Raw genomic sequence first — 115,343 nt, 5'->3', positions numbered from 1 at the left:
CTTGCGCTCCGCCGTCGGAGACGACGGCGCTCCCAAGCTGGTGTTGATGGCATGGAACGACGAGGGTGCTTCGGGCTTCCGCTCCGGCAGCATCGACCCGACCCCCTATGACAACGGCTACATGTGCCCTCCGACTTGCCCCGCGCTTTGATCTGACCTTCGCCGCCTCACGACTCCGTGTCGGGCTCCGGGTGTGCTAGACTGCCGGGCGTATGCTGACAAGGCGTCGCTCCGTCGTGCTCTCTGTCGTGTTGTTGCTCGGTTGTGTTGCCGAGGAGGAAGAACTCGCCACCGCTCGGCGTGACTACGAGAACGTCGGCGCTCGGATTCCTCATGATGTCGCGAATCGTTGGCTTGCTCGGCACGATCAGAGCAACACCCAGTCCCACGACGAACCCGTCCCCTATGCCACCGCCGCGGAGCTGACCGAGGTGCTCACTGCCGTGCCTGAACGCTTCGGTGTTGTCTTCCATCATGCGCTCGACGACGCAGGGGCCCACCATCTTCTGGTCACGGCCGTCGACGATGACATTGGCCTCTGGGAGTCGCCCATCCTCGACGCGACCGGGCATAGAATCCTCGAGGATACCGAGGCTCGAATGTGGGCCGAACGTTACGTCGCGGCCCACTCCGGCGAGGTCGGCTACTTCTTCTTCGGCCGCAGCGTGATCGACGAGATCGTAGGCACCCCCGGCTTCGAGCGCCTGGACCTGCGCTCCGCCGTCGGGGACGACGGTGCTCCCAAGCTGGTATTGATGGCATGGAACGACGAGGGTGATCCGGGCTTCCGCTCCGGCAGTATCGACTCGACCCCCTACGACTCAGGTATGCCGTGTCCCCCGGATTGCCCCGCGCTCTGACTTCGCCGGAACGCGACGTCGGCGTGCAACGATAACTCGATGCCCTTTATGCTGCCAGCGGGACCGCAGGGACGCCCGGTCCGCCCTTTCTCGAGCAGAAGCACGCGACGACGGAGGGGAGCTTCGTGGCTCTGCGAGCGCATCGACCTCGGTTTCCTGGTCTAGTCGTGGACGGTCAGGCATCGTCGGCGTTGGCTCGTTTCGCCGCAACCTCGGCGGTGCTGCTCACCACGCGGTCGGCCATCCACTTCTCGAGGTCGACCACGCGGTAGCGCACCGACTTGTTGATCTTCGCGAACGGCGGCCCGCCTCCCTTGGTGCGCCAGCCGTTGAGCGTCGCCACGGGGAAGCCCGTGATGGTGCTGGCGCCGCGGACGTCGACGGCGATCGGAACCGCGACGCTCGTGCTCGTGTGGTCGTCGCCTTGGCTGGCCGTGGTGCTCTCCCGGCCGCGGTTGGTGCGAGTGCGATTCGTGCTCTTGGAAATCCTGGGCATGACGGTGCTCGTGAGGTTGGGGTTGGTGCGGCGGTCGGTGGTGCTCGTCTTCGCGGAAGTCGGCCGGCCTTCGTTGGCGTTCCTGGTCATGGGTGGTGCCTCCGGGCTCGAGGTGATCGGTGATCGGAACTCAACCATCGCCGCCTCGCCTGACCCGCCGGTGGCACGCGTCCGAGCACACGACGGTGCTTCGCGTGGCCCATGGTCCTTGCGTCCACAAGAGGACTCGCCACGGCGGTCGCAGTCGCCCCACAGCGTTGCACGCGAGGCATCGCCACCGCGCCACCCCATGCGGATCGGGTCGCGCCCGCTGCTGCGCTGCCGTCGTTGGCGAGCACTCCGTAGGCTTGGAGCGCTGCGCCGGCGTGGCGTCGGCGATCAGGACGTAGCCCCGGCTTCCGCTGGCATCCAGGTGTCGCCGTCGCACCGTCGTCGTGTGCCCGGTGCTCCACGCCAGCGTGATGCGATGCGTATGCAAGCGCACGACGGTGCCCACGCGCTCGCCTCGTCGCGGGTCGAGGTCCTGATACTGCTGCCCCAGCTTCACCGGCACGTGCTTCACGGCGCCCCCTTCGGCTGCCAGATGAATGCGTCGGCGGGTCGAAGGAGACGCTCATGGCCTCCTCCGACGGCGACGCCTGGTCCCACGCGCGGCCCACAAAAGGCCCAGCACGCCGAGCCCCAAGGCCAAGCCCTCGCCGCCGCCTCCGCGGGGACCGGGCGTTATTTCGGCGACTACGTGAAAGGGGGCGCCGCCCTGGGGCGGCGTGGGGGGCTCGGGCGCGGCGTCGGTTCCCCCGAGCGAGGTAGGGTCGGCCGGTGTGCTGGGGCCCGTGGGCGCCTTGAGCTGGTCGGCGATCGTCGCGTCGAACAGCGCGGTGCGGTACTCGGAGTCGATCACGTCCCGCTGATCGACCTGATGCCGCGCTGGGTGCTCGAGCAGCAGCGCCCGCATCTGGTGCAGCTTGTCCCGGAGCTTGGCGCTGCGTGCGAACGCGGCGCTCTTGGGATCGGCGTAGGCCACCGCGATCGTCTCGAGGTACCGGTCCTGCCGCTTCTCGAGGCGGTCGCACCACGGGTCGACGAACGCCTCCACGATGTCGTCTGGCGGGTTCTTGGGTGTCCAGGAGTTGGCGGCCAGGATCCCGCGGTAGAGCTTGCCGTCGAGCGTCGCCACGTGGAGGGGAGCGACGAGCTGCTGCACGATGATTCGGCGGTGCTCCTCGTTGAGCTCATCGATGCCGGTGCCCTTGATGCCGCGGCCGAAGTACGCCTCGTAGGCGAAGCTCTTGAGAGCATCGACGTGATCTCGCCACGCGCTGCGGACCTCGGACGGCACCACCGCCCACATCGCGGCCCCGGGCCGCTGCACGTGCTGGTCGATCGCCGTCATGAGCTGGGCCGGGCCCGGATAGAAGTCCCCGACGTCCTGGTGGGACGCCAGCGATCCTCCCGGGCGGCTCGACTTCTTGTGCCAGAAGGCTTGCGTGGCGCCGCTCACCTGCTGCGTACCGGGGATGAAGCCAAACCCCAGGCCACCCTCGAGCGAGTCCAGTAGCCAGCCGTTTTCGATCTCGATGATCCGGGGAGCGTTGCCCGTCCTGGGCAGGAAGAGGCGGGTCCAGTCGTTGGTCGACAGCGCGGGCAGGAGTTGCGTGTTCATCACGTACTCCTCTTCATCTCGCTCGTAGACCTGCGGTGGAGGTAGGTACTCCCGCGCCTGCTCCTGTGGTCGATTGGACAGGTCCCACAGCATCAAGCCCATCTGGCCGATCGCGCGAGCGATGGCCCCCACCACGGGGATCGCAGCGAGCGCGTCGACCACGATGCCCACCGCCGTCCGGGTGAGGCGGTCGAACAGCTCTTCGAGGTCGTCGGGCGGCTGCAATATCAGCGGGCCGAGGGCGTCGACCACGGAGGTGAGGCTGTCGGCGGGGAGGCCGAGCTCGCCCGTGCCCTGGTGGAACATCGCGGTGCGCTCAGCCGCGGCCCAGGCCCGGGCGCCGACGAGGGCATTGCTGTCGAAGCCAGAGATCCGCGGGCCCATGTCCGCCCACAGCGATCGGTCACCCCGAGCGGCGTCGAGCAGGGCAGGGGAGATCACCCGCGATGTCCAGGAGTCGTCGACGGTGAGCCACATGTCGTCGTCTTGGAGCAGCACTGGATCACCGACTCTTGGCAAGGGTGGCGGCCTCGGCCTCGGCTTTCTTGGTCTCCTCGAGCCGCTTGGCGGCCACGGCCTCGCGTCGTCTCACGCGGCCGCGCGCCCGCTCGAGCTCGGTCTGGGCACGTTGGTGGTCGCGCTTGCGCTGGCGCAGGGTGCCCTGGGCCACGCTGAGCTGGCAGCGAGCCTCGCGGACCTTGCGGCGCGCAACCTCGCGATCCATGGGGATGGCCTTGCGGTTGCGCATGACCGCGTCTGCCTCGCGTATGGCGGCCTTGAGGTCGCGCTCGTGGTGCTTGACGTGCTCCTCGGCCTTCTTGATCGCGGCGGCGGCGTCCTCGACCCGGCGGCGGTAGGAGGTGGTGTCGATCGCCTCGGCTTGCTTGACGGCGACTGCGGCCGAGCACTGGAAGCGCTGGGCTCGACGCTCGGCGGCGGTTTGCTTGCGGCGCTGCTCGGCCGCCTTCTTGCGCTCGGCGAGGGCCTTGCGGCGCTCGGCGGCGGTGAGCTTGCGCTTGGGCGTGGGCTTGGTGGCGGTGGCCTTGGGTGCGGCCTTGTGTGTGGCCGAGCGCGATGCCTTCTTGGCCGTCGAAGTCTTCGTGGGTGGCTTGCTGGTCTCGCTGGAGGGCTTGCCTGCCTTGCCCGAGTGCTTTGCGGGTTCGGGCGCCGCCTTGGTCGTGGGCTCCTTGGCGGTCTGAGCGTCCGTGGCCGTGTCTGCCTTCGGTTCTTCCTTCAGCCCCGCCGCGATCTGGCACACGGGTGCGCTGCAGACCTCCTCCTTGGGTGTCTCTCGCGAGCAGCACGCCTTGGCCGACGCCGTCCGCGGGGGTAGCTCCTCGTCCTCGCCGTGGCTGGTGTCCGGGAAGCCGGGCGCGCCTTCCTTGCTGTCTTTCGCCGCCCAATTGGGGTCGTAGGCGTCCTCGCAGGACTTGCGGAGCTGGCGGAGCTCGCCGGCCACGGCGGGGTAGTTGCACAGGTAACCCGCGGTCTCGGGATCGGGCTCGCAGGCGTAGTCGGGGATCTTCGAGGGGTTGTCGACCCACCGCGACCACTCGGCGACCCGTCGCTCGATCACCCGCCGGAGGTCATCCGGCAGGCAGTCCTTGGCGCGCTCGTAGGCTTCCTTCAGCTCGTCGAGCTGCTCGCCGATCTCCTTGACGCTCTCCTGCTCGCGGATCGACGCTCGCTGGTCCGGCGTCATCACGTCGAGATCCTCCGCGCGCACCTTGCCCGCGAACGGGCGCCAGTAGAGTCCCGACATCGACGGCTCCGAGGCGCTCGGTTCCTCGAAGTACCGCTGGAGCGCCTCGCCCAGGCGCTCGATCTGGTCCCACGGCACAGCCTCCCAGCGCCGCCCCTTGGCCTGGCCCATGAGGTAGGCCAGCGCGCCGCGGATCGCCCGAGAGGCGTGCTTCTCCTCGAGGATCCGCTGGCCTGCGGGTGTCTTGGAGAGCTTGCGGTGCCCTCGGCCCACGCGAACCTCGATCCCATCCATCCAGTCGCGCAGGCCATCCCACGGGTCGACCACGTTCTCGAGGAAGTCGATGTTCTGGTCGTAGAAGATCTTGGCTGCCTTGGCGGGCGAGTCGAACGTGGCCCGAAGCCCGGCCACGGCAGCCTTGCCCTTCTTGCCCTTGCCGTTCTTGGTGCCCGCGGTCTGCTCGGCCTCGCGCGCGGTCCTCTTGGCCTTGGCTTGCCCGGGGTAGTCGGCGGGGCTGTCGACGTCGAACCGATACCGTCGCTTGCGTGGATCGGGATCGGTGCCGCGGCCGATGAGATCCTCCTCGTCGACCTCGACCGTCTCCCCGTCGATGTCCGCGACGATCCGTCCGGTCGACAGCGTGCCCGGCTCGCCGGGGTCGGTCGGGACCCCGGTCGCCACGTCGACGTACTCGAGCCGTGCCAGCGGAGTCGCGCGGTAGCGGTCCTCCTCCGTCTTCTCCACCAGCCCGCGACCCTCCATGCCCTCCAACGCGCGGGCTTCGTCGGCGTTGTCGGGCTCGATCCCGTCGTCCCCCTGGTCGAGCAGCGACCGCATGAGGTCCTCCTCGAACGAGTCGAGCGGCGGAGGGCTCGACTCGCTCGTGCTGCCGTGGCTCGACGGACTGGGCGGGTCGTCGCTCGGTTCCCTCCTCCCGCCACCATGGGGTGGACCCGAATGGGGTCCGAGCTCGGCCACGATCTGCGCGCGGTCGTAGTGGCCGTCGATGGTGACGAGGGCCCCGAGCGGCTCGGTGTGATAGCGCGAGAACACGTCCGGTCGCCGACGCCCCTCCCACGCGACGACCACGACCGGTCGGAAGCTCGGGTCCCCGTGCTTCGGCAACGTGTGGAGCTTGGCCTGCTCGGCCCTCACGCGGCGGGCCAGGGCGGGCGACAGATCGATCGGCGCGATGGTTACCGGCGGCTCCGGTGGCGGCGGTCGGTTGTTGGCTGCGGGGGCATTGTTGGTCAACCCTGCCGCCTCGGTGGCGACCAAGTCCTTGGTCGTCGCGGTCCTCTGCCGCTCGGTCGCCGTGTTCGACAGGTCGGGGCTGCCCTTCCGGTCGAGCAGGGTCTCGTCTGCGTCCTCATGCCCCAGGGGCGGAAATCCCCAGGTCGGCCCCTCTGGCCCCCAAATACGCTCTTCCTCAGCGACGCGCCTCTCTCGGTCGAGGCGTTGCACGTGCTCGCGACGCTGTTCCTTCAACCCCCTTCGTGCGGCCCATTCGTCGGGGTAGGCGTGCTCGTCGTCCCACTCGGGATCGTCGTTCAGCGGGCCCATGCTGAAGCCGTCGAGCACACGCCAGCTTCCGAAGTCGTCATGGACCACGACCATGCCCACGGGATAGCCGCGGCTCTCGTCGGTGGGCTCGAAGGTCTCCTCGAGCACGTAGAACCAGACGTTCTCGTCGGGCCCGCCCAGATCCTCGCCGATGGGAAACACCGGCCCCATGTTTCGGTGGCGCGGGGTCACGTAGACACGCGTCGCGAGGTTGACCGCCGCGGGATCGAGGCTCGCGAGCACCTTCTGGCCGAGGTCGGTGGGCTCCACCACGAAGGGCGGGCCCGGCCAGTCGCCGTCCTGGCCGCCGAGGTCGACGTCCTTGTTGCGGTGCATGAGCCCGAGGTTGCGCAGGGCAACGAACGCATCCCACGAGGGGCCACCGCCCACGGGGCGGAGATCGACCCAGTTCTTGGTCGCGCGCTTCATCAGGCGCAGGCCATCGGGTCCGATGTCGCTGGGAACCGGTGGCCGGACGTTGGTGAGCTCGTCGAGGTAGTACCGCTTGAGGCTCGGGTTGAACTCCGGATCACCGCCAGACTGGACCGCCCGGATTCCAGTGAGCGGGAACCACTGGGGTGCGTGGATCTCCGCAGCACGATTGCCGGGGAGCACGCGAACGACGAGGCCGAACCGCGTCGTCGAGCCTGACTCTTCGTGCTGGAAGGCGACGATGCCTCCCTCCCGGATCGTGGTGTTGATGGCATCATGCGGCGAAGTGGCCTTCGGAGATCGGGCGGCCTTCTGCTTCGATCTCGACCCGCCGGCCTTCTTGGCCGTGGGCTTCGGTTTGGCTGGTGGCTTCGGCTTCGGCTCCTCCGTCGCTCCCCACTTCGGACCGGCCATGATCCGCACGTACCCGCGCGGTGCCTTCACGAGCTTGACCACGCCGCGCTTGGCCATCGCCTTGATGACGCGAACGTGGCGGGGCTCGTGCTTGGTGGAGAACTCGGACACCCCGTTGGGGCCGTCGTCGGCGATCCGGTTGGTCAGGATGGCGCGAACCTGACGCTCGATGACGCCTGGGGCGAGCCGCTGGGTGGAAGGCAATGGCTCGAAGGGGTGTCGGCGACCGGCGGGGGCGGGCTGCCGTAGGGGCGGCGTCGCCTCGATCACGTGCAAGGTGGCGTTGCCGTCGCGGATCTCCGACTCGCGCGCGAGCTCGGGATCCATCGGCCGGTTGGGATCGGCCGCATGCAGGCGCAGCAGCCCATCGCGGTTGGCTCGCACCAGTCGTGCCTTGAAGGCATCGAGGGATGGGCCCGCCAGCAAGGGCTGGTCTTGCACGGCCTTCCACACCGCGGAGATGAGCACGAAGTCATCACCGTGCCGCCCCTCGTCGCCCATGCGGTTGGCGACGGTTTGGATCTCGCCGACCCAAGGACCCATGCGCATCATCGGCGCGGCCGGTGTCTGGTTCTCGTCGGCGGTCGATGGAGTCGGGCCTGCGCCAGCGGCGGACGGTCGTTCCGGTGGTGCTGCCCGATCCTCGTCGGCGGCCGAGGGCTCGCTCGTGGCCTGGGCGAGCAGCGGATCCGACGTGTCCGGGGGTGGGCGCTTGGCCCTCCGCTCGGCCAGCTCGTCGGCGCGCATCCGCTCGAGCACCGCGGGATCGGGCTTGCCCACGTCGAACAATGCCGGCTGATGCCCCGTGGGCACCTGCACCCGCTTGCCTTCGCCGGGGGGCGCCGTCAGGGCGAAGCCCTCCTCCTCGACCGACCACAAGCTGCCCGGGGCTGCCTCGCCCCGTGGCGCGTCGTTCTCATCCGCCGTGGGTTCCTCCTCGATCGCGTCGGCGACCGTCGTGTCGTCGGGTTGGTCGGGAGCGGGTTTGGGTTCGGGTGCCGGTTCTGCGTTGGCTGCTCGGGCGGGCGCAGCTCCCTGGTTGGCCACCTTCTCGATCTCCCGCATCGCGGCAGCGATCGCCTCGGGCTCCGCGGCATCCGGCTGCACGGGAATGTGGAACCCCTGCTCCCTGGGGCCACGCACGATGAGCTCGGCCTCGCCGCGCCGCGTCCTGATGCGCAGGGCTCGGCTCTCGCGCTGCGATGGGCCCAGGTCCGGGTGCTGCCGCCAATAGGCCAGGTTGAAGCGCTTGCGGCTGACCTCGCCGAGCTTCTGCGCCGTGCGGTAGACGGCCAGCAGGTCGCGAGCATCGGCCTCGCGCTCGGCCTGCCGCGCCGCTTCCCGTCGCTCGATCTCCTCGTTCCTCGCCTTGGCCTTGCGGCTCACCTCATCGATCGACGTGTCGCCACGACACAGCTCGAGGGCTTCGTGCCGGTCCTCGAACCTGAGCCCGAAGACGTCCATCATCACCCACCGTGCCGATTCGAAGTCGATCTTGCAGAGCCTGGGGTAGACGGCTTCGGGATCGGACTTCGGGTCGTAGAGCGAGGGATCGAGCGCGTCGCGGAGATTTCCGAGCAGCTTCTCGGCGTCGCGCAGGGTCGCATCGCGGATCTCGAGGACGAGATCGGGCGTGGGTGTGGTGTTGCCGTTGCGGATCTGGTGGAGGGGGACGTCGAGGTGATCGTGGACGACCAGCCGCGCTTGCTCGACGAGCTTCGGGAACCAGTGGCGGGCGCGATCGTCCGTGATCGGCGCCATGCGCTCGGCCCACGTGCTGGCCTCGCGGTGGAGCTCGACGACCAGCGGGTGGTCACCGAGGCTGAGGATGAGTCCCTCGAAGTCGTGTTTGCCGTACACCGCTCCGCGCAGCGGCGGCGGTGGCCATGCGTCGTTCTCCTGGGCCACCGCACCGCGGGCGCGGCCGAGGTCGATCTTGACCTGATCGGGATACCGCAGCTCTCGCTTCGCGATGAGCTGGGCCATCTGTTGTCCCACGCCCTGGCGCTCGGCCTCGACCAGGATCGGGTGGATCTCGTGGCCGTTGAGCTTGGAGTCTCCGAGCCCGAGCTTCTTGGCGAGCGCCTCCACGTCGACCTTGGTGGTGCGCTCGGCCTTCGCAGAGGACTTGGCCTTGGTGGAGGGCTTGCCCTTCTTGGTGGTCTTGCCGGGCGTTGCGACCTCGCCCGCCACGGCCTCGCCCGCCACGGCCTCGCCCGCCTCCTGCGCGACCTGGCGCATGAGTGCCGCGATGGCGGCCTGCTCGTCGGTCCCGCCCGGCAGCCTCACGCCAAACGCCATGTCGATCGGACCGCGGACGACCGCCACGACCTTCCCGTCGCGCTCGGTCATCATCAGCGCTCGGCGGCTGCGTGCGGGTTTCTCGAACCCGGGATGCAGTCGCCAATAGGCCGCGTTGAACCGTCCTTTGGTGACCTCGCCGCGCGAGGCCGCCTCGCGGTGCACCTTCAGCAGCTCGCGGGCGTCGGCCTGCCGCTGGGCTCGCTCCTGCTCCTTGCGCGCCCGCTCCTCCTCCGCCCGCTGCGCAGCCCCCTCGGCCAGGGTCTCGAGCGTGATCTCGCCCTTGCAGAGCTCCGCCGCTTCGTCCTCCTCGTCCTCCGGGTGGAAGTCGATCTTGAAGACGTCCACCAGGATCTTCCGCGCGGTCTCGGAGTCGATCTCGCAAAGCCGCGGGTAGACGTCCTTGGGGTCGGACTTCGGATCGTAGAGCGAGGGGTCCTGCACCAGCCGCAGCTCGTGGAGCTTGTGCGCAGCCTTCGCCACGAGAGCCTCCATCGCCATACGAGCAAAGTCGGGCGTGGCGGCCTGCCCCTGTGCGACCTTTCGCTCGTACTCGTTGTGGTGGTTGCCGAGCAGGTTGGCCGTCTCGCGAATGAGCGTCCGAAACCAGTTGGAGTGGCGAGCTCCCGTGATCGGCTGCATGCGCTCGGGGAAGGCCTGCAGCTCGGCGAGCAACTGCGCGACCGTCGGCTCGTGGTCCAAGCTCTCCAGGAGCCCGCCGAAGTCCTGCGCACCGTAGGTCTGACCACGCAGCGGTGACGGAGGCCAACCGTCGCGCTCGAACGCCACGATCCCCCGCGCCCGGCCGTAGGCTCGCTGCACGTCCTGGTCCTTGAGTGTCGCGCGGAAGTACCGAGCGAGCTTCTCGCCCACGCCGAGCCGCTCGGCCTCCACCAGCGCGTCGATGATCTGCTGGACGGTGTACCGCTTGGCGGCGTCGCGGTGCTTGGTCACGAGCATGGTCAGGGGCCCAGGTGAGCCCGCAGCAGCGCCCGAGCTCGCCTTGGGCGCCTCGGTCGACGAAGAGGACCCCTGTGCCTGGTTCCGCTCGACGGTCGCCTTGGGCACCCACACGCGGGAGTAGACGGCCCGCTTGACGTATTGCGGACCGCTCGTCCACCGCACGGCATGGTCGAACCGCAGCTCCACGTGCTGCGACAGCGGCTTCTGCACGACGGCGCCGCCCTTGTCGGTGAGCACCCGGTCGCCCTTGCGCAGCACGGCCTGACTGCTGGGCATGTACCCGGCCTCGTCGAGCACGCGGCGGTAGTGCGCCATCTTCTGACGGTTTTCCTCGGCGAACGTCTGCAACTGCGCGAGCCACTCGCCAGTGGCCGGGCCGCCGGGGTCGTGACCACGCCAGCCCGTCGGCACCTCGCCGGTGATCTTCACCTGGAGCTCGCGCGCCTCCTTGCCCAGCTCGACCACGCGCCGCAGGGCGAACCCCGGCTTCTCGTGTTGGGCGGCCCCATGCTCGGCGGCCTTGGCCTGGCGCCGGGCATCCTTCGCGCCCTTGCTGGCTTCGACCGAGCGACGCATCGACGCATCGGCTCGCTCGAGATCCCTGCGGTGCCGTCCCTCGCTGTGGTGCCCGACGAGGATCGGCTGCCCAAAGGGGATCCGGTCGAGCACGGCGCGGTGCTTGCCGTACTCCGCCGCGGCCTCGCCTTCGAGCCGGTCCGCTCGCTCCTCCAGTCGCTCCGCGCGATCGAGGGCTCGCTCCTTGCGTTCCTCGACGACCTCGCCGAAGTCCCGCACGTGCTCGGGCATGGGCTCTTGGTAGTCGACCCGCACGTTGGGCACCCCGGCCGCGCGCAGACCCCGGGCGTACTCCTCCACCTGGTATCTCGACAGAGCCCGGTCCCGAGTCCGCGGCGCGCCCCACTTGCGCAGCGACCGAAACCACCGCCACCGAGGGTGAGACTTCTTGACGGCCTCCTTGTGCGGGTAGCTGTCGCCTTCGAGCAGGATCCCGTCGGCGTAGCGATAGCGCACCACCACCTCGGAAGGCTTGGTCGCGGGCTTTGGCGTGGTCATCGGCTCGCTGCTTGATTGGCTGGTCTCGTTCATCGCTCACCTCTGGCAGGTCCACGCCACGGCCGAGCACGGCCCGGCCGTGGCGTGGGGCGTTAGGTCTGTTCGTCGTCACCTCCGCGCCGCAGCAGCTTGGCCAGGCGCCGGTTGGCTCGTGTGCGTATGCGAAGGAGCAGGTCCAGCGGCCCGCGCCGCGTCAGCTCCTCGCCGATCGCTTCGAGCTGCTCGATCTGCTCGGCGATCGCCGGATCGACCAGGTCGGACGGCCCCCATCCCCGCCGTTTGCATATTCGAGGGTTCGGGGAAGGCGGAACGAAGGCCGCCCGCCTGGTCAGGAAGAAACCGAGGAGATCGAGACCCGGCCGCGCCTGCTTGGCACGTGACCGGCCTCGAAACCCCCGGGCATCACGCTTGGCCATGGTGCCGCTCCTTGCCGCTCAGTGCCTCGGGGACGTCGATGAGGTGCAGGTGCAACGCGAGCGCGAAGGCACCGAACGGGCAATGCCTTCGGTCCTTGGCATCACGCCCACGCGCCAGCCGGGTCTCGGCGGTCATGGCTCAGCTCATGCCCGTGGGATTGGGGTCGTCGTGTGCGAGCTCTTCCTCGACGAGGACCGTGGCCTTCCGTACCTGGACGGCGAGCCAGTGCGCGAAGCCGGCCTCTTCCAGCGACTCGAGCAGCTGGTTCCCGTCGATCTCGACCGTGCGATGGTGGCCCTCCTCTTGCCGAGGGGACGGAGTCGGGCGCGGCGGCTTGGGGATGCAGCCCATGCAGGACGCCAGGGGATCGGGGCCCTGGCGGCCGAGCCAGTGCCCCACGAGCGCCGCGCCGGCGGGGAGCAGCGCCAGCAGCAGGTCGTCGCGCTCCTTGTGCCGCGCCGCGTGCTCTCGGACCCGTTCGGCGGCCCGCGCCCGCGATTCGACCTCGAGCTGCAGCTCCTGCTGCTGCGCCTTGGAATCGGTGACCGACCGGTACAGCGTGGCCACCCCGTACAGCACCGCCGCGACACCCAAGAGCACCAGCGCGGTCGCGAGTCCTTGGTCGAGGGTCTCCATCACACACCCCCTTCCGTGGTGACGATGGGCAGCGGCTCGAGCAGCTCCATCACCAGGTGCACGCGCTTGCTGGCGCCACCGCTCTCGAACACCTGGCGGTCGATCAGGCGATAGCCATGCGCGGCCTGGGTTTGCAGCCAGGCCGCCTGGGCGGCCTCGTGCTCGGGACCGCCCACGGCGAAGCCCTGGCAGACGTAGATGGGTTTGGTTGGCTTGGTTTCTTCGGACATCGGTTCGTTCTCTTCGTGTGCAAAGGGTTTGGCGGCCCGCCACCGGGTCGCATTGGTGGAAGAAGAGCTGTCGGGTGAGCCCGGACGATCAGCGCCTACGCACTTCCTCGATGAGCTGTCCGAGCACGATCGCCTGCATGCCGATCGCCCCGACGAGCCCCGACATCAGGGCCTGCGACGCGGTCTGGTCCTTGGCCTGCCACGACTCGTCGAGCTTGGTGAAGATCGCCACGAACTCGTCGTCGGTCGTCGCCTTGCGGGCCGCCTCGATGAGCGACCACTCGTCCTCGGACAGCAGCTTGCGCGCCTTCGCGATGCCCTCCGCGGGCACGCTGGCCAGCGTCTGCTCGAGCCGCTGGGCGTAGCGAGACGAGCGCTCGGTGGCCGTGGTGTCCACTGGCGTGCCCTTGGTCCGGCCCCGGCCCAACGGAGGCTCGGTTCCCGGTCCCCCGGTCTGCTGCGTCGTGACCATCTCGATGAGCTTGCGGACCAGCGCCATCATGTCGGGGCCGGCGATCTCGAGCGACTTGCCGAACATCTCGGCGCGCTGACTCGACCGCTGCTTGATGAGGTCGTGCTCGAGCAGCCGCTGCTCCCGGGTCGACTCGTGCTCGAGGATCGACAGCACCTGCTGGAGGTCGTGCTGCCGCCCCCCGCCGAGCTGGTCGCCGAGCCGCTCGAGCAGCTCCGTCGACTTGCCCAGGATCGTCGGGTACTGCCGCACCACGTCCATCAGCACGCGAAACAGCGCGTCGTTCTGGCGCTGGAGCTGGTTGTTGGCGGCCATCAGCGCGTCGTAGTGCTCGCGGTTCTCCGACCCCGTGCCGGGCTCGTCCACCTCGGGACCGAGCAGCGACGCAGGCAGGAGGAATTGGAAGCACACCTGCTCCCCCGTCTCCTCGCCGTCCTCGTCCATGACGCGATGCAGGCCCACGACGCGGTAGTTCTTGCGCTCGCCCGTCTCCTCGACGTGCCGACGCGCCATCTGGACGATCTCGCCGGCCAGATCGCCCGGTGGAGTCCCGCAGATCAGGAGGACGGAGCCGTCGTCATCCGTGAGGTCTTCCTCGTCGTCATTGAGCTCCCAGCGGTGCGGCGTGGGGACATAGCCGCTCTTTCCCATGTGTCGACGTAGCTCGATGGCATCCAGATCCTCCGCAGCATGGTGCGAGAGAACCTTCTCGAGCAGGCGGGTGCGTGTGTTGCCGTGTGTAGAGTTGGGGTCGTCGGTTCTTACATACTTGACTGCCATGAGGCGCTCCTCTCGGAGGCCCCTCGAACATGCGTTGTCAGTGAACACCAAAAAGTGCTCCGACGCAAACGGCTTTGTTCTGGAGAATTCGAGGAGATACGGGCAACGTGTACGAAGGCGCCCCGAAATGACCCTTCACCGAGAACCGGTGTAGGGGTGACCGCTGTCTTTATCGGGAGACTTGGACCCACCACTTTTCGCGCACGGTCGATGTGGGTTCATCGTCGATGGGCCGACGACGCGTGGATTCGGGGAGCTACGGGGATGTGTTCGCGGTCGCCCCGAAGCGATGCTCGCTCCTGAGTGGGTTCGCGACGCCCAGTCCTCGTAGTCGACGATGATCGATCACACGAAGGAATGCCCGATCCCGAAATGTGTGTCGCTGTCAGAATCGCGCATCGTCGACTGTCGAGGTGACGCCACGCTCGTGTGCGTTCCATGGTGGGTCCCGAACTCCCACGTCCCGCGCCCGTCGCTCTCGCTCGACCTGCGTTCGAGGCGAACTGGGCCCAAACGTGTGAATTCGTGGAGATAGGGCCCCTTGCTCGGAGCAGCCCCGAAACGGTGCTCGGAAGTAAGTGGTCCCATGAGGCTCCTGAGTCGCCTTGGAAATTCTCGCGTGATCATGCGTGAAGGAACGCCGATCTCGAGACACTTGGCGGTATCGAAATCGCGCGTCGTCGCCACATCGATCCCCGCTCGATCGAGCCGCGGAATCAATAACCGCCGCGGTTCCGAATAGTCTGGGGAACCATCTGTAATCGATTCCAAATAGATTCTGCTGTCGAAATTCGCAGTATTAGCGCGTTGCTCGCGGTCTCGTTGCCCCTGCTGCGATTCGACGATTGGACATCTGCGTGGCTCACTGCCTGGGAACCCGCGGTTGCATTCGTGACCGCACATCCGAGAGGAGACGAAGCCATGAAGTTGGCGGTGATCAACCCACACAAGTACGACGACAAGACGCGGCCGGAGCTCAAGCAGCAGCTCCAGAAGCGCGATGCACAGGAGCTGCAGAAGGTCCAGGAGGCCAAGGCGGTCGAGAATCGAGCCCTCCGGATGGGCACGACCGCCGCGGTCGCGCTGCTGACGGGCCTCATCTACCAGAAGAAGCCGGCATTCGAGTCCCTGTTGGGGACGCCCGCGAGCCTCGACCACATCCTGGCGCTCGGCGGCTCGGCGGTGGCGTTCCTGGCCGAGGACGAGACGCTCGTGCAGGCGGCCGAGGGAGTGGCGAACGCGAGCGTGGTGCCGCTGCTGCGCGCGGCGGGGCGCAAGCTCGGAGGGATCTCGTTCGCCTGATGCCCTGACCGGCGGGCTCGAGCCGGGGACGAGGCGTCCCGAACCCGAGCACGCGGTGGCGCTCAGGCCGTGGGGGAAATCCTGCCTCCGAACGTGGGCACCTTGCTCGACCAACCCCGACAAGTCCCGGTGGCGCTCAGGCCGTGGGGGAAATCCTGCCCCCAAACGTGGGCATCGACTCGAAAGGACGACAAGACATGCAACGACACAAGATCCGAACGAAGAGACAACTCGATGCCCAACACGCAGCCGACCGGGCGGTGCTCGCCTCTCGGGCCCAGCGGGCCGAACGGGCCAAGGCGGCGGCGAGCGATTCCCCGACCGTCCGTCCGCCTTCGCCCGAGGAGATCGAGCGGTTCGCGGTGGGTGGGTGCGGCACGGGCTGCCAGCCGACCGCGAGCTCGCCCAACGCGTGCCAGCCCGTGGCCACCTGCGCGCCGCAGGTGCCGATCTGCCGGCCCACGTCGATCAACGACTGCTACCACGAGGTCGCCAGCAAGCACGGCTGCCCCCTCAAGGTGACGTCGGGCGGCGTGCTGCGGGTGGACGGGCAGAGCCGCATCGAGTTCCGGGTGGAGCCCACCCAGAGCAACTACTTCTTGCCGATCGCGGTGCGGCTCTCGGGGCGGGGGAGCACCGACCCGGATCAGATCCGCGTGTGGCTCTTGACCGCGGTGATGGTCAAGAACCATCCGCAGGAGAACTACCACCAGCCCAACCCCGACGCGTCGACGGTGGTGGGCGTGGAGTCGGTGGCGTACGACGGCAAGACGGCCGGTGACGTGCCGGCCTTCGAAGTGGCGTGGGGTCCGTTCTCGCGGGCGGCCCAGGCCGACAACCTCGTGCTGGTCGGGTGGAACCCGTACGCGGCCGGCATGTTCCTCAACGCTCGCGCGGAGCTTTGGGGATACGAGATCGAGGCGCTGCCGCAGGGATGGAAGTGCGGGCACCACCCCGGACGCCTGCCGCAGCCGAGCTCCGATCCGTCGTCGGTGCCCGTGCCCTGACGCGGGGACGACCGAGCGAACAACGACGGCCGCGCGCGCTGGTGCGCGCGGCCGGGCCAAGAGCCGAGCCGAGCCGAGCACCAACCGCTGCCGATTGCCGATCCGAGGACCCAAGCCATGAGCCAGATCCACCACGAGCATCGAGACCCACGACTGGGCACCGCCTATGTCTCGCGCCGCACCGCGCCTGGTGCCGAGGTGTTCGGGGTGGTGTCGGACGACGGAACCGCGGCGGGCCTGCGCCCCATCACCACGCGCGTGGGCTCGTGGTCCAGCGAGTGCCCGACGGGCGAGCACCTTTGGATGGTGGGTAGCACGGTGCAGGAAGCCCTGCGTTGGTCGCCTGCGCCTGCGGGGCCCGCTGGTGTGTCGGGGCTGGATCCTTCGCGGCGATCGGTGATGCGGCTGCGGATCACCACGACCGACTCGGCCCGCGGCACCACGTACGAGATCGATCTGGGGCAGTCGCTCGAGCTCTACGCCGAGGCGTTGCAGGTCGAGCTGTGGGCGCCGCAGGGTGCGGTACTGTTGGGCACGCAGCAGCCCGTGGCCCCGCAGCAGGGCCTGCTGTTCGAGAGCCAGGCGCTCGTGCGGATGATGCGGCTCGAGGTCTCGCGCGGGGCCTGCTGCGCGCTGCTGACCGATTCCTTCTACATCCCCGCCGGTCAACCGCACGTGCAGCGCGTGCCCGCGGGGGCGCGGCGGCTGACGGCCTATCCGTCCGCGCTTGGCCTCGGATCCATGTGGTGGTGGCTCCGAGGCGACCCGGCCACGGTGGCGGTGCCGCTGGGCCTCGTGGCGTGGTCGAGCGACCGGCCGCGCATGGAGATCGACGTGCCCTCGGCCGCCCACCTGCGCATCGACCCGGCCGCGGTGGCGCGGCTGTTCACCATCGTTTGGACCATCACCCCGTGAAGGAGCGGACGTGTACCAAGTATCACTACGGCTGGCCGAGCTCCCGAGCCAGAGCGTGCTCGAGGGGTTGCTCGACGTGCTCGCCGAGCACAACTGCCGCTGGTACCTGCGTCAGTGGGCGGCGTACCGCGATCCTCCTCCGAGCGCTGCGGCGGCTGGAGTGCGATGGCATCCCGACGCGCCCGCGATCGAGGCTGTGTTCCAGGACGCGCCGCTGGTCTTTGCCCGCAAGTGGGCATCGTGCGGGCCGATCGCCGCGGTGTCGGTGGGGCATGCCCGCGCGCTCGATCAGATCCGCGGAGTCGCGGCCATGCGTGCCCGCGACGAGCACCGCGTGGTGCTGCTGGCCCAGAACCCGCTCGGTCGCGGGCGTCAGTGGCACGCGTATCACCTGGCCGGTCATCGGCTGATCGACCCAACCGAACGAATGAGGCGGATATGAGTAGGCGAACGAAGCGATGGGGGTTGCTCGGCCTGATGGGCTTGGGCGGCGGGTTGTTGGCCGTTGGGGCGCTGGCCTCGGGCAGCAGTTCGGGGGGCAACGGCTCGAGCGGTGGCGGCTCGGGCGATGGGCCTGGCAAGGGTGGCTCGGAGCCGGACGACGGCGGCGGGTCGAGCACGGGTGGTGACGATCTTCCTCCGCCGCCCGAGCCCGACAACCCCTTCGGGGACCTCCCTCCACCACCCCCGCCGATCGAGGACGAGCCCGATCCGGAGCCGGAGCCATGGCAACCGGGCAAGCACATCGGCGGCGCCAAGGGGGGCGGAGGGACGACGCCCACGCCCAAGCCCACCCAGCCCGGTACCACCGACGGCCCCAAGCCGCCGATCGACACGCCCGAGGACGACCCGGTGATACCGGAGCCGGAGGAAGAGCTCGACCCGCCGTGGTCCGAGCTGCTCGACCCGGATCCCCGCGGCGGGTCCTTCTATCCGGTCGTCGAGAACGACCGCTTCGGGGGTACCAACGCCACCTACTCGATCGCCTACCGGTATCTGCTCTCCGAGGCGTTCCTCGCCGCGAGCGAGGTGGGCGGCCTCGATGATGAGGACGCGAGCGTGTGGGCGCTGGCGATCGCCAAGCAGGACAAGCTCCGGCTGCGGGTCATCGACCTCATCCAGTGCAGCGGGTGGAACGATGCGATGTACGGGGCGTACCCCGTCACCGTCTCGCACGCGAGCAAGCATGGGCGCTCGATCTTGTTGCGGCCCGTGCACGGTCCCAACGCCGAGCGGATCGAGAACCGTTGGGCTCCCTTCCGCAACATCACCATGGCGGGCAACCCCGCCGATCCGAGCTATCGGGACTACGAGCTTCTCTGGCTACCGCCGGTCGACCGCGAGGTGCTGTGGGAGTCGGCCGGGCAGGTGCTCACGACCACGGGGATGGAGTGGGACGACGGGTCGTCGATGGAGAACCCACCGCCTTGGGTGATGTGGCAGGGCATCGACGATCTGAGCGGCGCGCTCACGGGTGACTTTGGCTGTCCAGGCTCGGACGGCGAGCTGGAGGTGGAGTGATGGCCTGTGGAAGCACATACGCGCATCTGTTGGCGACCGAGGACGGCAAGACCCCCGACGACCCCTGGGACTGGCGCGCCGGGCCTGGCGACTACGACGAGTGGTACGACGTCGCGCATGTCGTCGGCCGGGAGGTGTTCCGGCGCTGGAATTGGCTGCTGTCCATCGAGGACAAGCTCGCCAAGCTCGACGAGCCACCGGTCGATGGCCCGTACCCCGAGCGCGACGCGCTGCTGGCCTCGCTCCAGGCATTCGCGACCAAGCTCGAGGGGCTGCCGCACGTGCTGCTCGACCCGAGCGCCGTGTTCGAGCTGAGCTGGGAGCCCGGGATCAAGAATGCGATCGCGGTGGCGCGCGAGGGCACGTGCGTGCTCGAGCAGCTCGACGCCGCCGCGGCCTACTACAAGCGCCCGCCGCTTCCCGAGAGCCGACCCAAGCGTAGGCCCGCAGCCGCCGGGCGAGGTTGGGGAGCGGTGGTGATGACCGGTGCGCTGGCGATCGGCGGGGCCCTGTGGTGGCGACGCCACGCCCGGAGGAGGGAAGTGCGATGACCTGCGGAAGCTCGTATGCACACTTGCTGGTCACCGAGGACGGCAAGACGCCTGCCGATCCGTGGTCGTGGCCGCCCACGATCTTCGACTACGACGAGTGGTACGACGTGGCGCAGGCGGTCGGGCGCGAGGTGTTCCTGCGCTGGGATTGGCTGCTGGCGATCGAGAACAACCTCGCCAAGATGGACGAGCCGCCCGTTGACGGGCCGTACCCCGAGCGGGATCAGCTCCTGTTCCTGTTGCAGGACTTCGCCGCCAAGCTCGATGAGGTCAAGCACCCGCTCAATCCGTTCGATGTCGACGGGTTGTCCTGGGAGCCGTCGATCCGCGAGGCAATCTCTGCGGCCGAGGACGGCACGTGCGTGCTCGAGCATCTCGACGCGGCTGCGGCCTACTACCAGCGCCCGCCGCTTCCCGAACGCCACCCCGAGCGCGAGCCCGATACGGGCGACGACGGCTCGGGCGACGACGACCAGGCCGGCGGCGACCTGGGCGGGGTGCTGATGACCGGAGCGATGGCCGTGGGCGCCGTGCTCCTGTGGAGACGACACAACCAACGAAAGGGACGAAAGGCACGACGATGAAGAAGCGCAAAGGCAACAAGGGACTGGCCATCGCGGCCGGAGTGGGGGCGCTGTTGGCCCTCGGAGGGCTGGCCTCGGCGGCCGAAGCCGGCGGCGGGCTGGTGCCCGGTGGCGGCGGGCCGGGTGGCGGTGGATCGGGCGGCAGCGGTGGCTCGGGTGGCGGTTCGGGCGGTGGCTCCGATCCGTGGACGCCCGGGCCCGGCGGCAAGGGCAAGGTGTTCAGCGGTGGCTCGGGTTCGGAGTCGTGGACCGACTTCGACTTCAGTGGCAACGGCCTGTGGATTGCCCCCGAGTGCGACGGCGTGGTCGAGGGCGCCCTGTTCCGGCCGCGTGACGACGCCTTCGACGTCTACGCGATCGAGCCCAGCGAATACGAGAGCTACGAGGTGGGCAAGGAGCTCGAGGCGGTCTTGAAGGTCCACTACGAGAACACCGTGGCGGGCTTCATCGACTGGTACATGAATGGTCGCGAGCTGCCGTCGGTGCCGATCTTCGATGCGTGGGTGGAGTCGTACTGGGCCGAGCGAGGGTGGCCCAAGCCGCTGCCGGCCGCCCGGCGGATCACCGCCGAGCTGCTGCGCCAGGCATCGACGATGTCGCTCCCGGATGCGCCCACCTGCATGGACGTCAACCCCGTGGACTGGGGCGACGGGCTCGTGGACTGGGTCGCCGACTTCATGCTCTGGCTCGACCTCTACCTCCACGAGTGGTGGTCGGACGAGATTGCCTTCGAGCCGGGAGTGTGAGCGCCATGGTTCCGATCTGGATCTCGGTAGTCGGGCTCGGGGCGCTATGGCTTGCGCTGTCGAAGCGGCCGGGCTCGAACCTGCCCAACGGCGGCAGGATCGTCGATCGTCGCAAGTACGCGCGGCTGACCGACGAGGCGGCGTCGCACACGACCACGCGCAAGGCATCGGACGTGCGCGCGCTGGTGCTGCATCAGATGGGGTTTTCCCGTGGGAACGACCCCAAGCGCTACGACGGCGTGACCGCGCACTACGTGGTGCTGCCCGACGGGGGCATCTACTGGTTGCACGACCACACCACCCGGCTGCCGGCGTCGGGTGGGCTCAACTCGCAGAGCGTGGCGGTGGAGTTTGCCGGCAATCTTCCGAGCCGCGCCGGGAGCACGAATCCCGATGCGTTCTGGGGCGGGGAGAAGTTCGGGATGGACCAGCTCGAGCCGGCGCAGATCGAGGCCGGGCGGGTGCTGGTGGATGCGCTGAGGCGGCAAGGGTGGCTCACGCACATCTATGCGCATCGGCAAGGCGGGCCCAACCGCGAGAACGACCCGGGGCCGGACGTATGGCGGGAGGTCGCCGTGTGGGGGATCCGCAAGTATGGGCTCGAGTGGGGCGGCGAGAGCTTCGCCGTCAACAAGGGCAAGCCGATCCCGGCGCATTGGTGGGGGGCGGTCGCATGACCCGGCGCAGCGGTAGCCCCGTCATTTGGGGCACGGCGATCGTGGCGGGCCTGGTCGCGGTCGTGTCGATGTCGGGCACGGCGAGCGCGAGCCAGGGCGTGGCGCCTGGCGAGGGCGCGTATCGGGTCGCGGCCGTCCGTGGGCTGGCGGCCGAGGCCGGGCTGCCCCCCGCGTGGGGGGACTTCTTCGCGCTGGTGGCCTGGCGCGAGAGCAAGGGCAACCCGCAGGCCGTCAACGACTCGACGAGCGAGGCCGCGGCGGCGGCCAAGGCGTTCGACCGGAACCGCGAGCGCTATGAAGGATGCGGCCACCCGGAGGGCGCCTACACCTTCGGGTCGGGCGGATGGTTCGGGATGCTCCCCGCGAACGGCCTCGCTCAGCTCGGCGAGGCGCTGTACTGCCTGCCGCCGTCGTCGGTGCTTGAGCCGAGGGTGGCCCTGGCCATGGCGGTGGGCTTCGCCCGCGGGCTGATGCGGTGGGACGGTTTTGGAAAGGTGCCCACGTGGCTCAACCTGCGCGCCATGTGGGGCTGGCCGGCTAAGGGTGGCGATCTGGCCTTCCTGGCCAAGGCACGGGTGGAATTCGCCGGAGACGCGGCCGAGGTGGGCCTCCCCGCGTCGTGGCTCGATGGACGGCCGCCGCCGCTTTCGGTGACGGGGGCCGAGGTGTTGCAACGACTGCAAACGGTGTGAACGAACGGAGGACGACATGAAGACGAGCGTGAAGTGGGGAATCGCTGCGGCGGCGCTGCTGGGCGTGGGTGTGCTCGCGATGGGCACGGCCAGCGCGGCGACTGAGGAGGAAGAGGACCCCAACGCAGGCAAGGGCTTGAAGGACAGCGGCGTGCGGCACGGGATCCGCTACGAGGGCTGCGATCACTTCGATGTGGTCGACCCTGACGCGATCGAGGCGTGGGGGATCGAGAACAAGTGGAAGTTTGCCAAGTGGGCGCTCAAGCTCGACGAGCTGCGGGCCAACCCCGAGCCGGCGATCGTCGAGGCGCTGACGATGCTGTTCCCGGAGTGCACCTGGCCCGCGCCGAGCACCACGACCTTCGGGCCGGAGAAGATGGGGTGGACCGAGGCGATGGCCATGGCCAAGGAGGCGGTCGCCAACCTCGACCTGGCCGTGAGTGGTGGGGCCGACGGGGCGACGGCGGCCGCGGGCTGGCTGCTGCGCCTGGGGCTACAGCGAGCGCTGGGGTTCGGGCAGGGGGTCCGCTCGCGACGGGGAGCCAGAAGGGGGCGGCGATGAGCACCCAAGACGACGGCGAGGGTCTCGCCGAAGTGTTCGTGAAGGGTGTCGTGTTCACCTTCGGTGCAGCGCTGGCCGGGCTCCTCCTGCGCAAGGTGTTTCACCAAAAGCCCGAGGTAGTCGTGGTCGCCGTGTCGGCCGACGAGCTCGAGCGTGCGGCCGAGGACGGTGCCGAGGTGGGCGAGCTCGATGGGGTCGACGTGGCCGAGCTCGACGACCTGGGCGAGGAGGGAGACCGGTGACCCTACTGACCGGCACCGTCGTCGGCGTGGGGCTCACCCTGGCCGTGCTCACGCTGGCGCGTGGGTCGGGACAGGGAGCCGCGGTCGGGGCGATACGTCCCGCGTGCGGCGTGTCGATCGTGCTGTTCCAGCCCGATGGGGTGGAGTCGACGCTGCTCGACAAGGCGACGGGCGGGCACGGGTTCTCGCACGTGGCGCTCGACGGGTGCGAGGCCGACGACCAGGGGCGAGCGCTGCTGATCGACTGCCGGCCCGGGCTGGGGGTGGCGCGGGTCCTCGAGACCGAGTACGGCGAGCGTGGGCGGGTGCGGGTGTGGCTGCCGCTGTGCGAAGGGCGGGAGCTCTATGGGTGCGTTCGCGGGCGCGTCGGGCAGCCCTACGATGCGCTCGGGTTGATCGTCCCCAAGGAGGGGCCGGTGGGCGGGCTGGTGTGCTCGCAGTTGGTCTACGAGTGCCTACCCCAGACGCTGCGCGGGCGAGTGCCCGCGTGGCCGAAGGGGCGGCCGGTGGCGCCGAACGACCTCGCACGAGGGTTCGGAGCGGTGCCGGGTGGAAGTGACGTGGTGCTTTGAAAAAGGACGAGGTACGTGATGAGCAAGTGGTTGTGGTTGATGGGGGTTGCGGGAATCGGCACGGTCGCGCTCGCGGCCGGGAGCTCGGCGAGTGCAGCCGGCGATGGTGGCTCGAGCAGCGGCGGCGGGAGCGGTGATGCACCTGCGCCTGGCAGTGGTGGAGGGACGCCCACCCCCGAGGGCGGAGACACGCCCGAGCCCGGCTCGACGCCGGAGCCCACCGAGCCGAAGCCCACCGGGCCCAAGCCCACCGAGCCGTGGCTCCCCAAGCCCTACGACGAGTACACGCGAGGGCCGTACACCATCGACCTGACCGGGCTCTCGACCGGGATCCGGTGGCGAGTCTATGCGACCGCCGCGAACCCAGCCACCGAGGCGGCGAAGGACACGGTCAAGCTGGGGGCCGGGATCGAGCAGAGCGACGAGGATGCCCGTGTAGCTGCCAACGCCTACGTGGACGAGCTCGGCCTGCTGCCCGTCGAGCCCTTCCCCCTGCCTCCCAAGCCGCAGCCCGACCCGCCCGGGGCTGAGGCCGGGCTCGAAGGAATGGCGCCCGAGGCCGGGCCCGCCCCCGGGCCGCTGTTCGTCAAGGGCAACGGCGACGTGGGCTTCGAAGTGGGCTCGTCGGCGATGGTCCAGCGCCACGGGCTCAACGTGTGGGACGACTGCACGCGGATCACCGTCGACAGCATCGTCTCGTGGATCGCGTGGGCGGAGTCGTGGATCCGCAACCGAGTGAGGACCACACCCCGCGTCAAGCTGGTTCAGGGCCTACTCGAAGCGAGCTTCCCGGGGTGCTCGTGGGACCTGGCCCGGGTTCGTGTGGCCAATGGGCGGAGCCTTCTGCAGCAGCTCGCGGTAGTGGACGCCAAGTACTTCGCGCCCGTCCGGGCCGGCAAGCCTTGGCCGCCGCTATCACCGTGGGAGCCGCTGCTGCTCGAGCGAGCGGTGGCCGAGCTCGTGGGGGAGAAGGCGCCCCCCGTCGTACCGCCGGAGTTCCCATACCTCGGATACCATGTCGAGGTCGAGGAGACCCCGGTGGGGTGGGTGTGGAGGGCGTGGGGGCGAGGCAAGCACGAAGGCGCGGCGGAGCTTCAGGGGGGACCGGAGATGGCATGGCAAGCGGCGGTCATGGCCGCCAGGGCGAGTCTGGCAGCACGATTGGGGTAGGTCGGCTGCCTGAGCGCGAGGATCAAGTTGTGGTGGTGGAAAAGCACACCTCAAGCACCACGAGGATCACGACCATCCGCGCATTGACGGATTCTGCTGCGCCGGACGCGCGCCTCGCCGAGCCCAGGGCCAGCCGTTCTCACGCCGTTTGGCGTACTCCATTCATTGGTTCTAAGCTCGCCCCCGATGTTCATCCGAACACCGCAACAATTCGAGGCACTCGTGTTGCCCGGCCCCAATGGTCAAGGTGGGGAAGAGGGGACGCATCTCGATTTCAAGAGGGAGCACCACCACGGTCCGAGAGGCCACCGCGACACGGCGCTTGATCTCGCGGCGTTCGCCAATGCATTGGGTGGCGTCCTGGTCTTCGGAGTTGCCGAAGACGGACAGCGTCCGAAGTTTGCCGGCAGCCTTCACCCGATCGACGTAGAAGCCACCGTGAGGCATGTTGAAGACGCAATCACGACGTGGACCTACGGTTTCGAAGAACGCCCTCGGCCGGAGCCGATGGACGTCGCTGGCCACCGTGTGGTGATCGTCAACGTGCCGCCGTCTGCTCGTTTGGTGAGCGTGCGGGGTCACAATGACCCCTCGATCGCTTATCCGTTCCGCCACGAGCACGGGAACCACTACTTGAAGGCCGAAGAGGTCGCGCATCGCCTCGACACGAGGCGAGGTTTCGCGGCGAGAAACAAGCTCGCAACCTGGTTGCGGAGCTCAAATGAGAACGGATGTCTAATCTATCTATTCTATCTCCAGCCTTCGACCGGCGAGCTGCCGATTGTCGCACAGTGGAAGGAAGACACTGCCGGCGGCGTCCAACTCATGGACGTGACACCTCACGGTGCCAGGCTGAGTTTTTGGTCTGCGAGTCTCGGGGTAAAAATCGCGTTTGAAATTCCGTACGAGTGGATCATCTCGGTGTGGTGGAACGGAGATCGGGTGGCAGTCCACGTGGCGGCGAATATTTTCCTGCACGGGATGTTCATCAGAGCAGTTCCGATGCGATGGTAGTTCGTGTCCAACCACCGAAAGATGTCCCAGAGTGGATGCCGCGAGTCGGTCGCGGGCACCACGTGGGTGTGTTCGAGCCCACCATGAGGACAACCGCGAACACTGACACGCGATTACAACTGCCGGCCCGAGGACTGCGAGCCGAGGCGCACGACCACCCGCACCGCGCCAAGTTTCACGGCGAGACCGGTGTCAAGGACCGCGGGCAGCGATCAACCCCAGCTAGTGTAGTGAGTCGAGCTGATCACGGGCGCCCGCGGCCGTTCGTCCCACGTCCCACGCTGACGTAGTGATCCCGGACCAAGCCTCATCTCCGGGACAAGTCGAGATCGATCAGCGGGGCGGCCGCCGCAAGCAACGGCAGCCAGCTCGCAGTAACCGCGGTTGAGCACGGGAATCCTCGGTGCCCCCGCGAGGCGGGACTCCCCGGCGAGGTGGAGACAACGATTCGCGCGTTCGATGATGTCCAGCCCTTGGAGTTCGGTGTTCGGGCTTGCCCGCGGCCACATAAGCGACCGCCGTCGTTCCTCTGTGATCCCACCGCGGCACTTTTTGGGCGGCCTAGACGGCGTAGACCAACACTGGACACGGATGTCCCTATCGTGCAACCTTCGCACCAAGGACGACCTGTGCCCGCGAGGTTCTGATGATCAGCATCACTCACCGAGACGAGGTCCTGCGCCGGTCCCGCGACGCGACCATGAGTGGGGGGGAGATGAACGTCTCCGGGCTATGCGGACGCCTCCTGGGCGCTCACGGAAAATACTCGACTGCCTGACCATCCAAAGGCCACGCCATTCGGGTCCCCATGGGGAGCCGAGCTCGTAGCGATGCACTGCGGCACTACCAGACGAGCGCGAACAAGTGTCGCCGGTGGTACCACCACCCGAACTACCCACCAGAGTAGAACAAACTCGACCATGGACTGGCATCTCCCATAAAGCGTAGGCTGACATACGCACGACTAGACGTTTTGAGGGCGAAGTGACGTTTCCACCCATTCTCCACATCTCGGACCTCCATTTCCGGGCAGACGACCCAAAAGCGGATCAGCGTCACATCGTGTTGCGTGGCGCACTCGATATCATTCGCACCCTCGCCGATGCCGAGAGCCTCCGACCCGGGATCGTTTGTGTGACCGGGGACGTCGCTTGGGGAGGAAGGCAGCAGGACTACGACTTGGCAGCTCAGTGGTTCGAGGACGTTCGCTCGGCGTTAGATTTGTCCTTTGAGGACTTCGTGGTGTGCCCGGGCAATCATGATGCCGAGCGACGTTTTGCGGTGGAGCTTGAACGGCCAGAGGAAGTCTCCTCAGTAGACAGTGCATTTGAACGCTTTCTTGCGAATAGCAACGAGCTGTCCTGCCTGAGTGATGCGGGGGGCTCGGTGCATTTGCGCATACGCCCATTTTGCGATTTCATCCGATTCTGCCATCGCTTAGGACTCTCTCTTCTTGATCAAGGGAAGTCACAGCAAGGCTATCTCTGGGGTGTTCGTGTTCACAAGGGAGCGAGATTCGTTGTCCTGAATTCGGCATGGTTATCCAAAGATCGCTATGATGAGAGAAAGTTGCACATAGGATCGTCGTTGCTGGAACGGATGATTAGCCAATGCGGACTTGCCCCTCTGGAGCCAGGCGGTACTACTCCGCTCACTCTGGCCATGGTTCACCATCCCCGCGACTGGCTGGCTGAGGCATGTAGGTGCACATTCCCACCGCGGGTCGCAGAATGGGCGGTGCTCTCTCGGTCGGTGCATGCGATTTTGCACGGCCACACTCACGAGCCGCGCGGTCCGATGACACGTGTCCTGAATGAGGCAGTTGTGATTCCTGCAGGATCTGCAGAGGCAGGGATACGATTCCCAAACTGCTTCCATTTGCTTAAAGTTGATTCTTGTGGCCAGTTGAAACGTACGTCATGGACCCTAGATAATACTGATCCGGCCTACGCATGGCACCAGGATCCTGATGAAATTCCAGCGTCGTTGCCCGGATTATGGCGACGTGCGTTAGAATCCCCTGCCTTCGATACGGTGGAGGCTCTGACTGAGATTCGAAAAGAAGTGCTCACGTTCGTCCGCAGGAAGCAGGATGCGCTCCCACATCGTCGGGAACTTCCGCTACCGAAATCGCGCCTCGTCACCGACATCCCCGCGGATCACCTTGCGAACGTACGACGTAGCCCGACTTGCGAGCGTCCTTTTCCGCTCGCCGCAGCGGTCGATGCGTCACGCCTGGTGTTGGTCTTGGGGGAAATCGGCGCTGGGAAGAGCACCCTATGCGGCCAGTTGGCTCTCACAGTGATCGACGAAGGTCGCCCGGCCTTGGTGTTGCCGCTACGGGGGCTCGCTTTCCCACGCGGAATTGCACCCGGAGAAGTGTGGGAGCGCCTGGTGGCGGCCGTTATCGAACGATCGCTTGCCTTCGCCGCGATACCGAGACCGATTGCGGACGAGTTCATCGCCACGTCTACACTCATCCTAGACGGATTGGACGAACTCGCAGCGGACGAGGTGGATGGACTTCTTGGAGGCTGTGAGGCTGCGGTAAGGGCGAAGCCTTCAGTCCATATCGTGGCGAGTGGTCGGCCCGACCGAGTGGATCCGTTTCGCTACCGCCGGTGGCGCACTGTTTCGACGCGAATGCTCGACCCGAGCGAAGTGGATGCGATGGTCGAAGAGGAACTCGGGAGTGGTAAGGAAGCGGACGCTCGCGCAATCATCAAGAGGATTAGCGAAAGTCCCGTACTTGCTGCCTTGGTTACCACACCGCTCCTGGTTCGCCTTCTCACGCGGAGCATGATGCAATGTGGCGATTCGGAACTACGAACGTCCGGAGATCTGCTCCGCCAAATATGCTTAGAGCGATTGGGGGAGTGGGACCGTCGCGAGACTCGTCTGGTTGGCAGCGACCTGGCCGGTAGTTGGCCCGACGCAACTGCGCGCATGCGCTCGTTGGCTCGCGTAATCGTCCTGGCTCGTGGGTCGAATGCTGACCGTGTGGTGTTCATTGACCGACTCGCCGGCGACGCGAGTGCAGCCCCATCGCCCCGGGCGGCGGCGGCGGCCCTTTTGGAGTTTTCAGTAGGGGTCAGCCTGCTGACATGTGAACCTTCTGTACAGGTCGAATCGCATCGTCTCTCGGAGTTCCTATGCGGCGAAGGGATTGCTGAACTGCTCGTCCGTGGAGAGACAGTTTCAGTCACGCCGGATGCCTGGCGAGAGTGGTCGTATGCGAGCGCGAGCCTTCGGCACCGGGGGGTGCTGCCCGATCATCGCGACGTCCTCACTGCTGTCATTCAAGCACTCGTCAAAGCGGGGAATCCCGCCGGAGCTGCGTATGTAGTTTGGGAGAGCCAGGATCCGCAGATTGCCGAGTCCTTGCTGGGCCTCTTGCGCGAGCTTGGCCCGCGCCCCATGACATTGTGGATGGAAGAACGGGCAGATTCAGCGCGGGCGGCGGCTGGAGCAGTGCTTCTTGCCGGGGAGATCGGGTTCGAATGGTTCGTAGACACGTACCTCAACCCCTTCCTTCCGGATCCGTGGGCTGGAGGCGCCCATGACTCTGCCATCATCGCATGGTGGTGCCAGCTCAATGACTCCCGGACGCTTGGTCCGGAACAGATCCAACGTTTGTGGCAATGGGCGTCTCCCCGCCTGGCTTTCTGCCGTCCATACCACGACATGAACCTGGCCGCTGTCTGCTCGTTGATCCCTGCGGAATTCCCTGTCCCAGCACGAATCAACTTGCTTCGCGACTTGCTTGACTCTGGTACGCTGGGTGCACGCGCCGAGAAACTTCTTCGATATGAGTTCGATGGCGTGCATGACGGCATTGTGCGAAATGCGCTTGCGGCACGGGCTGGTTCCCGCGATGCGCCTTCATTCGCAAGCGCTCGCCTCTGGCTCGCACTCGTACCAGAGGAACTCGAGCCCTCAGTGGTCGACGGAGTCCTCGGTGCCGGCGAGCGCGGTGACCAAAGCTCGCGTTGGCTGGCTGCCATTCAAGAGTGCCGACGTCGAATGGGAGAGGCTACCTGGGGGCGCTATCTACGTTGGTCGCTCTACGGTTGGAGTGACTGTTCTCGCGGTGCTGCGGTGGCCCTTTTCTGGGAGGGTGAACGATCGATGGCGGTCCTGGGGTGGCCCTTGTTGAATGCCATGCACGATGGTGCTCGAACGTCGGGTGCCGAAGCCGCATTTGCGACGGTGCTTGAGGAGTCAGGGGCTTCGGGTTGGGCTTGGTTCCAAACGCGAATGGTCGAAGCGGCAGAGGGCGGGCGTTTCGAAGGACCACATGCCGGGTGGTGGAGAATCTTTCTTCATCGTCTCAGCGGAATGGGCTCGGACGGGGTGCAGCTATTCATTTCTGCCTTGCGAGGGCTCTCCGAGTTCGTGCTTCCACGGAATGCGGACCTGCGCGACACTATTGCGGCGTTGTTGAACGGGCCTGATGGCACCGAGTATCGGGAGCAGGTGACAGCCTGTTTGAAGGCGTTCGACCCCTCCATCAGGGTTGCAGCGGCGGCCACCCTGGCCATCTCCGGGCGTGAACCTGACCTGGAGGTGCTCATCCCGCTACTGCTCGCGGTTGGTGGAGGAGTCGATAGTCCTTTGCAGAATCACTGGGAGTGGGTCGATATGCTCGGCGGGCTCCACTGGTCCACCGGTGCGGTGTCCAGGCTCCGGCCGGCGCGCCATAACCTTCCCAAAGGGCCCAGAGTACTCGCGCTGTTCATAATGGACCTCCATGGCGTCGCACTTTCCGCGTCTGAGAATCAGGAGTTGGCACTCGCGCTCCTGACTGGGGAGGTTCGCGGCGAGCGGATTGGCAGGGGGCACCCCTGGTTCGCTGGCGAAGCAGGTCGCACTCGTCTGCTCGATTTGGCAAATGGTGAAGGCGAAGGCCAGCGGGAGGCGGCCAGTGTACTTATACGACTTCATGCCGACTCTCTTACTACAGACCACCGAGCTCGAGCGGCTGTTACGGGATTAAGTTGGAGTACCTGGTCGGCGAGACTGCTGCGGAGGGAACTTCGCGTAGCGCAGATCGATGACACCTATGCAAAGGCGATTGTCGAGCAAGACAGTCAACAAGTGGCCGTAGCCGGCGCTCCCTCACCACTGGCCAGACTGCTCAGTGCCGTTCGTACAGGTGAAGGATGGCGTGAGATCATCTCCCGAATGTACGGCCTCACGGACGATCGGTCGAACTCCGGCGAGGTAGGAGCCGCAACGTTTTGGCTCCTCGATCTCGCCCGAGATGGGGGGACCGCGGCGCGGATCGGCGAAGCCGCACTTGCCGTGATCGCTATGCCGGCGCCTTCGAGCCTCTGGGATCGCAGCGCTCGGCCTTGGCTCGCGATCTTGGCCGATGAACTTGCCCCTACCGGCGATCTGAGTTTCCTGGAAGACGAGCTTCGACACTCAGGTGAGCGTGGGCTGGATGACCCTCGACCTGCTCTGTTGGCTCGGATTCGTCGTCACGGTCGGTTGCTTCATACCTCACACAGTCTTCCCCCCGTTCCGACCCCCGCTGCACCTAGATCGTTCGGTGGAGGTTTGGATCCAGCGGTGTCGACCCTACGATCGCTGGCAAATGATGCTTCATCGAAGTGCATCGGTGCCCGAGAACTCCTTCGGCTTGCGGCCATCACATTCAAGGATGGTGACGAAGATCCGGTGCCGTCCATCGGCGACGGAAGGAACCATGCTCTACTGCGAGGAGCCACGCAGTTTATCCTGTTCGGCCGAGTGGCGCCCGAGGTTGTCGCGCAGGCTTTCCCAATCCATCTGTACAACATCGAACAGGACCATGACCTGAAGTACCTGGCTGAGGTTTGGAGGCATGTTCTTCGTCGCGGGTTGACCGTGACGCCCGGAGCCCGCGACCAAATAGAAAACGTCCTTCGCGGTCGACTTCGTAGCGACCATCTCTACTCGCCAGAGATCGGATATCTCCTTTTGGACCTAGGCGTACCCCTCAGTGAGGATGACCTAGAGATCGTCCTCACTGGTGTGGCGTCGTGGTCCTTTCGCGATGATTACGGTCTCTTGCCTCGCCTCGCAGATTCACTCACGCGAGACCCAAGGCCGGATGTCACGATCGGGATCCTCGCACGTGCCCTGGCCTTGGCGGACGGGGCGAAGGAATCCCACAATAACTCCTCTGACATTGCTACAGGGCCGCTATTTCTCGCTGCGCTGTATTGGGTGCTCGGAGGCAGTGAACGGGAAACTACCGCACGAGTAGTTATCCGATCTCTGGGGGTGCTGTGGAGGCCGCAACGAGCCTGGGGAGACCAGGCGGAGAGTCCAGACCCGGCGCTCCACTTGTTGCGTAGAGTGTCACCGGAACTGCTTCGAGATGTGCTACGTCGCGGTGTGAAAGAAGGAACTCCAGCGACTGAGGCTATGTGTAGCTTCATTCTTGCAGCGTTCGCCGCTCCCGCAGTCCGCAACGGGTAACCTCTCTTGACGTCAGGCCGCTGCAATCACTTCTCACTTCCGCTCCCCGCAACCACGTGGCCTCAATCCGTCCCCTACCAGAATCGGTGTCGTTGGTTCGCTTCTCCGGCCAACCGAATTGTGCGCCCTGCTCCTCATCCTCCAGCTCGAACAGCTTGAGCTTCTTCATCCGGTTCCGCAGCCCGTTGGGACTCATGCCCAGCACCTTCGCCGCGTGGACGATGATCCCCTTGCACTTGCGGAGGTCGCGGTGCGTCGAGGCGATGACTCGTGCATCGGCGGTGCGCGTGCGGTTGTCGCCCACGCGCTTGTACTCGCGGCGGTCGAGCACCCGCAGCAGCTTGACCTGCTGCTCCATCGGAAGCTCGCCGACCTCGCCGATGAAGATCGTGCCCCCGTTGGCCTGCTCGAACGCGCCGGCCTGATCGACGACCGCGCCCGTGACCGCCCCGCGCACGTGCCCAAGGAGCGCCGACTCGACCAGCGTGGGCGGGAGGCACCCGCAGTCGAGCACGACGAACGGGCCGTCGCTGCGGGTCGAGGCCGCGTGCATCGAGCGGGCGATCTCCTCTTTGCCCCTGCCCGTTTCGCCCGTGACGAGGACGGTCAGCGGGGTCGGGGCGAGCTCGTCCAGGCGCCCGAACAGCTCCCGCATGATACGGCTGTGGCCGGGCACGTCGCCGAAGTGGTCCTTCGGGTAGAGCGCGACGTCGGGCTCCTCTATGCCCACCAGCTCGAGGACGCAGCTCCCCAGGCGGATCTCGTTGACGGGTCTGCCGACTGTGGAGTGGACCCCCTGTCAAGCGATTGGTCTTTGGGATCGTCGGCTCACTCGCGCCCGCACGTCGGGCACGGCCCGCCGCCCTCAGCCTGTTGACGCTCGTACTCGTTGCGGCCCGCGACGCTGAGGCGCAGCGAGTTCGGTGGGTTGTCGAGCCAGCCGCGATCGATGAGCCACCGGATCTCCCGCTCGTCCTCGTCGTCGAAAGTGTCTAATCCGAAGCTTATGCAGGACTTCGGGCTGTCCATGTAGATCTCGTAGAACTTCTTGAGCCACTTGTTGCGAATGTCGGCGGGGGTTTCCATACGGCAGAGTCTATCAGACTCGGGTTTCGCCGTCATGAGACCCGAGAAAGTCGCGTAGCAGGGGCCCTGGGCCGGATGCACGGTGGTGGCTGCAAGTACGCGTAACCATGGAGCAGATCAGAAACGTCGAGTGTGCGGAGGGCGAGTTGGGCGGCGCGGAGGATGTCCTCGAAGGAGTAGCCCTGCTTGGTGCGGTACCAAGGTCGGTGAACGACGGCGGCTCGACGGTCGCGCTTGGACAACGAGGTGAACCAGAGCACGAGCAAGGTGTAGAGGTAGCCGGCGAACGGAGTGATCCGCTCGACCGCGGCACGCTTGCGGGCCGAGGAGTCGCCGAAGCCGAGGTGCTGTTTGATCTCACGGAAGCAGACCTCGATCCCCCACCGCGACGCGTAGGTCTTGATGATGGTCTCGACGTCGAGACTCGGGTCGGTGGAGAAGAAGACACGCACGGGGAGGTCTCCTCGCAGGACGCGGACGAGGATCATACGAAGGTGGCGATCACCCGCGACTCGATACCACTGCACGTCGTAGACCTTGATCTCGAGCGTGGTGTCCTGGCCATAGATGTGGACGTCGACGGATCGCCAGCGTTGGCTGGGAGCCTTGGCGAGATCGGAGGGAATCGGAAGGCGCTCGCCTCGCTTGCGACGCCGCCCCGTGGGCGACCGATCTTCGGGCAGCGGCAGCGCAGTGATCGCCGCATCAGGACGCATCGCGCCGATGAACACGACGTTGGATGGGAGCTCGGCGAGCACCGTCGAGTTCGCGTAGGCCGCATCCGCGGTGACGCGCAGATGCCTTCCAGATGCCCACTGCGACACGATGGCGAGCATTTCGTGGGCGAGCTGGGTCTTGGTCTTGAAGGGTGGCTGGCCGCGCTTGCAGGTGGACTCGGTTCGATACAAGCGGAAGAGGACCGGCAGCGCCCACGTGCGCTGAGAGAAGGGCACGCGCACGCAGACGGCGAGGACCACCCAGACGTGGCCGAAGCTGAAGACGCGGAACAAACGGCTGGAGCGCACCGCGTCGACGTGGCTGCCGAGCCCGAAGATCTTGGGCCCCTTGTGAGAGACGAGGGTGTCGTCGATCACGAGGGTGAGGACGTCGTCGCCGAAGTGCTCGGCGATCTTGGCGAAGAACAAGCGGCCGATGTCGTCGGTCGACCAGGCGCCGCGAGAGAAGAAGCGATGCAGCCGCTCGTGGTGGACCCGCCCCTGGATGCCGAGCTCGACGAGCGCCTGCGTGACGGCGTGCGTGCCGCGGGTGAGGACCCAGCCGCAAAACACCAGCAGAGCGTTGATGCTGCCAGGTTTGGTGAAGGCAGGCGCGAGGACTTTCGTCCAGGCGACGAGCGTGTCAGAACTTCGGTGGCCATCGGATTGAAGGCCCGTCGGGACGACTGCCTGCAAGCTGTGCCGTCCCGCGCGGGTCGGCCCACCTACTCGGTCGGCAGTCGAGAAATTCCGTCGAAAATGGTCAGCCCGTCAGCCGAGATTCAGGCTGCGAAAAGGGCGAAACCCGAGTCAGAGGTGCGGCGACTGTGCATGCGTCGGGCGATCGTGAACGCTGAAGTCGTTGCCAGGTGAACGCTGAAGTCGTTGCCAGGTGAACGCCGAAATCGGTGCCAGTGGTACGCGCCGCCGTGCGGCCGGAGGCGGCGGCGACGACGAGGGGCAGTGGCTCGACCGCCTCCGCGCGGGGGCGAGATGGCGAAGCGACTGATGATGATGAAGAAGATGGATGCGTCTGCCCGACAGGGAGAGTGCTGCGCGCCTCGGGCAGGGTCGGTGGTCAGCAGGAGGGATGGCACTTGGAGTGCCCCCTCAGCACTACCCGGGCACCCAACTCCCCTACTCCTCCTCATCCTCCAACTCGAACAGCTTGAGCTTCTTCATCCGGTTCCGCAGCCCGTTGGGACTCATGCCCAGCACCTTCGCCGCGTGGACGATGATCCCCTTGCACTCCTCGATCACCATCGGCAGCAGCCACTGGTCGACCGCACGGTGCACGTCCGCGTACTCCCTCTTCAACCGCAGCGCTTCCTCCAGCTTCGTCGCCCGATCGCGTCTCTCCTGGAGCAGCAGCTGCGCCCGTGAGATCGTGCTCCCCTTGACCGTGAACGCCGCCTGCTCGATCACCGATTGCAGCTCCCGCACGTTCCCCGGCCAGTCGTGCTCGCGCAGCGCCGCCCGAGCCGAGTCCTCCAGCGTGAGCCGCTTGTCGTGCCGGTCGAGGAACGCCCGCGCGAGCACCTCGATGTCCTCGTCTCGGCTGCGCAGCGGCGGAACCACCACCGTCGCCCGCGCAAGCCGATAATACAGATCCTCGCGGAACGTCCCCGCTTCGACGCGCTTGCGTAGATCCCGGTGCGTCGCGGCGATCACCCGCGCGTCCGCGGTCCGCGTGCGGTTGTCCCCCACGCGCTTGTACTCCCGCCGATCGAGCACCCGCAGCAGCTTGACCTGCTGCTCCATCGGGAGCTCGCCGACCTCGTCGATGAAGATCGTCCCCCCGTTGGCCTGCTCGAACGCGCCGGCCTGGTCGACGACCGCGCCCGTGAACGCCCCGCGCACGTGCCCAAAGAGGGCAGACTCGACCAGCGTGGGCGGCAGGCACCCGCAGTCGAGCACGACGAATGGGCCGTCGCTGCGGGGCGAGGCCGCGTGCATCGAGCGGGCGATCTCCTCCTTGCCCGTGCCCGTCTCGCCGTTGATGAGGACGGTGAGCGGGGTAGGGGCGAGCTCGGCCAGGCGCCCGAACAGCTCCCGCATGACGCGGCTGTGGCCGAGCACGTCGCCGAAGTGGTCCTTCGGGTAGAGCGCGTCGTCGGACTCCTCGATGCCCACCAGCTCGAGCACGCAGCTCCCCAGGCGGATCTCGTCGCCGGGCTGCAGCGCCACGCGCCAGACGGCGCGACCGTTGAGGTACGTGCCGTTGTGGCTGCCGAGGTCGACCAGCTCGATGAAGCGCGAGCCCACGCGGATCTCGGCGTGCAGCGCCGAGATCGACGCGTCGTCGATCGAGAGGTCGGCCGTTCGGCTGCGGCCAATGGTGATCACTGGCCCCTTGACCGACTTCACGGGTGCCGACCCGGTCTCCTTCCGAATGCGGAGCAGGAACCGACCGGGACGCCGTGGCGGTCCTTGCCCGGCCGTCTTCGTGTCCTTCGTCGAACCTCTACCGCCATCGTCCGCCATGCGACCGTGCTACCGCGTGGACGTCGGGACGGGCAAGCACCACGCCGAAGGGATCGGCTCGCCTTCGTTGGCTCGCCGCTCGAGCCATGGGCACGGCGTGCCTACCTCCTCGGGCCCGGATGGACGGCGATCCGCCCGCCATCGAGAGGAAGATCTCGATTTTCGGCGGGATCCACCGTTCGGAGCCTGTTACGAGCGTAAGCACCAACGGCGCCCACCCCCCGCGTGGGCACGCCGTGCCCACTCGAGCCTCGAAGTGGGCACGCTGTGGCTACTTCCCCGTGGCCCGAAAGGTCCTCGCGCCGAGACCCGCGAGACCCGGTGCCGCTGTCTCGCACGCCAAGCTGCGGTAAATACGAGCGTCATCCAACCTGGAGGCTCCGTTGGCACTGCCCTTGCTCAATGGTGACGCGACGACGTCCGACATGGGAGAGTCCTTCAAGAAGCTCGGCAGGTTCGACCTGGTCGAGCTCATCGGCCGAGGTGGCATGGGCGAAGTGTGGCTCGGGATCGATCCCGTGACCATGGAACGCCGGGCGCTCAAGGCCATCCAGAAGGACGTCGCCGACAACCCGAGCATCATCGCGGGCTTTCGGCGCGAGGCAGAGGTCGGCAAGCAGCTCTCGCTGCACGCGTCCATCGTGAGCGTCCACGGGCTCCACGAGGAGCTCGTCGGCGATCCGGCGTGCCCCGAGCGCTTGCTGTACCTCGAGCTCGACTTCGTCGATGGGGTCAACCTCCGCCAGCTCGCGGAACGCTACTACCGGACGCACCGCAGGCGCCTGCCGATCCCGGTCGTCGTGCACATCGTGCGCGCGATGCTGCGAGCCCTCGAAGCCGCCCACAACCACTCGATCGGGACCAATCCGCTGCCGGTCGTGCACGGGGACGTCAACCCCGGCAACGTACTCGTTTCGTCTCGCGGTGAGCTGAGGATGACGGACTTCGGGATCTCTCGGTTCGTGCTCGAGCCCCTCTTCATCTCGCGGCCGGTCGGCACGCTCCCGTACATGGCTCCCGAGCAGTACCTCGGCCGCATCTGCCCGCAGAACGATCTGTACGCGGTGGGGGCGGTGCTGCACGAGCTGCTGACGGGATCCCCACCGACTCCCATCGCCGGCACGCCCATGACGATCGAGCGCCGGTTGCTCCAAGACCCCGTCCCGCCCCTGGGCCGCAGCGACGTGCCGGAGCTGCTCGACCGGCTGCGCAAGGCATTGCTCGAGAAGGACGTGAGCCTGCGGATCCAAACGACCACCCAGGCGCTCAAGATCCTCTGGGACGTCGACAAGACCGATCGGCAGGACGAGATCAAGCTGATCTATCGGCGCCTGTTCGGACCGTCGCGGTCACGGATGACCCGCTACCTCGAGGCGCGCGGCGAGAGTTCCGACTCCTTCGTGATGCAGCTGCTCTCGCGCCACGAGCGACCGGTCACGACGGACGTTCCCGCGCACGCTCCCAGCGAGACCGAGGCTCCACCGCGCCCCGAGCCCGCGGCCACGGACGACGACGACGACGACGACGGTGGCATGCCTTGGCTCGCCGAAGACGACGAGGATGCCGAGGACGCGATCAAGACCCAGATCCACCATCGGTCGGGGCCGAAGATCAGCCCGACGGTTCGCCTCGACTTCCCGGTCGGGGATCTTCGGCGGCTCTTCGTGGCCTCCACGTCGACGGTGCCCGAGCCATCCTTCGCGGGCTCGGATGGCAAGCCGGCGGAAGGGCTCTCGCCGAGCCCGACGGAGGACAGCGACGCGCACGCAGTGACCACGACGCCCTACAAGGCGCAGGGCCCGGCCAAGAAGGAGCCCACGCCGGACCCGCAATACCCGCCTCGGCCGGCCCACTTGGCGGACGGCGTGCCCTTCCAATTCCGTCGGCCGAAGCGTGGAGCCAGCCCGGTGGAGCCTCACCTCGACGGCGAGCCCCTGGCCAGCCCGTTGCGCCCTTCCGCCGACGTCGACCCCCCGGTCCAAGGGGTAGACCTGGCGCAGGATGCGTTGGAGCCCGAGCCGATGGAGGGAGGGGACCCCGTCGGAGCGAACCCCGCAACCGGTCCACAGTCGACGTCGCAACGCTACCCAGACACGCAGCCGGACCCCCTCCCGCGTGTTCGTGTGCCCCAGCCCCGACGCCCGCCGAAAGGGTCCTCCGACCAGCGGTTGCGCTCGGTGTTCGCCGCGGTGGCCGCCCTGCTGCTGGTCGCGTGTGGGGTCGGCGTGGTAGCGCTGGCGTTCCGCGAGCCCGATTCCGCGATCGCGTCCCCCCCTGACCCCAAGCCGGCCGCCATGGCCACCCCGGATGCCACGACGGACGGTTGACCCATGGTGTGGAGCGGACCCATGAGGATGATCGAAGAGGAGGAGCAGGCCGAGCTCGAAGCGGGCACCGAGCTCGACAGGCGCTTCCGCATCCGCTCGCTGCTCGGCGTCGGCGGCATGGGGCACGTGTACCTGGCCGCGGATCTCCAGCACGGTCGCGACGTGGCGCTCAAGATCCTGATCCCCAGGTATCGCGGCCGCCCGGAGCGAGAGCAGCGCTTGCTCAACGAGGCGGAGCTCGCTCGCCTCGTGGGGGCGCATCCCGGCATGCCGCGGCTCTACGGCGCGGGGCGTCTGCGTGACCTCGGAGGCTGCCCGTTCGTGGCGTGGGAGGTCGTGCACGGGCGCGATCTGAATGCCGTGCTCACGCTGCGCTACGTGATCGCGCCGCGCGTTGCGGCGGAGTGGGCCCGGCAGCTCGCCGATGCCCTGTGTGCGTTGCACCGGGCGGGGGTCGTGCATCGCGACGTCACGGTCACCAACGTCTTCATCGAGGATCCCGATGGTGATGCTCGGGTCAAGCTCATCGACCTGAGCCATGCGGCGGTGATCCCCCAGCCGGGCACGCCGATCCGTCGGCTCACGCGCGAGATCGAGATCCCGGGGGCCGCCGGCTTCATGGCGCCCGAGCAGACCTTGTCGCGCCCACCCCACCCGAAGATGGACGTGTTCTCGTTCGGGGTCGTGCTCTTCGAGATGCTCACGGGAAACAACCCCTTCGAGCACGTCCGAGATCGCGACGCGTACATCGAGATGCAGCGCGCGGGCAAGCTCCACGTGCCTCGCATCGACCGCCGCGCGTACCCCAACGTGTCCGAGTCGCTGGTCGAGCTGGTGGAAGGCTGCACCCGCAACGACGTCGAGCAGCGGCTCGACATGGAGGAGGTGCGGCGCCGGCTCGACGACGTGCTCCGGCGGATGAGCGCTCCCATACGGCTGGTGACCGACGAGCCGGCTGCGGTCCCCGTCGAGCCGGCTGCGATCCCCATCGAGGCCCCTTCGGCGGAGGTCGTCGGCGCGTCACCAGTGGAGCCGATCGAGGCGTTGCAGGAGCAGCCAATCTCGCGGCGCATCGTGGTGGTGGTCGCCCTGGCGTTCGTGCTGGTGACGGCGGCCGTGCTGGCGATCATCTGGCCGCCCGAGCGACCCGTGGACGTGCCCGTGTCTACGATGCCAGCGCCCGCGGTCCAGCCTGGGCCCGAGGCGGTCGAGTCGACGGCGAACCGGTCCCGAGTCGAGCCCGGCCCGGAGACACCAACCGCGCCCGTGCCTGCCCCGGCGGCGCCCACCGGTCCCGCGCCCGTGAAGCAGGCGGAGCCAGAGGTGACCTCGCCGGACCCCGTGCAGCCCACGGAGCCCGAGGAACCCGAGACCAAGCCGCCCAGTGACGACGGCAAGAGCAAGCCGGCCGCGGCCAAGGTCCCAGCGCACGAGACCGACCCGTGCCGCCGGACGGTGGCCGAGGCCCTGGCCGCCCACAAGGCCCAGGCATGGAGCCGCTTGGAGTCGTTGACGCGCAAGAAGAAGTGCTTTGGGGACCGCACCCAGTGGGCGCGGCTGCGAGTGCACGCGCTCTCGGAAACCGGGCGGTTCGCAGAGTGCGCCGCGCTCGGCGCCAAGCTCGAGGATCCCGTCGTGAAGCAGTATGCGAGAACCTGCAAGGCGCAGGAGGCCAATCACCAATGAACCGAACGACAATCATCGCGGGGATGCTCGCGGGCGTGCTGGCGACGCCGACCGGTGCCCTCGCCGAGCCGGTCGAGGAGACGCCGGTACGCATCGAGGTGGACGTGTCGGCACTGCCGAAGGCCGACTTCCCGGAGAACACCCGGCAGTGGATCGTCGACAACCAGACGGCCGTCCTCGGGCGCGAGGGGTTCGTCGTGACGAACGATGCCATCCATGCGATGCGGATCGAGGTGAGTCGCTACGGCGAGGACGGCATTCACCTCAAGGCGCGGATGCTGCTCGTGGGGGACCCGGGCTCGGTGCGCGAGATCACCTGCGAGGCGTGCTTGAACTCGCAGTTCCTCAAGAAGGTCGACGAGGAGACGGCGGTGCTCGCGGGCGAGCTACGGCAGAAACTCGCGACGGCGGAGCCCGAGCCGGTGGAGAGCGAGCCCGAGCCGGAGGCCGAGCCCGAGGCTGATGACGAGGGCGAGACGGGCGCGGAGGGCGAGGACGGGGCCGCGAGCGACGAGCCGACCGACCGCGACCCGAAGGCCATCGGGCCTGCTGGCTTCGCCGGGATCGGAACGCTGGCCGTCGGGCTCGGCGTGACCCTCGGCGGGATCATCGTGCTGGCGCAGGGCCCCGAGGAACGGCTGCAAGCCTCCAGCGCGAGGTTCATCGAGACCGTCGACCGCCGCCCCCTCGGCCGTTCACTCACGGGCATCGGAGCGGGAATGCTCGCGACGGGCGTGGTGCTGGTCGTGGTGGATCAGACCGTGCTGCGCAAGCGAAGGGCCCGGCGAAGCGGTGCCACATCGCTCGCTCCCGCATTGCTCCCCAACGGCGCCGGTTTGTCCTGGGCCGGCCGCTTCTAGAGGCATGAATCATGGCACTTCGTACGACGCTCATCACCATGATCCTCCCGCTGCTCGGGAGCGCATGCCAAGTGATCTCGGTCAGGGAGAACCTCGACCACTGCACCTACAACGAGGGCGATCGCTACTGCGCAGAGATCGACCCGGACCGACCCTACTGCACGCAAGGGGACGACGAATGCCGACTCGGTGGCTACACGGGATGCGTGGCGGAGGTGGCGCCCGAGTGCCATGCACCGTGCGGCACGCTCTCGGACGCCGAGTGCATGGGTGGCAGCAGCTCGGGGACGGATACGGGCCCGGCAAGTGAGAGTGGCAGCGAGAGCGGGAGCAGCAGCGGTAGCGAGAGCAGCACGACGGGGCCGATGCCGTGCGTGGGGAACGAAGACTGCCCGGATGCGGCGGCGCCGTTCTGCGAGCCGGTGAGCGGGGAGTGCGTGGCGTGCGATGCGATCGGGGCCGAGGGGGATGCGGCATGCGCCGGGCTCGACCCCATGGCGCCGCTGTGTGTGAACGGGGAGTGCGTGGCGTGTACGCCCGAGAACCCCGCCGTCTGCGACGAGCAGCTCCTGCTGTGCGACGAGGATTCCAACACCTGCATCCAGTGCACCGAGCACGCACAGTGCGGCAGCGGGGCATGCGAGCTCGCGATGGGGCGGTGCTTCCCCGAGGACTTCGTCGTGCACGTGGACGGCGACGGGGGGCAGGACTACATGACGATCGCCGCGGCCGTGAACGCGGTGGACGATGGGACGCACGGGGTGATCGTCGTGCACGAGATCGACGGTAGTGGCTCCTACCAAACGGCCGGAGGTCTTCTCATCGACGGAGGCAAGACCATCGCGTTGTTGGCTGCGCCTAGTGAAGAGCCCGCCATCCAGGGTACCGGAGGCAATCCCGGCTTGCAGGTGACGGGAGCGGGGACGAGCGTCTACATCGATGGGCTGAGCGTCGCCGGTAACACGATGGGGCTAGGCCTGCGGGTCGACGGTGCCTTCGCGTGGGTGGATCGCAGCCGGCTCGTGCAGAACACGGGCGGAGGCGTCGTGGCGCAGAACTCTGCGGAGCTGACGCTGCGCAACTGCTTCGTCGGCGGGAGCTTCGACGACGCCCGCGCACTGGAAGTGAATGGTGCTACGGCCAACGTCCTCTACTCCACGCTGGGCGGCGGTACCTTCAACGCGAGCGCGCTGACCTGCACCGCTCCGGTCGCCGTCGACGTTCGAAACTCCATCCTCGTGACCCGCGGCGGCTCGCCTCCGGACGAGGTCGCCTGCCCCGCAGCCAACGTCACCTACAGCGCCGCCGAAGGCGCCATCGGTGGTGCAGGCAACGTCGCGGTGGGCATGTTCCCCGGCGGCAGCCCAGGAGATTGGTTCGCGGGCTACACGACGGGCGACCTCCACCTGCAGAACAGCGGACTCACGCTCTTCGCGGACATCGCCCAATGGCAATCCGGCGATCCGATCACCGACATCGATGGGAACCTACGTCCCAGCGTCGACGGCACGGCCGACCATGCCGGCGCCGACGTGCCGTGACCTCGACCGATTGATTTCGAATTCCGCGAGCCTTGCCGGTTCTCGCCGGCCGACCATGGCCCTCGGGCGATGGCTCGGCCATCTACGCCCTCGAGCACCACGAGGACGGCGGAATGTGTCCTCTGTACGACCATCCAACGACGAGTAGACCGCAATGACCTCCAATGCTGCCAACCCGGCCCTCGGGACGCTCCAGAAGCCGCTCGTCGTCGCGGGGATCGACATGACCGCCGCCGTCTGCGACTGCGCCGCGAGCGTGACCTACAGGGGGGTCGAGAGGATCCCCGTCCCCGACTGGGTGAAGTGCTGCATCCTCGGTCGCAAGCGGCAGAAGTGCGTGGAGGAGAAGATCGCGCAGGCGCAGAAGGATAGGGGGCCGTACGAGGAGAGGATCCACGCGCCGGCCGGGGCTCGGTACCAGTCGACCAAGCTCCCGCCTGGGCAGAAGTTCTGCCTGCCCGACTTCGTGGTGGGCACCGGGGACAAGCCGCTGTCCGCATCGCAGATCAAGGCGATCTACGAGCTCAAGACTCCCTGCAACAAGGAAGGCGATCCGCTGCCCTCCATCCAGGACTGGGATCCCTACACGCTGCTGGGGCGGACCATGAAGAAGTGCTACCAGAAGGCGCATCTCGAGGGCGAGAAGCCAAGACCAGAGGGCATCCCGGTCAAAGCCATCGGACCCACCGCGGAGAGCTGCACATGACCACCACCTACGATGGCGTCGACGTCGACCGCTTCGCCCACGACTCCTTTGGCAAACCTGCCATCCGCTTGGAGATCGGCATGGAGCTGTTCTTCGGGCGTCCGATGGCTGCATACCGCGAGCAGGTGCTCGAGATCTGGAATCGCTTCCTCGCGTGGCGCGGGACCGAGGTGATGTCCTGGGCGCGGCTCGGGGGCGGCAACAAGAGTCGCAAGATGAACACGGCCGCCTATCGAACCATCGAGTCGTGGCTCGGGGGCAAACGGCCTTACGGGCCGATCTGCTTCATCACGGTGGAGAGCGGCGAGTGGGAGCAGCTCGGCGAGGAGTCGTTCCGGGTCGAAGGCGACGACGAGGAGCTGAGCGAGGAGGAAGGAGAGACCACGCTCAACTTCGTCCAGGTGTTCGTGCCGCTCTCCACCGCCGATGATCCCGACGCGCTCGCTGCCAAGCTCATCGAGCTCGCCGCGCCGCTCGAATTCGTGTGCGGCAGCGCGGGCCTCATGCTCCACATGACCCCTTTCCACAATGAGCAGTGGTGGAAAGCTGTGCGGGGGCTGGTCACGCGCTTCGAGGGCGTCGAGCCCGATGGAGCGGAGCGGAGCCAGTGGCGGGCTCACTTCGGCCTGACCGGGATCAACTGGCTCACCTTTGTGGGTCCTCATCATCTCGGCAAACTCGGGGGCATCGAGGCCGTCGAGGCCAAGGCCACGGTCGCCCCCGGTGTCACGGCCCAGCGTGTCGGTCAGGGCATCGTGCTCCGGGCAGGTCCGCGACCACGATTGTGCGACCGAAACAAGCCCTCGCCTGCCGTCGAGCCCTATCGGGCGGTTCACCGCATCGTTGGCTCGGCGCTGTTCCTCGACGAGGACTACTCGATCGGTTGGGAGGACTTCGACGGCGAGGCCACCGTCGAGTGGCTCCAACGTTTTGGCCGTTCAACCCCGTGAGGACCACGAGCATCGCTCCCGCCACACCCGTGCGTCGTAGGCACTCCTCCCGTAGATAGTCGTCTCTTCCAAGAGTGCTGCTCCTTGCTCGTAGCCATTGCGTGTGGCTGCGCGGGGTCCTTGCGTCCTCGAATTCGATCGTCACCGACCACCCATGACCCTCCACCCAGAACACGTGCACCCCGCCACAGGCGTGTGGGACGTCTTGGTCGACCTCGTCCAGGCGATACGGCTCGCCGTGCGCTTCCGGGGAAGGAAGCGGAGAATCGTACGCAGCCGACTTTCTCACTCGCTCGAGTGGCTCGACGACGACCGAGCCGGGCGCCTTCGGGCGTTGCTCGAGCCGGTCCTGCGGGATGCCGCACGATGCACACCCGTAGCGGGTCGGCCTCGGCCAGCGAGCGAGCCGGCGGCGTTCGAGTTGCTCGCCGACCTGACCGAGCGCCCGGAGCATCTACTCTCGCTCGACGTCGACGACGCGGAGTGGTGCTTCGACGGGAGCGCGGGCGGGTGCCTGGAGCAGTGGAACCAGATCGTCTTGACCCCGGCGGCCGGGTTCGCGGCGCGGGTCGGTGACCCGATGCTTCTCGGCAATCCGATCGCGCCCGGCCCGGGCAGCCCCAACGTCTTCATTGGCGGTCGGCCAGCGTTGCGAAGCTGCGACAGCCTCGTGCGCTACCGGGCCAAGCCCGAGTCGTACGCGGGGGGTGGGTTCGTGGCGACGCAGACCACGGTGGAGATCAATGGCTTCCCAGCCCTGCGGGTCGGCGACTACGTGAGCGAGGGGCCGCACGGGGTCGACGCGATCGCGGACGGCTGTCCTTCGGTGGTGATCGGGCGGACGCCGGAGCCTCGGGTGGGCTGGTGCTCGGATGAGAACGAAACCCAGCCACCGCCCGGCGAGCTTCCGTTCTCGTGGCGCCGTGTGGAGGCCAAGCCGAGCGAGGGTAGGGGAGTCCTCGGAATGGTGCTCCTGCGCCCCCGAGCGCGAGCCTGGGGCGTGGCTCGGCCGATTCGGCTCTGGGCCGAAGTGACAGGGGAGGGCGACCGACGATGACCACGTTGCGAGCCCCGCCCTTCTGCGACGCGTCGCACGTGCTGAAGCGGCTGGAGACCACCCACCGGCGGCAGACGATCGTGCCCAGCAGCGATCCAACCCTGGCCTACGCTCTGCCGGTCCCCAAGGGCTGGGGGCGCGTGCAGGGCCTTGGTGCCCACGCCGCAGCGGGCCACCCGGAGATCCTCGGGATCTTCGCGCCCGACCCCGACATCGAGGGGCCGCGGATCATCGTGTCGGCGACGCGGCTGCGGTGGGATGTCGACCCGGCGGAGTGGGTCCGCCACGGCTGGGAGCTCGCGGGTTGGTCGATCGCGATGGCTCGTCCGCTCGATGCTCGCTGGCACCCGCGTTTCGAGGTGGGCGGGCTCAAGGTGATCGACGGCCGCGTGGAGGTGCGCCGCGCGACCGGGTTCGTCGACAACGGGCGGCTGTTGCGGGTCGACGTGGCTGGGCCGTCCTCGACCTGGGGGCGCATGCACGACGTCCTGTGGCCGTGCGGCCCGCTCATGGCGTTGGAGCGACCGACGTATCGCCGTGAGGTGGAGCCCCAGGTGCACCGCGGTGGGCCGCACATGGAGTTCTGCTTGCCGGAGTCGTGGAGCGCCCGGCCGAAGCCGCCGCCGTGGCTGGGTACGACGCGATGGGTGGCCGAGCCCATCGATGGCGCGCAGGGCTCGGTGGGCCTGCGGATCGAGGCCACGCGCTGGCCGCTCGATCGCCCCGAATCGATCGAGGTACGGCAGCACCGACTGCATCACGAGCTGTGGACCGACGGGATCGCGCTCGCGCGCCAGCCCAAGCGGATCTCCTCGGGCTCGGCCCTGGGCACGGCGGGGCTCGTGGGGATCTACGTCGCGCACGCCCATGACCGCGAGCAGACCTTCGAGCTCCGCTTCGCCCACCGCGACGTGAACGGCTGGAGCTTCGATTACACGGCGGTGATCGCCTCGCCCGAGCGCTGCCCGCTCGACCGCATGCGGGCGATCCGAGCGCTGGAGATCGCCGTGGCCACCACCCAGATCCGACCCAAGGAGCACACCACTCATGCCGCATGATCTCCTGGCACGCCACGCGCTCGCGGGCGGCCTCGACCAGCTCTCGCCGCCGCGCGTCTGCATGTACCTCCAGCTCCGGGACGAGCCCGACGAGCACGAGTGGGCGGTGCAGTCGTTCACGCTCGACGAGCGGCTGCATGCTCCCTATGCGCTCGCAGTGGTCGCCCGGGGGGCCTTGCCCAAGGCGGGGGTCGAGGGGCTGCTCGGGGGCCGCGTGGTGTTCGAGCTCGCCCGGGGCGATGCCGCGCGGACGGTGCACGGCGTGGTGCTCGAGGCCGAGATCCTCCGCGGGGTCGAAGCCCTCGGTGACGAGCCGGCGGTGGAGCTGCACGTGGTGCCTGCGTTCGCGCTGCTCGGGATGTCGCGGCGCAGCCGGATGTTCCAGGGGCAGAGCGTGGTCGAGATCGCCCTGGCGGTGATGGGCCCGGTGCTGGCCGAGCACGGCGGGTCGGTCTGTGTGGATCGGCTTCGACGGATCCAGCCGCCGCGGGACTACTGCGTACAGTACCGAGAGACCGACCTCGACTTCGTGCTGCGGATCCTCGCCGACGAGGGGATCACCGTGATGTTCGACCACGACTCGGGGATCGAGACGGTGGTGCTGGTCGACGACAACGAGGCGCTGCCCAACGCGGGACGGGAGCCGCTCGAGCCGGACGACCGCCCACCGCCGCAGCTGCCGTTCGTGGGCGAGTGGGTGGACGCGATGCCGCTCGAGGGCATCGCCGCGATGGGCCAGCAGAACCGACTGCGACGGCAACAGTGGGAGGCGATGGGCTGGGACTGGCGAGCCAGGGCAGGGGCGCGGCTGCCCTCGACCTCCCGGACGGACGACCCGGCTTCCGTCGGCGGCTGGTGGGAGACCGACGAGGGGCGGCCGTGCGAAGCCGAAGAGACCGCGGAGGCGGTCGCGGATTTTGCGGGCGGACGGGTTCGACTCCAGCGGTTGCGCGACCACGCGACCGCGACGCGCCTGCGCGCGTGCTCCAACGCGACGAGCCTTCGCGCCGGGTCGGTGTTCGAGCTGCTCGCCGACCCGGACGAGGAGATCGGCGACCGGTGGGTGGTCACCGCCGTGCGGCACGAGGGGCGCGTCGAGGGACCATGCGAGCCCGAGGGCGGAGCCGTCGAGGAGGTCGAGGACCTACTACGAGTCACCGACCCTGCGGGGCAGGGGGATGCGCCCGTCTTCGTGTACGGCAACGACATCGAGTGCCAGCCGGTGCGATCGCCAGTGGTGCCCCCTCGGAGCCCGAAGCCGTGGGCGGTGGGCGTGCAGTCGGGCGTGGTGACGGGGCCGCCGGGCGAGGCGATCCACACCGATCGGTTCGGCCGAGTCCGCGTCCGCATGCTGTGGGACGACCAGGAGCACGAGGGCGAGCCCTCGTCGTGCTGGCTGCGGGTGGCTGCACCGTGGGCGGGCGACGGCTTCGGTGCGGTGCTCATCCCGCGGGTGGGCACCGAGGTGCTCGTGTCGTTCGTCGATGGCGACCCGGATCGGCCGATCTGTAGCGCCTGCGTCTACAACGGCGCTGCGGTGCCGCCCTACGGTTTGCCCGGGCACGCGACACGCATCGTGCTCCGCACCCGGACCGTGGGCGGCGAGGGCTTCAACGAGCTGTCGTTCGAGGACATGGCCGGGGCCGAGGAGGTGTTCCTCCATGCTCAGCGCAACCTTCGCGAGCGGGTGCTCTCGCACCACTGCACGGAGGTGGGGCGCAACCAGACGCTCGCCGTCGACGGCTCGCGGATCGCCAGGGTCGGCAAGGACGACACCACGATCACCGCCGGCGAGCACCGCCATATCGTGAGCGGCCAGACGACCGCGCGTTACCGCGGTGGCTACGCCCTGCACGTTGGTGACGTCTCGGCCGACGCCGGTCCTTCGGGCGCTCCCAAGGACGCCGAGCCCGACGCGCCCGCGGGTGGCTTCGTGGTGCGGTCGGCCGAGCCGATCGTGCTGTGCTGCGGTGACAGCCGTCTGGAGATCCGGCCCGACGGGATCGTGCTCCAAGCCCCGCGGATCTCGGCCGAGTGCCCCAAGACGTCGCTGGTGCTCGAGCAGGGGGCGGCCACGCTGCGGGCAGCCAAGAAGGTGGAGATCGGGGCCGATGTGCTCGTCGCCGTGACCGCGAGCATTACGGCCATCAAGGGCCCGACGACCGAGATCGAGGGCATGAAGATCGGCATCAAGGGTCCCAACGTCGAGATCGAGGCGGCGGGGCGCATCAGCGTTCGAGGTCAGCGCGTTGGCATCGAGGCCGAGAAGCGCATCGACATCGTGACGGCGGGCGAGGTGGACATTCGTGGCACGGAGAAGATCAAGCTCAACTGACGAGTGAGAAGGAGGCAGGACGACCATGCGGAGAGGAGAAGGGCGATGAGCAACGAATCGGCAGCATGTCACGACGATTCGACGCGAGAGGGCGTCGAGTCCAAGTTGGTGATCGGGACCCTCGTCGAGCTCCTGACGGACGGCGAGCCCGTGGTGGAGCTCGATGGGCCGGACGGAGAGGAACAGCGATGCACGGCGATCGCGTCCATCCAAATCGAGGCCACCATGGTGGGACAGCCGGTGGAACTGACGTTCGTCAGCGATCTGGCGCGGCCAGTGATCGTCGGAGTGATCGACGTCCGCGCCGTGCTTCGGGCGCGGTGGGACGACCTCGGCCGCAGGGTGCTGGGGCTCGACCCGGTCCCGTCCAAGCTCTCCGCGATGGTTGGCGAGCTGCGGGTGCTCGCATGCACCGTCGCGTGGCTCGATTCGGAGGGGGTCATCACGCACGGCGCGGTACGCATCGGCACGAGTCGGAAGTCGCTTCGGGAACACGTCCGGCGATGGAAGCGGCTCTACCCCCGGCTTGGGCCGCCGCTGAGCGCCGAGCAAGCCACGGACGAACCCGACGGGTCGGAGGAGGCCGGGGCCGAGTCGATGACGTTGGATGTTCCGGCCGATGCCCCGGCGGCTGCCACGGAGTGACCGCGAGATGACCAAAGCGTTGGAGAAGCAGAGCAGGCCGAGCATGCAGGACGTGCTCGTCATCGATCGCCACAAGCTCGTGCGCTTGGTCGAGACGATGAAGGTCTGGGAGCTGGCGCAGCTCGCCGGGACCAGCGTCGACGGGATCGTGTCGAAGGTCGTGAGCCGGGCGTCCCCCCCACGAGCAGCCACACGAGGCTTCGGTGCTCGACGAGCCCGAGCCCGAGCTCAATCGGATGCTTGGGCGAGCGACGCGAGGCGAGATCATGGTGGTCGTGGATCGGTGGGTGCTCGGTCGAGTGCTGGAGGCATGCGAGTGGAACATCACCCACGCTGCGAATCGGCTCGAGACCAATCGCAGGAGCATACGCGAGCGCTGGGCCGCGGTGCGCGGTCCTCGGGTCGGGGAACGGGTCGCGAAGCTGGCGAGCGCCGACCCACCGAGGAGCGAGCCCGCAGGACCCTCGCTGGCCGAGATGCTCGACCGAGGCGCCACGCTCCGGCAGATCCACCGTGCTGTCGATCGATGGCTCGTCGATCGGACCCTCACGGCCGAGGAGGGCAACGTGTCGAGCTCGGCCAGGAGCGTCGGGGTCTCACGGCGATTCCTTCGTGGGATCCGCGACTCGGGAGCGATGAACGGTCGAAGATCCGCACGGTAGGGATCCCTCGCGGAGGTTCTCGAGTGAACGTTCGACTCGTCGAGACGTGCTCGGACGACCAGCGGCATCGATGGAGGCACGTGGTGGGGCAAGAGGTCTATCGAGAGCACCTTCGGATGGTGGGCGAGCTATACGACCTGCGGCAGCGGTGGCTGTGCGGCTGGGAGGCCACGCTCGACGATCTAGCGGAGGTCGAGGCGCGGATCGACGGACAGCTGCGGGCGTTCGGTTGTGGTGGGGACGGTGCGCTGGGGGTCGCGTTGATGGAGGCGGTCCCGGAGGACTCGTGGAGCTTCTACGCGCTGGTGGCGTTGGCGTGTCGGCTCCACCGTTTCGCAATCGTGCGGGTCGCGTTGAGCGAGGTGGAGGTGTATTGCGAGGCGTCGACCGACGAGCGGGCCGCGGCCTCGCTGCGGCAGGCGGTCGCGGATGCCCTGGTGCACCACCTGGCCAGCGATGCGGCGGAACTCGTGGCGGAGGCGCTGCGGGATGCCGGGCCGCACGTGGCGTCGGTGCTGGCGACGTGCGTGGGGGCGCGGGGGTGGATTCGGGCCGCCGACGAACTGCGGGAGGCGGCTGGGCGGGCGTGTGCGGATCGGGCGGCGGTGCTGCGGGCGTTGGGGCAGCTGCCCGGGACGGTGCCGGGCGCGGTGCTGGCCGAGGTGCGTTGTGGCGATCCGGTCGTGGCCCAGGCGGCGGCCGTGGCAGCGCTGCGGTGCGGGGAGGCGTCGGTGCTCGATCGGCTCGCCCGTCGCAAGCGCGCGCCGTGGGCCGCGTTGCCGGTGGCGATGGGCGGCGGACCGGCGACGGGGGCCTGGCTGATGGAGGCCGCGCGGGGCGAGGAGCCGGCGCAGGCGTTGCTGGGGTTGGGCGTGTTCGGGGATCCGCGGGGGCTCGAGGTGCTGGTCGAGCAGCTTCGGACGGGGGCGCATGCCGAGGCGGCGGCTCTCGGGCTGTTCATGATCACCGGGGCGCGCCTGAAGACGGAGGACGACGCGGAGCACGAGGCGATCGTGGAACGGGCGTGCGATCGGGCATGGACGGCGTTGGACGGATCGGGGATCAGCATCGACCCGGTGGTATGGGAACGGTGGCTGGCGGAGCACGGCGAGCGGCTGCGGCCAGGGCAACGGTATCGACTCGGGAGGCTGGCAGGACCTCACACGGATCTCGAGGTGCTGTCGATGGGGCTGCCGCTGTGGTTGCGGCGGTGCCTCGCGGACGAATTCGTGATCCGGTACGGCGTGCAGTGGAGCTACGAGCCGGATCTGCCGGTGGTGCAGCAGCGGGAGATCATCGAGCAGGTGCGGTCGCGGCTCGATGATCCCCGGATGCGGTTCGTGGATGGGGAGTGGTACTTGCACGGGCGGCTCGCCCCGGTGGGAGAGAGCGTGGAGTGGAAGGACGCTGGACGACGGGTCAAGGCGTGAGCACGAGCTGGAGTCATCCATCCCCATGTTCGTCGTCGACAATCGAACCTCCTACGCTGCCGAGCGCGCGTCGTTCACCGACGGGCGCGGCGCGGTGCTGTGGGTCGTGGTCGTCAAGGGCACCTATGACGTCGCGGCGGACGGGAGCACGAGCCTTGCGGCCGAGCAGATCGCTCCGGTCGTCGCTCCCGTCCACCACGGTGACCCGGCGCGGTCGAGCCTGCTGTACGAGACTGATCTCGTGCCACCCAAGCCTGCGACCGACGTGCTGGTCTGCGGCTTTGGCCATGCTCCGGGCGGGCGGCCGTCGGTCGAGTTCACCATCGGCTTGGAGCTCGCCGGCCTGCGCAAGGTCTTGACCGTCCGTGGGGATCGCCGCTTCGAGCGATTCCTGGGGGCCGTCGTGCGGCCCGGGCCCACGACCCCGGTGGTCCGGGTGCCTCTCGTCTACGAGCGAGCCTACGGGGGTCATGACGACCGCGATCCCGATCCCGCCCGCCAGCGCCTCGACCCTCGCAACCCCGTCGGCTGCGGTGTGGCGGCTCGAGCCGAGCACCTGGTGGGCTCGCCCGCCGCCAACTTCGAGTACCCGGGCGCGGACCTCGCCCGCGCAGGCCCGGCCGGGCTCGGTCCGATCGCCTCGCACTGGAAGCCCCGCAGCGACTACGCAGGCACCTACGACGCGGCTTGGGTGCGAAGCCGCAAGCCCTTGCTGCCCGAGGACTTCGACGAGCGCTACTTCAACTGCGCCCCAGCCGATCAGCAGCTCCGCGCCGGCCTGCCTCGCGATGCTCGCCTGCTGCTGCTCAACCTCTCCCCACGCGGCACGCTGAGCATCGCGGTCCCTCACGTACACCTGCGCTACACAACGTTCTTCACGAAGGCCGCTCGCCAGCGCCACCTGCATCACCGCGGCAAGCTCAACACGATCCTGGCCGAGCCCGAGCTCGACCGCCTCACGCTGGTGTGGTCCACCGTGCTCGACTGCGGCCGCGACGTGGACCACATCGAGGCCACGCGCATCATCGAGAAGGAGGCCATCGTCTGATGGGCCCGGTTCATGTGATCTCGTGCGGCGCGGTGACGCCGGTGGGCATGCTCGCCGCGACCTCGGCCGCCTCGTTGCGCGCGGGGATCTCCCGCCTGCAGGAGCACGACTTCATGGTCGACCGCGCGGGCGAGCCCTACGTGGGGGGCTGGTGCCCCTGGGTCGAGGCCACGGGCCGCGTCGAGCGGCTGCTCGCGCTGGCTCGCCCGGCCATCACCGAAGCGCTCGCCGCCCTTGGCCAGCCCGTGCCGCGCGTGCCGGCCATCGTGGCGAGCAGCGAGGTGCCCACGGCCGACGTCGAGCCCTTCGCACGCAGGGTGGCGGCGCGGCTCGAGCAGGAGCTGCTGCCCTTCGAGCTCGACGTGACGGTCGTCCCCCAGGGCAACGCCGGGGGCTTCTCCGCCCTGCGCTCGGCGGTCGACCTGCTGGAGCAGCGGCGCTCCCCGGTGTGCGTCGTGGCGGGCGCCGACAGCTTGCTCGACGCCGACGTGCTCGACGACCTCGACGAGAGCTCGCGCCTGGCTTGCCCCCGCCATCGCTGGGGATTCCCTCCCGGCGAGGCCGCGGCTGCCCTCGTGCTCGCGTCGGCCGAGGTCCAGCGAGGCTACCGGCTGCCGTCCATCGGGCAGCTGCTCTCGGTCGCCGTCGGTCACGAGCCCCACCACGCCCGCGCCGAGACCCCGTGCACGGGCGAGGGCCTGGGCGCGGTGATCTCCGAGGCCCTGCGCGCCTCGGGCACCCGGGGCATCGCCACCGCTCTGTGCGACCTCGATGGCGAGCGCTATCGCGATCGCGAGTACACCTGGGCCACCCAACGGATCCCACCCGAGCTGCCCTTCGACCCCACGCGGTACGAGACCCTCGTGCCGAGCATCGGGACCGTGGGTGGAGCCACGGCGATCGTGGCCCTGGCCATCGCTGCGTGCTGGGGCACCCGCGGGCATCACAGCGAGTCCGACATCCTCACCTGGGCCGGTAGCGAGCTCGGCCTACGCGGTGCCGCCGTGCTTCGCACGGGGCCCGATCGACGCTGGAGCACACCATGAAGGTCGCGATCAACCCTCCCAAGACCCCGCTCACCGAAGGCAGCAACGGCGTGTCCATGGCCACCGTGCCCAACGTCTGCAAGATGCCCGGCCCGCCGGCGCCATTCGTGCCCACGCCGCTGCCCAACATCGCCCAGACCGGCACCAAGCCCTCGGGCTTCACCAAGACGGTCAAGGTCCAGGGCAAACGCGTCGCCGTCAAGGGAGGCTCGTTCAAGAGCACGGGCGACGTCGCGAGTCAGGCCACCGGGGGCGGCATCGTGTCGGCCACCACCCAGGGCCGGGCGAAGCTCATCTCGCCCGGCTCGATGAACGTGCGGATGGAGGGCAAGGCCGTCCACCTGCTCGGCGACATGACCACGAACAACGAGTAGCTCCATGCCCACGAACATCATTCCCCACGTTCCGCTCTCCCCTGACCACCCCATCGAGGTCATCATCGGCTTCGGGGCCGACGTCCCGGCCGACGCCGACTGGCCAGATCCGCTCGACCTGTTCGCCCGCTTCGTGACCGCGGGCGGCTTCGTCGAGTCGTGCCCGCAGCTCAACTGGAAGGTGACCGTCTTGCCCCACGGCCTGCACGTGACCTACGAGCGGCTGCCGGCCGACCCGTCGGTGCTCGCGGTACTGGTGCGGATGCTCCTGGCGCTGGCGCTGCCTCCGAGCACGATCCACGTGCAGGGGACGCCGGCCGCCTCGGGGGCGCGGTCGCTGCCCTCCACCCCCGCCGCGCTCGATCTGGTGCCCAACGTGCGACCACAACTCGCCTTCGGCCTGGAGATGGAGACCGGTCTCTCGTGGCTCTGCATCGAGGTTTCGTGCAGCACCACCCTCGACCCGGCTGCCGCGGCGCTCGTCGACCAGCGGCTCGAGCTGTGGTGCAAGGTCTGTCGAGCAGGCGGGCTTTCGAAGGTGGGCGCCGACCAGACCGTCGAGCCGGGCCAGGCGGGCAAGTACGAGCCCTCCGTTGGAGAGGACTTCCTCGCGGTGGAGATCATGTACGGCGAGGTCGCGATCGCAGCCCCGGGCGCGCTGCCCAACCTGCTCGACGAGCTCGCCCGTGGGGGCGTGCCCATCAGCGGCGTGTCGATTCGATAGCCGGTGTTCGCGACGATGGGCGGGGCGGCTCGGCCGGTGTATCCGCCGTCGTTGTGTCGTGGGTAGAACCAGAAACCGAGGAGACTCCCGGCGAGCGGCCCAGCACGCTGCTCACCGGGGGTAGGGATCAACTCGACGTTGCCGCGGTCGAGATCGCGGCAAACGACCGAGCGCTCACTCGCTTCCGAACACGAGCCCGTAGCTCCACGACGCGCGCCCAGCCGGGTCGGAGACCCGCAAGGCCAGCGTCGACGGTCCCGTGCCCGGCGCGGGGGTCAGCGTTGCTCCCTCGCCGACGAGGCTGCCGTCGATGTACCACTCGAAGGACAGCGGATCCCCATCGGGGTCGAACGAAGGCGACGCATCGTACATGGTCGTGGTCTCGAGCGACTGCTCGAAGAACGTCGCTCGCGGTGAGTGATCCATCGCCACCAGGTCGCCGAGCGCCACTTGCATCGTCCATGTGCCGTAGCCATCGCGGTGCTCGACGGCGAACGGATCGATCGTCAAGGCGTGGCTGCCGTCGTAGAGCGGGGTCACGGTGCCCGTGATCAGCGTGGTGATGGGCACGGCGGTCTCGAGCGGCACCCCATGCACACGACCCGCGAACAGGAGCTCGACCTCCCCCGCCGGGATCTCGAAGCGCTTCACGCCACCCTCGTCGATGAGGGGTACGGACCACGGGTGCTCGAGCATTGCGTGCATCCCCTCGACCGTCAGTCGCATGCCATCTTGCTCCCACTCCATCGCGGCAGGGGCCACCAGTAGCACGCGCTGCAGCTCGAGCCCTTCGTCCGTGACCCATGCATCCACGCGCGAGCACTCACCGCGCGGGCAGGCGTCGCCGAGACCGAGGACGGGCGCCGTTCCGCTGGCCTCCACGCCGAGGATGGTGGGGCCTTCGAGCTTCATGACACCGCCCGTGGGGGCGAACGTATCGAAGCCACCCATGCTCGAGCCCCCGCTGCCGAAGGGGTCCTCGTCGTTGTTGTCGTTGATCCCGGTGCATGCTTGCGGCTCGCCTTGCTCGGGCAGGTACCAGTCGGACACACTGCAGCTACCGCGAATGGACATCTCGGTGATGTCGGGCCAAGCACCGTTGTTGGGGAGCTGCCATTCGCCACCGACCTCGTAGCTGCCGAAGATCTCCTCGATACCCCCGGCTCGCAGTGCGGTGTAGCACTGCCCATGATTGGCCGCGATCCAGTTGGCGAGATCTCGTAGCTGATTGCGGTAGGACGGTCCAGCGAGGGGAACGCCTGCGGGGATCTCGGCCGCGAGCTCGCGAAGAGTCCTGGGCATCTCACGGCACATTTGATCGACGCAGTCGTCGGTGCATGCAGCGGCGGCCTGCGGGATGTCGTTGTCCGGAGGGGGCGCTCCTGTCTCGTCCGCCCCCTCGCCATCGTCATTGCCGCCGCTCTCTGGCAAGCAGCATGCATCGATGCCGGGATCGTCATAGGTCTCGGAATTCCAGGGACCGAAGCTCTCATGCCAGTCGATCCGACCAGCGTCGATGGTCGCCTGAATGATCTCGCCATTCTCGAGGTCTTCAGGAACCTCGATGTGGAGAGTGGCGAATACCGCCGCCTCGGCGAGGCCCTCACACTGCCAGCGTACGGCGTTGGCAGGAGCACCACTCGACCAGCACTCGTTGGGGTCACCTCCGTCGGCTTCCGTATCACCCGTGCCTCCGTATCCTCCGTCGGTCAACTCCACCACGTCGGGCGGTTGTACCTCACCTGCGTTGCACCCCGCGATGAACGCCAAGGCGATTACGGTGGGGGCCATGGAACTCTTGAGTCTGTCTTCCATTGTTCGACTTCTCGGTCAGATATCGATGAGGACCATGTGTCCTCATCGATATCGTTTCCCGACCGATGTCTTCGTTACGGAAAATTTCGATCGTCGAGGAAGAAGAGCGTGGGCGGCGTTCGAAGGATCAAAGCATGGACGCGGAGGTTGGCTGATCCTGATTCATCACTGGAGCACGACCTCGAAATCCCCCGCGCCTTCGGTCGTCGGCCGACTCATGCGAAGGAAGTACTCCCCAGGCTCGAGCGTTGGCAAGCCGTTCAGGATCGAACCTACATCGTAGCGCCCACCGATGTACGCGAAGCGACCGGGGCATCCTCCGTAGCAGCCTACGATCTCGAGCATTGCGTCCTCCGGCATGTTAATCTGATAGTCGATCGTGCTCGTACTACGGTCCAGTCGGAAGTGTCGGAACGTCCACATCCAGCCCCCTCGTGGCCCTCTTACATCCTCTGCCGCACAACTCAAGTCTCCGCGAAGCACGAGATCGTCCGTTGCGGGGTCCGCGACGATCGGTTCCCCCTCGCACTCGAGCAACGGGACCCACCATTGGCTTTGCTCGCAGACTGGCTCACCTTCTGCCGCTGCTGCAAACTGCTCCTTCGATTCGCCGAAGGCTTCGATGAACGCCTGGTCTTCATCCATCGAGGCGCTCGAGACGTCGAAACGTCGGAATGCAGCAGCGCCGTGCCGATCGCGCAAGATAGCCATTGCATGACCTGCGCGGAAGTACTCCTCACGACCCCCAACATGCGACGCTGTGAGGATGTCCATCACCTCCAGTGGACGGATGTCATTGTCCAGATCGTCGGAGCCAAAGAGCGTGGCGAGTCCCTCTTCGAAGGCCGAGCTTCGATATTCGAGCTCGGGGTCGAGGGCTCGAACCGCGTGAACGATCTCGTGTTGATGCAGCGGTAATGACGTAAACACATTGCCCGACGTGGCCTTGGTGCAACCGAGTGGACTGCCATCGCATCCCGCGTCCACGAAGTCCTCGTCGCCAATCGAGTACTCCACCACCCCATCGCCCTCGAGCAGCAGGGCCTCGCGGACGAGCTCGACGTGGCGGTCCAGGCCCTCGAACGAGCCTCCGCAGACCTCGATCGACGGGTCCTCCATTCGCACGCGTACCGACGTGCCCTCCCACACCACGTCCGGCAGCGGGAAGTCCTCCTCCTCCGGGCTGCAGCCAGCGGCCAGCAAAGACCCAAGGGCGAGGGCAAGGGGTCGCCGGGTCTTGGGGATGCGAGACGGCGATTTCATGCGGCGGCACGAGCCTATCATCGGCCGGGGTCTCCTCGTTGGCTCCCGATCTCGGGTCGTCGTTCTTGGTTTCCCGATGGTCACGGACGTCACCGAGAAATCTTCGGTGGTGACCTTCGCTCGCCGTCGGCTGGCTCACTTGACCTCGATGAGCCACGTGCTGGGGGACGGCCAGGAGATAGTGCCAAGGGCGCGCTTCATCTCGTGACGGGCGCGATGCAGCCGGGTGCGAACGGCTCCTGGGTTCAGGCCGAGCTCACGGCCGATCTCGGTGGCGTCGCGATCCTCCCAGTAGTGTAGGCGCAGGATCCTCGCGCTCGCTTCCGGGAGGCGGCGAAATGCCCTCCGCAGGCAGTCGGACGTATCTTCGCGGAGGACGTGCTCGACCGCGGACGAGTCGCTCCCCGGGCTCGCATCCGGCTCCACGGTGTCATCGAGCCGCCCCCGCATTCGCGCGGCGTCTCGGCGGTGTCGGAGCAGGAGCTTGCTCGCGATCGCACGGACGAACCGGGAGAAGGGAGTATCCTCCCGAAACCGCGGCAGGGCCTCGAGCGAGGCCAGTAGGGTGCGCTGTACGAGATCCTCCACGTCGGCGCGACACGGCACTCGGCGGGCAAAGTAGCGGCGGGTTGGCGCGACCTGCCGGCGGAGGAGGAGCAACCCGGCTCTCGTGTTGCCGCTTCGCCATTGCGCCAGGAGCGCAGCATCATGTTCGGGGACGGTGGACCTCGGCTCGGAGCACATCTCGGTGCGTCTATCGGCCACTCTCGGAGAGCGTTGCATCGCGGTGGCATTTTTCGGGGGCGAACCTGTGTGCGTGTCGTACATGCGGACGATCCGTCGCCTTCGCGGACGCTCGATTCCCCGATGGAAGCTGGACGCTTGCGCCACTGCGCACGGCCGCACCGGTTCTCGGAATGGCCGTGCCCTGGCGCTGGCGCTGGTGAAGATCCACGAGCGGGCAAAACGTTTCGAAGAATCGCAGGCTCACCGGCGCTCATCGACGAGCAGTCCCGTGTACTCCTCAGCGCCGGTGCCGAGCACGAACTCCCCGAGACGCAAAGGCGGGTCATGCGCAGAAACGGGCTGACTCCGGACTTGACGTCGCCAGCGAGGCTCCAGGCGACCGACGGAGACGGGCGCTTCGAAGTCGTCTTGTAGTGATCGAATCAAGAGCTCGTTCTCCGAGATCGCTGTTCGATGCTCTCCTCGCCGTGTCTGCATGCTCGAGCCTCGAGATTTCTCGTAACGAGGACCTCGGTTGGGAAACCACTACCAACGGGGCGCGGAGTCCCCACCGAACTGGTCAAGGAATCGGATGATGACGGACAAGCTCGCGAAGGCGATTGGTAAGTCGAGTGTGATCACCCTGGCGTTCATCGCGGGGTGCAATGCAGACGAGGTGAAACCGCCCGACGTGGAGGAGTTGACCGACGGAGGATACGGAGGCACGGGTGACACGGGCACAGACGGAGGCGACGCCAACGAATGTTGGTCGAGCGGGGCCCCTGCCAACGCTGTTCGCTGGCAATGCGAGGGCAGAATCTCAACTGTCATCAATGGGACTCTTCATGTCGAGGTCCCGGACTGGATCGATGGAGCCGAGACGATTCGAGAGATCATCGAAGACGGGCGTGTGTACTGGGTCGATCACTTCGGTCCGGCAGATGGCGAATCGTACGACGATCCTGGAATCGATGCGTGCTGCTTGCCGGAGATCAGTAGCAACGAAGACGGCGAGGGAGCCGACGAGACAGGGGCCGATCCGCCACCCGACGGCTCGATTCCACAAGCGGCAAGCGCTTGCCTTCATGATTGCTTCGATCAGGCTTGTCGGGCGATCCCGCGCAATCTTCGGTTGGCAGCGGATGAGATCCCGGCAGGAGTCCCAGTCGAAGGGCCAACATACCGCGACCAGCTTCGCGACCTGGCAAACTGGGTAGCTCTTCATCATGGCGATTGCTTCCACGCCATGATCGACGGAGGTGTCGAAGAGGTCTACGGTAACTACGAGGTCCGTGGCAGGTGGGATGTCCCCAACAGTACCGATTGGCCCGATGTGACGGATCTCTCGACTGCGGCGAGTTGCGAGGTCTACGATTGGTACCTGCCGGAGGTTGGAGAAGCCCATGCGTGTCATGGGATCAATGACAACAACGATGAGGATCCCTTCGGCAGCGGCGGCTCGAGCATGGGCGGCTTCGACACGTTCGCCCCCACGGGCGGCGGCATGAAGCTCGAAGGCCCCACCATTCTCGGCGTGGAGGCCAGCGGAACGGCGCCAATCCTCGGCTTTGGCGATGCCTGTCCACGTGGGGAGTGCTCTCGACTCGACGCGTGGGTCGGTGAGGATGTGCTGGAACTGCAGCGCATGCTCTTGGTGACCCCCTCAGCGATGATGTGGGAGCGGGACGGCCTGAGATTGACGGTCGAAGACCTCCACGTCCTCGTGGAGCAACCGCAGTCGGTTCCGTTGCTGACCCAGGGTGAAGTCTCGACGTTCGAGATCCCCGCAGGTGAGCTCGATGTGATGTTCGCAGGTAGGGTACATGGAGTGCCGATCAAGGTGACGGTGCCGAACATGGTGCCCGTCACGGGCTCCGTAGTCTCCCTGTTCGATGGGAGTTACGGCGTGGTGATGGATCCATTCACGGTGGAGCACCGGGATGATTACGGGGTCTGGACCATGGAGCTCACGCTCGGCGACTTCGTTGCGATCGACCAGGCTCCGCGAGCGTCGTTCGTCACGCAGCGGGTCGACGGCACGTCGTGGCTCGACGCGTCAGGGTCGTTCGACCCCGATGGAGACCCGCTCACCTTCGAGTGGTTCCTCGATGATGTGATGATCGGTGATGGACCCACGGTGGCCCCGACGCTTCCTCCTGGCCTCTCCACGGTCGCCGTGCGGGTGACCGACGTGAGCGGGCGTAGTTCGTGGAGCTACGGGCTCACGGCGATTGGTGAGTGACACGCCCCTGCGCGTCCGGTGGCACCCTGCGACGACGTATGGGTGCCGTGCCCTGGCCGGTTTTCCCAGGCCCTGATGCCTACCACGCGAACGGGCCCATCCCGTCGACGCCCAAACCTTATTTATGCGCCACGAGCCCACCGCGTGGACCCAGCCCATACTGCGAGCGTGAGCAAGGCCGGCCCGGAACTTGAGCGGCCAGAGCGCATGCAGCACGCTCGACCCTCGGGCGGCCCCCAAGCACGATCGTGGCCGTCGCACAGACACTACGCCTGTCTGTCGTTGAACGAGAGGGCTTGGTTCGAGCCGCCGCGGCCGCTACTTGGTCCGGGCTTTCGCCCGCTTCGAGCTCCGCTTCGACCCGACCCCCTGCGCTCGCGTCGGCAGGCGCACCACGTTCGCCCCTGCTGCCATGCTGGCCGCCATCGCATCTCCCGTGCGCTCCACTGCGGCCCGGAGCGCATCATCGGCGATGTGGGCATAGCGGTTCGTCGTCTGCTGGTTCTTGTGGCCGAGCATCGCGCCCACATGCGCCAGCGATACGCCAGTATTGAGCGCCACGGATGCGAACGTGTGCCGCAGATCGTGGCGCCGCACATCGGTGAGACCAGCCGCAGCTCGCACGCTTCCCCAGTCGCGAGACAGGTTGCGCAGGGGTTGGCCGTTGCGGGTGCTACAGACCAACGCATCGGGGGAGGGTGGGGCGGGAAGGTCCGCCAGCGCCTGCCGCAGTAGATCCACGGCGGCCGAGACGAGCGGCGTGACCTTCGCCCCGCTCTTCGAGTCGGGCAGACGCAAGCACGCGCCTTCGAGGTCGACCATGCCCCACCGAAGGCCGGTGATCTCGCTTGCCCGGGAGCCGGTCCACACGAGCAGGCGCAACGCGAGCGCCGTGGACGGCGTGATCGATCGGGGCCGTGGCGGTGCCTGCTTGCGGCCGGACGTCCGTCCCTTCGAGGGGGGACGCGGGACGACCATCTCCCCGCGCTCGCCCGCCGCGATCGTGCTCTCGAGCGCCGCGAGCTCTTCGGCTCGGAGGTACCGCTCCCGGGCTTCCTCCGCGACGCGTTCGACCCCGACGCAGGGGTTGGAGCCGCGCGGCAGTTCGCCCCACCGCTCCGCGGCGCCGCAGATCGCCGACAAGAGGGCAAGGGTCCGGTTCACCACTGCGGCGGCGGCTTGCCCGTGGCCCCGCCCCTTGCCGATCCGCTTCCGCGTCGCGAGCTTCAATCGCTCGACATCCACCGAGGTGATCGCATCCACCCGTGTCCGGCCCAGGGCAGGGGCGATGTGATCACGGAAGACCTGCCGATAGAGCGCGACGGTCCTCGGCTTGCGGGGGCGCCCCCGCTTGCCGGGCTCGTCCACGAAGCGCTCGAATGCGTCCACGAGCAGCAGGCCTCCGCGCGCGGCGACCTTGGCGGCCTGCGGGTCCTCGCCCTTCTCGACCGCACGGCGCAGCGCGGCTGCCTCGCCGCGGGCCTGGTGGACGGTCAACGCTGGCCAGCGCCCGATCTTGAGCCGCCGTTGCCGGCCCGCCACGCGGTAGCGGTACTGCCACACGGCGGAACCCGTAGGGTACACACGGCAGCAGAGACCCGCCTCCGTCGTGTCCCAGAGCTCGACCTCTTCGCCCGTGTCCTTGGCCGTCCGCACGGCGGCCGCGATCGCGTTGGTGTCCAAGCGCTTGCGCATCGGAAGGAGCCTACGCGACCGGGCACAACCGGGCACATACCGGGCACACGGCACCGCGAATGCCAGGTCAGTCGAGGTGATGCGGGCACACCCGAATCCCGCGAAAACGGCCTGCGCAGGCCCCGAACGCCACTCGTGCCCCGTGGATCGATCCATGACACTCTGCCTTCCAAGCTGAATGTCGCGAGTTCGACCCTCGTCTCCCGCTCCCTAAACCGCCTTCTGGGCGGTTTTTTCGTTTGGCGTCGCCAATTCTTCGTCAGATCTTCGTCAAGTCGGGGAGGCACCGCACCGCGTCCGCTACGTGGAGCGGCGACAGGTGCGTGTAGCGGGCGGTGGTCCGCTCGCTCTTGTGGCCGGCTAGCATCTGGATCGCCTTGGGCGGGGCTCCGCCCTGCGCCAGGTGCGAGCAGTACGTGTGCCGCAGGGCGTGGACCCCGAGGCCCGGCCGGTAGAGGCCGGCGGCTTGGAGGATCTCGGGCACGGTGTCCGAGAACGTCGGCGGCGGGATCCTCTCGCCGTCGAGCGTCACCACGAGGTCTCCTCGCTTGCCCTGCGCCTCGCGGAGGGCGGCGACGAGGTCGTCGGGGATGGTCACCGTCCGGGCTTCCTTGCCCTTGCAGGTGGACACCACCCAGTCTCCCGCGTCGGTCTTGCGGAACGCTCGGCTGACGCGGATCCGCCGGTTGTCGAGATCCACGTCTCGCCAGCGCAGCTCGACGATCTCGCCGCGCCGGAGCCCGGCCCGAGCGCCGAGCATGATCGCGAGCCGCCACTTCCCGGCGTGCTCGAGCAGGGCTACCAGCTCGTCCACGGTGAGCCACTCGGCCTCCGTGATCGGGAGCTTGGCCAGCGGCACGGAAGCGGCGGACCGCCAGCCCATGCCCGCGGCGAACGCGAGGATCCGGTTCGCGTCCTTGCAGATCGAGCGCACGGTGGCCGGACCAAGGCCCTCACCCTTGCGGCGGCGCGGACGTCCCTCACGTTCGGGGCGTCGCGCGCGGCTTCGCTCCGAGGCACGAGGACCGAGCGGCTGGCGGAGCTTCGCCCCGAGGCCGACGATCTGTTCGTGAGTTAGGGATGCCATGGTGGTTTCCTCACCCCACGCGAGCAGGATCCAGTCGATGTGCCGCTGCTTGTTGCAGAGGTCGGTGTCCTGCGTCGCGAGCCATCGCTCGCACGCGACGCGAACGGTGATGGCCGTGGGGCTCGTGGGCTCGGGCTCGGGTGCCTTGTCGACGGCGAAGCCGGCGAGCAATTGCGTCGCCCATCGCCGAGTCTCGGCCTTGCTCTCGTGAGGGGAGAGCCGCCGGACGTTGCGTGGTCGTTTGCGCTCGGGTTCGTGAACGTAGAAGTTCACGGACCAGCGCGCCTTCCCGTTGGTGCACGGGAGGATCGAGAAGAAGTTCTTGTCGGTGGTGCATTCTGTTGTGTTGGTCTCCATGACGGGCTCCGTTGAGAGCCCGCGCAACCCACTCGATGGTCCCGCGTCGGGTTGCGGCTGTCGACCGATGGGGCCCGTGACCGCTTCGACGGCCCTGCGGGGGACCAGGACCCGCTTTCCATCGCGGACGGCGGGGAGGGTGCCGCGGCGGATCCGGCGGTAGATCGCGTCGGGGGTGGAGCGCAGGACCACCGCGGCCTCCTTGACGGTGAGCATGGGGAGCGCGTCGGTGGGCTTCTCGCGTGCGTCGACTGCATCACCCGCGGGCGGTGGCGGTCGTGGCGGTCGGGAGCGGGGCTTGGCAGCGATGGGGGCTCGAGGAGGAGGCCGAGCGCCGGGCGATCGTCGTGCCCGTAGGTTGGGTGCCGGGCGGGACTTGGGCCCTGGCGGAGCTCGACCACCCGCGGGTGGTGCTCGTTGCTCATGAGGATCCGGTCGGAGGCGTGGGTTGGCGTGCGCCGCCCCGCGTGACGGTGGCCGTGTGTCCATCGCCTGCCCAACACCCTGGCATTCGGCCGCAACCAGAACGGGCTCGACCTCATCACTGGTCGGCGCGTCGGTGCCGACGTCGTGCTTCTTGGCGAGAACCTCCACGTCGATGTTGGTGGTGCGCTCGGCCTGCGAGGTGGGCTTCGTATGCGAGGTCGACTCGGCCTTCGAGGCGGGCTCGGCCTGCGAAGGCGGCTCGGCCTTCGAAGCGGGCTCGACCTTCGCGATGGGCTCGGCCTTCTTGGGCTTGCGGAGCCTCGGGGCCTCGGCCGTGCCGACCTCGCCGGCCTCCTGCTCGATCTGGCGAATGAGTGCTGCGACGGCGGCCTGCTCGTCGGTTCCACCCGGCAGTCTCACGCCAAACGCACTGTCCATCGGGCCGCGAACGACCGCCACGACCTTCCCGTCCCGCTCGGCCATCATCAGCGCTCGCCGGCCGCGGGTGGGCGTCTCGAAACCGGGATGGAGTCGCCAGTAGGCGGCGTTGAACCCCGCCTTGGTGACCTCGCCGCGCGAGGCCGCTTCGCGGTGCACCTCGAGCAGCTCGCGGGCGTCGAGCTGCCGCTGGGCTCGCTCGTGCTCCTTGCGTGCCCGCTCCTCCTTCGCTCGCTGCGCGGCCTCCTCGGCAAGGGTCTCGAGCGTGCTCTCGCCGTTGCAGAACTCCGACGCTTCGTCCCCCTCGTGCTTCGGGCGGAAGTCGACCTTGAAGACGTCCACGAGGATCTTCCGCGCGGTCTCGGAGTCGATGCCCTCGGAGCCGGATTTCGGATCGTAGAGCGAGGGCTCCTGCACCTGCCGCAGCTCGTGGAGCTTCCGCGCAGCCTTCTCCACGAGGGCCTCCGTCGCCATGCGAGCAAAGTCGGGCATGGCGGCCTGCCCTTGCGGGGCCTTTCGCTCGTACTCGTTCTGGTGGTTGTCGAGCAGTTTGGTCGTCTCGCGAACGAGCGTCCGAAACCAGCCGGAGGGGCGAGGGCCCGTCGTCGTCTGTCTGCGCTCGGGGAACGCCCGCAGCGCGGCGAGGAGCTGCGCGACGGTCGGATCATGGTCCAGGCCCTCCTGGATCCCACCGAGGTCTCGCACGCCGTAGGTCTGCTCCCGCAGCGGCGACGCGGGCCGACCGTCGCGCTCGAACGCCACGATTCCGCGCGCCCGGTCGTAGGCACGCTGCACGTCCTGACCCTTGAGCGTCGCGCGGAAGTACCTCGCGAGCTTCTCGCCCACGCCGAGCCGCTCGGCCTCCACCAGCGCGTCGATGATCTGGTGGACGGAGTACCGCTTGGACGCCTCGCCGTGCTTGGCGACGAGCCTGGTGAGGGGCCCAGGGGAGCGCCGAGGAGTGCGCGGGCTCGCCTCCGGCGTCTCGGTCGACGGCGAAGGCTCGTGCGCTTGGTCCCGCTCGACGGTCGCCTTGAGCACCCAGACGCGGGAGTAGGCGGCTCGACTCACGTACTGCGGACCACTTGTCCACCGCACGGAATGGTCGAAGCGGAGCTTCACGTCCTGTGACCCCGGCTTCTGCACGATGGCGCCGCCCTTGTCAGTGAGCACGCGGTCACCCTTGCGAAGCACGGATTGGCTGCTGGGCATGTACCCGGCGTCGTCGAGCACCCTGCGGTAGTGCGCGGTCTTCTGACGGTTCTCCTCCGCTGCCGCCTGCAACTGCACGAGCCACTCGCCGGTGGCCGGGCTGTCCGGAATGTGGCCGCGCCAGCTCGCCGGCGCCTCGCCGGTGATCCTCACCTGGATCTCGCGAGCCTCCCTGGCCAGCTCGACCACGCGCCGCAACGCGAAGCCTGGCTTCTCATGCTGGACCGCTCTCTGCTCGGCCACCTTGGCCCGGCGCCGCCCCACCACCTTCGACGGCTTGGTCCGTGCGCCCGCGACGGTCGAGGGCTCGACCGGAGAGTCGGTGGTGCAGGTCTCGCTCTGCAGATCGATCATCGGAATCCTTCCGATGAAGACGGGCTCGTCGGTGCTCACAGACTCGAGTGCCATGGTGCCTACCATGCGACCATCCATCGTCGCTTGGACAGTGAACAACATATCGAGGTGGGGCGCAATCGGCCCAAATCCCGCGGCAGTCCGAGGATACGGGCAATATGTACGAATGCGCCCCGAAATGACGCATCACACAGACTCGGTGTCAGGGTGACTCGCATCGATTGATCTGGAATCACCTGGAATCACCTGTGACTGTCCGTATCGGGTACGGAATGCCCACTCTCTCGTGCTCGCGTCCGAGCGCTGCTCGGGACGGAAGGCGTCTCAGCGCGTGAATTCGAGGAGATGCAGGCCCGTGCTCATGATCGCCCCCGGCATGAGCTGCGCGAAATCGAGGATCTGAGCGAGCGTCGTTGGTTGGAAGCAAGTGGCCCAGTTCGACCCGGTCGTCGTGCTCGCGTTTGTTGGTAAATGTCCCGATTTGGAAGGGCGCGTGGCCGTCGGAGCAAGTGTCGGCGCCCGCGACATTCAGACCTGACCCGTCCTCGGCTCGAGGTGAATGGTCGCCTCGAGTGGGGCGCTCCGAAAGGATACGCTCTGCCGAGCATTCCCCTACACGCTGGGCTCGATCGTGGACACTCCTACCAGAGAATGCCCGAGCATGAATCGTATGAAGATGTCGGTATCGCGCATTCATGGAAGTGGTCGAGCCCCGCTCGATCGGGCCTCGACCACTGACCACTGTAACTGCCGCGCTTCCGAAGGGCCTTGGAACGGCCTTTGAAGGGACGCCAAATAGTGCTGGCTGTCGAAATTCGAAGAAACTGCGTGGTCTTCGCGGGAAAGTGCTCCCCCAATTCGACGATTGAGCTTTGGACAATTGCGTGGCTCACCGTCGACGCTCCGAGGTCGGGGCTGGGATGATCGGCCCCGATCTCGGAGTCCATCGCGGCGGGCTACGGGAAGAGGTGTGCTCCCCCTCACCGAGATCCGAGGTCCGGTGTCAGAGTGATGCCCACCTCGACATCGATCGATGGTCATGATCGCACGAAGTTCCAGAGCTGGGATTGTCAGTAGCGGTTGTCGGGGAACGACTGGCCTCTGCTCTCGGTCACCTTCGAAGAATCAATAACCGCCGCGGTTCGGTAATCGATTCGGAACCAACCCGAATCAATTCCAAATAGCATCTGCTACCGGAATTCGTGATATCCGCGGGTTCTTCGCACTCCTGTAGGCCCTCGCGGCTTGCGTTCTCGGCATTGCGTGGGCTCGCTCCGCTTCTTGTCAGGACCAACTCGATGACGGACGCTCGGAATCCGTCGCGAGACCGGGGCCGGCATTGGGTCGCGAGGTCGAAGCCGTGCTCGGTGCTCGGGTCGAGGCCTCATCGGTGCTCGCATGGTCGATGGCTCGGTCGCGCACGTCGGGGACATCGTGCGCGGGGAGCGTCGGTACGACGGCCCAAAGTGGGCTCGCCCCATGGGCACCCGATGCGAGTCGCTGGTCGAGTCCGGGACGTGTCGTGGCTGGCCCAGCCACGCCGAGCTGCTCCTGGTTCCACAGCCCGCACACCGCTTGCGTGGGCGGGTCGCACTCGCAGGTTCCGGTGCAGGTCCTGAAGACCGTGAGATCGACCGTGTAGGGGCCCGCGGGCGCCTGGTCCGGCCGCAGGCAGGTATCTGGACATTGCTCGCCCGCCACGCACCCTGTGACCACCCCACGGGCCTGTGACATGGTGCAGGGATGCGCGGGTGGCCGATGCTCCTGCTGTGCATCGGCTGCGCGTCGACCGATGCTCCGTCTCGTCCGGTGCCGAGCCCTCGGGTCGAGCCAGAGGCGAGCGCCCCCCGAGCCAACGCGGCGAGCGAGCACCACGAGGTTCACGACGAGCGTGACGACCGGACCCGGGTGGCCGGCAGCACCGTTGGCGTGGTCGAGGGGGTGCGGATTCAAGGGCGGGGCGAACTTGCGATCCACACCCACGGCGGTGACGCGGCCCAGATCGCCGGCGCGAGCTTCGAGGTCGTCAACGAACGCGAGGTGCCGGTCACCATCGAGCTGGTCGGGGCGAGGTGGCTCACCGGGGTCTCCTGTGAGCCGCCGCGGGAGGAGCGGGCGCCGCTGAAGCTGGCCGGCATGGCGCTACGGCCGGGGCTCGTCGAGGGCGCGACGACGGTGGAGATCCCCGCGCGCAGCACCGGGACGATCGGCGTCGGGCACGAGGCGCGGGAGGCCTATCAGGGCTGGTGCGAGCGCTTCGCGACCGCGGTGACCTTCGCGGTTGGTGGGCAGCGGATCGAGGTGATCGCCGAGCACGAGGTGCAACGAGAGGAGCCGCTACGAGAATGAGCGACCCACGAGGACAGGGACTGATCGAAGCGCTCGCGCGCGGGGAGCTGGGCCTGACGCTACGGTTTCCCGAGGCGTGGTCGGTGCGCGAAAGCGATGCTGGGCATGCCGCCGTCGACGACGTCGAGGGCGGGGTTGGCTGGTGGGTCGGGATCTTTCCCGACGTGCACCTCGAGCCGAGCGAGCGCGAGCTGCCGGGGCTCTTGGCTGCCGCCCATCATCACGCGCGGTTCATGTTCGAGTGGATGCATGCGCGGGACGAGGGGAACGACCAGCCTCCGAGGACCGCGGATCCGGAGTGGTCGCCGCTGGTGAGCTTCGAGCGCGACGTGCTGCAGGGCTCGGAGGTCGTGTGGGCGGTCCACCGCATGCGGTACCGGCCCGGCCACGAGCTCATGATGGGTCACTTGCTGGTGCCGCGGCCGTGGGGGTTGTTCGATGCACGGGTGATCACCGTCGATCGCACCACCGGATTGCGCGAGAGCCTGACGGTGGAGAAGCTGGTCGCCAGCGGCATGCTCGAGCTCGGGCCTGGGATTCGGATCCCGCAGTCGACCTTCGACGATCCCGCGCTCGACGACGTCTTTGCGCACCACTGCCTGAGCCGGGCTCGGACGGCGCTGCGGTGGTTGAAGGAGGAATCGGGCCTCGTGCTCGATCCCGTCGAGCTGCCCCGGGTGCCCGAGGAGGTCACCGTGCCGCCGCTGGGGTGCGCGCTTCGGCTGCCGCCTCGCTTCTTCCCCCTCCCGCGAGCTCCGGGGTGCTTTCGGCGGACCTCGTTTTGCGGCACCGACGGGCTCGAGCACCTGTTCGTGCAGCAGGAGGCGCGGGCGCGGATGGAGCACGGCCTCTCGCACTACGCAGCCGAGTCCACGCGGGCGAGCCACCAGTCGCAGGGCGTCACGGACATCGAGCTGCACGTGGAGGAGCACCTGCTGCGCTCCGGGGTCGCCGGGGTCGTGGTCGTGGTCGACGGCCAGGGCCACCAGGGGGCGCTGCGCAACGCGGTGTGCTGGTGGCTCGACGAGACCAAGCAACCGTGGTCGCTGGCGCTCATCTCCACGCAGGCGATCGCGCGGGAGACGTTGGTGGCGGAGCTGGTGGCGTCGGCGCGGAGCTGGCGGAGGGTGGGGTGAGCCATGAAGCACTCTCGTGAGCAAGTCCCGGCCCTCGAGGCGCTGATGGCCAGCGCGCCGCCGCCCGGCCCTTCAGCGTCGAGCCCTGTGGAGCGAACCCGCCTGCGGTTTCAGCTCCGCCAGCGCGCTGGTGGCCTGCTGGTGTCGCAGCGCCAGGGTCCGCACTGGCCAGCGTCCCGCGCCCTGCGAGCGTGCCACGACCTCGCGCGCCACGACGTCCACCCGGCGGCACGACAGCAAGGGCAGCGCCCATCCAGGGCCCTCGCGGCCGACCTGCTTGCCGAGGATGTACCGCTGCCCCGCCGTGAAGCCGCCGCGTAGCTGCTCCCAGCGTTTGCGGATCGCTGCGGCGTTCGGTAGCGGCAGCTCGTCCTCGGGCGTGTCTACCAAGTCGGCGCCGAGGTCGTCCTCGTTCTCGCCGGGTGCGTCGCCGTCGGTTCCGGGCGCGGGCGCATCGGGGTCTTCCTGCTCCCACAGCGTGTCGTCCTCGGGGTCGAGCCCGATGATCGCGGCCACCGCCTCGCCCGCGAGCCTTCGCGTGGTCTCGTCGTCATCGTCGAGCCAGCGCAGGCACGCCTCCACGGCGGACGCCCGTCCCGAGAACCCCAGCGCCCACAGTACGTCATGGCGCAGGGCCTCGTCGTCGAGCAGGGGGACCAGTGCCTGCGCGTGCCGTTCGTCACCCAGGCACGCGAGCCATAGCCGCATCGGGCCCGCGTTGGGGGCCTTGTAGGTCTGCTGGGCCAGCTCCCAGGCTGCGCGGGAGCCCCAGAGCATGGCCGTCTCGAATGCGGCGGGCCGTACCAGGGGCGAGCGGTGCTGAAGCTGGGTCTCCACCATGGCGAGCAGGCGCGGACGCTCGCCGAACGCAGCGGCCCGCAACGCGGCCTGCACGACGACCGGATCGTCGTGGAGCAGGCCCCGGTCGAGCGCAGGGCCAGGGTGCAGGCCCCGGTCGGCGCAGGCACCCAGCAGCAGCCCGAGCGATGGCCCCTCGGCCTTGGCGGCGCGGGCCCGGATCCGATCGCCGAGCTCCGGGTGGCTCGAAAGTGCGAACGCGAGCGCGAGGCCCTCGATGCGCGGATCGAGCTCGGGCTCGCGGGCGGGCTCATCGGCGGCCTCGGCCTCGGCCACCGGCTCCGGGAGATCCTCCGCATCGGCGACGGCCTCCTCCTCCAGCACCAGCCGCAGCCCTTGCAGCCGTGCGCGCTCCTCGTCGTCGGTGGCCACGGCGAGTTGCTGCTCGATATCCTCCAAGTCGGCCGCACGCCGCTGTGCTCGCTGCTCGGGTGTCAGCGCGGCCCACTCGGGCGGCAGTTCCTCGTCGACGTCCTCGACCACCGCCGCCGCGCCCGGGGGCGCGTGGCCCGAGAGCAGGACGCGGATCTCTCCCAGCTCCATCAGTCGCGCTTCGTCGGTCTCGCTGGCGAGCTGCCGGGCCACGCGGTGCAGCGCCAACTGCCGCCAGGTCTCCGGGCCCAGCTCGACCTCCTCGACCGCAGTGCGCTCGGCCGGGTCGGGCTCGAGCGCGTCGAGGCGCTCGGCGAGCTCACGCAGCCCGGCCAAGCGGACGGGCTCCTCGTCCACGGGCTCCTCCTCGGCCTCCTCGGTGCTGGCCCTGGGCTCGTCGAGCACCTCCAGCACCCGAAACTCTCCGGCGTCGAGCAGGGTCAGCGCCGCGGCGGCCACCCGATCGAGCTCGGCGCCGTCCTCGATCACCGGCCATACCACCTGCTCGAGCGCCAGCGGGCCGTTGCACGACAAGCCGTCCACGTGCGCAGCGAGGCGTGCCTCGATCCCCTCCGCGAGCTCGCTCAGCGTGTGCAACGGAGAGCGCCGCGCGTTTCGCCACTGCTCCACGAGGAACTCGGCCTCGTCGAGGTGCTCCTCGACGATGGTCCAGACGATCTCGTCCCCGTCCGGCATCGGCCCTCGGCTCAGTTGATGGGCCCGAGCTCCACCGGGAGATCGACGACATCGGCGATGTCCTTGGGCTTGGTGTCGTGGGTCATCGTGTCCAGTGGGGAGTCTCGACTATAGCCGTGCCATCGACTCCTGCGCGAGCACGGCTCGAACTCACGGAGCACGCTTGGCGAGGATGGCACGGTTGGGCCACGGCCAGTGGCAGGGACCGCGAGCCATGCGGTTCTGAACGACCATCGAGCCCCACGCTTCGCGGCTCTCACACTTCTGGCCCGATCGTGGAATACTCCTCCTCCCCATGCCCCCTGCGCACATCGTGGCGCTCGGAGCTCGCACGGCCGTTGGGTTGCTGCCCGAGACCGCCGCCGCGGCGATCCGGGCCGGGATCTCCCGCGTGCAGGAGCATCCCTACTTCGTCGACCCTCGCGGGGAGCCCCTGCGCGCGGCCTACGATCCCAAGCTCGACGAGGATCTGCCGTGCGTCGACCGGTTGGTCGCCCTGGCCGAGGGCTGTCTCGAGCAACTCGCCAAGCGCTTGCCGGCGCACGGGGAGCTGTCCTTGCCGCTCTTGCTCGCCGCGCCCGAGCCTCGGCCCGGGTTCTCGGCCGCCGAGCAGCAGCAACTCGAGCGCCGGCTGGTGCGTGCGTACGGAGCCCTGCGGTTGCAGGCCGTTCGTACGGTCGCCCATGGCCATTGTGGCGGGCTCGAAGCGCTCCAGATGGCCGTGCAGGTCGTCTCTGGTACCAGCGTGAACGCGTGCATCGTGGGGGGCGTGGATAGCTGGTTCGATCCTCGGGCGATCGCGTGGCTCGCCGGTGATCGCCGGCTCGTGGGCGGCGATGCGCGCTCGGGGTTCTTTCCCGGTGAGGGGGCCTGCTTCGCGTTTGTGCTCTCGCATGCGGCTCGTCGCTCGCTCGGGGTGCCGTCGCTCGCCGTCATTCGCAGCGGTGGAGTCGCGACCGAGCGGTGCTCGCGGCCAAGCGGCCTCGACAACCTCGGGCACGGGCTCACCGAGGCCGTGGGGCAGGCGTGCGCGGGGCTCGGCGGGTCCGCGGGCCTGGTGGATCAGGTCTACTGCGACATCAACGGCGAGAGCTACCGCGCGCAGGAGTGGGGGCTGGCGATCCTCCGCACGAGCCAGTGGCTGCGCGATCCGGAGGGGTACATCGCGCCCGCGGATCGATGGGGTGACCTCGGCGCGGCCACCGGTACCGCGCTGGCGATGCTCCCGATCGCCGCGTGGCAACGGGGGTATGCTCGGGGCCCGCTCGCGCTGCTGTTCGCGGGCTCGGATGCCGGCCGACGTGCCGCCGTGGTCCTCGAGCGTCCCTCGACTTGATCGTCCTGTTCATCTCGGAGCCTCCCATGGGAACCGTTGGCATCAACCCACCCAAGACCCCCGTGACCAAGGGCAGCAACGGCGTCGCCGCAGCCACCGTGCCCAACGTGTGCAAGATGCCCGGGCCGCCCGCGCCGTTCGTCCCGACGCCCCTGCCCAACATCGGCAAGAGCGGCGACTCGCCCAAGGGCTACAGCAAGAAGGTCAAGATCGATGGGCACACGGTGGCGATCCGCGGGGCCACGTTCAAGAGCACCGGGGACATGGCGTCCAAGGGGACCGGCGGCGGGCTGGTGTCGGCGAACACGCATGGGCCCACGAAGTTCGTGGGGCTCGGGTCGCTGGACACGAAGATCGAGGGGAAGAACGTGCAGCTCTTGAGCGACCCGATGCTCAACAACTGCGGGCCGAGCGGGAGCCCGCCCAACTCGGCCACGCTGGCGGGGGTGCTGCAAGAGGCCAAGGCGAAGAACCCCGCGAACGAGGATGTGTGCGGGCCCGGGAACCATAGCGAGAGCATCCAGTACCCCGAGGTGCCCAAGAGCGAGTGGCACCCCAAGAAGCGGGTGGACGCGATGCGACGGGTCGCGCGGTCGCAGGAGGATCTGTTCGAGATCAGGGCGGCCGAGCACAACATCGCCGACGGCTCGATCACCCACGGTAGTCAGCTCTCCCGGAACCTGACCCCAGAGGAGAAGGCGGCCGGCGTGGACCCCGACGACCAGAAGGTCTGGGCGGTCTGCAAGGCGTGCGGCTATCGCCGTGAGATCGACCAAGCACCCGACAAGAACAACACCGTGGAGGCGAAGTCCTCATCCAACGCCCTCAAGAGCAGCGATCAGAAGACGAACAACCTCGCCCGGGTCGCGCAAGGCAAGGGGGTCACGTACAAGGCGCCACCGATTGGAGCGCAGCAGCTCCAATCGCTCACCGACTCCGGCTTCAAGTTCATCGCGATCACATAGGCGGAGACATGGCCACCCCCACCTTCATCACCTTCTCCCGCTTTCGAGGCAACCTCCTCGAAGCGGTGGAGCGCGTCGAGAATGAGGTCTGCCCCCAATGGCACTGCCGGCTCGACCGAGCCCTGTTCCTGCGCCCGTCCAGCGATCCCTATGATGGAGGCATCACGACGGACGGCGAGCTCGAGCCCTGCACGAGCGTCGAAGCCGTGGCCGAGCTCGCGCGCACCGGGAAGCCCCTGGGGCTCGCCTACATCGCGTATCCCACTCGGGCCAACTTCTACCTCGAGTTCTTCGATATCAGCGAGGACGGGTACAGCCTGGCCGCTTCGATCGAGTCGAGCATCCTCTACCACAAGGACGACGAATACGAGAGCTGTCGCTGGTTCGAGGGCTGGCTCATCTCGCTGGTCGTGGCGCTGCGGCCGAGCGTTTGCGCCTACGGCAACACCGAGATCATCGATCCGAACATGGAGTTCTCCAAGGTGCTCGAGGGCTTGCGTCGCGTCCGCTACAAGGCCCTCGACCCGGCGCAGATCCTCGAGCGTCTGCGCACCGGTGACCTGCTCGAGCTGCCGGATCCCGTCTTCCATGCGATCAGCATCGACCTCATCGAGACTCCCGAGATCCGTACGCTGATGAAGACTCGACCACAGGCCCCCGGTCTCGAGTACAAGGTCGCTCCGGGCTATCACGTCTTGTCCAATCTTCGCGGATTCTAGGCAGTTGCCGCCCGTACGTCACGCGGCGCACCAGACGAGCGTACCGGACAGCCATGGCGACACCGACGTTCATCAAGTTCTCGCGCCTGCGTGGCTCCGTCCTCGATGCGGTGGAGAGGATCGAGGACGCGGTCTGCGTGCCGTGGCACTGCCGCTTGCAGGAGTCCGCGCTACTTCGGCCCTCCTACGATGCCTTCGATGGCGGTCTCGAGCTGGATGGTGAGCTCGAGCCCTGCGAGAGCATGCGAGCGGTCGCCCAGGTGGCCAAGGCTGGCAAGCCCTTTGCGCTCGTGTATCTCTCCTACGATACGCGGGCCAACTTCGTGGTGTACTTCTTCGATGTTGCGGAGGATGGCTTCCGCGCCACGGTCTCCGTCGAGTCGAGCTACGTGTGGTTTCGGAACGACGAGTACAGCCCGGGCCGGTGGTTCGAGGGGTTCTTGATCTCGCTGGTGAGCGCGTTCGGGGCGGATGTCTGCGGGTACGGTCGGGATGATGCCTACGGCCTGAAGCACGAGTCGATCGAGGTGGCGGATATCCTCGAGCGCCTGCGCACTGGGGATCTGCTCGAGCTACCCAACCCGATCTTCCATGCCATCAGCGTGGAGCTCATCGAGCGCTCGGAGATCGTCTCGTTGATGAGGAGTCGGCCGTGCTCTCCTCGTCTGGAGTACAAGGTTGCACCGGGGTACCACGTGCTGATGGATGTGGCGCAGCCCAAGTAGCTGCGAGGCTGGCGCTCACGCGCTCTGGGTCTCGACGATCTCTGTCTCGTCGAGGTAGTCCGCGTCCGGGGCCGCGACCCGCAGGGCGCTTTGCCAGACGAGGGAGAGGCGGCGCTCGTCGGGCTCGGCGAGGACCGTGGCCAGCATGGGGGGCTCGTGGGGCACGGTCTTGCGGCCGAAGCGGCTGCGGAGCTCGAGGCCGATGCGCGGTAGCTTGAGCACGAGCGTGCCCTCGGGGCTCAGGTTGAGCAGGCCGATGCGCTCGCCACCACGCAGGGGGTGAGGCAGGTGCTGGTCGGCCGGGGCGCAGAGGGCAAAGCGGGGGTCGTAGTCGTCGGGTAGGAGCGGCTTCTTGGTCTTGACCCACTGGGCATCGTAGGTGCCGGCGAGCAGGCGACGTGGGAGCCACCCGGGCTCGATGGGGCCGAAGCCGGCGGGGCCGGGGGAGGACGGATCGCCGGTGGGGTACTCGATGGCGTGGGCCGGGGTGTTGACGAGGTCGGCGTTTCGGCGCGCGAAGCCGCGGCCGATCGGGTTGCGCTCGTCGATGCGGTGACGGGTGGGATCGGGGTCGGAGGTATCGCCACCGCCGAAGGCGAGCTCGTACTGGATCGGGCGGGTGGTGAACGGCCGCGGCGCGGTGGTGGCGAGGCCCGCGAGGCCGTCGTAGTAGACGCGCTCGCCGTGGACGAGCAGGGTCTTCTCGAGCGGCCCCAGGCGCAGCACCACGGGCACGGTGGCGGCTGGCTTGCCGTGCGGGGCGTGGGCGCTGCCGAGCACGAGCACGTCGGTGCTGGGCTTGCGGGCGAGGAGATCGGAGTCGTAGCGCAGGCTCGACTTGCCCGGCTCACCGTGGTGCTCGGGGGCGAGGACCGGGGGGAGCTGCTCGTCAGCGAGGGTGAGCTTGGCGTTGGGGGCGATGGTCAAGGTGGCGCGGATGGCCACCAGCCACCAGTGGGCGCCGTCCTTGTCGCGGGTCCAGTTGCGCTCAGCGGCGTAGGGGGTGCGGTTGGCGAGGGACCACACGGGGGGACGGTAGCATGGAGCGGTTCAGCTCAATGCCACTCTCCCTAGCCATTTCGACTTCTCCTCCGAGTGGCCCAACCGGCCCTAGGGCCTCACGCGTGGCCTCGGAGGGGCTCGCACTCACCGGTATCATAGCGCTGGGGGGCTTCGTCGTCTCCAACCCATTCTTGACAGCCTCATTGCCATCGCCCCGGGGGCGAGTCAGGTGGCGTCGTGCGGTCCTTCACCACCGACTTTCGGTCCGCTACGATTCGGCGTGCTGCACTCGCTGCATATCCTGACGCCCGGGGAAAGGTTCCTACAGGTTCCGGTCGACGGCGTGGCCTGGGCGGTCACGTACGTGGAGGACCAAGGGCCGCTCTGGTTCTTCGAGACGACCGACGGCAGCCGGGAGCGTAGGAGGATCTACCGCAGCCACGAGTTTTCGGGTGGACCGACGCCCGATGTGGTTCCGGACATCATCATCAAGCGGCTGTCGGATGCACTTCGGCCCTCGTACTGGAAGGTGAGTTCGACCGCCCAGAGCATCCTAGACTTGATGGCGGAGTCCCTCACCACCGACGCCGAGATGACGGGTCGGCTCCTGCGGCAGCAACTCGGGTTCAACCGCGAGCAGACCGACGCAGCGTTCCGGACGCTGGCGCCGCGGTACGTGGATGCCAAGAGGGATGGGCAAGGGCGCGACTACTACGTGCTACGCCTGCCGGGGCTGCTGCACAGCAAGAAGGGAGCAGAGTTCACGAAGTTCGTGGAGGATGTCCTCGCCTTCTATGCAGCGGAGTACGGGCGCGACGCGAACATTGGGACCACCGACATCAAAAAGCTGTGCGCCGCGACTTCGGTCGGGGAGGTATTCCGCGCGAAGCACTACCTCGCGGTCGCGAGGCTGGGGCCGCTGGCACCACCACGGCCGGAGGTGGGCGCGATGGTTGTGAGTGTGACTCTCCCACCCGACATGGAGGAGCTGTCAGATCTCCGCACGATGGCGGAGTTCCTCAGGTACGTCCGGAACGGGGATCGCAGCGACCTTTCCCCCAACGCGCCCTTGATCGAGACGCAGAGTGCCAATGTGGCCGTGGCCGTAGGCGTCAGTCCTCTACGGGCAGCTTTCGAGCGGCCCCCGGCCGTCACACTGGACAGTGGTGCCGACAGGCACGCAGTCGCAGCCGAGCCACTCCGCGGAAAGACCAAGAGGAAGACGAGGACGTACGAGACGGCGTTCCGGATTTACACGCGGGTAAAGCAACTCGGCCAGGGGGGGAATGGTGTTGTCGAGCTGGTTCGTGACGAAGCGGGCCGAGAATTTGCGTTGAAGCTGGTGCGGACCGGCCGGCTCAGCACCGAGCAGCGCCAGCGGCTGAGCAACGAGATCGGCGTGGGTTGGCGGCTCAGACACACCAATATCGTCACGGTGCTCGACCACGGGTTCTTCGACGACGATGGCGAGCGAGTGATCTTCTACGTGATGCCCTACTTCCGGGACGTCCTCCGGAAGCGAATCGGTTCGCTGCAGCCAGAGGAGGCCTTTAGCATCGCAAAGGGGTTGGCCGCGGCGCTCGCCCATGCACACGGAGAGGGGGTTTGGCACCGAGACTTGAAGCCCGAGAACGTCGCGATCGCTGCAGACGGCGTCCCTGTGCTGCTTGACTTCGGGATCGCCCACATGAGCGAAGACCTATTGATGACGCCCGTAGAGACTCGGGAGACCACGAGGTTTGGCAACCATCAGTACGCGGCGCCCGAGCAACGGGCGAAAGGGAAGCCAAGTGACCATCGAGCCGACATCTACGTGTTTGGGATGGTGCTCAATGAGCTGTTCACCGGGGAAACACCGGAGGGCAAGAACCACAAGCTCATTGGCGAAGTGTCTCAGGCCCACGCGGAGCTTGATCCGTTGGTGGACAGGATGATGTGCCACGACCCCGCCGGGCGCCCCGACGCCAACGAGGTGATGGCCGCGCTTGCGGCCATGGCTGGCACGCCACTTTCGGAGGCGGCCGTCGAGAACACTCCCTCGGAAACGAATCCACAGGTCGAGCTCTCCTGGGAGTACACGATGCTGTACGAGTGCATCGCCGCGGCGCTGGATGAGCACAAAGCGGACCGCAAGGACCTGGAGTTCAAGATCCCAGGCGCGTCGCGGCCGACACCACCTCGCGAGAAGATGCTCAGCGTTATTGGTTCCGAGCTCGCGCGATTGACCGGATGGATTCAGACAATCGAGCCGCTGATCAACAACCTGGTGGGGAAGGCGCTCGGGCCACCCGGCCAGCCCGGGGACAAGGACGAGATCGAGTATCTCGCGAGCCGCCTCGGGCGTGCCTACGGCGAGTTCATTCAGTGGGGGAAGAACTGGCGCGCGATGGGGCTCGCTGAAGAGTGGAGCGGCGTCGTCGAAGCCTTCGCTGCCGCCGCGCTCTCATTGGCGATGGACGTTGAACGGTTCCGTGACGATCTGGCCAAGGCACTCGACGCAGTTCGGGCGTACGATGGTCAAGAGGAGGTCACGTACAAAGTCACGCTCGAACTGCGTGCGCCTCACGGCCTCGATCGTGTGCATAAGGAGGCCGCGCGGATCTTGGGCGTGGAAGAACTGTTGAAGTAGCGTACGAGTACCCCCTGTCGGGTCGGTGCACCGACTCGTCGGACATCGTCCTGTGTTTGAGATTGTCGGCGGGATGCTCTCGGCGCTCTACGTTTCCCAAGAGCACACCGTAGCGGGTAGGCAACCGGGGTGTTCCACCGGACAAAAGGGCATGTCTGCGACGACTCCCGCGCCTGCAGGTCGGCGAGATGTCCTCGATTTGCTTGGGGCTCGTGCGTAGCCGCCCGAGCCACCGCAGCGACGCGATGACCTACGTCGCATGTCCCATGCCCATAGACGGATCCGTGAAAGTAGGCTACCGTACTGTCAAGCATGGATGCAGACTGGCTCCCTATCTCACTCCCAATTCGTCTTTCGCCCTGCGGATACGATGATCTCGATCTTGTAAGGGTGGGAACGCTGGGGCCAGAACCAAAAATTCGGTCTATCACAATAGACCGGTCCGGCGATCACGATCTCAAGCTCTACGTATTGCTCGACGGCTGCTGTGAATCTCGCCCTCCATCAACTGTCGCAGGCCAAAGAGTCAAACACAAAAAGCTCTCGCTATACACTCTATATGGACAGATGGTTGATATAGAAGGGTATATAGTAGTCGACTGCATAATAAATTCAGGACCAGACGGCATCCCTACGACAACAGTGCAAGCAGACTTGCATTCTGTCGTCATAGGCAACGACACAGGTGAGCAGCCTGCATATATTACTGAATGGATCGAGAACCTGCCGAGCCGAGGCTGGCCCGCCCAAACGAAAACCAAGCAGACTATCACAACTGTTCGTACGCGCGATGGGAAGACGACAGAAAAATCCTCCACATCCAACCGGGGCGGGTTTAATCATGTGACGGTCGAAATTGGGCATCCCACACTTCAATCCATCGTTCTTGGAACTGCCGGAACTCAGGACGGCGCATACTCCCGAAGAGGATTCCTCGAGTTCCACGCCGGAGCGGAGGGGCTCCCTGCAGCAAGTCAGCGACGAATTGTTCGAAGATCTATCGAATTTGCCCTTGGCACGAGCATAGCGGCAGTGGGATGGACTGAATACGACAGGGAAAACGAGTCCCTAAGAAGCTCGATGAGTCACTCGTACTTGCCGAGTCGATCGCATCACGATATGCCCCCGGCGCTGTTTCATCCTAGATACCAGGACTACATTGATGAGGGCATTTTTGGCGCCTATGTGAGGTCGTTTTTGGAGAAGAACTCCGACTATGAGCTAGACAGGGTGGTATGGCTTTACTTTCACGCGCAAAGTGCACCGCTTGACATGGCCGCTGTCTATGTCGGAGCCGCATATGAAGTTCTCAGACGTGCTCACTACAAGCGACCTGAAAACGAACCCCGGTCTCGCCTCCTTCCCAAAGACCAATGGCGCTCGCTATCCCGCGCCATGAGGGATGCTGCGATGTCGTCCCCCGATTATGATGAAAGTCATCGGGGCGAAGGCGGCGCGCTGGGGGCGCTCTTGTCGAAGATCGGGATCCTAAACGAAGTAAGTGGAATAAAGCTCAATCTGCTTATGTTGGACGATCTGGGATTAGGCCACGGAGAAATTGAGAAGTCAGCGCTGGCTGCCCGAAACGATGCTGCCCATGCAAATCCCATCGCGCCAGGGGAGGAGCATGATGTGCTAAAAAGATATCGGGCGCTTCATACTTTGGTCGCTCGTGTTTTGTTTTCGATACTTGGCATGACGGTGAACTACCGTGACTATTCCAGCGCGGGTTTTCCGTTTCGTCGTCTTGCTGAGGAACAAGGAACAACAAGAGCGGGGTAAGACCGCGTGCATCGAGCATCAGGCGGGCGATCTGCTCCTTGACAGTGCCCGTCTCCCGTCTCCCGACGTCGTCGACGTCGTCGACGTCGGACTCTTCGATGGCCAAGGGCCAAGGGGATCTCGTCGCCGGGCTGCAGGGCCACGCGGCAGTCGCCAGTCGGCGCGACCGTTGAGGTAGAGCGCTACGTGGAACGTGGACGGCAGATCGCAGATCGTAGAAGATGTCAGTTCACCGCCCCCCGAGATAATCCTCCGCCTTGATCCCAAGCTTGTTGAGCATCAACTGAAACCCCCGTGCCGTAAACCCAGCCGTCTTGGCCGCGGCGGCCATGGTCGGTGACTCGGCGAGCACCTCGCGGCAGTACTTCCGCTTGAACTCGTCCACCTGCGGCCGCAACTTCCCGCGCCCGCCCCCTCCATCCTCGCCTTCCGCCTCCCCCTGCTCGAGCGAGTCGTCGTACTGCGCCAGATCCTTCACCGCCAGCTCGCCCCCGTCGCACAGGTACGCCGCCCTCTGCATCGTCTGCCGCAGCTCCCGAACGTTCCCCTCCCACTCTCGCCGCCGGAGCTCCGCCTTCACCTCGTCGCCCATCTCGATCGTCTGCCCGATCTGCTCGCACACCTCCGTCAAGAACAGCGACGCCAGGAACGGGATGTCCTCCCGCCGATTCCTCAGCGGCTGGAGCTTCACGGCGATCCCCGCGAGCCGATGATACAGGTCCACGCGAAACCTCCCGCCGCTGACCTCCTTCATGAGGTCGCGGTTGGTCGCCGCCACGATCCGCACGTCGACGGTGCGCTGGGTGTTCGACCCGAGCCGCTGCACCACCCGCTCGTCGATCGCTCGCAGCAGCTTGGGCTGGAGCGTCAGCGGCAGCTCGCCGATCTCGTCGAGGAACAGGGTCCCCCCGTCGGCCTCCTCGAAGGGGCTCGGCTGGTCGGAGGTTGCCCCGGTGAAGGCCCCCTTCATGTGCCCGAACAGCAGCCCGTCGGCCATCTCGTGGGGCATGCGGGTGCAATCCACGGTGACGAAGCGGCCCTCGCGTCCCGAGGCCCGATGCACGGCCCGTGCGAGCTCGCCCTTGCCGACCCCGGTCTCCCCGGTGACGAGCACGGGCAGCGGCGTCACGGCGGCCCGCGCCAGCAACGAGAAGGTCGATCGCATGTGCTCGCTCCGCCCCCGCATGCCGAAGAACTCGTCCTCGCGGCTCACCGCAAGGGGGGCCGTCTCGATCTCTCGTAGCTGCATCCGCACCATCCCCGCCCGGAAGCGGGCCCCGGGCATCAGGTGCGCGCGCTCCACCTTGGCCCGTCCGAGCCACAGGCCGTTGGAGCTGCCGAGATCTTCCAGTAGCACGTCCTCGGTCCCTGGCGTCAGCCGGAAGTGGAACTGGCTCACCGAGGCATCCTGGAGCGTGATGTCGCACAGCGCACCACGTCCCACGATGATCTCCTCGCCGCCGACGGTGTAGAGGCCCTTGTCGGCGCTGTCGAGGATCTCGATCGCCAGCGCGGCCGGCCGGGGGCGCAGCTCCTCGTTCGCCTGGGCAATGCGCATGGTCGCCGCGATGGACTCGACATCATGTTGGTGGGGCTGCACGCAGCGAGTCTTACGCCAGGCTCGGCCAGGCGCCAATTGGAAGGGATGACACGAGTGGTCCGTATGCGCCGATCACGGGCAATGCGAACAGGTGTACCCGAGCACGAACCGTTGTAGCGGCAAGCGAGCGCGGAGCCCCACGCGAGCCAGAACGGAGTACACGAGGGCATGAGAGGGAGGCACACGGGAACGATGAACGGGCGCGCACGCCAGCGAGCAAGCCTCGGTGTGTACTCCTGTTCCGTTGGGGCCCATCGGCGCACCGAGGGTCGAGAGGCCGGGCATGAAATTGCAGCGCGTCGCCTTGCCAACGAGCCGCGGCATGGGCTTTGCTATCCGGGTCGGCTCCCCCACCGATGACGAGCTTCACCCCATGCCTGCTCGTGGCGCTGGCCACGGCCACGCCTGCGATTGCCTTCGCGGGTCCGGCCGAGGTCCAGCCCGCGGCGGTCGACGAGCCTTCGCCCGCCGACCCCCTGGAGTCGCTGCTCGTCGTTCGGGTGGAGGTGGAGGGCGGCGAGGCGGTGGCCGAGCTGCTGCGCGGGGAAGTGCTCGCGTCGCTTCGGAAGGCCGGAGTGACCCCCGAGCTTCCCGAGGGAGCGCCGCTCGAGCTGGTGGTGTCGACCAACAAGGAGGCCGGCGGGGCCTATGAGATCGCCTTCCTGCACCGTGACCTGCCGCTCGACTCGTGGACGTGTGCCTGCGCTGGCGAGGAGCTCCGTGCTCGCCTGCAACGAGCCGCGCCCACGATGTGGCAGGCCGCGATCGCAGCCGCAGCGCCGCCCCCTGAGCCTGCACCCACCACCGCCCCGACCACCGCCACCGAACGGAGTCCGGCCACCAGCGAACTCGACCGAGAGGTCTGGCTCTCGGGCGTGGTCTTCACTGCCGTTGGCACGGGCATGGTGGTGAGCACGTCGGCGCTCCTCATCGTTCGCGCGGCCGATGGCGAGAAGACCACCGGAATCCCCGTGGCGCTGCTCTCGGCCGGTGCGCTCGTGACGGCCATGGGCGGCACGCTGTGGGGCATCGCCAATCGCAATCGCAAGCGCGCCCGGCTGGGCCTGAGCGCTGGCAGGGGCGTGGTCGTCACCCTCCGAGGACGGTTCTAGCGATGCAGATCGGTCCCTACACCCTCATCCGCGAGCTGGGCCGCGGCGGCATGGCGCAGGTGTGGCTGGCCCACCGGGTGTGGGAGGACGGCGAGCGGCGGCCGTGCGTCCTCAAGTTCCCGCGGCGCAACGCGGTCACCGACGAGGGCATGCTGCGGCAGTTCCTCGAGGAGTGGCGCCTGGCCATCCGCCTGCGCCACAACAACATCGTCAGCGTGTTCGATGCGGGCGTGCACGAGGGGCTGCCCTACCTCGTGATGAACTACGTCGCGGGCAAGGATCTCGCCGAGATCATCAAGACGCTGTCGCGACTGGGGAAGCGGTTCGACGTGAAGACCGCGGTCTACGTGCTGCGGGAGCTCGGCCAGGGGCTGCTGGCCGCGCACGAGTACGACGACCAGGGCGTCCCGCAGCAGATCGTGCACCGCGACGTCGCGAGCAAGAACGCGATGATCGACGGCTGGGGCGGCGTGCTGCTGATGGACTTCGGGGTCGCGACGTCGCTGATGACCCAGACCTCGCGCGTGCACGTGAAGGGCACGCTGGCCTACATGGCCCCGGAGCACTACCTCGGGCAGGCGAGCGCGGCCTCCGATATCTACGGGCTGGGGACGGTATTGTGGGAGATGCTGGCGGGGCGGCCGTTCCGTGGCGGGCTGGCGGGCGAGGAGCTCATCGCCGCGATCGTGGCCGGGACGGTGGAGCCCGTCGGGCGTGAGCTGCCCGAGCTGGTCCAGCAGGTGCTCGACGGCATGCTCGAGCCCGTTGCGGCCAAGCGGATGAAGCTCCGCGAGGTGCTCGTCGCGCTCGAGGAGTTCCCGTCGCGGCGGCTCCTGCTGCAAGAGATGATGACGACGTACTTCGGCCGCGCCGGCAAGCGCACGGGGCTCAGCTCAGTGCACTTCGCGGCGAGCAAGGAGCTCACGGACACGCTGGCGGTGGTCAAGGTCTCCGGGGTGTCGTTGTCCGAGATCCGCCGCCGCAAGCAGCGGGGGCAGCCCCGGGAGTTCCCCCGGGGGTTCGTGCCGGAGCGGACGGACGACACCGCGAAGGTGGAGCAGCAGGTGCTCACCAACGGGGCGGATGACCTCGACGAGGACATGGACGGTGTGCCCGTGTTGCCGGCGGAGGTCGTGTGGTCGGAGGCCGAGCGGGCGGAGGCCGAGCGAGCGGCGGCCGAGTGGGCAGAGTCCGAGCAAGCGGAGGCCGAGCGAGAGGACGATGCGGCCGGTGCCATGACGAGCCGATGGCGGATGCCAGCGGGGACGGAGCGCACCCCGAGAGAGCCGGTGCCGGCTGCGGTCGCACCGCCCGTGGAGCCGACTCCAGGCGGGACGGTACGCATGGAGCAGCCCCAGCCTGCTCGAGCGCCCATGGCCGCGGAAGCAACGGAGCAGCCCGCGACCGGCGAGGCGGACGAGGGTGGCCGGGTCCCGCCGGGCGATACGTTGCGCACTCCAGGGTCGGGAGATCCTCGGCCAGCGCCACCGGCCACCGCACGGCTGCAGACGCCGGTCCTCGCGGACGTCGAGGAGGCGGGACGCACCGAATTCTTGTCTCCACCGGTGGTGGAGCCGGTCGAGCCCCCGCCATCGTCGCCGTCCGTGCGCGAGCAACCGCGCGTTGCATCGCGGCCCGCTCGAAGGACGCTGCCGCTGCTCGTCGTGCTCGCGCCGCTGATGCTGCTGGCCCTCGGGACCGCTTGGTCACTGTGGCAGGGGGGTGCTCGGAACGAGGGCGGTCGCAAGGCCGAGCCGGTGGCCTCCTCGATGGTCGTAACGAACGAGGCACCGGCTGTCGTGACTGCGATTGCCGATCCAGCTCGGGGCGCTGGGCTCGACTCTGCCGAAGACATGGACGAAGCTCCCGCGCGCCCTCAGGGGCAGCAAGCCCCCGTGTCCGTCGCCCAGCCCGCGCCCATCGACGTGCCCACGTTCGAGCCCGAGCCCGACCCGCTCGACACGACGGCGCCCGCTCCCCAGCCCGAGCTGCTCGATGCACCCGCGGCCGAGCCCGTGTCCCCGATCGCGGAGCCCTCGGCCGCCGTCGCTCCTTCGCCTGCGCCACCCGCCCAGCCCGAGCCCGAGCCGCGACCCCAGCCTGCCGATGCCGGCAAGGATACCGCCGTCAAGAAGGAGCCCCCTCCACCCAAGCCCGTGCCCAAGCTCGAGCTGGTCGTGCGTCGCGGCCTCATGGTCGACCATGCCGAGGTCCGCGTGGATCGAGGAAGGATGGAATTCGTCCCGGCCAAGGGGTGGGCGCTCTTCCGCGTCGCGCCGGGGACCCACACGCTGCGGTATCGCACCCAGCCCGACGGCGAGTGGAAGGAGAAGCGCCACACGTTCTCCGCCAACATGGCGTACTCGGGCTACGTGGAGCTCAGCGGGCTTCGCATCGACGGTGCACCCGCGGGGGGCAAGTGACCGTGACCACGCAGATGCCGGCGTTCCACGACGCGGACGAGCTGCCGCCGAACACGTCGCTGCTCGGCGGTCGGCTCGTGATCGACGTGCGCATCGGTGGGGGTGGTGCCGCCACCGTGTACGCAGCCACCACGGACGATGGGCGCGACGTCGCGATCAAGATCATGTCGACCGCCCATGCGGAGCTGCCCACGTCGCGACAGCGGTTTCGCAACGAGGTCATGCTCGCGCAGCAGCTCGCCGGGCACCCGGGGGTGGTGGTCCCATACGAGCTGGGCGAGCTGCCCGAGCTCGATGGGCTGCCGTACATCACGATGCCGCTGGTCAAGGGGGCGCCGCTGCTGCTGGAGGCGGGGCGGCTTCCCGTGGTGAAGGCGGTGACGGTGCTGCGGGATCTGGCGCGAATCCTCGCCGACGTGCACGAGCAAGGGATCGTCCACCGCGACATCAAGCCCAGCAACGTGCTCGTGCGCGAGCACGGCGGCGAGCTGGTTCCGTATCTCATCGACTTTGGGCTCGCCACCAGCACCGGCGAGGGAGCCGCACCGAGCACCGCAGGCTTGACGGCCGCGCACGAGCTGCCCGGGACCAAGCACTACATGGCGCCCGAGCAGATCCTGGGGGCGAAGCTGGACCCTCGGTTCGATGTGTATGCGCTCGGCGTTACGATGTTCGAGGTGCTCACGGGCGTCCTGCCGCTGCACGAGCTTCCGCCGGCCGAAGCGGCGCGACGCAAGTGCGATCCGAACCTGCCGCCGCTTTCCATCGCGGGGAAGGTGCCCGGCTTGCCCGAGGAGCTCGAGCGGGTGATCGATGCAACGCTCGAGCGAGAGCCAGGCCGGCGAACGCCAACGGCGGCGATCGTGGCGGAGCAGCTCGACGGCGTGCTCGAGGTGCTCTCGCGGCGGCCGAAGCCGCGCGTCGTGCCGGTCGTGCCCGAGGTGCCGGAGCGGACGCTCACGCAGGCGATCCCGCCGCAGATGGTGGCGGCGGGGCTGTACGAGTACCGGGCGCGGGAGCGGGAGGGCGAGCTCCAGCGGGCGACGGTGGTGGCCGAGCGAGTCGCGACGCGATCCTCGATGGAGATCCCGGTGGCGGCCGCTCCGCGCGTGTCGGTGGAGAGGCAGGGGGTTCAGGCCGGACGCGAGCCGCGGCGGAGTCGGGCTGCGGCGTGGGTCGTGGGGGCAACGGTGCTGGTGTTGGCGGTCGGAGTCGGTGCGGCGTTCATGGCGACGGGTGGCGACGGCTCGGGCGCGGACGGTACGACGCAGCAGCAGGTCATCCCCGCGGCAGGGACGGGGATCGCTGCATCGGGGACCGGGCTCGTGGGGGAGGATGCGGCCGAGGAAAGGTTGGCACCCGCGGACGTGGGGACGACGGATCCCGGCGACGAGGGGGGCGACGATGGCGAAGCCAATGCGGCGGCCCCGGACGTGTGCCCGGCGTGCCCCGAGTCCGATTCCGATTCCGATTCCGAGCCAGCGCCCAAGGGCGACGAGCCGCGCAAGATCAAGAAGCCGCGCCAGCCTCGGCCCACGCCAGAGCCCAAGCCCACCCCGGCGGTCGAGCCGCCCTGCACCGACGTCGATGCGGAGGCTCAAGCCGCGAACGACGCCCGGCAGTGGAGCCGCGTGCTCAAGCTGACCAAGTCGCCGCGTTGCTGGAAGGATGACGGCACGAGGGAGTGGCTGCGGGTCCGCGCGTTCTCGCAGACCGACCGCTACGCCGAGTGTGCCGAGATCGGAGCCGCGAGCCGCAACCCCGAGGCCAAGCGGCTCGGCAAGAGCTGCGCGAGCCAACTCGATCAGGAGAAGAAGACGCCATGACCCCGTCCCTAACCCTCGTCGCGTTGCTGGTGGCGGGATCGCCCGCGGGCGCCGATGCGAGCCCGAGCGAGAGTACGGCCTCGAGCACGGCCGTCGATGCGGTTCGCTTCGAGGTCGATCACAGCGCGCTGCTGGACCAGCAGATGGCCGAGGCGGCCGAGGCATCGGCGAGGTTCGTTCGGGAGGACGCCGTCAAGGCGCTCGGCGAGCAGCACGGGGTCGCGGCGGTGGACGATCGCGATGCGCCCGCGGTGGTGGTGCGGCTTTCGTGGAAGGACTACGAGAACTCGGTCTACCGGATCGAGATCCTGGCGCAGCGGCCTGGCGAGTCGCTCGGGACGGTGGAGGCATTCGAGGCCAACTGCATCAACGACACCGCGCTGGCCGAGGCGGTGGTGGGGAAGCTCGGAGCCGCGCTCGCGGTGCTCGAGGAGCCGGAGCCGCAGGCGGAGGTCGGCGAGCAGGAGCCGAAGCCGGGTCCCGGCACTGACCACGGGCACGAGACTGCACCGCCCGAGACGCCCGATGATCGCCCCCGCAAGCCGCTAGGGGTACTCGGTCGCGCGGGCATCGGGGTGGCGGTCGTCGGGGTCGGGACGCTCGTGAGCGGGGGGATCCTGTTCGCAGTGGGTGAGCGGTTCGATCCGTCAACCCGGCGCGTGCCAGATCTCGACGGCCGCAACTTCGCGCCGCCGGGCGTGGCCTTGATGGTGACGGGCGGTGCAGCACTGGCCGCAGGGGCCATTCTGCTCCTCGTCGATCGAACCCAAGCGAAGCAGCGAACCGCCGCGCTCTTGTTGCCTTCACCCGGTGGGCTCTCCATCACGGGGCGTTTCTGAAAGGGGCCTTCATGCGACGTTTCGTCCTTCCTTGTTCCTGTCTTGCGCTGGGCCTCGCGCTGCCCGGGGGCTGCGCCATCACGAAGCCCGATCCGCTGCACTGCACCAACAACGATGGCGATGCGTACTGCGCCGAGCAGTTTCCCGATGGGAGCCGACCCTACTGCGAGCTGGGGCTCGGGGAGTGCCTTTCACCGGGCAGCGAGATCGGTTGTGCGGCGGAGCGGCCGGTGGACGAGTGCTACAGCGCGTGCGGAGGGCGGAGCACGGTGCTCGACAATGGCGAGTGCTTGATGGGGGAGTCCTCGAGCGGGTCGAGCAGCGGCGGCACGGAGACCGAGGAGAGTAGCAGCGGAAGCGAGAGCAGCGAGAGCAGCACGACCGGGCCGATGCCGTGCCTGGGGAATGAGGACTGCCCGGACACGGCGGCGCCGTTCTGCGAGCCGGTGAGCGGGGAGTGCGTCGCGTGCGATGCCTTCGGGATGGAGGCAGATGCGGCGTGCGCTGATCTCGACCCGGCAATGCCAGTGTGCGTCGGCGGAGCGTGCGTGCAGTGCACAGCGGAGGCGCCCGAGGCGTGCACAGGGATGACCCCGGTGTGCGACGACGCGAACACCTGCGTGCCATGTACAGAGCACGAGCAGTGCGGGGAGGCCGCCTGCAACCTCTTCACGGGGGGATGTTTGCCCGCGGATGCAGTGGTGCACGTGGGCGGGGCGATGCCGGACTTCGCGACCATCGCCGCCGCGGTGGCGAGCTTCGACATGATGATGGAAGGGACCATCATCGTGCACGCGGGGAGCTACAACGAAGCCCTTACCGTGAACGGCGGGCGAGTGCTGGCGTTCCTCGTCAACGACGGGGATCTCCCCGAATGGGACACGCCGGCCGGCAATCCTGCCACTCCGCAGCTGACGGTGATGGATGCGACGGTGCTGATCGACGGACTGCAACTGTCGGGCAACGGATCTGCAATGGCCCCAGGCATGCGAGTGGATGCAGGCCAGGCGTGGGTGGACCGCAGCCGCATCGTTGGCAACGACGGTGGCGGGATCGTTGCGCAGAATGCCGGAGAGCTGGTGCTGCGCAACTGCTTCGTCGGGGGAGATCGAAGCGACGTCGCTGCGTTGCGTGTTGACGGAGCCGACGCGACCATTCTCTATACGACCTTGGGAGCTGGCTACGGAACGGCGACAGCTCTCTCGTGCGGTGGCGCCTTCAATGTCCAGGCGCGCAATTCGATCTTCGTGGCGCGAACCGATGGTAGCGAGATTCCCTGTGTGGGCGCGACCATCGATCATTGCGCAGCAGAGATGGCGTTGGGGGGCACCAACGCCTCTGTCGGGCCGCTCGACATCATGTGGTTCACGGGCTACGCGGCGGGGGACTTCGACCTCTCCGCCTCGGGCACAACGACATTCGCCGACATCGGGCAGTGGCAAACCGGCGACCCAACCATCGACATCGACGGCGACCTGCGTCCTACCACCGACGGTGCCTCCGACTTCGCGGGCGCCGACGTCCCGTGACCTCCGACGACTGACCAACTTCCACCCTCGCGAGCCATGCCGGTTCTCGCACCGCCGACCATGGCCTTCGGGCGATGGCTCGGCCACCTACGGCCTCGAGCGGCCCGGAGCAATGACCATGCTCGTCCCCGCACTCCTCATCGCCCTCGCCACCTCGCCGCCGGAGCCCGCCGCCGCCCCCGCTGCTCCAATCCCTCCCGCCCCCGTCGCCGAACCCGATCCTCGACCTCGACCGCTCGGCCCCGTGGGCTCCGCGGGAGTCGTCGTCGGCGGTGCCGGCCTCGGGCTGGCCATCGCAGGGATCGTGCGCATGGCCCAGCCCAACCAGACCATGCCCGATCCCACCAACCACGAGATGCTCATCGTCACCGACACTCGCATCCAGGGCGGCATCGTGCTCGGCGCGGGGCTGGCGGTCGCCACCGCGGGCGTGGCCATGCTCGTCGTCGACCTCACCGTGCTTCGCAGGCGTTCTGCACGGCACCTTGCCGTAGCCCCGGCCTTGTCCCCCTCGATGGCTGGTCTCGACCTGCGCGTCCGGTTCTCGATCGGTCGCGCCGGCTTGCCGTAGCTCGGCACGACTCCCTCGACGCCGGCGGTCGACCCTGGGACGCCGACCACCGCGACCCCTGAGTTCGGGAGGTTCTGGGCCGTTCCCATCCCCGGGCATCGACGCAGCGATGTAGCTCTGCGTGTGCTGCAAAGGAGGGCAGGTCTCTTGCGATGCTTGGCCTGGGAAACGCCTGTCTACTCCCGCATTAAGACCTGTTCGCACCGACGCCCGCCGATGGACCGAACAGCCTGAAATGCGTAGGTCCACTTTGATGGCATGAGAGTTGCTCTTGGTGAGCGAGTCCTTCTCCTGCAACCAGTGATCGCCGAGTAGCCCACGATGCCGTCCAACGCTGCCAACCCGGCCCTCGGGACGCTTCAGAGCCGCCGCGAGCGTGACCTACGGTCGAGTGGCTCCAACGACTCGGCCGTTCCACCCCGTGAACCACCACGAGCATCGCATCCGTCACCCCGGAACCTCGTAGGCACTCCACCCCAATAGGCGCCGCCTCCAAGGCGTCGTTCCTCGCTCGTGGTCATTTCCGGGTGGCTGCGCGGGGTCCTTGCATCCTCGATTGCGACCGCTCACCGACCGCTGACGAACACCCATGGCCCTCCACCCCGAACCCATGCACGCCTCCCCAGGATTGCGAGATGCCCTGGTCGAGCTCATCAAAGCGGCACGGATCCCCGAGCGCTTCCGGCGAAGGAAGCCTCGACCCGAGCGCAGACAACCGATTCACGGGCTGGAGTGGATCGACGACGATCGAGCCGAGTTCCTTCGGGCGTTGCTCGAGCCGGCGCTGCGGGATGCGGCTCGATGCTTGCCCGCGGGCGATCGGCCTCGGTCGACGGCTGCCGCGTGGGGCTTCCAGGCGCCAAGCGAGCCGGTGGTGTTCGAGCTGCACGGTGACTTGACCGAGCGGCCCGAGCATCTGTTCGCGGTCGACGTCGACGACGCGGAGTGGTGCTTCGACGAGAGTGAGCGCGGGTGCCTGGAGCAGTGGAGCAAGGTCGTGCTGACGCCCGCGGCCGGGTTCGCGGCGCGGGTGGGCGATGTGATGCTCCACGGCGATCCGGTCGCCCCGGGCTTGGGCAGCCCCGACGTCTTCATCGGTGGGCGGCCGGCGTTGCGTAGCTGCGACAGCCACGTGTGCTCCCGGGCCGAGCCCGAGCCGCATGCGGGGAGCGGGTTCGTGGCGACGCAGACCAAGGTGGAGATCAACGGCTTCCCAGCCCTGCGAGTTGGCGACTACGTGGACGAGGGGCCGCACGGGCTCAACGCGATCGCGGTTGGGTGCCCATCGGTGGTGATCGGACCCACTCCACGGCCGGTGGCCGGCCGGTGCTCGAACGGGGCCAAGCCCTTGCCACCGCCCAGCGAGCATCCGTTCGCGTGGCGCTGCGTAGAAGCCGAGCCCAGCGAACGCAAGGAAATCCTCGGGATCGTGCTCCACGGACCCCGAGCGCGAGGGCAGGGGACGGCGCGGCCGATTCGGCTCTGGGCCGAAGCAACACGGGAGGGTGACCGGCGATGACCAAGCTCCGAGAGCCACCCTTTCGAGACGCGTCGCAAGTGCTGAAGCGGTTGGAGACAACCCATCACCGGCAAACGATCGTGCCGAGCAGCGATCCAACCCTGGCCTACTCCCTGCCGATCCCCAAGGGGTGGGGCCGTGTGACGGGCCTTGGTGCTCACGCTCCGGCTGGGCACCCGGAGATCCTCGGGATCTTCGCGCCCGACCCCGACATCGAGGGCCCACGGATCATCGTGTCCGTAACGCGGCTGCGGTGGGACGTCGACCCGGCGGAGTGGGTTCGCCATGGCTGGGAGCTCGCAGGCTGGTCGATCGCAATGGCGCGCCCGCTCGAGGCCCGCTGGCATCCGCGCTTCGAGGTGGGCGGGTTGAAGACGATCGACGGTCGCGTGGAGGTCCGCCGCGCAACCGGGTTCGTCGACAACGGGCGGCTCTTGCGGGTCGACGTGGCCGGGCCGGCCTCGACCTGGAAGCGGATGCACGACGTCCTTTGGCCGTGCGGTGTGCTGATGGCACTGGAGAGGCCGACGTATCGCCGCGAGGTGGAGCCCCAGGTGCATCGCGGCGGGCCGCACATGGCCTTCTACTTGCCGGAGTCCTGGATCGCGCGTCCGCAGCCGCCGCCGTGGCTGGACACGGCGCGGTGGGTGGCCGAGCCCGCCACAGCCGCGCAGGGCTCGGTGGGGCTGCGGATCGACGCCACACGCTGGCAGTACGACCGCCCCGAGCCGATCGAGACGCGGCAGCATCGGCTTCACCACGAGCTGTGGACGCATGGGATCGCCCCCGGCCGCCAGCCCAAGCGGATTCCCCCAGGGTCGGCCCTGGGCACGGCGGGGCTCTTGGGGGTCTACGTCGCGACGGCCCGCGATCGCGAGCAGACCTTCGAGCTCCGCTTCGCCCACCGCGACGTGGATGGCTGGAGCCTCGACTACACGGCGGTGATCGCCTCGCCTGAGCGCTGCCCGCTCGATCGCATGCGAGCGATCCGGGCGCTGGAGATCGCCGTGGCCACCACCCAGATCCGACCCAAGGAGCACACGCCTCATGCCGCATGACCTCTTGGCCCGCCACGCGCTCGCGGGTGGCGTCGACGAACTCCCGCCGCCGCGCGTCCGGTTGTACCTCCAGCTCCGGGGCGATCCGGGCGAGCACGAGTGGGCGGTGCGGTCGTTCACGCTCGACGAGGCGCTGCATGCTCCTTACGCTCTCGCGGTCATCGCACGAGGGCCCGTGCCCAAGTTGGGGGTCGACTGGCTGCTCGGGGGTCGAGTGGTGTTCGAGCTCGCCCGTGGGGATGATGCGAGGACGGTGCACGGGGTGGTGCTCGAGGCCGAGCTCCTCCGTGGGGTCGAAGCCCTCGGGGACGAGCCGGCGGTAGCCCTGCACGTGGTGCCCGCGTTCGCGTTGCTCGGGATGACGCCGCGCAGCCGGGTGTTCCAGGGCCAGAGCGTGGTGGAGATCGCATCGGCCGTGATGGGGCCCGTGCTCGCGAAGCACGGCGGGTCGGCCTGCGTGGAGCGGCTGCGGCGGATCTACCCGCCGCGGGACTACTGCGTTCAGTACCGAGAGACCGACCTCGACTTCGTGCTGCGGATCCTCGCTGACGAGGGGATCACCGTGATGTTCGACCACGACTCGGGAGTCGAGACGGTGGTGCTGGTCGACGACAACGAGGTGCTACCGAACGCAGGACGGGAGCCGCTCGAGTCGGACGACCGCCCGTCGCCACGGATCCCCTTCGTGGGGAAGTGGGTGGACGCGCTGCCGCTCGAGAGCATCGCCGCGGTGGGTCAGCAGAGCCGACTTCGACCGCGGGAGTGGGAGACGACGGGCTTGGACTGGCTGAGCGACCATGCGACGGCGACGCGCCTACGCGCGTGCTCCAACGCGACGAGCCTTCGCGCGGGCTCGGTGTTCGAACTGCTCGCCGACCCGGACGAGGAGATCGGCGAGAAGTGGGTGGTCACGGCCGTGCGCCACGAGGGACACGTCGAAGGGTCGCGCGAGCCCGAGGACGGAGCCGTCGAGGGGGCCGAGGGCCCACGGCCGTTCGCCAACGATGCGGGCAAGAGCCGAACGCAGACCTTGGTCTACGTCAATGACATCGAGTGCCAGCCGCTGAGATCACCGGTGGTGCCCCCTCGGAGTCCGAAGCCCCGGGCCGTGGGCATGCAGTCGGCCGTCGTGGTGGGCCCACCCGGCAAGGTGATCCACACCGATCGCTTTGGCCGCGTCCGCGTCCGCATGCTGTGGGACGAGCAGGAGCACGAGGGCGAGCCTTCCTCGTGCTGGCTGCGGGTAGCCACGCCATGGGCGGGGGAGGGCTTCGGCGCGGTGCTGATCCCACGAGTCGGAACCGAGGTGCTCGTGTCGTTCATCGACGGCGATCCGGATCGGCCGATCTGTAGCGCCTGTGTCCACGACGGCGCCGCTGTGCCGCCCTATGGCCTGCCCGGACACGCCACCCGCACCGTGCTTCGCACCCGGACCATCGGCGGCGAGGGGTTCAACGAGCTGTCCTTCGAGGACACGGCGGGGGCCGAGGAGGTGTTCCTGCACGCCCAGCGCAATCTTCGGGAGCAGGTGCTCTCGCACCACTGCACCGAGGTGGGTCGCAATCAAACGCTCGCCGTCGACGGCTCGCGCATCGCGAGGATCGGCAAGGACGACACCACGATCACCGCAGGGGAGCACCGCCACATCGTGAGCGGCAAGGCGACTGCGCGCTACCGCAGCGGCTACGCCCTGCACGTTGGGGAGGTTTCGGCCGACGATGGTTCGCCCAGCGCTGTCAACGACGCCGAGTTCGACGTGCCCGCGGGAGGCTTCGGGCTGCGGTCGGTCGAGCCGATCGTGCTGGGCTGTGGCGAGAGCAGGATCGAGCTGCACCCCGACCGACTCGTGCTGAGGAGCCCGAAGATCGAGGTCGAGGGTCCGAAGGCATCGCTGGTGGTCGGGGACGATGCGATCACGCTGCGGGCCAACAAGAAGGTGGAACTCGGCGCCGACGTGCTCGCGGCCGTGAGTACGGGCATCACGGTCATCAAGGGCCCGAAACTCGAACTCGGAGGCTCGCGCATCGCGGTCGAAGGCGAGCGCGTCAGCGTCGAAGCAGCAAGCCGCATCGAGATCGTGACCGTGGGCGAGGTGAAGATCCGTGGCACGGAGAAGATCGAGCTCAACTGAGGCTCGAGGGAGGCAAGAGCATGGAAGTGGAGATCGAGGCTTGGCGGGTGGAGGTCGAGCGCCAGTTGAAGGCCATCGAGCAAGACGTCATGGGGCACGAGCCGAGCGGGCGAAAGCTGGCGCAGTTGTGGGAGGAGTTGAAGATCCTCGCCTGCGTCGTGGCCTGGTACCGCGAGCAAGGGAGCATCACGAGAGCCGCAGAACGCCGTGGCACGAGCCGCAAGGTCTTGCGCGCCCATGTCAAGATCTGGGCGCAGCGTCACCCGCAGCTCGTCCCGGACCGGCCGAAGCATCCGAAGCGACCGCGTGGGGTCCACTTGTCGGCCGAGCAGGAGGCGAAGCGGGCGGAAGCTCGGGAGAAGGACAACGCCAGGCACCGAGCCAGACGGGCCAAGCTGCGTGCAGAGAGGTCCGAGCGTGCCGCCCAGGGCGGGGTCGAGGCAACGGCAGCCAAGGGCGCGGGACGGTCGTGAGCGCGTCTCCAACCATCATCGGGCTACTCGCGGCAACGGCCATGCTCGTTGGCTGCGAGAGCAAGGGCGGATGCTTCCAGGTCGACCACCCTCCCGTGACCGACGAGGACGCGCCGCTCGTCATCGGAGTCACCTTCGGCGAGATGGTGTCCACAGTCGTGGGCGAGCGCTCTGGCCCACTGTGGTGGGAGCCGAGCGAGCCATACATCTGTGGATTGCCTCCGCCCGGGCAGACGCGGATCTCCGTGACGGTACACGAGCCGACCATGGCTCAGGAGATCGACCTCGAGCGGGTGATCGACTCGAGGTTCCCTTGGAGGAACGATCGCGTCGTCTGCTCCGACTGGGTCGAGGCCGACCTGGAGATCACCCTACGGACCGACGACGGAGTGCTCGACACGACCATCATGGCCGGAGCGCTCTTCGACGAATTCGGCTCGGTCACGATGACCGGCGAGCTGGACGACCTCGACGCCCTGGGCGTGGAGCCGGTCGACCCGAACGCCACGCTCTACGTCCGGCTCTCCCATGACGCCGATCGCCCGGCCGAGGGCACGCTGGTGCTGCGCTCGGGTTCCTCGGACGGCAACGGCGGCGGGATATCCGTCGAGCTGGCCACCTGGACGCTGGAATAGCCCCGTCGGAAACCGCCAGCCACATCGACATCGTGGCGGCAGGCGAAGTGGGCATTCGTGACACGGAGAAGATCGAGCTCGACCGACGAGCGGGAAGGGGATGACAGCGTGGCTACTGCGATCTCGATGGTGAGGAAACTACTCGGCGATGACGCCAAGACGACGGATCCGGTACTGGGACACGACTGGCATGCCGAGCTGAAGGGACGCTGGGAGGCGCTCGGCGAGCGGGTGTTCGTTCACGAGCCCCAAGGCCGTGCCCCGCTTGCGGAGGTCGTCCGCGAATCTGCGGTGCTGACCGTCGTCTGGGCGTTGGTCGAGAGCAAGGGGAACCTGACGGCCGCGGCGATCCAGCTGGGGTGCAGCCGGCGGATCGTTCGCGTTCGACTGCACCAGTGGCTGGAGTCGAACCCCAAGCTGATCCCGATGCCGGCGGTGGTCTTCCTGCATTGGTCGAAGGACGAGGGAGGTGAGGCATGAACGCGGAGTCACCCGAGGACCCGAACGCAGCGAGGGAATCCGACCCTTCGCTGCAATTCGAGCCGCTGATGGGCACCGTGGTCGCGGTCTCGCAGGACGGCGAGGTCGTGGTGAAACTGGTCGCGCCCAACGGTCAATGCCTACGAGCCAAGGCGCTTGCGACCATCCCGATCGAGCCCGGCATGGTCGGGCAGCCGGTGGAGCTGACGTTCATCGAGGGTCACCTGGACCGGCCGGTGATCACGAGGCTGGTCGACTTGCGGGCGGAGCTTCGGGCGCAGTGGGATGCGCTCGGCCGCAAGGTACTGGCGATCGACGCGGACCCGCGCAAGCTGGCCGAGCTGCTCCGCGAGACCCGAGCGCTCGTGTGCACGGCCGCGATCCTCGATGCAGTAGGGAACGTCACGTACGGCGCCAAGAACGTCGGCATGAGTCGGAAGTCGGTCCGTCAGTACGTCGATCGATGGAAGCGGAACAACCCCCGTCTCGCCCCCGTGCTCGAGGCGTTGGTCGGCAGGCAGCGCGCGTCGAGGACCAAGATGCGATCGACGCGGGTAGAAGGGGCGCGTGCTCGCGACCAGCGGCGAGCGGGAGGCGACGTGACGGGAGCACCATCGGTGCACGAGGCCGATTGCGCCGCCAACCGGAGTCGTCCGGGGTCGCACGAGGAGGGGACGCGATGACGACTGCACGACGCCACCCCAGCTCGCCCAACGTGCAGGGCGAGATCGTCATCGACCTCCGCAAGATGGTGCGGTTGGTCGAGGGCATGAAGGTATGGGAGCTGGCGCAGTTCGCCGGGACCACGGTGGAGGCGGTGGTGTCGCGGGTCGTGATCGCCGGGAACCTCCCTGGGGTCCCCGAGATCCGAAATCGCAACGTCGCCCCACGACGAAGGGGCCCCGAGGAGAAGGTGGCGGCCACGGTCGAGGCGTCCAAAGAGTCCGAGCCCGAGCCCGAGGTCGCACGAGAGCCCGAGCCCGAGCTCGGCCGGTTCCTCGGACGAGCGACGCGGCGAGAACTCAAGGTCATCGTCGACCGGTGGGTGCTCGGGCGAGTCCTCGTCGCATGCGAGTGGAACATCACCCACGCCGCCAACCGGCTCGAGGTCAGCCGCAGGATGCTTCGCCAACGGTGGGCGGCGGTGCGTCGTCCGGCGGTCGGAGCCTTGATGGCGAGGCTGGCGAGCTCCGAGCCGGTGCGGGGCATACTCGCGGGACCGTCGTTGGCCGAGCTGCTCGAGCGACGGGCGACGCACCGCGAGATCCACCGTGAGATCGATCGATGGGTCGTCAGGATCACGCTCGCAGCCGAGGGAGGCAACGTGACGCAGGCGGCCAAGAACCTCGGGACCACGCGAAGGGCGCTTCGTGGAATCCGAGATTCGAAGGCGCAGGGCTCGTGAGCATGGGCGGGATGATGGAGCCGTATCGCGAGCACCTGCGGTTGGTGGGCGAGCTGTACGACCTGCGGCAGCGGTGGTTATGCGGCTGGGAGACCACGCTCGACGACCTGGCCGAGGTCGAGGCGCGGGTCGACGGGCATCTGCAGGCGCTCGGGCGCGGTGGGGAAGCGGCGCTGGGGGTGGCGTTGATGGACACGGCCCCGGAGGAACCGTGGACCTTCTACGTGTTGGTGGCGTTGGCGTGTCGGCTCCACCGGTTCGCGATCGTGCGGGTCCCGTTGCTCGAGGTGGAGGTGTGGTGCGAGGAGTCGACCGACGAACGGGCCGCGGCCTCGCTGCGGCAGGCAGTGGCGGATGGCCTGGTACACCACCTGGCCAGCGATGCGGCGGATCTCGTGGCGGAGGCGCTGCGGGACGCCGGGCCGCACGTGGCGTCGGTGCTGGCGATGTGCGTGGGGGCGCGAGGGTGGGTTGTGGCGGCCGACGAGCTGCGCGAGGTGGCGGGGCGGGAGTGCGCCGATCGGCCGGCGGTGCTGCGGGCGTTGGCGCAGCTACCCGGGACGGTACCGGGTGCGATGCTTGCCTCGGTGCGTTGTGGCGATCCGGACGTGGCTCGAGCCGCAGCCGTGGCAGCGCTGCGGTGCGGGGAGGCGTCGGTGCTCGATCGGCTCGCCCGTCGCAAGTGCGCACCGTGGACCGCATTGCCGGTGGCGATGGGCGGCGGGCCGGCGATGGGGGCATGGCTGATGGAGGCCGCCCGGGGCGAGGAGCCGGCGCAGGCATTGCTGGGGTTGGGCGTGTTCGGGGATCCGCGGGGGCTCGCGGTGCTGGTCGAGCAGCTTCGGACGGAGGCGCATGCGGAGGTGGCGGCTCTCGGCTTGTTCCTGATCACCGGGGCGCGACTTGGGTTGAAGGACGACGCGGAAGGCGAGGGGATCGAGGAGCGAGCGTGCGATCGGGCATGGACGGCATTGGAGGGCTCGGGGATCAGCACCGAGCCGGTGGTATGGGAACGGTGGCTTGCGGAGCACGGCCAGCGGCTGCGACCCGGACAACGACATCGGCTCGGGAGGCTGGCAGGACCTCACACGGATCTCGACGTGCTGTCGATGGCGCTGCCGCTGTGGTTGCGACGGTGCCTCGCGGACGAATTCGTGATCCGGTACGGGGTGCAGTGGAGCTACGAGCCCGATCTGCCGGTGGTGCAGCAGCGGGAGATCATCGAGCAGGTGCGGTCGCGGCTCGATGATCCGTGCCTGCGGTTCGTGGAAGGGGAGTGGTACTTCCAGGGACGGCTCGCCCCGGTGGGAGAGAGCGTGGAGTGGAAGGACGCTGGACGACGGGTCAAGTCGTGAGCACGAGCTGGGGTCTCCCCCGACCACCACATCGAGGTCATCATCGGTTTCGGGGCCGATGACTTGGCCGATGCAGACTGGCGAGGCCGGCTCGACCTGTTCGCGCTTCGTGACCGCCGGTGGCTTCGTCGAGTCGTGTCCGCAGCTCAACTGACAGGCGATCGTCTCTCGCCATAGCGTGCACGTAACCTACGAGCGGCTGCCGGCCGACCCATCGGTGCTCGCGGTGCTGTTGCGGATGCACTTGGCGCTGGCGCTGCCCCGGCCACGATCCATGTGCAGGGGACGCCGGCCGCCTCGGGGGCGCGGTCGCTTCCCTCCACCCCCGCCGCGCTCGAACTGGGCCCAACGTACGACCGCAGCTCGTCTTCTGCCCGGAGATGGAGCCCGGCCTCTCGTGGCTCTGCATCGAGGTCTCGAGCCGCGCGACGCTCGACCCGGCTGCCGCGGCGCTCATCGACGAGCGGCTCGAGCTGTGGTGCGAGGCTTGCCGAGCGGGCGGGCTCTCGGAGGTGGGCGCCGACCAAGCCGTCGAGGTGGGCCAAGCGGGCGAGTACGAGCCCTCCATTGGAGAGGACTTCCTCGGGGTGGAGATCATGACGGCGAGGTCGCGCTCGCGGCCCCGGGCGGGCTGGTCAACCTGCTCGACGAGCTCGCGCGCGAGGGAGTGCCCATCAGCGGGGTGTCAAGTCGATAGCCGTTATTCGCGACGAAGACCAGATCTTCTCGCCGCGAAAGGCGACAGCGAGCTTGCCCCGCGTGTACCCTCCATCGTTCTGCAGCCCTTCGACGAAGACGACATGGATGCTCCTTCCCGCTTCCGAGCTGGGACATTTCTCGCTGCCGGACTCGATCGCATTCCCGCTGCTCAGTTGGCCCTCATTTCTCTACCCCGAGCCATCACACGGTGAGCAGGGCCAGCACTCCTCGACCTCGCTTCGAGCGCTGCGGGTAGGGAAGTCACGAGGTGGCAGTCCACAACGTGATGTTGGGCGAAGCCACGACGCACACGGCGGAAGGCGGAAGGCGACATTGGAGCTCGTTCCGCAAGAGACGCAAGGATGTCCTCGTTGACGCTCTGGTATCCGTATGAAACAGTCATCCGGCAGGTGCAACCCGGCGAACGGCGACGTCATGGCGAAGCGATCGGAAGGCCAGCGAATCGGGTCGAGCGGGCAGCGCCTCGTGGAACTTCTGATTGAGAAGACCGGCGCATGGATCTCGCGTCGGCAGGACGAGGACTTTGGCATCGACCTTGAAGCCGAGCTGGCGGATCCGCTCGTGCGCGGGGAGATCTTGAAACTCCAGATCAAGGGGACCACCGAGCCAGAGGTCACCCATCAGGGCGTGAAGGTCGTGCTGGAAACGAAGTACCTGCGGATGGCTGAGGGCTTCCGCGTCCCGCTTGTATTCGTCGTGGCCGACATCACTGGCCACCAAGCGTGGTACATCTGGCTGCAGGGATGGCTCGTCGAGCAGCGGCGTGTCGGAAAGACGCTCGCGTCGTTCAAGGACCACGTCACCGTCTACATCCCAGAGACCGACACTCTCACTGCGGGACTACAGGGACCACTAAAGGATGTCGCACGTTGGGGGCACGAGAACCAGATGGTTCTTTCTCTGATGGATACGATGCGCACGGCGGTCGCGACCCGCAATGAGAAAGTGTTGCTGTCACTTGCGGAACTGATCGGGAGCGTGGATGCAGCGTACCAGGACTTCCCGCTCGAACAGCTCATCGATACCATCGTCGATATGAGCACGCAGCCACGTGCCATGTGGGAGCTGTCAATGCTCGGTCGATTCCTGGCGATTGTTGGTCGGAGCCATGGCGGTAAGATCAGCAAGGAGAACGTGATGCGAATGGTCGTCCCAGGCGAAGGGGCGTCGCGGGCAGGACTGAACGGGCTCGGGGCACTCTACGACGCGCATGAGGAGCACATCCGCGCGATGAACCTGTCTGTCGCGTTCGAGGCGGCGGGACATCGTGAAGTCTCCTACTACTGTCGCCTCCGCGAGAAGTTTCCCGGTGTTAAGGCCATGGATCTGGCGTTCGGCAACTATGACTATACTGTCGGAAATTTTACCGTTGTTGTCGATGATAAGGGATCATTCGTGAATAAATGGGCGAATCGGGGTGAGTCGGCATACCTCGACTTCCTTGTGCTCGACGAGTCACCTCCAGACAACGCGCTTGCTCTACCGCCGGCCGAGCAGTCCTCTGCCTCCTGAGGCTCCCGCACCATAATGATGAGGCTGGTTCCTTCGCCTGGTGGTGCGCCAGCAACGAGCAACACACCGCCGTTCGGCTCCAGCTCTCCCCCCGCATGCAGCCACCCGTCCGGTTGCGCCTCGCCGGCCTTGGAAGCAGTGAATGGGCAGAGCTACTCGCGATGGCCCTGGGCAGGTCGAAAGCCAACAATGCGTCTGCGTCCGTCTGGCGGGACTCTGAGCCGGTAGGCTGATCGCGCGCGGTCGCCCCAGTCGTCGAAGTCGCCACCCCGCATCACACGGATGCCAACGCCTACTGGTTCGACTCTTAGACCATCGGTAGGTCGATGCTCTGCGCCCTTATAGTCATTCACCCATGTGTCCTCGCACCACTCCCAGACGTTCCCGTGCATGTCGTGCAGACCCCATGTATTCGGTTTCAGCCCTCTTACCACATGCAGCCGTCCGTCCGAGTTGCCCTTGTACCACCCCACTCTTGCAAGGTCCTCCTCAGCATTCCCCGAGCAGTACCGTGTCGTGGAACCAGCCCGACACGCGTACTCCCACTGCGCCTCCGTCGGCAGCCGGAGCCCTGCCCACTCGCAGTATGCCTTCGCCTCGTGCCACTGGACTCCTGTCACCGGTTGATCGTCCTGATTGGACCGGCGATCGCCCCAGGATCTGGGCTCTCTCGCCTGCGGGTTCGCCTTCATGTACTCACGGTACTGCGCATTGGTTACCTGGGTTCTCGCCAGCCAAAAGCTCGATAGCTCCACCCCGTGCTGTGGTCCCTCACGGTCGAGCCGACCCTTCTCGTCCTTTGGCGATCCCATCAGGAATCGCCCCCCCGGCACCAGCACCAACTCCACCCCGTGGACTACCTTCGTCTCGAGCTTGGTTGCTTGCTGCGCACGTGCCTGCCACCAACGGCGGACCTCCGTCGCCGGATGCTCTCGCAACAGCTCCCCGAGCTCGTCGAGCGCCGCGGGCATCCTTCGCGCCAGCAACTCCACGGCCGCCAACTGTTGTCCCCCGAGCGTCGCATCACCGTCCCGCTCTCGTAGTAGTTCCACGAACGGCTCCGGGCTCACCCCGAACGCTTCGGTCCAGCAAAGCCCCATCAGCTCTGATTTCGCCCACTGCGGAAACTCGGTCTGCCTCACCAGCTCGTCCATGAGGCGCCGAAATACCGGCGGGTGGTCCTGGGCGAGCAACAGCAGGATCACCTCCTGCCACCAGCTCTGGTCGAAGCGCTTCACCAACTTCGCCAAGACGTTGGGGTGATCGAATACTCTCGCGTGCAACCCCCGCGCTACCAGGTACTCCTGGAATCCGAGGTGCATGAACCCGAACTCGTCCACACCCCACCCGGTGAGCAGCCCGCTCTCGTCCCGGATGGTCTCCAAGAACTTCCGTGCGGGCACGTCCGCGTGGCCGATTGCCCTGAGGCCCTCGGCCACGGGCACTTGGAGCTCGTCCACACTCGCACGGATGCGTCCACTCTCTGCGTGCATCCACCCCGCCACTGGCATCAACACCTGCATCGCCTCGCGTGCTGGGAACGTGACGCCCAGATCTTTAGTCACCTTGCGCCAGCGCTCGAGCAGCACCGACACCGCCTCCTCGTACAGCACCACGCGCTGCTCCGGCAACGAGCCCCGGTCGCGATGCACCAGGCAGATCGTCGTGAGCAGTAGAGGGTTGTGGGTCATCGTGTAGACCCGAGCTGATCGCATTTCCGGCTTTCTTAGCGTTGCCAGCAAGGCGTTGGCGCCAGCCTCGGCCTTCACCTGGGCCTGTGCCGGATCCGAATTCGTGGCCTGCTCGACGATCCCATACCACCTGTGTACGAAGCTCTCGACCTGTGCAGGGCTCATCGGTCGCAGGTGGAGCTCGAGGAAGCCTTCGTCGAGTTGGGCGTCGAGCGCATAGCCCGAGAACCGGCAGCTCACGACGAAGTAGTTGTCGGAACCAGCTCGCCGTGCTGCCTCGATCCACCGCGCTACTCTCTCTCGGTCCTTGGCGCTAGCCACCTCGTCGAGGCCATCGAGTAGGAACAAGAGCTTGCCCCGCTTGCACAGCCGCTGGCCGAACCCATCGTCCACGTCCAGCAATGGATCCCGCAGCTCCTGCTCGATGAACGCGGGCAACCCCGCTTCGAGATCGCGAAGCCTCCGCAGCGGTAGAAATACGGGCACCGTCCCTGCCGGCAAGTCGATCGACTCGGCCCCGTCTCTCACCACCTTGAGCAGCACCTGCTTGAGATGCGTGGTCTTGCCCGAGCCCGGGTCGCCCAGAAGCACGACCCCCCGCCGACCATCCTTGCGCGCGACCTTGAAGGCTCTTGATAGCGCGATTTGGGCATCGTGCCCCCGGGCCTCTTCGCTGGTTCTGAATACCTGCTTGCGTTGGACGCTGCGGTTCACCACCGCATCGAGTGGTTCGTAGAGATCCTCAAGCACGATCGGAACCCGCACCTTGGTCTCGAACCCCGCCAGCAGTAGCTCGCGGTGCAGCGACTCGATCTTGGCGAGATAGTGCTTGAGCTCGGAGCCTTCGGAGCGCTCGTCGCTGGTCCCTCGCGTATGGCCGTCTCGGCCAGCGTCCTTGGTCCGTCGCTCCTCGGACCCGAACACCCCCGCGACCCAGAACCGCTCGCGCGTCTGGTCGGTCAGCGTGGGTTTCGACCTTCGATACTTCCGGTCGTTCTCGATGGCCTTTGCTACCAGCGGAAACCCCTTCGCGAGCGCCGACTCCGGCCCATGTCTACGTTGGACCCGGTCGAAGCTCTCCGTTGTCTCATCTGCGTACTGCACCACCACCCCGGTCCCGTCGGGCTCCACGTTCTCGACCTTGAACGGGACCCGCTCAAACCTCCCCGCCTTGTAGAGCTGCCCGGCTAGGAAGCGGTTGAGTGGTGACGCACCGCTGGTCAGGAAGTCCGCGGTCGGTGCGGCGAGCTTCACCTCGAAGCGCGGCTTCTGGGCCTGCATTTTCTCGATCACCCAGGGGGCATCGAGCGCCTCGTAGGCGTCGTGCAGCTTCGCAGGATCATCTTGGATCTCCGCGTTGCCCTCGATGCGACGAATCTCCGCGCAGATGCCCTCCATCCTCATGTCCTGGGTGTATTCCTCGAGCATCCGGTCGTGTTGGTAACCCTCGATGCATAGCCGAAACAGATCCGTCAGCGCCCCGTCACCACAGCCGGATACCAGCCACTTGAGACGCTTGCCGTCGACCGGAGCCGGATGGTCGAGCTCATCGCCCTCCCAGTACCGATGCTCGGTCGGCAGCAGCGAGGGCTCGAGCCCGAAGCCCACCGCGAGCACCACGGTCTTGGTTCGTTGCTTCCCGCGCTCGACCCACGTGACTGTCCGTTGTTCTTCGCCCTCCGCACCGATCCTCACGTCGCGCACACCGAGACGCACGTCGATCCCTCGACCGACCTCGGCCCACCCCTCCTCAAGCCGAGCTCGAACGGCGTCGACCGTGCCATGCTCCCAGTCGAGCAGCGGAAGCCCGGCACGGCTGCGGTCCCACCCGTCGAGCGGCCAGTCATACACCCCTGGATGGAGCCATCGCGTAGACCCTCCGCGAAACAGGCTCAAGATCTGGTCCTGGGCCTCGAGCACGACCACCTTGGCCCCCAGCCGGCTCAGCCCGGCCGCACACGTCAGCCCAGCCGCCCCGGCTCCGACCACCACCGCCGTTTCACCGGGCTTCACCCGTCCGCTGGCCACCAGCGCCGCCGCGAGGTTCAGGGCCCGCACCTGCTGGCTGTAGATCGTCACGCGTCGATCGATGCAGCCCAGCACGTACACGCCTGGCCAACGTTCGACGCTCATGCCCTCTAGGATCGTGCGGGCCTGCATGGCCTCCATCGGTGCGGTCGGCACCCTGAATTCTTACCAGACCCGACACCACGAGAAGGTCGCGGCCTAAATCGACCAGAAGACGTAGCACGAAGGTGCCATCTGCGGCCTGTTGCCGGGTCTCGGCTGAGCATCGAGTATGCTTGGACCGTGGGCACGGGGCCGGGGGAACACACGCTCGAGGCGCTCATCGACGAGCTCGCCCGGGTGCTCCACGATGCCGGCGAAGCGCGGGAGCTCGTGTTGCGGGCAGGCTTTCCTGTCGGGGACCTGCCCGAATTCGACACGGCCGTGGTGTTCTGGAGCCGCGTGGTCCGAGCGGCGGACGTCGGCAAGACGGTCGGCGGGGTCGGAGCGATTGTCGAGCTGGCCAAGACCAAGTTCCCGGGTAATGAGTTCTTCGCTGCCCGCGGGTCCATGACGTCTAAGTCTGTATCCGCGTCGACGCCAATGGTGCCTCGCGGCGCCCCACCGATCGACAACCACAGGGCCAACATCGGCCAGCAGATCATCGTCCGGGGCAACGCGACCTTCGGGGCGATGACGGTGAACATACCCCGCTCGGGTGGGTCGTCACAAGCCTCGACTATACCCACCTCCGACGATCCCGATCTCGAGTTGCTCTCGAAATGGCGTGGGGGCGACCGCAGGGCGGGCGAGAGACTGATCGAAAGATACTTCGGAGGCGTCCGCCGATACTTTCTGCTCAAGTTCCCCGACGTCCACGAGGATCTCGTCCAAGAGACGTTCTCGCGTGTCGTGGAGGCCCGCGACGTCTTCCGTGGCGAGTCCACCTTCAAGACCTACCTGTTTCGGATCGCACGCTATGTGGGTGCCGAGTATTTCCGCCAGCGCTATCGACAGGGTACCGACGTCGCTCCCGTCGAGGACACGCTGGTCGACTTCAGAATCCCACTATTATCGTCGGTGCTCATTGGCCGAGAAGACCATCGTTTGCTCCTCGATGCGCTCCAGAGCCTAAGCCTCGAACAGCAGGAAGTGATCGTCCTCTACTACTGGGAAGGTCTCACGGTCAAACAGATCAGCGAGTCGATGGAGCAGTCAGAGGCGACCATACGAGGCCGCCTTCGGTCGGCCAAGCGACACCTAGCCCAGCTGCACCGTGAGCTCGGGCAGCAGGAACACTCTCGCGAGGCGACCGAGGGCGATGTGGAGCACTGGTTGCACGCCCTGCGGCAAGAGCTTCGCGTCGCGCCCGAACGGGTGGAGCGATCTCCAAAACCAATCGATGTCGCCAGAGTCGACGACGCTTCGGATCAGAGAAATGCCATTCGTTTGGGGCAGGTCGCGGCCGATGGCACCCGCCATCGCCTGTCGATCTTGCACATCTCCGATCTGCACGCGCGAAGCACGAATGTGGACGGTCTGCCCGAGGGAATACGGGAGCAACGACGAGGACAAGTCCAGCGCGAAGCCGTCAGCCGGGCGCGCGTGTTGGGTGACGCATGGGACGAGAATCTCCGCGAGCTCTATCCGAGGGGCGAGCGGCCCGATCTCGTGTGCCTCACGGGCGACGTGGCCGACTGGGGGCTGGCGGCGGAGTACGACAAGGCATCGGAGTTCGTTGAGCGGCTCGTGAGAACGCTTGGCATCACGAAGCGGCAGATCTACGTGGTCCCCGGAAACCACGATGTGGACCGGTCCGTCAACGTGGACGCATGGCAATGCCTTCGCGAGCTTGCTCCGCAGGAGGCTCAGGCCATCTCGGATTGGCTGGCGCGTGGCAGGCCGCCCCGAGCTGTGGACGACCACCTCGCCACCGCCGTCCTCGAGCGGACTGCAGCGTTCTGGCAGTGGGTCGAGCACGGTCTCGGCCGCCCCGAGTTGCTTCCGTCTCGAAGCCATCATGGCCGCCTGGGCTATCACCACCTTGCTTCGGTCCCTTCCGTCCCGTTCGATGTTCACGTGATTGGGCTGGACTCGGCGTGGCTGTCGGGTGACGACAACGATCAGGGCAAGCTGTGGCTCACGGCACATCAGCGCGACATGCTGCTCCACGACACCGAAGCTCGCCCGTGGCCTGGCTTTCGGCTCGTGCTCGTTCATCATCCGCTCGAGGAGCTCGCTTCGTCCGATGCCGGTGCTGCGCGGATGAGGCTTGCGGAGAGGGCCGACCTACTCCTTCACGGTCACCAGCACGACCCGGTGGGCAGTAGCTCGATCGACCTCGACGGTCGCACGTTGCGTCTGCTCGCCGCGGGATGCCTCTTCGAGGGGAACGAGGGGAGCGAGTGGAAGAACGGTTGTCACCGCATCGATGTCATGCTGGACGAAGGGGGGCGACCGATCAGCGCCGAGATTCGGTTTCGGGCGTGGTCGAGGCGCGGTCACTGGCACGCTGACAGCTCGATCTATCGCCAGGCGACGAACGGGACGATGGTGTGGAGTGCTTGGAGCGGCGAAAGCCGGCAATCCAGGGCCGTACGACCGAGAACTCCCTCATCCGAGGCGGCGTCGACGACGGGGACGATCACGGCGCCGAGTGAAGCACCTATTGGAGGGCCGTCGAAGGTCGAGCCCGACGTCATTCGCGAGCCCACCGTCCCCGTCGAGACCCCAGGAAGCCATGGCGAGCTCACTCTCGGGGCGGTGCAAGGGCTCCGTTCGCCTGCGGAACTCACGTCACGGCCGGACGTCGTGGGTGAGAAGGCAACGGTCGCTGCGAATGCCGTGCCCACGCCGGTGCCGGCGGAGCCAAAGGAGTGGAATGCCGAGTCAGCGGTTCGTCGCGTCTTGGGGCGTGGTCCTACGACCCTCGTGCAGGCGTTCGACGACGTCCTCGGATCGACGAGATCCACGATCGAATCTCCGGTCGCACGCGTCGCAGCGGCGATCGTAGCGCTCGGTCTGGGGCCGGCCGCCACACTCGAGCTAGTCAAGGCGTGCTACGACGCCCTCTCTGTGGTCGAGGAGGAGCATGCCGAATGCCTCGGTCGATCGACGGATACAGTGCGAGCGTTGCTCTGCGAGTGGCTTCCGCGGCGCTTGCCCGATGGCACCCAGGTCACGCTTCGGCATCGAGCCGCCCCTGTAGCGGACGGGTGCCCCGATATGACGGCGGCGACCCTCAATGCAATCCTCGTCGACGCGTACGTCGGCCATGCGGACGACATGCCGCTCTCCGTGGCTTCGAAGGTCGACAAGGACGAGGGGGGTCGCAACATCCACACCATCGTGGGGACCCGCCGCCTGCCCGTACCCCCGGCGCTCGGCGCCGAAATGAGCACGGTCGAGGACGCCAGCGACGAGTTGGCCGATGCGATCGCCTCGCAGTTCCCCGGCCAGTACGATGATGATTCACGGGATGGCCGGCGAAGGTTCGCGCAGCGCCGCTTGGCGTTTCTGCGCAGGCCGGGGTTGCGTCGCGCACCGCGATACATGGCCTTGAAGACCGGGGCGATCCCCGAGGACGTCCTCGTTGCCCTCAAGGGAGTTTATCCGGCGCTGCGTTTCGTTTCGCTTTCTGGGGCAGACGGCGACGTAGAGCAGGAGATCGTGCAATATCTGATCGGGATCTTCTCAGACGACGATGGAGCCGAAGGGTCCTGAGCGCGACGAGCAACGAGACGAACCTTCCATGGCGAACACCAGGATGCAAGACCAGTACATCGACGTCGCGACGTGGCAGACGCGCAACGAGCGACTCGATGCGATCGCGGGCATGCCCGGGACGGCGCATCAGCACGACCGGCCCAGTCTCAACGCGATCAATGCAGCGCTCGCGGCGGGTCGTCCGCTGCTCGTGCGTGGCGAACCGGGCACGGGCAAGAGCCAACTCGCGAGAGCGGCCGCGCAGCGGCTCGGGCGGCAGTACGCGTGGCGCGTGATGGATGCACAGACCAAGGTCTCCGACCTGTTCTACGACTTCGACGCGGTGGGAAGGCTTGCTCGGGCTCAGATCGCCGGGGCACTGTGCCAATCGGGGGCCATGAAGCCCGAGCGTGTCGAGGCATTGCTCGATGAGCGGCAATTCGTGCGCCCCGGTCCGCTGTGGTGGGCGTTCGATGCCGCGGGAGCAAGGCAGTGGCTCACAGACGCCAAGGCGGTCGAGCGAGGCGCGGCGAGCGAGCCTCCCTCTACGGTCGATGACCGACCCTACGTCGTGCTGATCGATGAGATCGACAAGACCGACCCCTCCGTTCCCAATGGGCTGCTTGAGGCGCTCGGTCAGGGGACGTTCTCGGTGCTGGGGGACAAGGCCGTGGTCACGCTTCATCACGCAGACGGGCCATCGCCGCTCATCATCATCACTTCGAATGATGAGCGAGAGCTGCCCGGAGCGTTCGTGCGCCGCTGCTTGGTCCACTACATCTCCGTACCAAAGGACGAGCAAGGACTCGCGGAGTGGCTGGTGGCCCGTGGGCGTACGCACTTTCCTGAGCTGGAGCAGACGGTGCTGACGACTGCAGCGGCGTTCGTGCATTCGGATCGCACCATCGCGCGAGAGTTGGGGCTCGTCGCTCCGGGTCAAGCGGAGTACCTCGATCTGCTACGTGCCGTACAAGAGCTCGCAACGGATGCAGATGCCCAGCTTGGGCTCTTGCGCGAGATCAAGGATCTCGCGCTCAAGAAGCATCCCGATCAACGAGATCGAGAAACGAGCAAGGTACCATGAGCCTCGCGCCGCGAGGCATCGTCGGCCGAGCCGATCTACTGCGGGTGCTCTCCGTACAAACCGCTTGGGGAAACGCAGCGATGAGCCTGGCCGAGCTCGCCGCGTTGATGGATCTCGAACTCACCGAGCCGGCAACAGAAGATGAGCGTGTGGCGGACCGTGCAGAGTCCACCGATACGCCATTCGACTTGCCCGGTACTGTGCCCCTCGCGGTGCCGGCGTCGCGCAAAGTCGCGTTCTGGCAGCCACGAACGCTAGTGTATCGCGACAAGCCTACCAGGGCTACCAGGGACGATGAAGAGGGAGCCCACGGATCTGGGTTCTCTGAGCCTAAGGCATTGGATAGGGAGCCCGTGCGCCCACGCGTTGCTCTCGTGGCTCCGCTCTTGTCTACGCGTCGTCGCCTCTTGCCAATGCTCGAGCGCTCTCTGGTAGGCGAGCTATGCGGAGAAGAGGTGGACGTGGACGAACTCGTGCAGCGAGTGGGTCGAGGGGTCCATGTTGCCGAGCTCCCGCGACTGCGTCGGCGCGGTTGGCCTACGCTCGTGTTGGTCATGGACCGCGACTTCGGGCTGGTGCCGTTCTGGGGTGATCAGCGGGCGCTCGAGCGGTGGCTCCTGAGCAGCTTGGGCCGGTCCGCCCTCGTGGTCCGCTACATCGACGAGCTTGGTCCTGAGGACGGTGTGCTCGATTCTCGTGGTAGGTCGGTGTCGCTGCTCGACGGTGCCATCGCGGGGCTTCCCGTGCTCGCATTGACGGATCTGGGGTGGTATCGGGGACTGGCGCACCAGAGGGCATGGCTGCGCGTGGGTCGGCGCCTGCGGAGGGCAGGGCAGCGGATCCACGCTCTCGTACCCGTGCCTGCCGCCCGCTGGACGCGAGCCCTTGCGCGGGTCTGGAGCCCCATGCCGTGGGAGCGGCCCACGGCCGACCAGGGCGGCATTGCGAGCGGGCCCAATGGCCGGCGGGCTCGGGTCGAGCGACTGCTCGCGATGGCCGCGTGCGCGCATCGGCTCGAGCCCGGGCTCCTGCGGGCGCTGCGGCTATCGCTCCCGCGAGAGGCAGCGGACTTGGGTACCGAGGCCGACGCATGGCTTCATGAGGACATGGCTGGGTGCTTTCCGTCGGCGACGGCGGTGCGCAGCGAACGAGTCGAAGCATTGCGTGCCAAGCTGACAAGGGACGACGCAGCGCGCGTGCGCGACGCGTTGCGGGCATGGCACTGGCATCGCAGTCGCCGGCCCGAGCTGTGGCACTCCGAGGCGCTTTCGCTCGAGCGCACCATGCCGGGGATCATGGACGAGCGCGAGCGAGAGCGGGCGGAAGTGTTCGTCGAGCAACTGGGCGAACGAGCTCGGCGGTCGGTGCTGCGAGGCGATGAAGCCCCTGCGCGCCTTCGCGAGTGGCTCGACTACGTGGAGGCACGAGCGCCTCGACAAGTATGGAGCACCGACACTCGAGCTGGGCGGGGGCTCCAGATCGCATGGTGGGCGACGCATGGAGACCGGGCGCCGCCGGATCCTGACCCATCGCTGCGGGCGTTGGTGCGACCGATGAACGTGATCATTCAGCAGCGCATCGAGCTGTGGCATGTGGGTCGTCGACTTGGTGCGGCGTCTGGCTCGAATGGGGGGGGCAGCCCTGTGGCCATGATCGAAGCGGCGGACGAGTTTGCCTATGTCGTGCAGGGCAATGGGACATCATGGCCCATCGACGTGCGGAGGCCGGAGTGGATCGAGGGCCGACCTCGGCCGGATGTCGAGGTGCGGACGGATCGGATGACGCTGTGCCTTTCGGCGCTCGAAAGGCCGAGGTGGGCCCGCGCAATCGGACGCGATCGGTTCGGGCTTTGGGCGGAGCTGCGGGCGGGGGAGATCGCGCATCGGATGCGGTGGATCGCGCCAGGAAGGTTCGTGATGGGGTCGCCGGAGGACGAGCCGGGGCGATACGACTGGGAAGGGCCGCAGCACGAGGTCGTGATCACGCGGGGCTTTTGGATGGGTGAGACGCCGGTGACGCAGGCGCTGTGGCGGGCGGTGACCGGAGAGGAGCCGAGCCATTTCAAGGGGGCGGAGCGACCGGTCGAGAGCGTAAGCTGGGAGGATTGCGAACGGATGCTCAAGCGGCTCAATGAGATGATCGACGAGGAACGAGGAGAACGCTTCCGTTTGCCGACGGAGGCCGAATGGGAGTACGCATGCCGGGCCGGGACGGAGACTGCGACGTATGTGGGGGAGATCGAGATCCGAGGCGATCACAACGCGCCCATACTAGACAAGATCTCCTGGTACGGCGGCAATAGCGGGGTTGACTATGAATTCGACGATGGAGTTGCATCGTTGAGTTGGCTGGAGAAACAGCATCACCACATTCGAGCAGGGACGCGACGGGTAGGGCAGAAGCTCCCAAACCCATGGGGGCTCTACGATATGCTGGGGAATGTTTGGGAGTGGTGCGATGACTGCTGGGACTCGAAGGGTGGATACAGTGGTGAGTTCCAGCAGGACCCTGCCGGCCCTGCTTCGGCCGAGGGCCGGGTCGTTCGCGGCGGATCCTGGGACGAACTGGCCGGGGGCGTCCGTGCGGCGTGCCGCGACGGCAGCCGACCAGGTTCCCGTGGCCGGATCCTGGGGCTTCGCCTAGTCCGAGCGCAACCACGAGGCAACGCCCATGCCTGATCCGCTCCGTCACCGGTCCGCGGAGCCATGGCTCCGCGGCAAACAGCCAAGGGACGCCGGCGTGCTCGTAGCGCGGGTGGATGCCCGAGCGAGCGCTTGCCGGCGTCCCGCCCTTCGACCGACGCAGAGGTGAGAGCGATGGTCGACGGAACATCGCAGCCTTTGGCCGATGGCAGCCCGGAGGACTGGGCCAGCTCGTGGGGGGAGGATGACCACGGAGTGTTCATGGGGTTCACCGTGGGCGGCGTGGAGCAGCGCCTGCGGTGGGTCGGCCCTGGGACGTTCTGGATGGGGTCACCCGAGGGAGAGCTCGGTCGCATGGACGACGAGGGACCACGGCACTCGGTGGGGTTGACGGGTGGCTTCTGGATCGCCGACATCCCGGTCACGCAGGCCCTATGGATGGCGGTGATGGGCAAGAACCCGAGTCACTTCGAGGGATATGACACCAGACCGGTGGAGAACGTCTCATGGGACGACTGCCAGGCGTTCTGTGAGGAGCTGAATCGGCGCATTCCTGGACTTGGCGCTCGCCTTCCAAGCGAGGCCGAGTGGGAGCATGCATGCCGGGCGGGGACGACCACGGCGACCTACGCCGGAGACCTGGATGACATGACCACCGCCACCGCGCTCGAGTCGATTGCTTGGTACACTGGCAACAGCGATGGCGAGACGCATCCGGTGAAACAGAAGCAGCCGAATGCGAGAGGGCTCTACGACATGCTTGGCAACGTATGGGAGTGGTGCCAGGACTACGCCTATCGTCGGTACACCAGCGAACCCCAGGAGGACCCCAGGGGCCCTGCTACGGGCGGGCGCCGGGTCATCCGCGGCGGCTCCTGGCACGGGCGCGCCGGGTACGTCCGCGCGGCGTGCCGCCTCGGCAACCACCCCGGCTACGGCGACCAGGCCGTGGGGCTCCGCCTGGTCCGAGATCAGGCCAAGCCCGACTGAGGGACTCTGCCGGGGCGCCCAGCAAGCCGCACGACCCAGCCGACGTGCCGGGAATACGGCGGGCATGCGAGCGCGGAGCGCTTCCGCGAGGGGACCGAGTGACTGCCCGGCCCTCGCCCTCCGGGTGATCTCCGCCGAGACCCGGTTCCAGCGCGCCGGCTTCAGCTGGAGGCCCACGGCTCACGCGCGCCGAGATCGAGGCCGCGCTCACGGTCCACGGCCTCCCAGGCCCTGACGCCAACCACGCGAACGGGCCCATCCCGACGACGCTCCAAACCTTATTTACCCTCACGAGCCCAACGCCTGGCACCGCGTGGACGCCCCGCCCACTCAGCGAGCGTGACCACCGCTGGCCCAGCATCGAGCGAGCAGCGCGCCTTCAGGCAGCGCGCCCGACCGCTCCTCGGGCCGCCCGAGACCAGCCCTGGCCGGCCCCAATTCTTCGTCAATTCTTCGTCAAACTCGTCCAGACCCGCCTACTGGTGCCCACTCGAGCCCCTCCCGCGCCCCCCAACCCAACCCCCTTCAAACGCGCGTGAGCCCTCGAATTCCACCGAATTCGAGGGCCCAAGGGGTTGCGCGAGCGGTTGGGGTTGATGGTGTGCAGAGCGTTAGGGCGAGCCTTCCAAGCTGAATGTCGCGAGTTCGACCCTCGTCTCCCGCTCTCGAAGACCCCGCCTCGGCGGGGTCTTCGGTTTCGAAGCCCAGGCGCGGCTTCGATCTCCAGATGGGCCGCCCGAAACCCTCGTTTTCTCACGCCCCACAGGCCAGGGGGCCGCGAGTTCTCGGGGTGATGCGCTTGTCCTTCGCGCCGGACCGGTCTAGAAACTCGCCCCCGAACCGACCCCCCTTCGCATCTTTGCCCTCGTAGCTCAGTTGGTAGAGCGCGTCCTTGGTAAGGACGAGGTCTCCGGTTCGAGTCCGGTCGAGGGCTCCAAGTTTCGCGAGCTGCCGGGGGGTGGTCGTCACCCTTCTCAAGCAACCCCCATCACTCGAGCAAAGCTCATCCCATCAAGAGGTAAGGCGCCATGTCCAAGGAGAAGTTCGTTCGCGACAAGCCCCACGTGAACATCGGCACGATCGGCCACGTG

General features: G+C 67.5%; 86 protein-coding genes and 1 tRNA gene (1 of these 87 running past the window's edge). 64 read left to right on the top strand and 23 right to left on the bottom strand.

Annotation, left to right across the window (positions count from 1 at the left end; all coding sequences use genetic code 11):
* A protein-coding gene (locus OEB96_RS06275; protein ID WP_266214534.1) for a hypothetical protein crosses the window boundary here: on the top strand, positions 1 to 151 show its final stretch. Its footprint begins 497 nt before the window's first position; 151 of the gene's 648 nt are visible here — the last part of the coding sequence; the start codon falls outside the window, past its left edge; it ends in the stop codon at positions 149 to 151.
* Positions 152 to 236: 85 nt separating this feature from the next.
* Positions 237 to 860 carry a hypothetical protein gene (locus OEB96_RS06270; RefSeq protein ID WP_266214533.1) on the top strand — a complete coding sequence of 208 codons (624 nt, stop codon included), beginning with the start codon at positions 237 to 239 and terminating at the stop codon, positions 858 to 860.
* A gap of 175 nt (positions 861 to 1,035) precedes the next feature.
* On the opposite strand, the gene OEB96_RS06265 is transcribed toward OEB96_RS06270, so the two are convergent.
* From OEB96_RS06265 to OEB96_RS06230, 8 genes are all read right to left on the bottom strand, one after another.
* Positions 1,036 to 1,446 carry a helix-turn-helix transcriptional regulator gene (locus OEB96_RS06265; protein WP_266214532.1) on the bottom strand — a complete coding sequence of 137 codons (411 nt, stop codon included), beginning with the start codon at positions 1,444 to 1,446 and terminating at the stop codon, positions 1,036 to 1,038.
* 523 nt (positions 1,447 to 1,969) lie between these two features.
* Positions 1,970 to 3,517, bottom strand: coding sequence for a hypothetical protein (locus OEB96_RS06260; protein ID WP_266214531.1), 1,548 nt, complete (start codon positions 3,515 to 3,517; stop codon positions 1,970 to 1,972).
* Between the two features lie 4 nt (positions 3,518 to 3,521).
* A complete protein-coding gene (locus OEB96_RS06255; RefSeq protein ID WP_266214530.1) occupies positions 3,522 to 11,468 on the bottom strand; it encodes a DUF3560 domain-containing protein in 7,947 nt (2,648 codons plus the stop codon).
* A gap of 92 nt (positions 11,469 to 11,560) precedes the next feature.
* Positions 11,561 to 11,884 (bottom strand): hypothetical protein, encoded by a 324-nt coding sequence (locus tag OEB96_RS06250; protein WP_266214529.1) that lies wholly within the window; start codon positions 11,882 to 11,884, stop codon positions 11,561 to 11,563.
* Positions 11,871 to 12,020 carry a hypothetical protein gene (locus OEB96_RS06245; RefSeq protein ID WP_266214528.1) on the bottom strand — a complete coding sequence of 50 codons (150 nt, stop codon included), beginning with the start codon at positions 12,018 to 12,020 and terminating at the stop codon, positions 11,871 to 11,873. The genes OEB96_RS06250 and OEB96_RS06245 overlap by 14 nt, the downstream gene beginning before the upstream one ends.
* 3 nt (positions 12,021 to 12,023) lie before the next feature.
* Positions 12,024 to 12,521 (bottom strand): hypothetical protein, encoded by a 498-nt coding sequence (locus OEB96_RS06240; RefSeq protein WP_266214527.1) that lies wholly within the window; start codon positions 12,519 to 12,521, stop codon positions 12,024 to 12,026.
* Entirely contained in the window at positions 12,521 to 12,751 is a 231-nt protein-coding gene (locus tag OEB96_RS06235) for a hypothetical protein (RefSeq protein WP_266214526.1), read from the bottom strand. The genes OEB96_RS06240 and OEB96_RS06235 overlap by 1 nt, the downstream gene beginning before the upstream one ends.
* Before the next feature lie 88 nt (positions 12,752 to 12,839).
* Complete coding sequence (locus OEB96_RS06230) at positions 12,840 to 14,003, bottom strand: hypothetical protein (RefSeq protein WP_266214525.1); 1,164 nt, start codon at positions 14,001 to 14,003, stop codon at positions 12,840 to 12,842.
* A gap of 921 nt (positions 14,004 to 14,924) precedes the next feature.
* On the opposite strand from OEB96_RS06230, the gene OEB96_RS06225 reads away from it, so the two are divergent.
* The 16 genes from OEB96_RS06225 to OEB96_RS46620 all read left to right on the top strand — a co-directional run bounded on the left by OEB96_RS06225 (position 14,925) and on the right by OEB96_RS46620 (position 32,026).
* On the top strand, positions 14,925 to 15,305 hold the full coding sequence (locus OEB96_RS06225) for a hypothetical protein (RefSeq protein WP_266214524.1): 381 nt from the start codon (positions 14,925 to 14,927) through the stop codon (positions 15,303 to 15,305).
* Between the two features lie 197 nt (positions 15,306 to 15,502).
* Positions 15,503 to 16,312, top strand: a complete 810-nt coding sequence (locus OEB96_RS06220; RefSeq protein WP_266214523.1) for a hypothetical protein — start codon at positions 15,503 to 15,505, stop codon at positions 16,310 to 16,312.
* 117 nt (positions 16,313 to 16,429) lie between these two features.
* A complete protein-coding gene (locus OEB96_RS06215; protein WP_266214522.1) occupies positions 16,430 to 17,227 on the top strand; it encodes a cupin domain-containing protein in 798 nt (265 codons plus the stop codon).
* 10 nt (positions 17,228 to 17,237) lie between these two features.
* The gene (locus tag OEB96_RS06210; RefSeq protein ID WP_266214521.1) at positions 17,238 to 17,669 is read left to right on the top strand and encodes a hypothetical protein; all 432 of its coding nucleotides are present in this window, start codon (positions 17,238 to 17,240) and stop codon (positions 17,667 to 17,669) included.
* A complete protein-coding gene (locus OEB96_RS06205) occupies positions 17,666 to 18,748 on the top strand; it encodes a hypothetical protein (RefSeq protein ID WP_266214520.1) in 1,083 nt (360 codons plus the stop codon). Before OEB96_RS06210 ends, OEB96_RS06205 begins: the two co-directional genes overlap by 4 nt.
* Positions 18,748 to 19,299 (top strand): hypothetical protein, encoded by a 552-nt coding sequence (locus OEB96_RS06200; RefSeq protein ID WP_266214519.1) that lies wholly within the window; start codon positions 18,748 to 18,750, stop codon positions 19,297 to 19,299. The genes OEB96_RS06205 and OEB96_RS06200 overlap by 1 nt, the downstream gene beginning before the upstream one ends.
* Complete coding sequence (locus tag OEB96_RS06195) at positions 19,296 to 19,883, top strand: hypothetical protein (protein ID WP_266214518.1); 588 nt, start codon at positions 19,296 to 19,298, stop codon at positions 19,881 to 19,883. The genes OEB96_RS06200 and OEB96_RS06195 overlap by 4 nt, the downstream gene beginning before the upstream one ends.
* Positions 19,880 to 20,629, top strand: a complete 750-nt coding sequence (locus tag OEB96_RS06190) for a hypothetical protein (protein WP_266214517.1) — start codon at positions 19,880 to 19,882, stop codon at positions 20,627 to 20,629. The genes OEB96_RS06195 and OEB96_RS06190 overlap by 4 nt, the downstream gene beginning before the upstream one ends.
* A gap of 5 nt (positions 20,630 to 20,634) precedes the next feature.
* Positions 20,635 to 21,306, top strand: a complete 672-nt coding sequence (locus OEB96_RS06185; protein ID WP_266214516.1) for a peptidoglycan recognition protein family protein — start codon at positions 20,635 to 20,637, stop codon at positions 21,304 to 21,306.
* The gene (locus OEB96_RS06180) at positions 21,303 to 21,998 is read left to right on the top strand and encodes a hypothetical protein (RefSeq protein WP_266214515.1); all 696 of its coding nucleotides are present in this window, start codon (positions 21,303 to 21,305) and stop codon (positions 21,996 to 21,998) included. Before OEB96_RS06185 ends, OEB96_RS06180 begins: the two co-directional genes overlap by 4 nt.
* 16 nt (positions 21,999 to 22,014) lie before the next feature.
* Entirely contained in the window at positions 22,015 to 22,560 is a 546-nt protein-coding gene (locus tag OEB96_RS06175) for a hypothetical protein (RefSeq protein WP_266214514.1), read from the top strand.
* Positions 22,557 to 22,802 (top strand): hypothetical protein, encoded by a 246-nt coding sequence (locus OEB96_RS06170; RefSeq protein ID WP_266214513.1) that lies wholly within the window; start codon positions 22,557 to 22,559, stop codon positions 22,800 to 22,802. The genes OEB96_RS06175 and OEB96_RS06170 overlap by 4 nt, the downstream gene beginning before the upstream one ends.
* The gene (locus tag OEB96_RS06165; RefSeq protein WP_266214512.1) at positions 22,799 to 23,374 is read left to right on the top strand and encodes a hypothetical protein; all 576 of its coding nucleotides are present in this window, start codon (positions 22,799 to 22,801) and stop codon (positions 23,372 to 23,374) included. Before OEB96_RS06170 ends, OEB96_RS06165 begins: the two co-directional genes overlap by 4 nt.
* A gap of 18 nt (positions 23,375 to 23,392) precedes the next feature.
* Entirely contained in the window at positions 23,393 to 24,544 is a 1,152-nt protein-coding gene (locus OEB96_RS06160) for a hypothetical protein (protein ID WP_266214511.1), read from the top strand.
* A gap of 186 nt (positions 24,545 to 24,730) precedes the next feature.
* Entirely contained in the window at positions 24,731 to 25,558 is an 828-nt protein-coding gene (locus OEB96_RS06155) for an AlbA family DNA-binding domain-containing protein (protein WP_266214510.1), read from the top strand.
* 984 nt (positions 25,559 to 26,542) lie between these two features.
* Positions 26,543 to 32,026 (top strand): metallophosphoesterase, encoded by a 5,484-nt coding sequence (locus OEB96_RS46620; RefSeq protein WP_407674610.1) that lies wholly within the window; start codon positions 26,543 to 26,545, stop codon positions 32,024 to 32,026.
* Here OEB96_RS46620 and OEB96_RS06150 read toward each other — a convergent pair.
* From OEB96_RS06150 to OEB96_RS06135, 4 genes are all read right to left on the bottom strand, one after another.
* Entirely contained in the window at positions 31,983 to 32,756 is a 774-nt protein-coding gene (locus OEB96_RS06150) for a sigma-54-dependent Fis family transcriptional regulator (protein WP_266214509.1), read from the bottom strand. The two genes, OEB96_RS46620 and OEB96_RS06150, sit on opposite strands and share 44 nt — an antisense overlap.
* A gap of 98 nt (positions 32,757 to 32,854) precedes the next feature.
* The gene (locus tag OEB96_RS06145) at positions 32,855 to 33,112 is read right to left on the bottom strand and encodes a hypothetical protein (protein ID WP_266214508.1); all 258 of its coding nucleotides are present in this window, start codon (positions 33,110 to 33,112) and stop codon (positions 32,855 to 32,857) included.
* A 32-nt stretch (positions 33,113 to 33,144) separates the two neighbouring features.
* The gene (locus tag OEB96_RS06140; RefSeq protein WP_266214507.1) at positions 33,145 to 34,524 is read right to left on the bottom strand and encodes an IS701 family transposase; all 1,380 of its coding nucleotides are present in this window, start codon (positions 34,522 to 34,524) and stop codon (positions 33,145 to 33,147) included.
* A gap of 441 nt (positions 34,525 to 34,965) precedes the next feature.
* Entirely contained in the window at positions 34,966 to 36,195 is a 1,230-nt protein-coding gene (locus tag OEB96_RS06135; protein WP_266214506.1) for a sigma 54-interacting transcriptional regulator, read from the bottom strand.
* A gap of 500 nt (positions 36,196 to 36,695) precedes the next feature.
* Between OEB96_RS06135 and OEB96_RS06130 the strand changes: the two genes are divergently transcribed.
* From OEB96_RS06130 to OEB96_RS06060, 16 genes are all read left to right on the top strand, one after another.
* Positions 36,696 to 38,639: a serine/threonine-protein kinase gene (locus tag OEB96_RS06130; protein ID WP_266214505.1), complete on the top strand. Its 1,944-nt coding sequence runs from the start codon at positions 36,696 to 36,698 to the stop codon at positions 38,637 to 38,639.
* A gap of 21 nt (positions 38,640 to 38,660) precedes the next feature.
* Positions 38,661 to 40,325, top strand: a complete 1,665-nt coding sequence (locus OEB96_RS06125) for a serine/threonine-protein kinase (protein ID WP_266214504.1) — start codon at positions 38,661 to 38,663, stop codon at positions 40,323 to 40,325.
* A complete protein-coding gene (locus OEB96_RS06120) occupies positions 40,322 to 41,185 on the top strand; it encodes a hypothetical protein (RefSeq protein ID WP_266214503.1) in 864 nt (287 codons plus the stop codon). The genes OEB96_RS06125 and OEB96_RS06120 overlap by 4 nt, the downstream gene beginning before the upstream one ends.
* Positions 41,186 to 41,196: 11 nt before the next feature.
* Positions 41,197 to 42,726: a hypothetical protein gene (locus OEB96_RS06115; RefSeq protein WP_266214502.1), complete on the top strand. Its 1,530-nt coding sequence runs from the start codon at positions 41,197 to 41,199 to the stop codon at positions 42,724 to 42,726.
* 154 nt (positions 42,727 to 42,880) lie between these two features.
* The gene (locus tag OEB96_RS06110) at positions 42,881 to 43,432 is read left to right on the top strand and encodes a hypothetical protein (protein ID WP_266214501.1); all 552 of its coding nucleotides are present in this window, start codon (positions 42,881 to 42,883) and stop codon (positions 43,430 to 43,432) included.
* Positions 43,429 to 44,382, top strand: coding sequence for a type VI immunity family protein (locus OEB96_RS06105; RefSeq protein ID WP_266214500.1), 954 nt, complete (start codon positions 43,429 to 43,431; stop codon positions 44,380 to 44,382). Before OEB96_RS06110 ends, OEB96_RS06105 begins: the two co-directional genes overlap by 4 nt.
* Positions 44,383 to 44,536: 154 nt before the next feature.
* Positions 44,537 to 45,439, top strand: coding sequence for a PAAR domain-containing protein (locus tag OEB96_RS06100; protein ID WP_266214499.1), 903 nt, complete (start codon positions 44,537 to 44,539; stop codon positions 45,437 to 45,439).
* The gene (locus OEB96_RS06095) at positions 45,436 to 46,497 is read left to right on the top strand and encodes a hypothetical protein (protein WP_266214498.1); all 1,062 of its coding nucleotides are present in this window, start codon (positions 45,436 to 45,438) and stop codon (positions 46,495 to 46,497) included. Before OEB96_RS06100 ends, OEB96_RS06095 begins: the two co-directional genes overlap by 4 nt.
* The gene (locus OEB96_RS06090; protein WP_266214497.1) at positions 46,487 to 48,832 is read left to right on the top strand and encodes a type VI secretion system Vgr family protein; all 2,346 of its coding nucleotides are present in this window, start codon (positions 46,487 to 46,489) and stop codon (positions 48,830 to 48,832) included. The genes OEB96_RS06095 and OEB96_RS06090 overlap by 11 nt, the downstream gene beginning before the upstream one ends.
* A 45-nt stretch (positions 48,833 to 48,877) precedes the next feature.
* Positions 48,878 to 49,477: a DUF6484 domain-containing protein gene (locus OEB96_RS06085; protein WP_266214496.1), complete on the top strand. Its 600-nt coding sequence runs from the start codon at positions 48,878 to 48,880 to the stop codon at positions 49,475 to 49,477.
* Between the two features lie 236 nt (positions 49,478 to 49,713).
* Positions 49,714 to 50,139 (top strand): helix-turn-helix domain-containing protein, encoded by a 426-nt coding sequence (locus OEB96_RS46615; RefSeq protein ID WP_407674612.1) that lies wholly within the window; start codon positions 49,714 to 49,716, stop codon positions 50,137 to 50,139.
* A gap of 23 nt (positions 50,140 to 50,162) precedes the next feature.
* Entirely contained in the window at positions 50,163 to 51,569 is a 1,407-nt protein-coding gene (locus tag OEB96_RS06080) for a hypothetical protein (RefSeq protein WP_266214495.1), read from the top strand.
* Positions 51,570 to 51,594: 25 nt separating this feature from the next.
* A complete protein-coding gene (locus tag OEB96_RS06075) occupies positions 51,595 to 52,617 on the top strand; it encodes a DUF2169 family type VI secretion system accessory protein (RefSeq protein ID WP_266214494.1) in 1,023 nt (340 codons plus the stop codon).
* Positions 52,617 to 53,663 (top strand): hypothetical protein, encoded by a 1,047-nt coding sequence (locus tag OEB96_RS06070; protein WP_266214493.1) that lies wholly within the window; start codon positions 52,617 to 52,619, stop codon positions 53,661 to 53,663. Before OEB96_RS06075 ends, OEB96_RS06070 begins: the two co-directional genes overlap by 1 nt.
* Positions 53,660 to 54,037, top strand: coding sequence for a PAAR-like domain-containing protein (locus OEB96_RS06065; RefSeq protein WP_266214492.1), 378 nt, complete (start codon positions 53,660 to 53,662; stop codon positions 54,035 to 54,037). Before OEB96_RS06070 ends, OEB96_RS06065 begins: the two co-directional genes overlap by 4 nt.
* Positions 54,038 to 54,041: 4 nt before the next feature.
* Positions 54,042 to 54,761: a hypothetical protein gene (locus OEB96_RS06060; protein ID WP_266214491.1), complete on the top strand. Its 720-nt coding sequence runs from the start codon at positions 54,042 to 54,044 to the stop codon at positions 54,759 to 54,761.
* 174 nt (positions 54,762 to 54,935) lie between these two features.
* Here OEB96_RS06060 and OEB96_RS06055 read toward each other — a convergent pair whose 3' ends face one another.
* The 3 genes from OEB96_RS06055 to OEB96_RS06045 form a co-directional block, all read right to left on the bottom strand.
* A complete protein-coding gene (locus tag OEB96_RS06055; RefSeq protein ID WP_266214490.1) occupies positions 54,936 to 56,552 on the bottom strand; it encodes a hypothetical protein in 1,617 nt (538 codons plus the stop codon).
* Between the two features lie 189 nt (positions 56,553 to 56,741).
* On the bottom strand, positions 56,742 to 57,860 hold the full coding sequence (locus tag OEB96_RS06050; protein WP_266214489.1) for a hypothetical protein: 1,119 nt from the start codon (positions 57,858 to 57,860) through the stop codon (positions 56,742 to 56,744).
* Between the two features lie 114 nt (positions 57,861 to 57,974).
* Positions 57,975 to 58,583, bottom strand: a complete 609-nt coding sequence (locus OEB96_RS06045; protein WP_266214560.1) for an RNA polymerase sigma factor — start codon at positions 58,581 to 58,583, stop codon at positions 57,975 to 57,977.
* A 574-nt stretch (positions 58,584 to 59,157) separates the two neighbouring features.
* Here OEB96_RS06045 and OEB96_RS06040 point away from each other — a divergent pair.
* Complete coding sequence (locus tag OEB96_RS06040) at positions 59,158 to 60,807, top strand: hypothetical protein (protein WP_266214488.1); 1,650 nt, start codon at positions 59,158 to 59,160, stop codon at positions 60,805 to 60,807.
* Positions 60,808 to 61,125: 318 nt separating this feature from the next.
* Here the strand turns inward: OEB96_RS06040 and OEB96_RS06035 are convergent, their stop codons facing one another.
* Both OEB96_RS06035 and OEB96_RS06030 read right to left on the bottom strand, forming a co-directional pair.
* The gene (locus OEB96_RS06035) at positions 61,126 to 62,502 is read right to left on the bottom strand and encodes a site-specific integrase (RefSeq protein ID WP_266214487.1); all 1,377 of its coding nucleotides are present in this window, start codon (positions 62,500 to 62,502) and stop codon (positions 61,126 to 61,128) included.
* 259 nt (positions 62,503 to 62,761) lie between these two features.
* Positions 62,762 to 66,430 carry a tyrosine-type recombinase/integrase gene (locus tag OEB96_RS06030; protein ID WP_266214486.1) on the bottom strand — a complete coding sequence of 1,223 codons (3,669 nt, stop codon included), beginning with the start codon at positions 66,428 to 66,430 and terminating at the stop codon, positions 62,762 to 62,764.
* Positions 66,431 to 68,119: 1,689 nt separating this feature from the next.
* On the opposite strand from OEB96_RS06030, the gene OEB96_RS06025 reads away from it, so the two are divergent.
* A complete protein-coding gene (locus OEB96_RS06025; protein WP_266214485.1) occupies positions 68,120 to 68,725 on the top strand; it encodes a hypothetical protein in 606 nt (201 codons plus the stop codon).
* A complete protein-coding gene (locus OEB96_RS06020) occupies positions 68,722 to 69,861 on the top strand; it encodes a hypothetical protein (protein ID WP_266214484.1) in 1,140 nt (379 codons plus the stop codon). Before OEB96_RS06025 ends, OEB96_RS06020 begins: the two co-directional genes overlap by 4 nt.
* 72 nt (positions 69,862 to 69,933) lie before the next feature.
* Here OEB96_RS06020 and OEB96_RS06015 read toward each other — a convergent pair whose 3' ends face one another.
* Together OEB96_RS06015 and OEB96_RS06010 are read right to left on the bottom strand one after the other, a co-directional pair.
* Complete coding sequence (locus tag OEB96_RS06015) at positions 69,934 to 71,787, bottom strand: hypothetical protein (protein WP_266214483.1); 1,854 nt, start codon at positions 71,785 to 71,787, stop codon at positions 69,934 to 69,936.
* An 11-nt stretch (positions 71,788 to 71,798) separates the two neighbouring features.
* A complete protein-coding gene (locus OEB96_RS06010) occupies positions 71,799 to 71,948 on the bottom strand; it encodes a hypothetical protein (protein ID WP_266214482.1) in 150 nt (49 codons plus the stop codon).
* A gap of 134 nt (positions 71,949 to 72,082) precedes the next feature.
* Here OEB96_RS06010 and OEB96_RS06005 point away from each other — a divergent pair, with 134 nt between their 5' ends.
* The 4 genes from OEB96_RS06005 to OEB96_RS05990 are packed head-to-tail and all read left to right on the top strand — an operon-like array spanning position 72,083 to position 75,532.
* Positions 72,083 to 73,123, top strand: coding sequence for a hypothetical protein (locus OEB96_RS06005; RefSeq protein ID WP_266214481.1), 1,041 nt, complete (start codon positions 72,083 to 72,085; stop codon positions 73,121 to 73,123).
* Entirely contained in the window at positions 73,120 to 74,088 is a 969-nt protein-coding gene (locus OEB96_RS06000) for a PAAR-like domain-containing protein (protein WP_266214480.1), read from the top strand. Before OEB96_RS06005 ends, OEB96_RS06000 begins: the two co-directional genes overlap by 4 nt.
* Before the next feature lie 8 nt (positions 74,089 to 74,096).
* Complete coding sequence (locus OEB96_RS05995) at positions 74,097 to 74,807, top strand: hypothetical protein (protein WP_266214479.1); 711 nt, start codon at positions 74,097 to 74,099, stop codon at positions 74,805 to 74,807.
* A gap of 53 nt (positions 74,808 to 74,860) precedes the next feature.
* The gene (locus OEB96_RS05990) at positions 74,861 to 75,532 is read left to right on the top strand and encodes a hypothetical protein (RefSeq protein WP_266214478.1); all 672 of its coding nucleotides are present in this window, start codon (positions 74,861 to 74,863) and stop codon (positions 75,530 to 75,532) included.
* 15 nt (positions 75,533 to 75,547) lie between these two features.
* Here OEB96_RS05990 and OEB96_RS05985 read toward each other — a convergent pair whose 3' ends face one another.
* The gene (locus OEB96_RS05985) at positions 75,548 to 76,558 is read right to left on the bottom strand and encodes a DUF2169 family type VI secretion system accessory protein (RefSeq protein WP_266214477.1); all 1,011 of its coding nucleotides are present in this window, start codon (positions 76,556 to 76,558) and stop codon (positions 75,548 to 75,550) included.
* A 256-nt stretch (positions 76,559 to 76,814) separates the two neighbouring features.
* Between OEB96_RS05985 and OEB96_RS05980 the strand changes: the two genes are divergently transcribed.
* Together OEB96_RS05980 and OEB96_RS05975 are read left to right on the top strand one after the other, a co-directional pair.
* Complete coding sequence (locus tag OEB96_RS05980) at positions 76,815 to 79,163, top strand: serine/threonine-protein kinase (RefSeq protein WP_266214476.1); 2,349 nt, start codon at positions 76,815 to 76,817, stop codon at positions 79,161 to 79,163.
* Positions 79,164 to 79,805: 642 nt separating this feature from the next.
* Complete coding sequence (locus tag OEB96_RS05975; protein WP_266214475.1) at positions 79,806 to 80,945, top strand: hypothetical protein; 1,140 nt, start codon at positions 79,806 to 79,808, stop codon at positions 80,943 to 80,945.
* A 229-nt stretch (positions 80,946 to 81,174) separates the two neighbouring features.
* Here OEB96_RS05975 and OEB96_RS05970 read toward each other — a convergent pair whose 3' ends face one another.
* Positions 81,175 to 82,545, bottom strand: a complete 1,371-nt coding sequence (locus tag OEB96_RS05970) for a sigma 54-interacting transcriptional regulator (RefSeq protein ID WP_266214474.1) — start codon at positions 82,543 to 82,545, stop codon at positions 81,175 to 81,177.
* A 356-nt stretch (positions 82,546 to 82,901) separates the two neighbouring features.
* Here OEB96_RS05970 and OEB96_RS05965 point away from each other — a divergent pair, with 356 nt between their 5' ends.
* Genes OEB96_RS05965 through OEB96_RS05950 form a run of 4 tightly spaced genes read left to right on the top strand, consistent with a single transcriptional unit; the run spans position 82,902 to position 88,745 of the window.
* Positions 82,902 to 83,657 carry a hypothetical protein gene (locus OEB96_RS05965; protein WP_266214473.1) on the top strand — a complete coding sequence of 252 codons (756 nt, stop codon included), beginning with the start codon at positions 82,902 to 82,904 and terminating at the stop codon, positions 83,655 to 83,657.
* 2 nt (positions 83,658 to 83,659) lie between these two features.
* Positions 83,660 to 86,080: a protein kinase domain-containing protein gene (locus tag OEB96_RS05960; protein ID WP_266214472.1), complete on the top strand. Its 2,421-nt coding sequence runs from the start codon at positions 83,660 to 83,662 to the stop codon at positions 86,078 to 86,080.
* Positions 86,081 to 86,082: 2 nt separating this feature from the next.
* Positions 86,083 to 87,906, top strand: coding sequence for a serine/threonine-protein kinase (locus tag OEB96_RS05955; protein ID WP_266214471.1), 1,824 nt, complete (start codon positions 86,083 to 86,085; stop codon positions 87,904 to 87,906).
* Complete coding sequence (locus OEB96_RS05950; protein ID WP_266214470.1) at positions 87,903 to 88,745, top strand: hypothetical protein; 843 nt, start codon at positions 87,903 to 87,905, stop codon at positions 88,743 to 88,745. The genes OEB96_RS05955 and OEB96_RS05950 overlap by 4 nt, the downstream gene beginning before the upstream one ends.
* A 241-nt stretch (positions 88,746 to 88,986) precedes the next feature.
* On the opposite strand, the gene OEB96_RS05945 is transcribed toward OEB96_RS05950, so the two are convergent.
* On the bottom strand, positions 88,987 to 89,169 hold the full coding sequence (locus tag OEB96_RS05945; RefSeq protein WP_266214469.1) for a hypothetical protein: 183 nt from the start codon (positions 89,167 to 89,169) through the stop codon (positions 88,987 to 88,989).
* 172 nt (positions 89,170 to 89,341) lie between these two features.
* On the opposite strand from OEB96_RS05945, the gene OEB96_RS05940 reads away from it, so the two are divergent.
* The 12 genes from OEB96_RS05940 (at position 89,342) to OEB96_RS05885 (ending at position 102,133) form a co-directional block, all read left to right on the top strand.
* Positions 89,342 to 90,274 carry a hypothetical protein gene (locus OEB96_RS05940; protein ID WP_266214468.1) on the top strand — a complete coding sequence of 311 codons (933 nt, stop codon included), beginning with the start codon at positions 89,342 to 89,344 and terminating at the stop codon, positions 90,272 to 90,274.
* Positions 90,275 to 90,392: 118 nt separating this feature from the next.
* On the top strand, positions 90,393 to 90,845 hold the full coding sequence (locus OEB96_RS05935; RefSeq protein ID WP_266214467.1) for a hypothetical protein: 453 nt from the start codon (positions 90,393 to 90,395) through the stop codon (positions 90,843 to 90,845).
* A 610-nt stretch (positions 90,846 to 91,455) separates the two neighbouring features.
* Positions 91,456 to 92,364, top strand: coding sequence for a PAAR domain-containing protein (locus tag OEB96_RS05930; protein WP_266214466.1), 909 nt, complete (start codon positions 91,456 to 91,458; stop codon positions 92,362 to 92,364).
* 80 nt (positions 92,365 to 92,444) lie between these two features.
* The gene (locus OEB96_RS05925) at positions 92,445 to 93,422 is read left to right on the top strand and encodes a hypothetical protein (protein ID WP_266214465.1); all 978 of its coding nucleotides are present in this window, start codon (positions 92,445 to 92,447) and stop codon (positions 93,420 to 93,422) included.
* Positions 93,412 to 95,553 carry a type VI secretion system Vgr family protein gene (locus OEB96_RS05920; RefSeq protein WP_266214464.1) on the top strand — a complete coding sequence of 714 codons (2,142 nt, stop codon included), beginning with the start codon at positions 93,412 to 93,414 and terminating at the stop codon, positions 95,551 to 95,553. The genes OEB96_RS05925 and OEB96_RS05920 overlap by 11 nt, the downstream gene beginning before the upstream one ends.
* A 20-nt stretch (positions 95,554 to 95,573) precedes the next feature.
* Entirely contained in the window at positions 95,574 to 96,026 is a 453-nt protein-coding gene (locus OEB96_RS05915; protein WP_266214463.1) for a hypothetical protein, read from the top strand.
* Positions 96,023 to 96,661: a hypothetical protein gene (locus tag OEB96_RS05910; RefSeq protein ID WP_266214462.1), complete on the top strand. Its 639-nt coding sequence runs from the start codon at positions 96,023 to 96,025 to the stop codon at positions 96,659 to 96,661. Before OEB96_RS05915 ends, OEB96_RS05910 begins: the two co-directional genes overlap by 4 nt.
* A 126-nt stretch (positions 96,662 to 96,787) precedes the next feature.
* Positions 96,788 to 97,141 carry a hypothetical protein gene (locus OEB96_RS05905; protein ID WP_266214461.1) on the top strand — a complete coding sequence of 118 codons (354 nt, stop codon included), beginning with the start codon at positions 96,788 to 96,790 and terminating at the stop codon, positions 97,139 to 97,141.
* The gene (locus tag OEB96_RS05900) at positions 97,138 to 97,824 is read left to right on the top strand and encodes a DUF6484 domain-containing protein (protein ID WP_266214460.1); all 687 of its coding nucleotides are present in this window, start codon (positions 97,138 to 97,140) and stop codon (positions 97,822 to 97,824) included. Before OEB96_RS05905 ends, OEB96_RS05900 begins: the two co-directional genes overlap by 4 nt.
* Complete coding sequence (locus OEB96_RS05895; protein WP_266214459.1) at positions 97,821 to 98,546, top strand: helix-turn-helix domain-containing protein; 726 nt, start codon at positions 97,821 to 97,823, stop codon at positions 98,544 to 98,546. The genes OEB96_RS05900 and OEB96_RS05895 overlap by 4 nt, the downstream gene beginning before the upstream one ends.
* 11 nt (positions 98,547 to 98,557) lie before the next feature.
* A complete protein-coding gene (locus tag OEB96_RS05890) occupies positions 98,558 to 99,901 on the top strand; it encodes a hypothetical protein (RefSeq protein ID WP_266214458.1) in 1,344 nt (447 codons plus the stop codon).
* A gap of 1,089 nt (positions 99,902 to 100,990) precedes the next feature.
* The gene (locus OEB96_RS05885) at positions 100,991 to 102,133 is read left to right on the top strand and encodes a DUF4365 domain-containing protein (protein ID WP_266214457.1); all 1,143 of its coding nucleotides are present in this window, start codon (positions 100,991 to 100,993) and stop codon (positions 102,131 to 102,133) included.
* Between the two features lie 152 nt (positions 102,134 to 102,285).
* Here OEB96_RS05885 and OEB96_RS05880 read toward each other — a convergent pair whose 3' ends face one another.
* The gene (locus OEB96_RS05880; RefSeq protein ID WP_266214456.1) at positions 102,286 to 105,984 is read right to left on the bottom strand and encodes an FAD-dependent oxidoreductase; all 3,699 of its coding nucleotides are present in this window, start codon (positions 105,982 to 105,984) and stop codon (positions 102,286 to 102,288) included.
* A gap of 150 nt (positions 105,985 to 106,134) precedes the next feature.
* On the opposite strand from OEB96_RS05880, the gene OEB96_RS05875 reads away from it, so the two are divergent.
* From OEB96_RS05875 to OEB96_RS05855, 5 genes are all read left to right on the top strand, one after another.
* A complete protein-coding gene (locus OEB96_RS05875) occupies positions 106,135 to 109,554 on the top strand; it encodes a sigma-70 family RNA polymerase sigma factor (RefSeq protein ID WP_266214455.1) in 3,420 nt (1,139 codons plus the stop codon).
* 28 nt (positions 109,555 to 109,582) lie between these two features.
* The gene (locus tag OEB96_RS05870) at positions 109,583 to 110,620 is read left to right on the top strand and encodes an AAA family ATPase (protein ID WP_266214454.1); all 1,038 of its coding nucleotides are present in this window, start codon (positions 109,583 to 109,585) and stop codon (positions 110,618 to 110,620) included.
* Positions 110,621 to 111,174: 554 nt separating this feature from the next.
* Positions 111,175 to 113,298 (top strand): formylglycine-generating enzyme family protein, encoded by a 2,124-nt coding sequence (locus tag OEB96_RS05865; RefSeq protein WP_266214453.1) that lies wholly within the window; start codon positions 111,175 to 111,177, stop codon positions 113,296 to 113,298.
* A 138-nt stretch (positions 113,299 to 113,436) separates the two neighbouring features.
* Positions 113,437 to 114,252, top strand: a complete 816-nt coding sequence (locus OEB96_RS05860) for a formylglycine-generating enzyme family protein (RefSeq protein ID WP_266214452.1) — start codon at positions 113,437 to 113,439, stop codon at positions 114,250 to 114,252.
* A gap of 861 nt (positions 114,253 to 115,113) precedes the next feature.
* A tRNA-Thr gene (locus tag OEB96_RS05855) sits at positions 115,114 to 115,189 on the top strand.
* Positions 115,190 to 115,343: the final 154 nt, after the last annotated feature.

It is taken from the genome of Paraliomyxa miuraensis (genome assembly GCF_026337845.1).
Lineage (GTDB): Bacteria > Myxococcota_A > Polyangia > Nannocystales > Nannocystaceae > Paraliomyxa > Paraliomyxa miuraensis.
The sequence above is the reverse complement of the archived record's forward strand: the minus strand, read 5'-3'. Positions and strand labels throughout refer to the sequence as shown.

What these genes read in the sequence shown, in the direction of transcription:
- OEB96_RS05900 (WP_266214460.1), top strand. Translation starts at nt 97,138, where the DNA reads ATGAACGCGGAGTCACCCGAGGACCCGAACGCAGCGAGGGAATCCGAC.
- OEB96_RS06015 (WP_266214483.1), bottom strand. Translation starts at nt 71,787, where the DNA reads ATGCCGGACGGGGACGAGATCGTCTGGACCATCGTCGAGGAGCACCTC.
- OEB96_RS05920 (WP_266214464.1), top strand. Translation starts at nt 93,412, where the DNA reads ATGCCGCATGACCTCTTGGCCCGCCACGCGCTCGCGGGTGGCGTCGAC.
- OEB96_RS06020 (WP_266214484.1), top strand. Translation starts at nt 68,722, where the DNA reads ATGAGCGACCCACGAGGACAGGGACTGATCGAAGCGCTCGCGCGCGGG.
- OEB96_RS05865 (WP_266214453.1), top strand. Translation starts at nt 111,175, where the DNA reads ATGGACCGCGACTTCGGGCTGGTGCCGTTCTGGGGTGATCAGCGGGCG.
- OEB96_RS06060 (WP_266214491.1), top strand. Translation starts at nt 54,042, where the DNA reads ATGCCCACGAACATCATTCCCCACGTTCCGCTCTCCCCTGACCACCCC.
- OEB96_RS06055 (WP_266214490.1), bottom strand. Translation starts at nt 56,552, where the DNA reads ATGGCCCCCACCGTAATCGCCTTGGCGTTCATCGCGGGGTGCAACGCA.
- OEB96_RS06065 (WP_266214492.1), top strand. Translation starts at nt 53,660, where the DNA reads ATGAAGGTCGCGATCAACCCTCCCAAGACCCCGCTCACCGAAGGCAGC.
- OEB96_RS06115 (WP_266214502.1), top strand. Translation starts at nt 41,197, where the DNA reads ATGGCACTTCGTACGACGCTCATCACCATGATCCTCCCGCTGCTCGGG.
- OEB96_RS06200 (WP_266214519.1), top strand. Translation starts at nt 18,748, where the DNA reads ATGGCCTGTGGAAGCACATACGCGCATCTGTTGGCGACCGAGGACGGC.
- OEB96_RS05915 (WP_266214463.1), top strand. Translation starts at nt 95,574, where the DNA reads ATGGAAGTGGAGATCGAGGCTTGGCGGGTGGAGGTCGAGCGCCAGTTG.
- OEB96_RS06095 (WP_266214498.1), top strand. Translation starts at nt 45,436, where the DNA reads ATGACCACGTTGCGAGCCCCGCCCTTCTGCGACGCGTCGCACGTGCTG.
- OEB96_RS06030 (WP_266214486.1), bottom strand. Translation starts at nt 66,430, where the DNA reads ATGGCACTCGAGTCTGTGAGCACCGACGAGCCCGTCTTCATCGGAAGG.
- OEB96_RS06185 (WP_266214516.1), top strand. Translation starts at nt 20,635, where the DNA reads ATGGTTCCGATCTGGATCTCGGTAGTCGGGCTCGGGGCGCTATGGCTT.
- OEB96_RS06235 (WP_266214526.1), bottom strand. Translation starts at nt 12,751, where the DNA reads ATGTCCGAAGAAACCAAGCCAACCAAACCCATCTACGTCTGCCAGGGC.
- OEB96_RS05870 (WP_266214454.1), top strand. Translation starts at nt 109,583, where the DNA reads ATGGCGAACACCAGGATGCAAGACCAGTACATCGACGTCGCGACGTGG.
- OEB96_RS06120 (WP_266214503.1), top strand. Translation starts at nt 40,322, where the DNA reads ATGAACCGAACGACAATCATCGCGGGGATGCTCGCGGGCGTGCTGGCG.
- OEB96_RS06205 (WP_266214520.1), top strand. Translation starts at nt 17,666, where the DNA reads ATGAGTAGGCGAACGAAGCGATGGGGGTTGCTCGGCCTGATGGGCTTG.
- OEB96_RS06255 (WP_266214530.1), bottom strand. Translation starts at nt 11,468, where the DNA reads ATGACCACGCCAAAGCCCGCGACCAAGCCTTCCGAGGTGGTGGTGCGC.
- OEB96_RS05960 (WP_266214472.1), top strand. Translation starts at nt 83,660, where the DNA reads ATGCAGATCGGTCCCTACACCCTCATCCGCGAGCTGGGCCGCGGCGGC.
- OEB96_RS05950 (WP_266214470.1), top strand. Translation starts at nt 87,903, where the DNA reads ATGACCCCGTCCCTAACCCTCGTCGCGTTGCTGGTGGCGGGATCGCCC.
- OEB96_RS05965 (WP_266214473.1), top strand. Translation starts at nt 82,902, where the DNA reads ATGACGAGCTTCACCCCATGCCTGCTCGTGGCGCTGGCCACGGCCACG.
- OEB96_RS46615 (WP_407674612.1), top strand. Translation starts at nt 49,714, where the DNA reads ATGCTTGGGCGAGCGACGCGAGGCGAGATCATGGTGGTCGTGGATCGG.
- OEB96_RS05895 (WP_266214459.1), top strand. Translation starts at nt 97,821, where the DNA reads ATGACGACTGCACGACGCCACCCCAGCTCGCCCAACGTGCAGGGCGAG.
- OEB96_RS06045 (WP_266214560.1), bottom strand. Translation starts at nt 58,583, where the DNA reads ATGTGCTCCGAGCCGAGGTCCACCGTCCCCGAACATGATGCTGCGCTC.
- OEB96_RS06125 (WP_266214504.1), top strand. Translation starts at nt 38,661, where the DNA reads ATGAGGATGATCGAAGAGGAGGAGCAGGCCGAGCTCGAAGCGGGCACC.
- OEB96_RS05885 (WP_266214457.1), top strand. Translation starts at nt 100,991, where the DNA reads ATGAAACAGTCATCCGGCAGGTGCAACCCGGCGAACGGCGACGTCATG.
- OEB96_RS06190 (WP_266214517.1), top strand. Translation starts at nt 19,880, where the DNA reads ATGAAGAAGCGCAAAGGCAACAAGGGACTGGCCATCGCGGCCGGAGTG.
- OEB96_RS05935 (WP_266214467.1), top strand. Translation starts at nt 90,393, where the DNA reads ATGCTCGTCCCCGCACTCCTCATCGCCCTCGCCACCTCGCCGCCGGAG.
- OEB96_RS06175 (WP_266214514.1), top strand. Translation starts at nt 22,015, where the DNA reads ATGAAGACGAGCGTGAAGTGGGGAATCGCTGCGGCGGCGCTGCTGGGC.
- OEB96_RS05860 (WP_266214452.1), top strand. Translation starts at nt 113,437, where the DNA reads ATGGTCGACGGAACATCGCAGCCTTTGGCCGATGGCAGCCCGGAGGAC.
- OEB96_RS06025 (WP_266214485.1), top strand. Translation starts at nt 68,120, where the DNA reads ATGCGCGGGTGGCCGATGCTCCTGCTGTGCATCGGCTGCGCGTCGACC.
- OEB96_RS06090 (WP_266214497.1), top strand. Translation starts at nt 46,487, where the DNA reads ATGCCGCATGATCTCCTGGCACGCCACGCGCTCGCGGGCGGCCTCGAC.
- OEB96_RS06240 (WP_266214527.1), bottom strand. Translation starts at nt 12,521, where the DNA reads ATGGAGACCCTCGACCAAGGACTCGCGACCGCGCTGGTGCTCTTGGGT.
- OEB96_RS06155 (WP_266214510.1), top strand. Translation starts at nt 24,731, where the DNA reads ATGTTCATCCGAACACCGCAACAATTCGAGGCACTCGTGTTGCCCGGC.
- OEB96_RS06005 (WP_266214481.1), top strand. Translation starts at nt 72,083, where the DNA reads ATGCCCCCTGCGCACATCGTGGCGCTCGGAGCTCGCACGGCCGTTGGG.
- OEB96_RS06040 (WP_266214488.1), top strand. Translation starts at nt 59,158, where the DNA reads ATGATGACGGACAAGCTCGCGAAGGCGATTGGTAAGTCGAGTGTGATC.
- OEB96_RS06050 (WP_266214489.1), bottom strand. Translation starts at nt 57,860, where the DNA reads ATGATAGGCTCGTGCCGCCGCATGAAATCGCCGTCTCGCATCCCCAAG.
- OEB96_RS06070 (WP_266214493.1), top strand. Translation starts at nt 52,617, where the DNA reads ATGGGCCCGGTTCATGTGATCTCGTGCGGCGCGGTGACGCCGGTGGGC.
- OEB96_RS06265 (WP_266214532.1), bottom strand. Translation starts at nt 1,446, where the DNA reads ATGACCAGGAACGCCAACGAAGGCCGGCCGACTTCCGCGAAGACGAGC.
- OEB96_RS06085 (WP_266214496.1), top strand. Translation starts at nt 48,878, where the DNA reads ATGAGCAACGAATCGGCAGCATGTCACGACGATTCGACGCGAGAGGGC.
- OEB96_RS05880 (WP_266214456.1), bottom strand. Translation starts at nt 105,984, where the DNA reads ATGCAGGCCCGCACGATCCTAGAGGGCATGAGCGTCGAACGTTGGCCA.
- OEB96_RS06145 (WP_266214508.1), bottom strand. Translation starts at nt 33,112, where the DNA reads ATGGAAACCCCCGCCGACATTCGCAACAAGTGGCTCAAGAAGTTCTAC.
- OEB96_RS05890 (WP_266214458.1), top strand. Translation starts at nt 98,558, where the DNA reads ATGATGGAGCCGTATCGCGAGCACCTGCGGTTGGTGGGCGAGCTGTAC.
- OEB96_RS05930 (WP_266214466.1), top strand. Translation starts at nt 91,456, where the DNA reads ATGCACGCCTCCCCAGGATTGCGAGATGCCCTGGTCGAGCTCATCAAA.
- OEB96_RS05995 (WP_266214479.1), top strand. Translation starts at nt 74,097, where the DNA reads ATGGCCACCCCCACCTTCATCACCTTCTCCCGCTTTCGAGGCAACCTC.
- OEB96_RS06180 (WP_266214515.1), top strand. Translation starts at nt 21,303, where the DNA reads ATGACCCGGCGCAGCGGTAGCCCCGTCATTTGGGGCACGGCGATCGTG.
- OEB96_RS06230 (WP_266214525.1), bottom strand. Translation starts at nt 14,003, where the DNA reads ATGGCAGTCAAGTATGTAAGAACCGACGACCCCAACTCTACACACGGC.
- OEB96_RS06035 (WP_266214487.1), bottom strand. Translation starts at nt 62,502, where the DNA reads ATGCGCAAGCGCTTGGACACCAACGCGATCGCGGCCGCCGTGCGGACG.
- OEB96_RS06110 (WP_266214501.1), top strand. Translation starts at nt 42,881, where the DNA reads ATGACCTCCAATGCTGCCAACCCGGCCCTCGGGACGCTCCAGAAGCCG.
- OEB96_RS06225 (WP_266214524.1), top strand. Translation starts at nt 14,925, where the DNA reads ATGAAGTTGGCGGTGATCAACCCACACAAGTACGACGACAAGACGCGG.
- OEB96_RS06170 (WP_266214513.1), top strand. Translation starts at nt 22,557, where the DNA reads ATGAGCACCCAAGACGACGGCGAGGGTCTCGCCGAAGTGTTCGTGAAG.
- OEB96_RS06100 (WP_266214499.1), top strand. Translation starts at nt 44,537, where the DNA reads ATGACCCTCCACCCAGAACACGTGCACCCCGCCACAGGCGTGTGGGAC.
- OEB96_RS05905 (WP_266214461.1), top strand. Translation starts at nt 96,788, where the DNA reads ATGGTGAGGAAACTACTCGGCGATGACGCCAAGACGACGGATCCGGTA.
- OEB96_RS06215 (WP_266214522.1), top strand. Translation starts at nt 16,430, where the DNA reads ATGAGCCAGATCCACCACGAGCATCGAGACCCACGACTGGGCACCGCC.
- OEB96_RS06160 (WP_266214511.1), top strand. Translation starts at nt 23,393, where the DNA reads ATGAGCAAGTGGTTGTGGTTGATGGGGGTTGCGGGAATCGGCACGGTC.
- OEB96_RS06075 (WP_266214494.1), top strand. Translation starts at nt 51,595, where the DNA reads ATGTTCGTCGTCGACAATCGAACCTCCTACGCTGCCGAGCGCGCGTCG.
- OEB96_RS05990 (WP_266214478.1), top strand. Translation starts at nt 74,861, where the DNA reads ATGGCGACACCGACGTTCATCAAGTTCTCGCGCCTGCGTGGCTCCGTC.
- OEB96_RS06105 (WP_266214500.1), top strand. Translation starts at nt 43,429, where the DNA reads ATGACCACCACCTACGATGGCGTCGACGTCGACCGCTTCGCCCACGAC.
- OEB96_RS06250 (WP_266214529.1), bottom strand. Translation starts at nt 11,884, where the DNA reads ATGGCCAAGCGTGATGCCCGGGGGTTTCGAGGCCGGTCACGTGCCAAG.
- OEB96_RS06195 (WP_266214518.1), top strand. Translation starts at nt 19,296, where the DNA reads ATGACCTGCGGAAGCTCGTATGCACACTTGCTGGTCACCGAGGACGGC.
- OEB96_RS06220 (WP_266214523.1), top strand. Translation starts at nt 15,503, where the DNA reads ATGCAACGACACAAGATCCGAACGAAGAGACAACTCGATGCCCAACAC.
- OEB96_RS06245 (WP_266214528.1), bottom strand. Translation starts at nt 12,020, where the DNA reads ATGACCGCCGAGACCCGGCTGGCGCGTGGGCGTGATGCCAAGGACCGA.